Raw genomic sequence first — 88164 nt, forward strand, 5'->3', positions numbered from 1 at the left:
CGCCCTGACCTGGAAGCAGACGGCGGCCACCCGCGCCGAGTTCCGCGACAGGACCAGGCGCGCCGTCCGACTGATCTGCCGCGCCGCGGACTGATCCCCGCGCTGCGAACCGACCTCACGCCCCAGACCAACCCGCGCCGCGAACCGACCCCGCACCGCAGACCGACCTCACGCCTCCGCGGCGTTTTCACCGACACATCGACCCATGGAGTACAGCCATGCCCGCAATCACGACCCCCTTCAACGCGGAGTCGACCGCCGCCGAGGTGATCGCCGGTGTCGACCTGACCGGCAAGCGCGCCGTCGTCACCGGCGGCACGTCCGGGATCGGCCTGGAGACCGCCCGGGCGCTGGCCTCCGCCGGCGCCCAGGTGACCCTGCCCGTCCGCGACACCGGCGCCGGCGCGCGCGCAGCCGCCGACATCCGTTCCACGACGGGCCGGGACGACGTTCGCATCGTCCCCCTTGACCTGATGGAACGCTCCACCATCGACGCCTTCGCCGCCGGCTGGACGGGGCCTCTTCACATCCTGGTCAACAACGCCGGCGTGATGGCCCTCCCCGAGCGCACCACGACCCCGGAAGGCTGGGAGACGCAGTTCGCCACCAACCACCTGGGCCATGCCGCCCTGGCCCTGGGCCTGCACGACGCCCTCACCTCCGCGCAGGACGCCCGGGTCGTCGTCGTCAGCTCCTCCGCCCATCTGATCTCCCCCGTCGTCTTCGACGACATCCACTTCGCGTCCCGGCCCTACGAGGCCTGGTCCGCCTACGGCCAGTCGAAGACCGCGACCCTCCTGTTCGCCGTCGCCCTGGCCAAGAGGTGGGCCGCCGACGGCATCACCGCCAACGCGCTCCACCCCGGCGGCGTCGTGACCAACCTCCAGCGCCACCTCGACGACGCGCAACTGCGTTACGTGGGCGCGATGGACGAGCAGGGCCGCCGCATCGACCACCCCCAAGGATGGAAGACCCCTCAACAGGGCGCGGCGACCCCCGTCCTCCTGGCCGCCTCCCCCCACGTCCAAGGGGTGACCGGACGCTACTTCGAGGATTGCAACGAGGCCGCCGTAATCACCGAGCCGGGTGACGGCATGCGAGGAGTGGCCCCCTACGCGCTCGACGGATGTGCCGCCGACCGTCTCTGGGAGGAGACGGTCCGGCTCCTTCGGCGCTGACAACGCCGGAGCCCACCAACTCGGCGACGCGTACGGTCCCGGCCCTCGGCGTGGCCGCGACTGTCTACACCGTTCTGGGCGGGCGTGAGGCCGGTGGACATGGAGATCAGAAACAGCGTCCATCCGTGATCAATTCAGCCCACTTCGATCGTCCGCCGTGGCTAGCCTCGGCACATGGATGGAGAAGGGACCAGCGAGCCTGATTTGCAGACGCTGGCCGCACAGGCTGTCGCGGACCGAGACTACGAGCAGGCCCGCCGTCATCTCGCCCGTCTCAGGACGAGCAATCCCGCGGGGCTGGTGAGTGTGGCGCCGAACATCTATGACATGCAGGGCACGCCCCGCCCTCACGGCAACAGCTGGGAGCCAGGCTGGCACCACATCAGCCCTTCCTTCCTCGTCGTCACCCCCGACCCTGAACGCGCCGCCGCAGCCATGCACAGGGCAGGGCTCCGCTTCGGTCTCGTCACCGAAGACGGCCGTGAACTGAGGGACTGGGAGTGTGACGTCTCCGACGCCTACACGCCCAACTACATCTCCCCCATTCACCTCACCGAAGCCGGCCCCGCCTTCTATGCCGACACCAAGGGCGAATTATCGACCCCGATGGCCGAGGCCATGCTCCATGTCCTGGTGGACGAGCTCATCGCGGAGGAGGTTCCCTCCCATGTGACGAGCCCGCCCAGCCGAGACTTCGACCACGAAGTCTGGACCCCGCCTTCCGCGGAACCCGAGAAGGCCGGGGGCGCCAGGGCCTGGTTCGTCGCCCGGCCGGTGATCCGCCCCGTCGGCGACGGGCGCCATTACCGTGACCACGAGTACCGCCGTGCCGACGGCATCTGGACGCGTGATCTATCCGTGGCGGAGCAATTCACCACCCCTCCCAACGAGCTGGTCGAGGCCCTCAGGAATCTCCCCACGCCGGGGCTCCACCACGCGATGGGCCTGTTGCTCGAGCTTCCCTAGAAGCCTGAACGGCGGGGGCTCACCTCCTGAAAGGTGTAACTCACGCGCACCAGGTCCGTGATGTGGTCGATCCATCACGCGTACGGTCCCGGCCCGCGGGCTGACGCGTACGGTCCCAGGCGCGCATGCCGGGGCGAGACCTCCGTGCTGTAGAAATGAAGCTCGGCGAACCGAGGTTCGGCATGGCGCCAGAACCCCACGCCATCTGTGCACGGTGCACACGATCCGGCTCCGGGCTGTGCCGATCGCATCGTGACGAGGACTGGGCCCGTTCCTACGCTCAGGGCACCACCCGTGGCCCGGCCTGGCGCTCTTCGCCCCCCTCGGAGGCAATGATGGCTTCTTCTCTCGGCACCGACGACTACGCGATATCCCGAGTCCCCGCCCGCGCCCGATACTCCTGGGTGTCGGTCGCGGTCCAGCGGTTCGGTCAGATCTCCGCCCTCAGTCAGTTCCTCCTCGGCGCGACCCTCGGATTCGGGATGAGCTTCTGGAGCGCCTTCTGGGCGATCACCCTCGGCGCGGTCATCCTCGAACTGGTGGCCATCGCCTTGGGCGTCATCGGCATGCGGGAGGGGCTGACGACCTCCATGCTCGCCCGGTGGTGCGGTTTCGGCCAAGCCGGGTCCGCGCTGATCGGCCTGGCCATCGGGATCAGCCTGGTCGGCTGGTTCGGCATCCAGTCCGGGGTGTCGGCCGAGGGCCTGCACGCACTGCTTCCGGGGCTGCCCGTGTGGGCGTGGTCCCTGTTGTTCGGGCTCGCGGTGACGGCCATCGTCGTCAAGGGCTTCCATTCGATGGCGTGGACCGCCTACCTCACCGTGCCCGCGTTCGTCCTGCTGGTCGCCTGGTCGGTCGGGAGCGAACTTTCCCAGCGCTCGCTCTCCGAACTGGCCGCCGCCGCCCCCGCCGGCCCCTCGTTGTCCCTGCTGCAGGGCACCACGCTGGTCGCCGGCGGGTTCATCGTGGGCGCGGTGATCACTCCGGACATGACCCGGTTCAACCGGTCGGTCGGCGACGTGGTCAAGCAGACACTGCTCGGGATCACCCTCGGCGAGTACGTGATCGGCCTGATCGGCGTCCTGCTGGCGCACGCGATCAAGTCGGCGGACATCATCACGATCATCACGTCCACCGTCGGCTGGGTCGGCGTGCTGGTCATCGTCGTCGGAACACTGAAGATCAACGACTGGAACCTGTACTCCTCCGGGCTCGGCCTGGTGAACTTCGTCGGCACGGTCTTCGGCCGGCAGGTCAACCGCGCGGTCGTGACCCTGCTCATCGGCCTGGTCGGCAGCGTGCTGGCCGCGGCGGGCATCCTCAACAACTTCACCGACTTCCTCACGGTGCTGGGCGTGGCGTTCCCCCCGATCGCCGGAATCATGATCGCCGAGTACTTCGTGGTGCGGACCTGGCGGCGCGACCTCGACAGCGGCAAGGCGGCGGACGGGGTCCCGCCCGAGGCGCCCCGCTGGGTGCCCGTGACCCTCGTGATCTGGCTCGTCGCGGGCCTGGTCGGGAAGTTCGTGACCTGGGGCCTGCCCAGCATCAACTCACTGGTCGTCGCGTTCGTGCTGTACGCCGTCGTGGGCCGGCTCGGCCTGATTCGGGGATACGGCATCGCGCGCACCGAGACGGCGGACGGCCGGACGGCCGCCGCGTCCGCCCCCTCGGCCGCCTGAAAGGACCTGAAATGCGGATCGGAATCGACGTCGGCGGGACCAACACCGACGCCGTGCTCATGGACGGGCAGAGCGTCCTGGCCGCGGTCAAGACCGCGACCACGCGGGACGTGACCAGCGGCATCAACACCGCGCTCGCCGAGCTGAAGCGCCAGCGGGCCTTCGACCCGCTGGCGGTGAACGCGGTGATGATCGGCACGACGCACTTCATCAACGCGCTGGTCGAGGCCGACCGGCTGGCGCCGACCGCCGCCGTGCGGCTCGGCCTGCCCGCCACCGCGTCGTTGCCGCCCATGGTCGACTGGCCCGAGCGGCTCGTGGACGCCATCGCGGGCCGGGCCTACCTCTGCCACGGAGGGCATGAGTTCGACGGGCGTCACATCGCCGAACTGCGTGAGGACGAGATCCTGCGGGTTGCGGAGGAACTGCACCGGCACGAGATCCGCAGCGTGGCCATCTCGAGCGTGTTCTCCCCGGTCAACGCCGAGTTCGAGCAACGCGCCGCCGACATCCTCACCGGGCAGCTGCCCGCGATCGCCGTCTCGCTGTCATCGGAGATCGGCCGGATGGGGTTGCTGGAACGGGAGAACGCCACCATCATCAACGCCTCGCTGCGCGAGCTCGCCACCCAGATCGTCGACGGGCTCTCCCAGTCCCTCGAGGGCGCGGGCATCAGCGCACCGCTGTATCTCAGTCAGAACGACGGCACGTTGATGGACGTCGACTTCGCGCGTCGCTACCCGGTCGCCACCTTCGCCTCGGGTCCGACCAACTCGATGCGCGGCGCCGCTTTCCTGTCCGGCGTGGAGTCGTGCGCCGTCGTCGACGTGGGCGGCACGACGAGCGACATCGGCGTGCTGCAGCACGGCTTCCCGCGGGAGGCCACCACCGAGGTGAGCGTCGCCGGGATCCGCACCAACTTCCGGATGCCCGATGTCCTCAGCCTGGGCATCGGCGGGGGCAGCCGGATCCGCGGCGACGGCACGGTGACGGTGGGGCCGGACTCGGTCGGCTACCGCCTCGCCGATGAGGCGCTGGTGTTCGGCGGGGCGACGCTCACCGCCACCGACGTCGCGGTGGCGGCGGGTCGCGCCGTGATCGGCGACCCCGGCCTCGTGAAGGAACTGGACCGGTCGCTGGTGCGGGCGGCACTGGACCGGATCGCCCGCGAGATCGGCGACGCCATCGAGCGCATCCGCACCTCCCCCGAGCCGCTTCCCGTGGTCGCGGTCGGCGGCGGGTCGATCCTGCTCCCGGACGAGATCGGCGACTCCGGGCCGGTGCACCGGCCCGAGCACTTCGCCGTCGCCAACGCCATCGGCGCCGCCATCGCCCAGATCGGCGGAGAGGTCGACCGGATCTTCCCGGTGGAACCCGGCCAACGGCAGGCCGTGCTGGACGACGCCAAACAGGAGGCGGTCGACAAGGCGATCGCCTCGGGAGCCAAGCCGGGCAGCGTCCGGGTCGTCGAAGTCGACGAGGTGCCCCTGGCGTACCTGCCGGGAAACGCCACCCGGATCCGCGTCAAGGCGGTCGGCGACCTGCAACTGGAGGCCGGTCGTGGCTGAGCGGCTCATCACCGGTCCGGACCTGGACGACCTCGCGGTCGGCGCGGCCATTCTCGGCACCGGCGGCGGCGGGGACCCGCACATCGGCCGGCTGCTCGCGCACGCGGCCGTCCGCGCCGACGGTCCGGCCCGGCTCATCCCCCTGGAGAACGTCCCGGACGACGCGGTCGCCGTGGTGGTCGCCATGATGGGCGCACCCACGGTGATGCTGGAGAAGGTGCCCTCGACCGAACAGGCGAAGCTCGCCGTCCAGGCCCTCGCCTCCTACCTGGGCGAATCCCCCACTCACCTGGTGTGCGCGGAGGCCGGCGGCGTCAACGCCCTCGTGCCGGTCGTCGCCGCCGCTCAGCTGGGGCTCCCCCTGATCGACGCCGACGGGATGGGACGGGCCTTCCCCGAGCTGCAGATGGTGATGCCCACGTTGTACGGCCTCGGCGCCACCCCGATGTCGATCGCCGACGAGAAGGGCAACCAGGGGATCTTCGACACCGTGGACAACCACTGGGCGGAACGGCTCGCCCGCTCCGCCACGATCGACATGGGTTGCTCCGCGATGATCAGCCTGTTCCCGATGACCGGGGCGCAGGCCCGCGAGGCCCTCGTCCCGGGCACCCTGTCCCTCTGCGGCGAACTGGGCCGTCTGGTGCGCGAGGCACGTGCCTCGCACCAGGACCCGGTCGCGGCCGTCGTCGACCGGCTGGGCGGGGCCGAGCTGTTCAGCGGCAAGGTCGTGGACGTCAGCCGGCGGACCGAGGGCGGATTCGCGCGCGGCGAGGCGACGCTGGAGGGGCTGGACGGCCGGTCCGGCGAGCGGTTCCTGCTGCGATTCCAGAACGAGCACCTCGTCGCCGTCAGGGACGGCGTCGTGGTGGCCACCGTCCCCGACCTGATCTGCGTGCTCGACGCCGAGGTGGGCACCGCCGTCACCACCGAGACGCTCCGGTACGGCCAGCGCGTGCGGGTCATCGCGGCGCCGTGCGACCCTCGATGGCACACCCCCGAAGGGCTGGAGCTCGTCGGGCCCCGGTACTTCGGCTACGACCACGACACCGTCCGCGTCGGATCCGGAGCGCTCACGTGAGCTACACCCTCGAGATTCACGACCTCGCCGACCTGGCCCGAGGGGCGGCGTTGCTCGGCACCGGCGGCGGAGGTGATCCGTACATCGGGAGGCTGCTCGTGGAGCAGGCGCTGCGCGACGGCCCGGGGACGATCACCGTGCTCGACCCCGCCGAACTCGGCGACGACGACGTGGTCATCCCGACGGCGCAGATGGGCGCCCCGACGGTGATGGTGGAGAAGATCCCCCGGGGCGACGAGGCCGTGGCGGCGCTGCGGGCGCTGGAAGGACACCTGGGACGGCGGGCCGACGCGACCATGCCGATCGAGTGCGGCGGGATCAACTCGATGATCCCGTTACTGGTCGCCGCCCGCACCGGCCTGCCCGTCGTGGACGCGGACGGGATGGGCCGCGCCTTTCCCGAACTGCAGATGGAGACCTTCTCCGTGTACGGCGTGCCGGGTTCGCCGCTCGCGATCGGCGGCGAGAACGGCGAGACCGTCGTCATCGACACCGGCGCCGACAACAAGCGCCTCGAATGGCTCGCCCGCGGGATCGCCATCAGGCTCGGCGGCGTCGCGCACATCGCCGAATACGCGATGAGCGGCGCGGACGTCAAGCGGACGGCGGTCCCGAACACGCTCAGCCTCGGACTGCGGATCGGGCGCGCCCTGCGCACCGCGCGCGAGGAACACCGCGACCCGGTCGCGGCGCTCGCCGACACGATGTCCGGCACTCTCTATGACAAGGTCCGGGTGCTGTTCCGCGGCAAGGTCGTGGACGTCGAGCGGCGTACGGTCGCCGGGTTCGCCCGCGGGAGCGCCACGCTCGCCGCCTTCGAAGGCGACGGCAGGCTCGAACTGGTCTTCCAGAACGAGAACCTGGTGGCGCGGGTGGACGGCGAGATCCGGTGCGTGGTCCCCGATCTGATCTGCGTGCTCGAGGCCGACTCCGGCGAGCCGATCACCACCGAGGGGCTCCGGTACGGCCAGCGGGCCGTCGTCGTGGGGATCAGCACCCCGGACCTGATGCGCAGCCCGGAGGCCCTCGCGGTGTTCGGACCTCACGCGTTCGATCTCGACGTGGAGTTCCAGCCGGTGGAGGATCTCGTGTCACTCTGAGTGCATGCCAATCCGCTACCTCGGTGAGCCGGACATCGACCACCTCGCCCGGGGCACCACACTGCTCGGCTCGGGCGGCGGCGGGCAGACGGACACGGCCGCCCGCCTGCTCAGGCGGAGCCTGGCGGGCGGCCGGATCGAGCTGCTGACCAGCGACGACGTCCCCGGCGGCCACGTCGTCCCGGTGGGGATCGTCGGGGCGGTGTCGGCGTTCACGGAGAGGCTGCCGTCCGGTGGAGAGTGGGCGCCCGTGCTCGCGACGATCATGGACCGGACGGGGATCAGCCCCGCCGGGCTGATCGCGATCGAGGCCGGCGGGGTGAACGGCATCGTCGTGTTCGTCGCCGCGGTCGAGCTCGGCCTCCCGGTGATCGACGCGGATCTGCAGGGCCGGGCGCTGCCGCGGCTCGACCAGATGTCCGTGGCGGCGCTCGGCGAGCCGCTCACGCCCCTGGCCATCGGCGACGCCGGCGGCCGGCTGCTCATGCTGGACTCGCTGTCTCCCCAGGCCGCCGAGCGGATCGTCAGGTCCGCGCTCACCGAATTCGGCGGCTGGGCGGCGATCGCACTGCGCCCGCTGCCCGTGGAGCTGCTGGACCGCCTGACCATCCTCGGCTCGTTCAGCCGCGCCCTGCACCTCGGGGCCCGTCATGCGGCCTGGACCCTGAGCGCCGATCCACGCGAGGCGGCCGCGTCCCTCGGGGCTCGGATCCTGGTCACCGGCCGTGTCATCGAGGTCGTCCGGCACCGGGCGGCGGCGGGGTTCGGCCGCGGATCCGTGATCATACGAGCCGGCCGTGACGGGACCCTCGTTCGGCTGGAGATGGAGAACGAGTACCTGCTCGCTCTCATCGACGGCGAACCCGTCGCGTCCACCCCCGACATCCTGTGCGTCCTCGACAGGACCAGCGGCCTGCCCATCTCCTGCGACACCGTGCGCGGCGGCGCGGAGGTCGTCGCGCTGCACCTTCCCGGCCCGCCGTTCTGGTGGCGGCCGGAAGCCGTGGACATCGTGGCGCCCCGCGCCTTCGGGCTGGGCATCGACCCGATCCCTCTACGGGGGGCGACATGACGGACGTTCCGCCGACCCTGCGCGAGCTGATCGGCCATCCGCACCTCGCCGCCACGCCACTGTCCGGCGACGACGACCTCGACCGGCGCGTCACCGGGATCACCCTGATCGACCCGGCCGACACCGGCCTCGTCCAGGCGGGCGAGATCGCGGTGTGCCCGGTGATCCCCGCCGGTTACCTGAGCAGCTGGCGCCTGGACGCCACGATCCGCCGCCTGTACGACCAGCGGGCCGCCGCCCTCGCCGTCCCTCTCCCGGGACCCGGCGGCGAGACACTCCTGGACGGCAGCCGCCGCCTCGCCCGGCATCTGCACCTGCCGATCCTGGGCATCAGCGGGGCACCGCTGCGCTGGGCGGGGACCGCCGCCGTGTTCGTGCACTCCCCCGCCGTGGACGCGGCCGATCATCTGTGCCGCGCCCACCGCGCGCTGACTCCCCGCCTGCTCAATCCCCAGGACGTGGCCCGCGCGCTCACCGGAATCCTGGACCGGCCGGTGGCGGTCCTCGGCCCCGACGGCACACCGATCACCGTGTCCTTCGAGCTGCCGTCCGACTTCGATCCGCACGCCCCGGTGGCGCAGATCCTCACCGCGGACGGCCACACGACCGTCGCCGTACCCGTGCCGGGGACGCCGAGCGGGACCGCCGACCTGTGGATGGCGGCCGCTCTCGGGCCCGCGCCGGCCGCCTGGGCGCGCGCCGTCCGCGACGTCCTCCAGTTCGCGACACTCGCCGTCCAGCGGTGGCAGGCCACCCGCCGGGTCGTCCTGGAGCGTGACGCCCGGCTTCGCGCCGGCCTGTTCGGCGATCTCCTCGAGGGCAGGCTGGACAGCGGAGGCACCGCGCACCAGCGTGCGGCCGAAATGGGCTGGCGGCTGGACGGCTGGCACGTGGCCTTCCACATCGCGGCTCTGGGACAGGTCGACCTCCTGGGGCACACCGACGCCGTCGTGGCCGCCATCGCGGCGGAACAGATCGACGTCACCGTGGTGGAACGCGGTGACGGCTGGTCCGCGTGGACGACCAGCAGGACCGAACCGGACGAGGACACCAGCCGTGACCTGCTCGCCTCCCTTCAGCGGATCCGCCGGCGGCTGGCCGGCCGGTTCGACTGCGCGATCGGGGTGGGACGCGGCCATCCCGACACCGGCGGGCTGACCCGGAGCCTCGCCGAGGCGTGGGACGCGGCCAGGCTCGCCCGCGGACGGCCGCAGACCGGCCGCCTGGTGCACATCGACCGTCTCGGGCTGGCCCAGTTGCTGGTCGCCTGGGCGAGCACCGAGACCTTCGCCCCCACCGCGACCCGGCTGCTCGCCCCTCTGGAGTCACAGCCCGGCGAGCTCGTCGCAACGCTGTCCACCTATCTGGACGCCGGAGGATCGGCGGCCGACACCGCGGCGATACTCGGCGTGCACCGCAACACCGTCGCGGCGCGGCTCCACCGGATCGAGGAACTGCTCACCGTCGACCTGAACAACCCGGACGACCGCCTCGCCCTCCACCTGGCCTGCCGGGTCACCCTCGACCGGAACACCGGCTACTGACCGGCGGTGCGGCGCAGGGGTGGGCGGCGTGCCAAGGTGGCCCAGCGCCAGAGCCACTCCAGGGGGCCCTGGCGGTATCGGCGCAGCCAGAGGGTGGACCACACCCACTGGAGGGTGAGGATGGCGCCGGCGATCAGGAGCAGCGTCGTCGAGGACCATCTCTCCGGCGGGCCGTCGATGAATCGGCTGACCACCAGGACGAGGACCGTGGCGGTCAGATAGTTGGTCAGCGCCATCCGGCCCAGCGGCATGAAGACGGCCTGCAGCGCCGGTCGCAGCGGCGTCCTGAGCAGGACCAGCAGTACGCACACGTACAAACCCGCGAGCAGCAACCCGGCCACGGCCATCGCGCGGACGAAGTCCCGGTCGGACAGGCCTCCGATCTGCCACCACAGGGCAGGCGCCGCTCCCGCCGCCAAGACCAGGCCCAATACGGCCGGTACCCAGGTGGACCGCTCGATCCGGTCGATCACGCCGTACCGGACGAGTGCCGAGCCCAGCAGGAAGAGCCCGGGGACCAGCGTGAAGAAGCCGCCTGTGAAGATCGCCGACGTCGGGATGAGCACGGCGGCGAGGCCGGCCACGGCCCACCGCGGCAGCCAGGTCGAAGGCAGCAGCACGACCAGACCGACGATGGCGTAGACGGTCAGGATGTCGCCCTGCCACAGCAGCACGTGGTGCAGCAGGCCGACCCCGAGCAGCACCAGAAGCCGGCGCAGAAGGACCAGTCGCGGACGAGGAGCACGGCCCGCGGCGGAGCCCAGCAGCAGCGAGAACCCGACACCGAACAGCAGAGAGAAGATCGGGAAGAAGCGCTGATCGGTGAGCAGCCCCATCCACTCCCCGTGCGTGCCCGGCGAAGCCGGCACGACCACCCTGCCGGCGTTGGCTATCGGCTTGATGTTGACCCAGAGGATGCCGCACAGCGCGAACCCGCGCACCACGTCGAGCGCGGATATTCGCGGCCGGCCGAGGGAGGTCGCGAGGCCTTCCAGGGCGTCGTCTCGGACCGGCCCGCGGGCATCTCGGTCTCGCGTGTCGGCACTGTCGTGACGCCCGGCTCGGCCTGCGGCTTTCAGTACGGGGAGGTCTTCAGGTGACATGGGCCCCATCCTGCGGACCCGACCCGTCGCCGGCATCGGCTCAAAGCACGGTAAGCGTTCTTCGTGACCGTACTTTCGGCCGGTTGAGCGGCGCGAAGCACCCCGACGGCACACATACGGGCAGTCGGTTGAGCGCCGTGAAGCGGCCGACGCCACGGGGCAGAGCGAACGGCCGCATGATCCGGCTCACGGCCGCTGAGGAAATCGTCAGCCGATGGAAAGGCCGCATGCCGCGACGACCCGGTGGATCTCCTCCAGCGGGTACGGCGTCTGCCTGCTCTCTTCCTGGAGCTTGCGATAGAAGTCCGCCATCACCACGGCGAGGGAACTGTAGCGGGTCAGGATCGCCGCGGCCGCCTCGGGGATTCCTGTGGGGCGCTCGCCCTCGGCGCACGCGCGCACCAGCGCGTCACGCTCCTTCCTCTCGAAGTGCGCGTCGAAATGCAGGAGCCCGCGGGCGTTCATGAACGAGACGCCGGCCTCCAAGCCCTTGTCCACCAGAGAACACGCCCGGTCGGCGGCCTCCTCCCCCGCGCGCACCTGCGCTCCCAGCCACTCGTGCAGGTTCTGCGGGATGTACTCCAGGAACAGGGCCACACTGGCCGAGGCTTGCCGAAGGGCCTCGATCCGGTGCCGGACCTCCGGTCCGCCTCCCCAGTAGGCGACGGCCCGTTCCACGTCGGCCAGTTCCTCCGGAAGGGGCTGCTCCGTGTCCGGCAGCACGCGCCAGTGGTACATCAGCGGGAACCCCTGGAACTGCCCCGCGAGCACCCAGTTCGTGGTCATGGTGTGCACGGCGAGCTCCCGCCAGGCCCCGAAACCGGGCCCGCCGATGCCGTACTGACAGAAGGCCGGAAGCCCGAACATGTTCGCGGTGGACCGGGTGTTCCGCGGCAGCCTCTCCGAATCGGTGAGAGGCACCCTCTTCAAGAAAACCGGGGTCCCGGCGACCTCCATCAGCGCCGACCTGCCGCCGATGCCCGAACCGAGCGGGACGGCCGCGTCCACCAACTCGCGCAGCCCACGATCACTGCACAGGGCGAGGGAGGTGGAGACCGCGCTGTGAGCGGTGAGACGCCCACCGCGCGACATGTCAGGGTGCTCCATCACCGTCTCCGGTCGAGCCTGTGACCGGCTGAGCGATCAAGGTCACCTCGCCGCGGCGAGCAGGGCGGCGACGCGTTCGGTCTCGCGGCTAAGCGCGGCGGCGGGCACGTCTTCGAAGAGATCGAGGGCGATCTCGCCGTCCTTGGCCTCCCACACCCCGGCGACCCGCCCCTGGAAGACCACCACGGGTGAGATCCAGCCGGCGGCGCGACTGACCTTGGGCTTGGCCGCCCGGGGCAGCAGCGGCTCGAGGTCACGCGGGGCTCCCATGACGTATTGGTCGAAGCCGGGGAGAAGGCGGACCGACTCGGATGGGCGGGTGGCGGCCAACGCCTCGACATGCTCGGTGAGCGCCGACATCGGGCGCCCCTCGACCTCCACCTCGGTGACGTCGGGGCCGAGGTCGTGGAACCAGCCGCGCAGCGCCGCCTTGGGGGTCTTGCCGCGGAACAGCCAGGCGTCGAACATCTCGGGCGTCGCGGGTCCGTGAGCGCCGAGGAAGGACCGGACCAGCCGGGTGCCCGCCTCCGCCACAGGAAGCGGCACGATGCCCGGCGCGGTGAAGGTGACCCGGCCCTCGCGCGGCGGGCCGTAGCACAGCTCGCCGAGGAAGCTCAGGGGCTTGAGCAGCATTCCCCAGCCGGAGGTCAGCGCCTCTCTCAGATGGGCGTCGCCGGTGGAATCGATCACCGCCTCGACCAACTCGTCGCGGGTCAGCGCCCGCTCCCCCAGCACCCGTGGCACCGTGTCGACGATCGCCTCGATCTCGGCGGCGGTGACGCCGTGGCCGCGCTGCCACGATCCCTTCTCCCACAACCGCAGCGATCCGAGAGCGCCGCAGTACATCGGCAACTCGTCGGCGGGAACCAGGTGCAGGGTGCCGCGCATGAGCCAGGTCTTGCGCAGCGTGCGCTCCCGCCAGAGGGCGGTCTCGACCTCGCCGGGCCGCGGGTCCGCCTGCCGTACGGCGATCGCCAGATCGGCCGCCGAGGCCACCTGGCTCTGCACGCCGCAGAGCCTGCGGACGACGGAAACGACGTCCGCCCCGGTGCCGCCGGCGAACTGGCGCTCCAGCCGCCAGGCGAGCACCTGCGGCCACGTCAGGGAAATGCTCACGACCCATGACTACACGAGACGGCCGACAAATGGCGCACGAGCGATCACGGAAAGAAGCAGACGCGTCCCTCTGCCAAGCCGTCGGACAGGGCGAGCAGATGTCATGACCCGAGTTCATCATCGTCTTCATCCCTGGGGAAGATCACGATGAGCGGGGAGGTCCCTCAACACCCCCGTCCGCTACGTGTCGTGGCGGACGATCTCCCATCAACCCGCCATCGCCCTGGCGAAACCGACGGACTGTCACGATCGGTGCCCTCTGAGCGATGGTGGAAGTATGCGAGCGACCAACGCCGATCGGGCGTCCGCGACCGTCCGCCCTCACCGCCGGTCGGACTCCAGAGCCGGCAGCCGGGAGATACGCCAGTGGCCATGAAAGACGGACAAGAGAACACGGCGCGGACCGGCTTCGTCGTCATCAGCGACCATGAATCCAGGGGCTCCGCGGGAGAAGGCCCCCTGTACGTGATGATCACCGGAGAAGCCCCGGCAGGCACGAGCGTGGTGCCGGGTTCAGCGGATGAAGTGTCGGCGGACGGGGAAACGGAGGACGAGGAGCCGACGCCGGGCCTGGAGACGGAACTCAGTGCGATGGTGGAATTCATCACGGCCCAGCACCCCGAGATGACTCCGCATCCGGTCGTGCTCTACCTCGATGACGACGGCGACTACGAGGCCGTTCAGTCCGCGCTCCTCGACGCCATCGACGCCTTCGGGCTGAAGCTGGTCATGGTCGGCCGCCCGATCCGGGGATCCATATGGCAACCGTTCATCGCCATCTTCAAACGGCAGACGGCAGCCGAGCGCCTCGAGCAGGCCGGAGACGCGTTGACGGCGGGCGCCAAGGCGCGGTGGTACGGCGAGCCCATGTCACAGATCACCAAGGCACAGGGAGAGGCCATCGCCGGCCTGCTGAACAGCTTGCAGAACACGCAGAACGCGTTGCTGACGTTCAGCAACATCCTCCTCGTGAAGATCGACGGTGTCCCGATAGTGCGCGAGCTGACGCCCGAGCAGGTCGAGCACCTGCAGAAGAACCCACGGCTCTACGGCGACCCCCGGTTGGCGCTCGGCGTTCTCGATGACGGACCCTCGCAGGTGAAGACCGTCGGCTCGAGCAAAGATCCACACGCCGTCGTTCCGTAGCGAAACATGCTCCGCGCGGCACTTCGATCGAGAAAGCAGCCGCACCCCGGGAGAAGGACCGATGCGAGACAAAGGGGGCTACGAAGCGGCTTCGGCCCTCGCCCGCCGGGCGTCGCGTCGCTCCTCGAAGCGGGTCGCGGCCACTTCGAGCTTGGCGAGGAAGGCCGACAGCTCCTCGCGAGCCTGCTCCCCTTCGGCGTCGAGCCCTTCGACGTCGAAGGTCTTCCACTGCCGCAGCACCGGCAACAGGACCTCGTCACAGTGCTGGCGCAGGTCGTAGATGCCCGCCATGGCGATCGTCACGGACTTGCGGGCGAAGCCCTCGATGCCCTGCCCCGGCATCTGGAACGAGGTCACGACATCGGTGACGGCCCGCATGGTCTGCGACGGGGCCAGCTCGAGCGCGGCGGCGAGGAGGTTCCGGTAGAAGAGCATGTGCAGGTTCTCGTCGGCGGCGACCCGCGAGAGCAACCTCTCGCAGACCGGGTCGCCCGACACCTTTCCGGTGTTCCGGTGAGCGACGCGGGTGGCCAGCTCCTGGAACGAGACGTAGGCCAGCTGCCGCAGCATGCCGTCGTACTCCGTGGCGAAGCCGTTCTGCATGTGGGTCATCCTGGCCCGCTCCAGCGCGACCGGATCGACGGCCCGGGAGACGGTGAGGTAGTCGCGGATGGCGAACGCGTGCCGCCCCTCCTCCGCCGTCCACCGGTGCACCCATGTGCCCCAGGCGCCGTCCCTGCCGAATGTCGTGGCGATCTCGTGGTGATAGCTCGGCAGGTTGTCCTCGGTCAGGAGGTTGACGATGAGCGAGACACGGGCGGGTTCGGGAATCGAGGAGTCCTCCGGCGACCAGGCCTCGCCCTCCAGCACTCCGTCGAACGTCCGGCCGTCGCTCCACGGGACGTACTCGTGCGGAAACCACTCCTTGGCCACCGCGAGGTGGCGGTCCAACTCTCGCCCTACGACGGGTTCGAGCTCTACGAGCAGCTCCGTCTGGGTGAGCGGGCGAGACGCGACCGACATGTGGGACCTCCGAGTCAGCAAACCTACTTTGGCGTAACCTACGCTAGCGTAGGTTACGCACTCGCCCGGCCATTTCGCCCGGGCCGTCGAGCTTCCGGGACTGCTCGAGCCCGGCCACCTCCGCTCCGCCGCTCAACCGTGCCCCACCGCGACCCGGCCGACTGCCCCACTGTGCGGCTCCGAGGAAGCGCTGCAACGCAACGGATACGGGCCGTGCGCCGGTCGGCGCGTGGTCGAACCGGGAGCCGAGGCCACTGGGGTGAACACCGACAGCGGTCAAGTCGAGGCCCGCTCGAACGGACATGGCTTGCGGGCACAGGGGGCTTGCGTAATGTTCCTCTACTGTTCCTCGGGGCGACGGCTGGCGCGGTCATAGTCACTAACATGCCTGATCTTCAGCTCAGCCGCCGCCACCTGCTCGCGGGTGCCGCCACCGTCGTGGGTGCCGCCGTTCTGCCGTCCGTCAGCAACAGCCCCGCCGCAGCCGAGGCCGGGCATACCACGGAGCCTTTCCTGCTCGGAGTCGCAAGCGGTGATCCGCTGCCGAACCAAGTAGTGCTGTGGACGCGCCTCGTCCGCAACTTCGCCGCCGCCGCGTTCTCGACACGGCCGGTGCCGGTGAGCTGGCAGGTGGCCCACGACGAGCGGTTCCGGCGGCTCGCCCGCACCGGAGTCACCGTCGCCCGTCCCGAACTGGCCCACTCGGTGCATGTCGACGTCACCGGGCTGGAGCCGGGCCGCGAGTACTTCTATCGCTTCAAGGCCGACGGCGACGTCAGTCCGGTGGGTCGCACCAAAACAGCGGCGGCCCGCTGGGCCGATCCGTCCCGGCTCCGCCTGGGCATCGTCAACTGCCAGGACTTCCAGAACGGGTACTGGCCGGCGTATTGGGGCTTGGCCGAGGAGGACCTCGACGTCGTCTTCCACCTCGGCGACTACATCTACGAGTACGACCCGCGCAGCCGCTTTCCCGACCGCGCGCACACGACGCCGGAAACGCTGGGCAACGATCAGCTCACCACGCTCAGCGACTATCGGAACCGGCACGCACAGTACAAGTCGGACCCTGCGCTGCGCGCCGCGCACGCCGCCTTCCCCTGGGTGGTCACCTGGGACGATCACGAGACCGAGAACAACTACGCGGCCCTGACCGACGAGATCGACGACGCGGGCCCGGCCAAGCAGACGCGCAAGCAGTTCGCCGCGCAGCGGGCCAACGCCTACCAGGCGTACTACGAGCACATGCCCATCCGGGCCGACCTGCGCATCGGCAGCAGCGACCTGCGTATCTTCCGGCGCTTCGACTTCGGCCGTCTGGCCCGCTTCAACGTGCTCGACACGCGGCAGTACCGTACCGACCAGCCCGGGGGCTTCTCCGGTGACTTCGGGTTACCTGCCGCGGGCACGGCTAACTCCGCAGGGACGCTCACCGGTGAGGATCAGGAACGCTGGCTCTCCGCCGGACTGCTCGGCTCGCACGCGCGATGGAACGTGATCGCCCAGCAGGTGATGATGTCCCGCACGCTGTTCCCCAACCCCACCGGCAGCCCTGTCCCGCCGACGCTGGCCAACCTCGACCAATGGGACGGCTATGCCCCGCAGCGCACCCGTCTGCTGCGACTGCTGGCCGAGGCCAAGATCTCCAATCCGGTGGTGTTCGCCGGCGACATCCACTCCACTTGGTTCAGCGAACTGAAAGTGGACTTCGATCGCCCCGAATCGCGCTCGGTCGCCGTCGAGTTCGTCGCCACGTCGGTCAGTTCGGATTTCCCCACCGCGTTCGACGCACCTCTCAAGGCCGTCAATCCCACGCTCAACCCGCACGTCCGCTACTTCGACGGGCTCAAGCGGGGCTACCTGCGCTGCGATGTGCGGCGCGACACCTGGCGCACCGACGTACGCGTCGTCGACACCATCGAGGTCCGTCAGGCACCGGTGAGCACCAGCGCGTCGTACACCGTGGAGGCCGGTAGGTCCACCCTGGTGACCACCTGAGGCACCAGGTGGGAATTTCAGCGTTCTCAGCGGTGCCGGTCTGGTCCGTGACAGTTCCGGACCAGACCGGCACCGACCTCCTCACCGCCCTCGGTCACGGCAGGTATCGAGCACTGAACCGCAGCCGTCCGGACGGCCCTCAGCCGACAGGCAGCAGGCCGCGTTCGCCGAAGACCTTCTTGGCGACGAAGGTGGCGTTGAGCGCCTTGGGCATGCCGCAGTAGACCGCGGAGTGCAGCAGCGCTTCGACGATCTCTTCGGGGGTGAGTCCGACGTTCAGGGCGGCGTTGATGTGGACGTCGAGTTGGGGCTCACAGCCGCCGAGGGCGGTGAGCATGCCGAGAGTGACCAACTGCCGGTCGCGGGGCGCCAGACCTGGGCGGTCGTAGATGTCGCCGAAGGCCCAGGCGACGACCTGGTGGCCGAGTTCGGGGGAGATGTCGGCGAGGGAGTCGATGACCTTCTGCCCTCCCTCCCCGTCGACGCGGGTGAGGACCTCCAAGCCGCGGTCGAATCGGTCCTGGCGGGTCTCGGCGGGGGCGGTGTTCATATGCGTTCCGTTTCCGGCCGCGGGGACAGCAGCCGTTCATAGTGGTCGATCTTCTTGTCCAGCGCGTCCGCGTTCTGCTGGAGGGCCCGGATGCGCTCGTCGAGCCCGCTGCGGTGCTCGCGCAGGACGGCCAGCCGATCGGCGACGGTGGCCTTGCCGTCGGCGCGCAGCCGGGCGAACCGCTGCATGTCGGCGATGGACATCCCGGTCGTCCGCAGCCGCAGCAGGAACTCCACCCAGTCGAGGTCGGTCGCCGCATAGCGGCGTTGATTGCCTGCGCTGCGCCCGACCGGCTCGATCAGCCCTGCCTTCTCGTAGTAGCGCAGAGTGTCGGCCGACAGCCCGGTTCGCTCCGCCATCTGGGCGATGGTGAGCGGCGCCTCCTCCTGCGAGAGAGCGTCTTCGCTGTTCATGAGGCGAGACTAGAACTTGGAGTGCACTCCAGGTCAAATGGAGCGATGGGGGCCGCAGGACAGCTGAGGGCCGGGCCGGACGACGTCTGTGGTACACACCGTTCCATGAGCTCACCCGCTGCCCAGCACCTGGGCGTCGTGCCGTCCGTGTTCGCCGTCCAGCACCTGCCGCAGGCCACGTTCCCCGAAGACGACGAGTGGATCGCGCTGGTCCGCGCCCCGGAGGGCCTCACCGTCGTCCGCGAGACCTGGCCGACCGGCTCCGGCGAGCGATGGATCGGCCTGTACGGCGGGGCGCACGGCATGGGCGTCCCGGGCATGCTGGCCGCGATCGTCGGACCGCTGGCCGATGCGGCGATCCCCGTTTTCGTGGCCTCGACGTTCCACGCCGACCTGGTCCTGGTGCCCGAACCGAGGGTCAAGGAGGCCGTCGCCGTCCTGGAGGAGGCCGGGCATCGGGTGGACACCAAGAATCTGCGGTCAGCCGACATCTAGCGAGACACGACCTAGCAGCCGACCCGGTCGGGATATTCGGTGGCCGACGCTGCGAGGGCCGTACAAACTGGCGGGATGGGACGGACTGTCAGCGCGTGGGTGACCACGGGCGAGGAGCATCTCGGCGTCCTCGGGCCGTTTCCGGTGAACGTGCCCTGGTGGTCGCAGGTCGAGCCGGTCGTCGCGCACGTGGGACACGTTCTGGAGGTTCCGGTCCTGGTGCTGCGGCTGCTGTCCGTCGACGGCGGGGAGGGCGGCCGCGACGGTCATGTGACTTACCACATCGAAGCGCTGGAGCGGCCCGCGCCGGGGCGGCTGACCGCACTGCCCGTCGACCAGGCCTCCCTCACGAAGCCCGAGGCCCTGCGTTCGCCGTGGGCCGGGATGAAGGGTCTGCGGGAGATGCTCACCTGGGCGTCCGGCGCGCTGGCCACCGCGGGGCGCCCGGTCACCGGGCCGGTCGAGCAGCACAAGACGTGGAATCTGGCCGGGTTGTTCCGCCTGCCCACCGATCAGGGCCCGGTCTGGCTGAAGACCACGCCGCGCTTCGCCGCGGACGAGGCCGGCGTCATCGCCGCCTTCGCCCGTGTGGACCCGGGCCTGGTCCCGGCGGTCATCGCGGCCGGGGAAGGGCGGGTCCTGCTGGAGCACCTGCCCGGCGAGGACTGCTGGCAGGCCTCGCCCGAGACGATCACCAGTGCGGTGAGCCGCCTCGTCGCCGCGCAGGCGGCGGTGGCCGGCCTAGCCGACGGACTTCCGCCCGATCTGTGCGACCGGCGCACGCCCGTCATCGCCGAGCAGGCGCGCGAACTCCTCGCCGGCCAGGTCGCCCGGGAGCTCACCGCCGACGAGTTGCGGGCCGCGCGCGCACTGGTCGAACGGTGGCCGGCACTGGACGAGTGCGGGCTGCCGGACACGCTCGTGCACGGCGACTTCCACCCCGGCAACTGGCGCGCCGACGGCGGCCCGCCGGTCGTGGTGGACTTCGCCGACGCGCATCTCGGCAACCCGGTGCTGGACGGACTGCGGGTCTGCGACTTCCTGCCCGAGGCGACGCAGGCCGCGGCCACCCGCGCGTGGATCGACGCTTGGGAACTCCAGGTCCCCGGCTGCGACCCGGCCCGCGCGCTGGCCGTCGCCGAGCCGCTCGCGCACCTGTCGTACGCGGTGCGCTACCAGGAGTTCCTGGACGGCATCGAGCCGTCTGAGAGGATCTACCACCTCGGCGATCCCGCCGCGTCGATCCGTGCCGCCCTGCGCTGCGCACAGGGGTGAACCCACCAGGCCCGGATCAGACGGCCACGATGGTGGCCGCGCCGCACAAGATCAAGCACATCGGGGTGTACACGGTGAGGTTGAGCCGGTAGAACGCCGAATTCCGATCGGCGCCGATGCCCAGTGCCCAGACGACGCCGGCGCCGCCGCGCAGGAGCGCCCCGACGGCGACGGCGGCCGCCCCGGCGGCCGCGATCCAGCCGGGCATCCAGTCACCCAACTGGCCGGCCTTGGCGAGGACCGCGGTCCCCCCGGCGACCAGGATGAGAACGATCGGCGCCAGCACGCGGGGGGTGAACGGCACCTCGAAGTTGAGCACCATCTGGGACAGCGTGCGTGTGTCGCGGGCCGGCCAGGTGCGGCCGGTCATCCAGTAGACATGTACGAGGGCGTCGGCGCCCAGGATCGCGGCCACCACGATGGCCGCCAGTTCGTGAATCCTCATACCTGGGAGAGAGATCCACCGCTCACATCGACCGGCCTCCGGGCTCGCCATCGGATGCGAACCGCGTGACGAAACGGCGAACGACGACTCGGCCGAGGAGCCGGTTGGCCGGGGCGAGCAGTGGCCCGAGGATACGCATGCCCGGCAGCCGGAAGCCTGCCATGTAGCCGAACCGGGTTCCGTCTCCGGCCGGCACGACGGCGATCCCGAACGACACGAAGCGGCTCTGCATGAGACACCAGCCGGGCCGCAGGATGCCGTCGAACGGCGCGCGGAGTCCGGACCGGCCTCGAATCATCGCCCGGAACCGTTCACCGTGCTGCTCGGTGACGCGAACCGATCGGACCCCGGCGCTTCCACGCATGGAGTTTGTCGGGATTGAGAATGATCCATCGCGATCCCGGCCGAGCCGGCCGCTCGGTGGCGGTCCGGAATTTCGTCACCAGGGGCTGCTGCGGTCCTGTTCGAGTTGCCGCACCATCACCCGGCAGACTTCGGGCCGACGTTCACGCGCACCGTCAGGGTGGTAGACGACCTCCGTCGTGGACAGCAGGCCGTGCGGCCATTCGGTGTAGCCGAGGCGCAGGTACAGACGTTGGGCTTCATGGTTGTCCAGATTCACCCCCAGAGCGACGCGTTTGTAACCCCTCTCCCACAGCTCACGCTCGGCCACCTGCAGAAGTTCGGTGCCGATCCCCTCGTTGCGCCGTCCGGCGACGACCTCCAGATGAGTGAGCAACGGGACATCGGGAAGATAGGTGCGCAGGTCCGGCTCCTCAGCGGCGGCCAGCCACACGTAGACGTCCCCCACCGCCCTGCCGTCGTCCCACGCGAGCAGCAGCAGACCGTGCCCCGACGCCTGCCGGACGAGCCGGTCGGCGAAGTACTCCTCTTGCCCGAGCGACCAGACCACGGCAGGGAGATCCTCATCAACAGCCTGGCGAATAGCCGATGCCCCCACAAACAAACACATTCCCGGCCAAAGGGCTGGTAAATCAAGACCCATCTACATCCGGCATCTCACGACGTTCAGCGGGCTCTCCCCGTCCTTGATCAACCATTTCAGGGCATCGCCGACACCGGAGGCGAGAACAGGAATCCGCTTGAGGTGGTCCGCCCACCGGCCGCGGTCTTCCTCCCACGCTTTGACGTAGCCGACGCAATGCTCGGGTTCGATGCTCCGGAGCCGGCCGAGAGCCGCGAGCAACGATGCCTCCATGGCCCCGAGGTCCGGATCCGCCCCTGCCGGAAGGCTCCTGACCCGCCGCAGCACGGCTTCGATGAAGTCCCTCCGTTTGCGGAGGAAGTGCTTCCAGTGCAGCCGGTCGGCGGCATCCCGCCAGTTTGCGCCGGTCTGCCCGTCAAGGAGCCAATAGATTCCCTCCGCGAGCACGTCACCGAACTCCTGATCCCGGGCGCGGCCAGGACGGTCGAAGGGATCGTACGGCCGTTGCTTCACCATGCCCGTCACCGCGAGCGGGCGTAGCGCCTTGTCGCCCAGCAGGTAGAACCAGTCCTCGTTGTACACGTTCGGAAAGAAGGACGGGTTACGGGTCGTCTGCACCACGAGAGCACCACCTCCCACGAATGAGCCCTGGTCCCCTCCGGTCCGCCTGTGGGCGTGACACACCACCGAGTTGTCGGGATAGCCGCCGATGCGCATCCCGACCACGTCGTAGACGTTCAGCAGGCCCGCGGCTCGCGCGACCTCGTCATGGCCGCCGACCTCGATGTCGTCGTCCAGGAAGACGATGCGCCGCCACCCCATGAGACGCGCGAGGAGAAGCCCGACATTGCGTTTCGCGCTGAGATCGGTCCGTCGTTCGAACCGTGTGCCGCGCAGGAGAGCGGTCGTCGCGAGGTCCGGCAGATTGAGCCGATCCACATCGTCGATGTCGATGGCCAGGAGTTTCACGTCGGCCGGCAGAAAGGAGGCTGCCAGCCGTGCGCTGCTCCGACTCCGGCTGTGCAGGGATACGAGGGGACAATCCAGTTCGACGGCCAGACGAGCGGCGTGTCTCAGCCAGACCGGATGCCTGATCGTGGGGACGACGATGGCGTCGACGGTTCCTGTCTCCGCGGATCCGGACACTTCGTCGGCCAGATGCCGATGGTCGCCGTGATGATGCTCCGACGCGGCCGCTTCTATCTCGTTCTCCATCGGTCACTCAAGGCCATTCGTGCAGCCGGACGGCATCGAGGGTCCAGTCCGGCGTGACCACCACCCGGCCCTCGATCTCGACCCGCATGAGAACGCCGTAGGACTGCACATCGCCGAAGCGTTTTCTCAGGAACTCGGCGTTCCTGTCACGGAACCGTTCGTCGGTCAGCGCCCGGACCGCCCCGTACACGCCGCGGGGGTACATGCCGTTGCACATGGTCAGCGTGCGCTTGACGTTGTAGGGATTCTCACCGCGATAAAAGAACGCGACGTCTTCAAGCAGTCGCAGGTTATCGCCTGACCCGTGGACGAGTGGGTGATGCCGGCGCGTGTCGTCACCCTCGTCGACCTCGAAATACGTCCCTTGCTCTCTGTGCCAGTCGGCCACCTGCCGGACCGGCAGTTCGATCCGCTGAAGCACCGACTTCGTGATCCGGTTCCAGTCCACGCCGCCCAGCAACACCAGATGAGTGGTGAGGTCGTCCGACGTGAGCTCCTCGGTCGCCGCGCGCAGGGTCACCAGACTCCGGGGATTGGCCGCCCGAAGATGCCCGTGCAGTTCGAACAGCGAATCCAGATCCGAGTATTTGTAGAGGTCGATGTAATCGGGCTTCTCGGGGTCCGCGTACGGGATCTGCGCACGGTCCGCGTCGGGGACCTCCGAACAGATGATCGTGATCGGCCTGCCGTCGCCGAAATGCCAGGGGCCCTCGATGAAGGCGGCCGGTAACGACGGGGACTCGTCATCGTCGGCCACACCGGCGTTCTGTGACCGCTGCGCGTCCCGGCGCAGCCGGGTCAGCTCGTCGACCAGTACGACGCGCTCGCTCAGTTCATCCTCGGTCAGATCGGACAGGGGCAACACCTGCGGCGTCTCATCCGCCATCGATCTCTCTGTCGCGAAGAACGACGCGTATCCCTCGATCCTGTCCAAAGGGGGGATCTTGGGTGCGCGTACGGACTCCCATGACGAGATCAGCGGGACGCTGACGCCGAGCGCCTCGCTGAGTTGCGCCTGGGTGATCCGGGTTTCGCGCCATCGGCTGAAGCGAAGTTCACGCAGGCGCCGCGCCAGCCTGCCCGCCGCAGTGTCGTCGCCGCTCATCTTTCGCCTCATTCATCTGAACTTCAGCTATCCAACTAAACACTAAACCAAAGAGGGTCCGATGAAGAATCCGCAGCTGATGAGTAACGAAAGGATCCAGCTAGCGGACCGACGCGCGAGCGGAGCCCACTCTAGCCAGCTCCCCGTCTCAATCGCACAGGAATGCTTGGGTTCAGCAAGGGGAATCCAACTACTAGAGATTCGGTAAAGAAAATGAACTTCACTGAAGTTAAGAGAAGAGGGAACCCGTGCGTGAGACCTGAGACCGACGAGACCCAGCGGCGAGCAGTGCTCCCGCCAGATGACACAACGACCGCGGACACCTCCCGGTGTCCACACGGAAGGCCTCCATCCAGCACGTATTCACACCAGGGAACCTGATGAAGACACTGACCCTCCACCCGATGGTGGAAACCCTCAACCCCGAAGACAGCCGGACCCTGACCCTCCTCATTCTCACGATCATGATCACGCTGGTGGTGGCCGCCATCCGCTGGATGGTCCGGCGGACACGGGTCGTCCTCATGATCAGCGGAAGCGGCATCCTGCTCGTGGTCCTCACCATCCTGATCACGGCCTACCTCGTCGCCTACGGAACGATCTGAACTGAACGCGATCCGCCTGCTCAGGACGTCGGCGATCGCATATCGCCGGGTGCGCGAGATCGTGAAGGTGCGCCGGTCTGGTCATGGTCGCCGTGGGGCGGCCCTGTGGTCCGATCGTCAAAACCCCGGGAACTTACGGACTCCGAGCGGCTCGAAATCATAGAGCGATCCGTTGACCTGCAGCCCGTCGACCGCGCCGACGAAAGGCCCGTCATTGGGGCCCTTGTTGATCGACAGACTGTAAGTGATCACCGCATCGGGCAGTAGGGCCTTGAGTTCGGCGAACGAGCACGGATTGGTTTGCCTGCACGAGGTCAGCACGCCGGGGTTGGTCATGAACCACTTGCTGCCGGCTGCGCCGGCGTCGTACTGCTGCCAGACATTGGGCGCGGGGGTTGAGGGAGCCGACGGGCTGACAGAGGTGTTGCCCACGTAGACCAAGCTCGTGTAGTCCACTGCACCGACGTTGGGATCGACCTCCATGTTGAGGGTCGGCCGGTTGATGGTCGGGAACACGTCCGCGTCGACCCCGGTGAAGATCCAGTACTTCAGGACGTTGATGTCCGCCAGTCTCACTCCGGCGAAGTCGGTCTCGTTGCCGAACTGGATATGGTCCGCGCTGCTGCCCACGATGAGTCCGAGGCTGCCGAGGCCGTAGGGCGGCGGCGCGTCTGCCGAGGGGTTGCCGGCACTGCTGTGTCCCCACGGCCCAAGACGCAGGACGGCGTTCGGGTTGCCCTTCGTGTTGCGGCCGATGACGCCCCACTTTCCCGAATAGTAATCACCGGCTTGCGCCTGTCCGCCGGCCGCCGCGGTGCCCGTGCTGTTCACGGTCAACGCGACCGCACCCGCGGCAGTGATGCCGGACGTGGCCAATGCCAGGAATTTTGAAAATCTCATGGAGAGGTCTCCCGAAACAAGCTCGCAGAACCCCTTGTTCGGGGTTGCCTGGACTGGCCGGGAGGCGAAATGGACAGGCCACCGCGCCTCACTTGCCCTGGTCGAAAGTGCGGGGCGAAGCCCTCAGCCGGCATATACGCGGTTCTGGCGCGGCGCTCGAGCGGCGCCGGCACGAGCCGTCGTTAGTTGGGGAGAAGCGCCCAAGGGGTGCACGGCAGGGGCCCCGAAGTCGGGAGCGGAATACTGAGCGTGGTCAGATTGCCGAGCCGGCACACGGTGAAGTAGATGCCGCCGACGGTCCGTGCCGTGACCTTCAGAGCGGAGGTGGTGAAGGGATCGGGAGTGTAATTGGCGTAGAAATCTTCCGCGACGGTGATGTCGGTTACGGCACCGCCCTGACTGCCCGGCACCCTTTGCAGGCTCTGCCAGCTGGGAGAGCTGCGAGGATCCCTGATCCAGGGAATTCCGGCGTTGGCCGAGACCGTGAAGACGACCGGCGCATTCGGTAGAGAGTAAATGGTCGCCGAGTCGAGCCACGTGCTCGCTTTCTGCGTGCTCTTCGTCGTATTCCGCTTCGCCTGTTCGCCGGCGGAGGTGGTCTTCGTCATGAAGGCGCCGGCGTCCGCGGAGGCCGCCGAAGCCGGCGACCCCACGGTTCCGCTGGCCATCCCCGCGGCGACGGCCAGCGCAAGCAGACGACTGGCGGCATGCGACTGTGCAGCCGAGCCGGGCCTACGAGAAATCAATTGATTTCCTCCATGGCGATGATTGGAAATTCCAGGCACACCGCGTCGTGCGATGCGAGCTCAAAATTACCCGTGCACGAAACGCGGACGCCCGAGCGAATTCTCAATGACGGCAAACGTATGCTAGGCGATTATTAAAATCGTCCGCCCGGCTGGCACATTTCATGCATTGTGGCATTTGACGCGAATGCCGCCGCGACACGCCCACGGCCGGGGTGATCGGCAGGAACACGGCGGTCGTGGTGACCTTGAGTCCACCGGCGAGGGGCGCAACCGCGGACGAGCCTCACTCGCCTGCCATGACCGTACAAAACAGATCATTGACCGGGACTTGACAAAAAGTTACATTACGTCGGCAGATCGGGGGTCCCAGGTGCTCGAAGGGAGAACCGTTCTATGGTCCGACGCGTTCTGATCGCCGTCGCAGCCGTACTCCTGCTCGTCTGGGGTGTCCAACCAGCCGCATCCGCGGCGGACGGCACCCGAACTCCATCGGCGCCCACCTACACGGTCACCCTGACCAGCAACGCCTCGGGCAGCACCTGGACGGGACACGAGAGCGTCACCTTCACCAACCCCTCCGCGGACCCGTTGACGGAGGTCTACCTCCGGCTGTGGGACAACTACCACGGGACGTGCCCGTCCACGCCGATCACCGTGACCAACGTGACCGGGGGAACGCCGTCCCCGTTGTCCGTCTCCTGCACCGCGCTGAAGATCACGCTGCCCACTCCGCTGAACCAGAACCAGAGCACCTCGCTCGGGTTCGACCTGAGCATCGTGGTGCCCGCCGGCGCGGACCGGTTCGGCCGCGACGGGTCCTACAACTTCATCGGCAACGCGCTGCCGGTCCTGGCGGTACGCGACGCGAGCGGCTGGCACCTCGACCCGTACTCCAACAACGGTGAGTCCTTCTACTCCCTCATCAGCAACTACTCGGTCACGCTCGACCACCCGACCTCGCTGCTCGTGCCCGCGACCGGCACCTCCGTCGACACGCCGGGGACGTCCGGCCGTACGGTCACCAAGGCCACCGCCGCCAACGTCCGCGAGTTCGCGTGGGCGGCCGGGCCGTTCGTGAAGACCACCAGCACCACCACCACGGGTGTCACGGTGAACGTCTATCGGGTGAGCTCGATCAGTTCGAGCAGCGCCAACTCGATGATGACCACCGCGAAGAACTCGCTCGTCGCCCATGCCGGCCGCTTCGGGGCCTACCCGTACGGCGAGGCGGACGTGGTGCTCGACAACAACTTCTGGTTCGGCGGCATGGAGTACCCCGGTTTCGTGCTCGACGTGGTCAGTTCCACGGCGCTGGCGCACGAACTGGCCCACCAATGGTGGTACGGCATCGTCGGCGACGACGAGTACAACAGCCCCTGGCTGGACGAGTCGTTCACCGACTACGCGACCGACCTGTACAACAACGTCTCGGGCACCAACTGCTGGAACAACGTCACCTGGCAGTCATCGGCCGAGAAGATCAGCAACTCGATGGCCTACTGGGACGCCCATTCGAGCCGGTACGGAACCGTGGTCTACACCTACGGAAAGTGCGCGCTGCACGACCTGCGGCGCACGATCGGCACGACGGCGATGACGAACCTGCTGAAGAACTACGCCACCGCCCACTGGTACGGGATCTCGACCACCGCGGACTTCAAGGCCGCCGCCCAGGCCGCGACCACGGTCAACCTGTCGTCGTTCTGGACCACCCACCGCATCGACGGCTGAGCGGCCCGGCCCACCGGGCTCATCGGCTCAACCGAAGGGACAGCAAACTGGCCTGGACACCCTCGAACGGGCAGGCGTCACGCGAACCAGGCGATCGACTGCCCGTGCCCTCGGGTCCAGGCCAGCGGTGTCCGGTCCAGCGCGAGCACATTGTGCAGCGACTCGTCCGGTGGCTGCGGCAGCGCGTCATAGGACAGCACGTCGGGGGCCTCGTTCGCGATCCAGTGCCCGGGCAGCCCGCGTACGACCTCGACGAACGCCTCCCGGCGCGGAGGGGGCACCTGGTACAGCACGGACGTGTGGAACACCACCAGCGTCGCACCGGCCGGTGCCCGCTCGGCCAGCGCCGGCAGGTCGTCCACCAGGTCTCCGCGGACCAGCAGCGGCGGGTCCGCCGCGGCGACGGCCGCCGCGGCGCGCAGCCGGGCCCGGCGGTGGGCGTGCTCCGGCCAGATGAGAGCGTCAAGCCAGGCGACGTCCGCCGGGTCGGTCACGTCGAGCGGGTTCAGATCGAGGCCGGCCCGCCACACCACATCCGGCAGGCAGGCCGGTGGCGTGAGTCCGGTGGCCACGCAATCGAGGATCGGCGGGCCCGAACCGACAGTGTGATCGCCGTAGCGGTAGGCGTACCGGTCGGGGTAGAGGCACAACCCGGCGGACGCGCCGACCTCCAGGAGCGCGAGCGGCTGCGGCAACGCCGCGAGCACCGGCAACAGCAGGGCACACCGTCCGGCCTCGTTCGTCTGCGTGGCCCGGGTGCGCGACTCCGCCTCGATCGCCGGCCAGTTCTCCACGACGAACTCGTGGAACGCGGCAGGGTCGTCGACTGGACCGCCGAGGAACCGCACGACGCCGAACAGCAGAGTCGGCTGCCTCTTGCCCGGCGGCAGCGTGCCGAGCAGCGCCACGACCTCGTCGTCGCGGGAGACCGCCAGCGACAGACGCTCGTAGGCGGGTGATACGCCGCGCGCCTCACGTACGGCGAACTCGGCGTAGGTCATGGCGATCGTCATATCGTCATGATTTCAGCGACGCCCGCCCTCCTGCTCTCGAAGAGCACAGACGCTCGGGTCATGCCGGGCCGATGCGAAGCGGCAGCGTCCGCGGCCCGCGGACCTGACCCGCGGCCCAGGTCACCGCCGCCGGGTCGTGAAGGCCGAAGTCCGGGATCCGTTCGAGCCAGACCTCGAGGGCGACCCGAAGCTCCATGCGGGCCAGGTGCGAGCCCACGCAGCGGTGGATGCCGAGGCCGAACGCCACGTGCCGGTTGACCTCACGGTCGATGACCACCTCGCCGGCCCGGTCGAACTGGGCCGGATCGCGGTTGGCCGCCGGGAACGACAGCAGCACCCAGTCCTCGGCCTTCATGTCCACACCGTTCCAGTGCATGTCCTCCTTCACCAGCCGCGCCATCGTCACCGGTGCATAGACCCGCAGGAACTCCTCCATCGCGGTCGGCAGCAACTCCGGCTCCGCCACCAGCCGCTCCCGATCAGCCGGCGTCTTCGCCAGATGCCACAGCGACGCGCCGATCGCGCTCCACGTCGTGTCGATGCCGGCGATGAGCAGCAGCGCCATCGTGCCGGCCACGTGCGACGGGTCGAGCTTGCGGCCGTAGAGCTCCGCGTTGATGAGATACGTCGTCAGGTCGTCGCGGGGATTGTCGACGTGGTCGCGGATCTGGGCCAGCAGATAGTCGAAGAGCTGCCCCATCCGCTCCATGCGCTCCTCCGGAGGGAGGTTGACGCCTTCGAGCGAGTTCTCGATGAACTCACGGAATTGCGGCCCGTCCTCCGGCGGGAAGCCGAGCATGTCGGCGATGACCCGCATGGGGATGTACTGCGCGTAGTCACGGGCGGCGTCGACGGAATGCTGTCCGTCGAAGGCGTCGATGAGCGAGTGGCACAGCGCTCTCGTCGCCTCCTCCCGCTTGGCGACCGCGTTCTTGGTGAACACCGGGAGCAACAGCTTGCGCGCGTCGTGGTGGAACGGCGGGTCGGAGGAGATCGGCGGTGTGCCGCCCACGGGCGCCAGCTCGCGGGGCGGACGGAAGTTGCTCATGATGATCGACCGTGAGGAGAAGCGCTCGGTGTCGTAGGCGACCGCCGCGACGTCCTCATAGCGCGTCGGCAACCACCCGCCGCCGAAACGGTCGGTGTGCGCGACGGGGCAACGCTGCCGCAGGTCGTCCTGGATCGGGTACGGGTCGGCGGCCCACTCGGGCTCGAGGTGGGAGAAGTCGGTCGCCCAGTCCGTGACCGGGCCGGTGACGATCTCGTTGCGCGTACCGAGGGGTTGGTCTCCCCTCGTCTCCCGGAAGTCTCGGGTGAAGCGGTCGTCGAGAGTCATGTCAGGCCTCCTCGACCAGGTCGATCGCTCTTTCGGGACAGTTGGACACCGCCAGGCGCGCCACGTGCTCCTGGTCCGGCGGCACGGCGCTGTCGCCGGCGACTTGCCCGTAGCCCTCGTCGTCCTCGCTGAAGAGGCCGGGGGCGAGGTCGTAGCAGCGGCCATGTCCATGGCACCGCTGGGGGTCGATCTGCACTTTCACTGAGTGGCTCTCCTCTGAGCAGTGATGTCGGTGGGGGCGAGGGCGGCCACGACCCGGGTGAGCAACGCGGTCCACTCCTCGTCGTCGACCGCATGCAGGTCCGGCGGGATGAGCGCGCTGCCCATCGAGAGCAGGAGGCAGAAGTGGGCGAGCGCGTTCGGCGACAGCGCCGAGTCGAGCTCGCCGCCGGCCTGACCGGTGCGCACCAGATCCGCGACCCAGTCGGCGCGTTCGCCGACGTAGTCGCGCATCGGCCCGGCGACGTCCTCGTCGCGACGCGACGCGACCAGCGCCTCGACGATGAGGTAGCCGCGGGCGTCGCGACGACGGGGAAGCCAGCGGCCGATGACGAGAAGGAACTCCGTGATCGACCGGTCGGGGTCGGCGGCGAACACGGTGGCGAGCATCCGCCGCCCATGAGCGCGCAGCGCCGCCACGAGCAGTTCGCCCTTGGAGCCGAAGTGCGCGTACAGGGCGCCGTTGCTCACCCCTGCCGCAGCGGCGATGTCGGCCACGCGCGTGCCGTCGTACCCGCGCTGGGCGAAGACGTCGGCCGCCGCGCTCAACAACCGATCGCGCGTTTCAGCCGCCGTGACGCCCGCTATCCGCCCCATCAACGAATTAAAAGACCGTTCATTTCATTCGTCAAGGGAGCCGGTGGGAGTCTCCGGCGAAGAATTTCCGGGGCGTCGCGCCGTCCCGCGGGCGAACCAGGCTGCCGAGGCTGCGCATACCAAGGCCGCGAGCAGGAACGCATACGCCGATCCGGCCCCGGCGCCAAGGCTGACGCTCGCGCCCATCGCGGCGACGCCGAGAGTGGCCCCCGTCTGGCGGGTGGCGTTGAGAAGACCGCTGACGGCTCCGGCCGTGCCTTCCGGGGCGACGCCCATGACCGCTGTGACCAGCGCGGGCAACGCGAACGAAACACCGAGTCCGGTGAGCAGCAGGCCGAGTGCCAGCCAGCCGTATCCGGCACCGGACCGGACGGCGCAGCCGAGCACCACGCCTCCGCCGGTCATCAGGGTCATCCCCGCCAGGATGGGCGGGCGCGCGCCGAGCCGTACCACGATTCTGCCGGTGACCGGCGGGTTGAGCGCGAACGGCAGCGTGAGCGGGAGGAACGCCAGACCGGTGGCGATCGGGCCGAGCCGGCGCTCCTGCTGGAGCAGCAGCGGCAGAACGAAGAGGCCACCGGAGAGCGTGAAGTTCACCGCTGCGCCGACGGAGAGGCCTGCCCCTACTCCTTTGGCCCTCAGCAGTGCCCGGTTGAGGGCCGGAGCCGGGCTGCGCCATTCCACCAGCACGAACACGGCCCCCGCGAGCACCGCCGCCGCCCCGGAGCCGGCGGCGTGGGGCCACGAGCGCGAACCCGCGGCGATGAGCGCGTCGGTCGACGACGCCAGCACCATGCAGCCCGTCACCTGTGCGGCCCAGTCGATCCGCCGATCACCGCGCGGGCGGTGGACCGCCCGCCCGGCGGTGAGCACCAGCACCAAGGCCGCGATCGGGACGTTGACGAGGAAGATCGCCCGCCAGCCCGCCAGCCCGACCAGGGCTCCGCCGACGATCGGACCCGCGGCCATCGCGGCTCCACTCGTGGCCGCCCACGTCGCCACGGCGCGGGTCCGTTCGGCCGCGTCCGGATAGAGTCGCGTGATCATCGCCATCGAGGCGGGTACGCAGGCCGCCGCCGCCACACCGAGCACCACTCGCAACGCGACCAGGATTCCCAGTGTCGGCGCGAGGGCGCACAGCAGCGAGCCGGCCCCGAACACGACGACTCCGGAGCGGAAGACCCGGTCCGCACCGTAGCGGTCGGCGACCGCCCCGGAGGACAGCAGCAGCGCGGCGAACACCACCGTGTAGCCGGTGGTGGCCCACTGCAGACCGGCGATCGAGGTGCGCAGCGAGGCGGCCAGATCCGGCTCGGCGACCGAGAGCACGGTCATGTCCAGCAACACCATGAAATATCCCAGCGAGATGCCGAGCAGTGTGGCCGCCCGACGACGTGGCCGCAGAGCGGCCCGCGCATGCCCGGCGGGGAGAGAAGATTCGAGGGTGGTCATGCAGCCCACTGTCCGGCCCCGGCGCCGGAGGCTCCACCGGAGCGCCCGTACACTCCGTTCGGAAATCCCGAATCCTCCTCGCGGGGCTGGAGAGTGGCATGGAACTGCGTCAGTTGCGGACCTTTGAGGCGGTGGTGCGGCACGGTACGGTGACCGATGCCGCCAACGTCCTCGACCTGGCGCCCTCCACCGTGTCCGAGCAGATTCGCATCCTGGAACGATCGCTGGGCGTGGCGTTGTTCGAGCGGACGGCCAGAGGGATGCGGCCGACCGACCAGGGAGAGGTGCTGCTGCGCTGGGCCCGCAGCATCCTGGACCAGGCCGAACAGGCGCACCGCGAGGTGACCGGTCGAGGCCGGGCGGTACGGCTCGGCGCGCTGGAGACCATCGCCGCCACCTATGTGCCGCGGGTGCTGGCCAGAGTCGCCGGACGCCGCCCGGGCATCACCGTCGACGTCCGTTCGGCAACGAACCGGGACACGCTGCTCGCCGAAGTGACCGCCGGGCAGCTGGAGGCGGCGCTTCTCTTGGACACCGGGGACGCCCTCGGCGATCTCGGCTTCCCTCTACCTGCCGCGCCGCTGACCTTTCTCGACCTCGATCCGGTGCCGCTCGTCCTGGTCGCCGCACCCGATCACCGGCTCCGTGACCGCCGCCACCTGGGGCCTCAGGATCTGACCAGCGAAAAACTACTGGTCAATGTGCCGAACTGCTCCTTCCGGATGGCCGCCGACAAGCTCCTCGGCCCCGGCCCGCAGCGAATCCAAGCAGGCGGGGTCGCGGTGATGCGCGCCTGGGTGGAGCAGGGCCTGGGCATATCGCTCCTCCCCCGATTCGCGGTGTCGGCCGCCCTGGAGTCCGGCACACTCACCGGCCTCGACTTCGCCGCCCCGGACCTCAGCCTCCGGTTGATCTGGCGCTCCGACAGGGAGGACCTCCCCGGATTGCGTGACGTCCTCTACGCCGCCGGCGCCTGACGACTGGCCGGGAGCACAACCGGCTGCGAAGCCGGCGTGCTCAGCCTCTTTGCCGGGTCGCGGTGACCAGCCAGTGACTCCCGTCCAGCCGGACGCCGCCGGGTCCCTCGTGGGACACGAGGTTGGCGGTGACCGCCTCGCGCGCCTGGGTGACCGCCCGAGGATCGGCATCGCGGAGGTTGAAGCGCATCGGTCCCATGTCGAAGATGAACCCGGCCGCGTCGACGGCGTCCCTGCCGAAGATCATGGGCGCCGTGACGTCGTCGTGGGTCACGCCGGTGAAGCCGGCGTTCGTCAGCACCTGGCGAATCCGGTCCGGGTCGGCCAGCGAGGCCGGCCCCTGCCGCGAATCGCCGGAACCCCCCGCGGGTGCGCGCTCGGCCAGCAGCGCGTACAGGGGACGAAGCGCGCGGGCGAAGTACTCGCCGGCATCCGCACTCCGCATGCAGATGAAGGCCAGGCGTCCCTCTGGCCGCAACGCGCGCCCGATGTTGGTGAACGCGGCGACCGGATCGGCGAAGAACATGATCCCGAACCGGCTGAGCGCGACGTCGAAGGCGCTGTGCGCGAACGGGTGAACCTGGGCGTCCCCCTGCTCGAAGGCGACATTGGTGATCGCCTCCTCGACCGCGGTGGCACGCGCCCGCTCCAGCATGGGAGCCGACAGGTCGACGCCGAGGGCTCGTCCCTGTGGTGCCCGGCGAGCGGCCAGCCGGGTGATCTGCCCGTTGCCGCATCCGATGTCGAGCACGTGGTCGCGTTCGCCGATCGACGCCGCGGCGAGAAGCGGTTCGTTGAAGCCGCTGTTCATGGCGTCGTAGCGGTCCCGGTGCTGAGCCCAGTGAACCCCTTCGTAGCCGTTCCACGCCTCGGCCTGGTGGGTGTTGACGACGTCTGTGCCCTGGGCGCTCACTGTGCCATCTCCTTCTGTGGCTCCTCGGCGAAGGCGCGACGGCGCCCTGTGCCGTTGACGATCATCATGATGATGTCGGTCGATCGCATCACCCGTCCCGACCTGCCATAGCCGCCCTCGGGTACGCCGATGACCTGCACCCAGACGACCGGCTCCGCGTTGACGCGCTGGGCATCGGAGTCGGCCAGCACCCGCGTGACGCGTGAGATGAGTTCGGCGGCGGCCTCCTCGCGCCATGCCCTGGGGAGGCTGACGCGGACGAGGTATCGCGGCGGCACTCCCGGATCAGGCGCTCCGTCGCCGGTGATCCATGTGCCGGGTTCGTGGAAGACCACCTGAACCAGGGCGCGGCCGGCGGCGATGACCGCGGCCGGTGCGCTCTCCTCGTACGTCAACTCGGCCGACAGTCGCTCGCCGAGATGGCGGCGCTGTTCGTGGCCGAGCGCTCCCTTCGGTGCGAACACCTCGATGAACATCATGACGTTCGGTGCCCCTTCCCTGAGGTCTCCGTCGATGCCGTCGACATCGGATCGGCACCGACCAGACCGATGGCGGCCACGGAGGGATTCGTGAGCAGCGGCCGACGCCGACGTGCGGACAGGTCCATGACAACAATGCTGACGCCCCGGCCGGTCGCCGTCATCGCACATGGGGAGGCGGTCGCGGGTACTTCGGTGGGCCGCGATTCCGCAAGGTCGCTACTTCGCCGGGAGTAGCACCGGGCTCGTCCCATCGGGCGGGTGGACCCTCCGATGCGGAAAGGCGGCCCGGCTCCATCCGGCCGTCGCCGAAGTGTCGGGCGGTCAGCGTCGGTGTAGTGAGCCGAGTCTCCGGTCACGTCGACGAACTCGTCAGTTTTGCCTGATCAGAGGCGTGGCAGTGGATGACGCGGAGCGGCCCTGGCGTGATCCTCCGAGGATGCGATCGCTTTCCGGCCGCCGTCTCTCGGCGGCGCCGACCGGTGGCGGACATCCCATGTCAAGGAGGCAGGACGATGAACCAGAACAAGGACGTCACTCCGCGAGGGCCTGGCACGCATCACGACGAGTGGATCGGCGGCGAACCTTCCGTCCTCGTGTTCGACGTCAATGAAACACTGATCGACTTCGAGTCGATGAACCCTCTTTTCGAGAGGATCTTCGGTGACAGGCGCGTGATGCGCGAGTGGCTCGGCCACCTGGTCATGTACTCCATGACGATCACCCTGTCCGGCCTGTACGAGGGGTTCTTCACCCTCGGCCAGGGACTGCTCAGGATGGTCGGCGACATCCACGGCGTCGAGGTCACCGACGCCGACATCGAGGAGATCAGGAACGCGATGTTGACGATGCCGGCGCACCCCGACGTCGAGGCAGGCCTGAATCAGCTGAAGGACGCCGGATTCCGCATGGTGACGCTGACGAACTCCCCGCCGAACCCGAAGGGACCGAGCCCACTCGAGCACGCCGGCCTCGCCCACTTCTTCGAGCGGCAGTTCACCATCGAGACCACCCGCGCCTACAAGCCCGCCCCGCAGACGTATCACCTGGTGGCGCAGGCCCTGGAGGTCCCTCCGTCCACGTGCTTCATGGTCGCGGCGCATGTCTGGGACACGGTGGGAGCACAGAGCGCCGGCTATACCGCGGGGCTTCTCACGCGGCCGGGCAACGCTCCCCTGCCTGTCCGCTCGCTGCCGCAGCCCAACCTCGTCGCGCCGGACCTCCCCGCCCTGGCCACCCAACTCATCGAACGCCGGCGTTCCTGAGCGCAAGACGCCGGGACGGGGACCCAGGGGGGATCGGAGGCTGCCTGCGGCGTCGGGAACCGGGCTCAGCCAGGCACCCCCGCGAACGACACGGGCGCGGTCGACCCCCGCACGACCAGTTCGGTGGCCAACTCGACATGGTGGGAGTCGATCTTCTCCCCTGCCGCCAGGCGCAGCGCCGTACGCATCGCGACGCCGCCCATCTCCCGCAGGGGCTGGCGAACGGTGGTCAGTGGCGGCGAACCCATCCGGGCGACCTGGGTGTCGTCGAAACCCACGATGCTGAGGTCTTCGGGGATGCGCAGGCCCCGCGCCCGGGCGGCCTCGATGATTCCGAGGGCGGTCTCGTCGCTGCCCGCGAATATCGCCGTCGGGGCCTCCGGCAGGTCGAGCAGCGCCGCGCCCGACTCCACGCCGTCGTTGTAGAGGAAGTGCCCCTCCCGCACATAGCCGGGGACCACGGGCGCCCCCGCGGCCTCCATGGCGGCCCGGTAGCCGTGCATGCGCGCCTGGTTGCAGGCCGCGGTCGCCGGGCCGCCCAGGTAGGCGATGCGGCGGTGGCCGAGGGAGAGCAGGTGCTGGGTCGCGGCGAGGCCGCCGGCGAAGTTGGTCGACCCGACGCTGGTCACGTCGGTGCGCGGCAGGTTGAGCGGGTCGATCACCACCAGCGGCAGGTTGGCCCGCGACAGTGCGGCCAGCTGCCTGGCGGTCATTTCGGCCGTGACGGCGATCACCGCCCTCCGCCCGGCGGAGACCAGGTCGCGGGCCCACACGGTGGTCCGGTCCGCGCCCCTCCGGATGCTCACGACGACCCCGACGCCGACCTCGGCCCCGGCGTCGACGGCGCCCTGGATGATCTCGGTGGAGTACGCGTTGATGTCCGTGTCGAACTCGACCTCGATCGTGCCTGCCGCGGTCGCGTCGCCCCGCCGCGGCGACGGAGCGACGTAGTCGTGCTGCAGCAGCAGCGACTGCACCAGTGAGCGTGTCGTCGGTGCGACGTCGCTGCGGCCGTTGAGCACCTTGGACACCGTCGCGACGGACACCCCGGCCGAGGCCGCGACGGTGGCCAGAGTGGCGCGCCTAGGATTGACCGGCATCTCTTCCCTCCTGCTGCCCGGCGGCTGTGCCAGACGCCGGAACCACGTCCACCGGTGTGACGAGCCGTCTGTCGTGGCCGACGACCCGCAACGGCCCGGTCAGCCGGACGCCGCCGCGGCACGGAAGGTCGGCCGCCGAAGTGCCGACGAGCACCTCGACGTCTCCGGGCTCGACGATCCGCCGCAGGTCGCGGCCGGTGAACGCGGTCCGGTCGGCATGCACCTGGAACCGCACCTCCGCGCTCGCACCGGGCTCGAGATGAACTCGCTTGAACCCGGTCAGCTGCTTCACCGGCCGGGTGACCTGGGCGACGACGTCGCGCAGGTACAGCTGGACGACCTCGTCACCCGCTCGGCCGCCCGTGTTGGTGACGCGGACCGACACGGTGAACTCGCCGTCGGTGGGCACCTCCGTGCCGTCGACGCACAGGCCGTCGACCTCGAAGGTGGTGTACGAGGCGCCGTACCCGAACGGGAACAGCGGGGTCGGGTCGACGTTGCTGATGCCGTGGCTGTCGTCCCCCAGCGGCGGCTGCAGGTAGGTGCCCGGCTGCCCGCCGGGCCTGCGGGGGATCCGCACCGGCAGCTTGCCGCCCGGCTGGACACGGCCGGAAAGGACGCCGGCGATCGCCACCGCTCCCTCCTCACCGGGCATGAACGCCTGAACGAGCGCGGCGGCCCCGGCGTGCACGTCGCCCAGGGCGTACGGCCGGCCGGAGACGACGACCACGACGACCGGGGTTCCCGTCGCGGCGAGCTCGGCCAGCAGGTCCGCCTGCACACCGGGCAGCCGGAGGTCCTCGGCGTCACAGCCCTCGCCCGAGGTGCCGTGCCCGAACAGGCCGGCGAGGTCACCCACGACGGCGACGCACAGGTCCGCGTCGCGGGCCGCGGCCGTCGCCGCGGCGAAGCCCGAGCGGTCCGCGCTCTGAACGTCACAGCCCCGCTCGTGGACGATCTCGGCGTCCGGCAGTTCGGCGCGCAGCGCGTCGAGCACGGTGGGCGCGGCGATGCCGAGACCGAGGCCGGGGTGGCGGGGCAGGACGTGGTTGGGGAAGGCGTAGCACCCCATGAAGGTGCGCGGGTCGTCCGCGGACGGTCCGACCACGGCCACGCGATGCGGCGCCGGACGTCCCTCTCCGAGCAGGGGCAGCGCGGTTCCCGCGTCGAGCAGGACGATGGAGCGCTCGGCCATCTCGAGGGCCAGGGCGCGGTTGGACGGCGAGTCCAGATCCGTCGCGGCGGCCGCGGCCACCGACCCCTCAGGCGTCCAGTCCTCGTCGAGCAGCCCGAGTTGCACCTTCTGGGTGAGCAGGCGGCGCGCCGCGCGGTCCACCAGGGACTCCGGCATCTCTCCCCGGCGCACCCGCTCGACCAGATGCTGCCCGAAGCCGAGGGTGTCGGGGAGTTCGACGTCGACGCCCGCGGTGAGCGCCTGGACACCGGCGTCGTCGGTGTCGGCTGCGACCCCGTGCATCGTCGCGAGGAACGGCACGGCCCAGTAGTCCGACACGACGGTCCCGGTGAATCCCCACTCGTCGCGCAGCACCTCGGTCAGCAGCCACGGGTCGGCCCCGGCCGGGACACCGTCCACGTCGGAGTAGGAGCACATCACCGAGCGGGCGCCGCCGAGGGCGACGGCGGCCTCGAACGGCGGCAGGATCATGTCCATGAGCTCCCGGCGCCCCATCGGGACGGGACCGTGGTTGCGGGCCGCCCGCGACGCGGAGTACCCGGCGAAGTGCTTGAGGGTGGCGATGATCCCCGTGCTCTCCAGGCCGCGGACGTACGCGGCGCCGAGCATCGCGACGAGATGGGGGTCCTCACCGATCGTCTCCTCGACCCTCCCCCAGCGGTAGTCGCGGACGACGTCGAGCAGCGGCGACAACCCCTGGTGCACCCCCACGGCCCGCATGTCCCGCCCGATGGCGGCGGACATCCGCTCCACCAGATCGGGGTCGAACGTCGCGCCCCATGCGATGGCCGCCGGGTAGACGGTCGCGCCGTAGGTCGTGAATCCGGTCAGGCACTCCTCGTGGACGAGGGCCGGGATGCCGAGCCGGGACCGCTCGATGACCGCCCGCTGCAGCCGGACGACCTCCGCGGCGCCTTCCGCCGGGGTCACCGGGCCGCTTCCGAAGACGCGGGTCAGATGACCGAGCCCGAACCGGGCCGCCTCCTCGATGGGGATGGTCCCCGAGGCCGCGAACACGTCCTGCATCGGTGCGACGTTCAAGGCCCCGGCGGCATCGGCCGCCTCCGTCTCCGGACCGGCGTCGGCACTCGGCTCCGGCGCGCCGGCCTCCATGTCGTTGCCGACCCACCGGCTGCCGAGCTGGGCGACCTTCTCCTCCAGGGTCATCTCTTCAAGGAGGGCATCGACCCGGGCGGCCACGGGAAGCGTCGGGTCCTGCCACGAGCGGAGGACCCGGTCCGACGTCGGGGTCCGGTCTAGAGCCGTCATGTGCCGCTCTCTTTCAAAGGGGGGTTTCTGTCGCAAATTCTCGCAACATTTCGGCGCCGTGAAGCGATCCCGCGCGCGAGACCTCCTTGACCCAAGTCGACCAGCTTGACGCCCGTGAGAGCGTACCCCACAGGCCTCACCGAACCCAGTCCAATCCTGTGAGTCAGAGGTATTGACACACCATCAGCCGAAATCTAAATTGACGACCCGCGCGGTCATGTCGCAAATGTTTCGAGAAGCTTGCTCAAGGAGGAATTGAAGAGCGGCATCGGGGGGTGCTGATCCATGACCGCCGGCCGACGCATCCGATGGTCAACGAGCCGCGGCCAGCCCCCGGCATTCAAGTACGGAGATCAGCGTGGATTCCAATACAACCTCTCGCCGTAAATTCCTCCTCCTCTCCATGGGCGTCCCCCTGGGTGCCGCGCTCGCCGCCTGCGGCGGAACCGCCGGCCCCGGCAGCGCCGGCGGCAGTAGCGGCGGTGGCGCCAAGGCCACTTACTGGTATCTGTCCGTGCAGCCGCAGGAAGGCGTGCGCACCAGGGCCGTGGAGCGGTTCAACAAGGCCAACCCCGGCGGCACGATCACGGGGACGCCCTTCCAGAACGACGCGTACAAGACGAAGATCAAGACGGCGATCGGCGCGGGGCAGGCGCCCACCATCATCTGGGGCTGGGGCGGCGGAACCCTGCGCACGTACGTGCAGGCCGGACAGGTCGAGGACCTCACCTCGTGGTTCGAGCAGAACGCGGCGGTGAAGGACCGGCTGTTCCCCTCGTCCTTCGGCGCGGCGACGATCGACGGCAAGATCTACGCGATGCCGTGCGAGACCGTGCAGCCCATCGTCCTGTTCTACAACAAGACGGCGTTCGAGAAGATCGGTGCCCAGCCGCCCACGTCGTGGGGCGACATCATGGACCTGGTCCCCAAGTTCAACAAGGCCGGCATCGCCCCGTTCTCCCTCGGCGGCCAGTCCCGCTGGACGAACATGATGTGGCTGGAGTTCCTCCTCGACCGCATCGGCGGCACCGAGGTGTTCCAGGCGGTGTTCGACGGCACGAAGGACGCCTGGTCGCACCCCGCGGTCCTCGACATGCTGACCAAGGTGCAGGACCTCGTCAAGGCGGGCGGGTTCATCAAGGGCTTCTCCTCGATCACCGCCGACTCCAACGCCGACCAGGCCCTGCTGTACACCGGCAAGGCGGCGATGATGCTGCACGGCACCTGGACGTACGGCGGCATGTCCCAGGACGGCGGCGACTTCGTCCCCGGCGGCCACCTCGGCTACATGAACTTCCCGCCGGTCGAGGGCGGCAAGGGCGACCCCAGCAACACCGTCGGCAACCCCGGCCAGTACCTGTCGATCTCCTCCAAGGCGACCCCGGAGCAGAAGGAGATCGCCAAGAAGTTCTTCGCCACCGGGGTGCTCACCGACCAGGAAGGGAAGGAGTGGGTGGAAACGGGCGGCGTGCCCATCGTCAAGGGCTCTGACGCGGCGTGGGCCGGCTCCAAGGACGCCGACTTCCTGAACTTCGTCTACGGCATCGCGAGCAACGCCAAGGTGTTCGCCCAGTCCTGGGACCAGGCGCTCAGCCCGACCGCCGCCGAGGTGCTGCTGGACAACATCGCCAAGCTGTTCCAGCTGTCGATCACGCCGCAGCAGTGGGTGGACAACATGAACGCGGTCATCGGCCAGTGACAGCGTTCGCACCCCCCGCCCGGACCGGGCCGCCGCCCGCCGCCACGCGTGAGGCGCGTGGCGGCGTCCTGCCGTGGCTGGCCGTACCGGCCCTGGTGATCTTCGTGGGCTTCGGAGTGATCCCGCTCATCGGGGTCCTGTTCCTCAGCTTCACGTCCTGGGACGGGCTCGGTGAGATTCACCTGTCGGGGCTGACGAGCTGGCGGGCCGTGCTCGCCGACCCCGGGCTGCCGCACGCGCTGTGGGTGACATTCCTGGTGATGGCCGCCTCCTGGGCGTTCCAGACGCCGGCCAGCATCCTGATCGGCGTGTTCCTGGCAGGGCGCCAGCGCTACCGTGCGGTGCTCGCGGTGGTGTTCTTCATCCCCCTGCTGCTCAGCCAGGCGGCCATCGCCATCGCCTACAAGGCGCTGCTCGATCCGAACTTCGGGCTCGGCGCGGGGCTGCACATCGATCTGCTCTCACAGGACTGGCTCGGCAGGCCCGTCCTCGCCTTCAGCACTGTGATCTTCGTGGTGTCGTGGCAGTTCATCCCGTTCCACTCGCTGATCTATCAGGGCGGCGCGCGGCAGATTCCGGACTCCATGTACGAAGCCGCGGAGCTGGACGGCGCGGGGCGGGTGCGCAAGTTCTTCAGCATCACGCTGCCGCAGCTCAAGTACACGATCATCACGTCCTCCACGCTCATGGTCGTCGGCTCGCTGACCTTCTTCGACCTGATCTTCGTGCTGACCGCGGGCGGCCCTGGAGACGCCACCCGGGTGCTCGCGCTCGACATGTACAAACGCGGATTCCAGGCCAACCTCATGGGGCCGGCGAGCGCGATCGCCGTCATCCTCGTCCTCGTGGGCCTCGCACTGGCGTTGCTGCTGCGCCGGCTCGGCGGCCGCAACCCCGACGCCAGCCAGCTGGAAGGGGCCTGAGCGTGAGCGTGACCCAGACGACTAAGCGGGAGCCGACCGCCACGTCCGGAACGCACCGGCGCCCGCAGGGCAGGAGTGGCGAGCGGCCGAACTGGCTGGGCGCGGCCGTGAGCTGGCTGTGGCTGGCCGTGGTGATCGTCCCGATCTACTGGATCGTCATCACCAGCTTCAAGGCGCAGAGCACCTACTACGCGTCGAACCCGCTGGCACCGCCCAGTGAGCCGACCCTGGCCAACTACAAGATGGTCATCGAGTCCGACTTCCCGCTGTACTTCCTCAACAGCCTCATCGTCACCATCGGCGCGGTCGTCCCGGCGGTCGCGGTCGCGTTCATGGCGGCGTACGCGATCGTCCGGGGGGGCGCCGGCCGCTTCCTGCGCGGGGTCAACTCGCTGTTCCTCATGGGGCTGGCCATTCCTCTGCAGGCGACCATCATCCCGGTCTACCTGATCATCATCAGGCTGCACCTGTACGACTCGCTGATGGGGCTGATCCTGCCGTCGATCGCGTTCGCGATCCCGCTGTCCGTGCTGGTCCTGTCCAACTTCATCCGCGACGTCCCCAAGGAGCTGTTCGAGTCGATGCGGCTGGACGGCGCGAGCGAGGTGACGACGCTTTGGCGCCTGGCGTTCCCGCTGACCCGGCCGGCCGTGGTGACGGTGACGATCTACAACGCGCTGACGATCTGGAACGGATTCCTGCTGCCGCTGATCCTCACCCAGAGCCCCGACAAGCGCACGCTGCCACTTGCCCTGTGGTCCTTCCAGGGGCAGTTCAGCGTGAACGTGCCGGCGGTGCTCGCCTCCGTCGTGCTGACCTCGCTGCCCATCCTGATCCTCTACGTGGTGGGCCGGCGCCAGCTCCTCAGCGGCCTGACCGCGGGGTTCAGCAAGTGATCGCTCTTCGGCCGTCTTGCCGCGGGACCGTGCCCTCGGCCACGAGAGCCGAGGAGAGAGGGCGAGCCCGCCCGGGCATCAGGTGACGTCATCCAGGGGCTGGACCGAGAACCCGGTCCAGCCCTGACCGGCTCCGGTCGAGCACGTGGCGAGCTCGACAGGGTGCCCGGCCGGACGCAGCGTCTGACTCCTTGCGGCCGGTCAGGACGCCGCCCCACCGTTCAGCAGCGGGGCGAGGGCCTCCCGGAGATCTCGCGGATCCCGGTAGAGGACACCGGTCATGCCGAGTTCCTCCGATACCCGCACGTTGTCGGCATGGTCGTCGATGAACAGGCAACGGTCCGTTGAGACCCCGGCCCGATCCGCGGCGATCTCGTAGATCCGCCGGTCGGGCTTCGCCACGCCGACGGCGGAGCTGTTGACGATCGCATCGACGGCGTCGAGCAGCCCCACTCGGGCGAGGTCGCGTTCCAGACGGGTCGTGGCGTTGGTGACCAGCACCACGGGCACCCGCTCACGCACGCGTGTCAGCAGATCCAGCACCGGCGCGTCGACCCGGTGCGGCGCCTCGACGAAGGCCCGCACGAGTCGCGCGGCGCCTTCCGCGGACCCGCACAACGCGGTGAGCCTGTCCCCGATGGCCGCCTGCCACTCCTCGTCGGTGATGTCACCGGTCAGGGCTCGATGCACCAGATCGGGAGCGAACGCCACGGAGGTGACGGTGCCCGCCTCCAGCCCGAAGTCGCGTTCCAGCGCCAGCCCGTCCGGATCGTAAATCCTCAGCACACCATCGAGATCGCACAACACCGCGTCGAAACGCCTCACCAGGACTCCCTCGTTCCGCCTCACCTTCCGCTCTACTGTCACCCGGCGCGAGCCTCCCGGCCAGATCCAGCCACCACCCGTGTCGTGGCCCCGCCTGTTCACGACGTTCTACGGCGGGGACGCGCACGGCGCCACCGATGACCCGCTCCTGCGACCGGGCGGTCAGCGGGGGGTGGGCGGCGCGGCCGAGTCTCTGATGACCAGACGGCACGGCATGCGGTGGACGCCGCTGGTGGCCCGTCCCTCTATGGCGGCGAACAGGTGCTGCGCGGCCGTACGGCCCAGCAGTTCCAGGTTCATGTCCATGGTGGTCAGCGGTGGCCGCGTCTCCTCCGACAACACCTCCCAGTTGTCGTAGCCGACCACCGCGATGTCGTCGGGCACCCGCCGCCCCCGTTCGCGCGCCGCCTCGATCAGCCCCGCCGCGATCTGGTCGCTGCCGCAGAAGACGGCGTCCACGTCAGGATCCGCGTTGAGCACGATCTCGGCCGCGTGCCGTCCCCAGCGCTGGGACCAGGCGCCGTAGACGACGCGGTCTCCCGACAGGGGAAGTCCGGCCGCCTTCAGCGCACCCAGGGCCCCCTCCGCGCGCTCTCGTGCCGCCGTGTAGTGCGTCGGCCCCGTGACGTGGGCGATCCTCCGGCGCCCCAGCGCGATCAGGTGCCGTACGGCGTCGCCGGAGCCGGCCACGTCATCGGGGACGAACGACACGTCCTCCGGGTCGTCGGACGGCGCGTAGGCGTAGACGACCGGGATGGACAGGTCGCGGCTGATGGAGGGCCGCGGGTCGGTGCTCTCCCCCACGACGATCAGCCCGTCGACCCGCCTGGCGAGCAGCGTGCGCAGGTAGTGCTGCTCGCGGAAGGCGTCACCCCGGGCGTCGCACAGCAAGACCGCGGTCTCGCCTGAGCCGAACGCGTCCTCTGCGCCGAGCATGACGGGGATGCCGAATCGGCCGACGCTGTCGCTCGTCAGCAACCCCACCGTCCGGGTCTGGCCGGTCACCAGACTGCGGGCCAGGGGGTTCGGCTGGAAGGACAGCTCGCGCGCGGCGGCGAACACCCGGTCTCGGGTCTCCGCGCGTACCTGTCCCCGGCCGTTGAGCGCCTTGGACGCGGTCGCGATCGAAACTCCGGCCAGAGCCGCAACGTCATTGATCGTCACCGCGCGTGGTCGCTCAGAAGGCATTGCGAAAACCTTTTCTTCGGGAACATCACTGTCGCCAGAAAGCTCGATCGACCGTTCACGCAGACCATAACGGTCGCGCCGACATCACGGCAACCAGCGGGCCCGCCGCGCCCATTGACAGCTCATCAGATGACGTTTACGTTTCCGAAAACCTTTTATTTTGCTTCACGCCGGTGCGATCGCAAGCAGTTGCTTGGTTGGGGCGCGAGCACCGGGCATCCGCCGCCGTCATGGACGGCAACCCCCCCAGAAGTGCAAGGAGCAGGACATGGCAAAAAGGTTTTCTGCGGCGATAGCCGCTGGGCTCTTGGTGACAGCGCTGGCCGCGTGCGGCGGCGGCGAGCAGACGGAGGGCGGAGCGTCCGGAGCCCCCGACAGCGGGACGACGATCACGATGTGGACCCGCGCCGCCACGCAGGCCCAGAGCCAGCGGCTCGTGGACGCCTACAACAAGTCCCACAAGAACCAGGTCAAGCTGACCGTGATCCCGATCGACAACTACCAGCCGCGCATCGCCGCCGCGGCCGGCGCCGGGCAGCTTCCCGACATCTTCGCCGCCGACGTGATCTTCGTGCCGAACTACACGTCGCAGGGGCTGTACCTGGACATCACCGACCGGATCGCGAAGCTGCCCTTCAAGGACTCGCTCGCCGCCTCGCACATGAGGCTCGGCACGTACGAGAACCGGATGTACACCCTCCCGCACACGCTCGACCTGTCGGTCTGGTTCTGGAACAAGGACCTCTACAAGAAGGCCGGGCTCGACCCGGAGAAGGGCCCGACGACCCTGAAGGAGTTCGCCGCGCAGGCGACCACGGTCCAGGACAAGCTCGGCAAGGACGGCAAGGTCCACGGCACGTTCTTCGGCGGCAACTGCGGCGGCTGCTACGTCTTCACCTTCTGGCCCTCGGTCTGGGCCGCCGGCGGCCAGGTCATGAACGAGCAGGGCACCAAGTCGCTGGTGAACCAGACGCCGATGACCGACGTCTTCCAGATCTACAAGGACCTGTACGCCAAGGGCATCAGTGGGCCGACCACGAAGGAGGAGCAAGGCGCGACCTGGACGGGCTTCTTCCCCAAGGGGGAGATCGGCGTCATGCCCATGCCGTCCACGACGCTCGGCTCCATGCCCGCTGACATGAACATCGGCGTCACCCCGATCGCCGGCCCCGACGGCGGCGAGTCCACGTTCGTCGGCGGCGACTCGGTCGGCATCTCCGCCACCACCAAGCACGCGGACGCGGCCTGGGACTTCCTGTCCTGGACTGTCGGCGACGAAGCCCAGGTCGAGGTCCTCGCGAAGAACAAGGACGTGCTGGCCAGGACCGACCTCGCCAGCAACAAGTACTCCGAGGCCGACCCCCGCGTCGTCTTGATCAACTCCCTGGTCGCCAAGGGGCAGACGCCGTACGCCCTGCGCTTCGGCCAGACCTTCAACGACCCGCAGGGTCCGTGGCTGCGCTTCGCCCGTGAGGCCGTCTTCGGTGATCCCGCCAAGCTGGCCGAACTCAACGTCGCCGTCGACAAGTCGCTCGCCCAGTCATGACCCGACTCGCCTCGCCCCGCGCGGGCCGCGACCTTGACCGGGTCGCGGCCCGCGCGGCCCACGCCCGCGGCCGTCCCCGCTCGCGTAGATACATCGGGATGCTCTACGCGGCTCCGACCGCCGTCATCGTCGGGGTGCTGTTCCTCGCCCCCCTCGCGCTCGTCGTCTGGATGTCGTTGAACAAGTGGCCGCTGCTGGGCCAGCCGAGGTTCAACGCGCCGGAGAACTACGCCAAGATCTCCGATGACCCGTTGTTCGTGGACTCGGTGTTCTTCACGCTGAAGTACACCCTGATCATCACCGTCCTGCTGTCGGCGGTGGCGCTCGGCCTCGCCCTGCTCGTGCAGAACCGCAGGCCAGGGGTCACCTTCTTCCGCACGGCCTTCTTCCTGCCGGGTGCGGTCGGCTTCGCGGCGGCCTCGCTGCTGTTCTACGGCATGCTCAATCCCGACTTCGGGCCCCTCGGGTTCATGGACGTGAAGTGGATCGGCACGCCGAACATGGCGCTGTTCTCCACGATCGCGCTGGTCCTGTGGAGGTTCGCCGGGTTCAACATGCTGATCCTGCTCACCGGTCTGCAGGCGATCCCGGTCCAGGTCTACGAGGCCGCCAGGACCGACGGGGCGAGCAGGTGGCAGACCTTCACCAAGATCACTCTGCCGTTGCTGCGCCCGACGATCGCGCTGATGCTGATCCTGAGCATCACCGGCTCGCTGCTGGCCTTCGACCAGTTCTTCATCTTCACCAACGGCGGCCCCGACAACAGCACGGTGTCCATGGTCATGGTCATCTACCGCAACGCGTTCTTCCGCTTCGACCTCGGCGGCGCCGCGGCGCTGTCGGTCGTGCTGCTGGCAGCGCTGGTCGCGCTGAACGCCCTGCAGTTGCGGGTTCTCAGGGGAGGCGACAAATGAGGCGCACCGGCTCGTATTCCGCCACGTCGGCGCTGGCCGTCCTGTTCCTGTTCCCGCTGCTCTGGAGCGGGTGGTCGTCCCTGAAGGGGCAGCCGGGCAGCGGGCAGACCAACGGGTACGGCTTCGGCAACTACACGAGGATGGCCCACTTCGGCGAGGGGCTGACCTCCTACCTGACCAACAGCCTGCTGGTGTCGGCGATGACCGTCGCGGGAACGCTGCTGGTCTCTGCGCTGGGGGGCTACGCGTTCGCCAGGTTCGCCTTCCCCGGCAAGAACCTGCTGTTCCTGGCGACGCTGGCGATCCTCATGGTTCCGTACGCGACGATCCTGATCCCGCTCTATGTCCTGCTGGGCAAGATCGGCCTGCAGAACTCCCTGGTCGGGCTCAGCCTCGTCTTCGTGATGTTCCAGTTGCCGTTCGCGCTCTACATGATGCGCAACTCGTTCGAAGCGGTGCCGCGGGAGCTGGACGAGTCGGCGATGGTCGACGGATGCGGCACCTTCCGCGCCTTCACCCTGATCCTGCTCCCCGCGGTACGGCCGGGCCTGGTCACCGTCGGACTGTTCGCCTTCCTCGCTTCGTGGAACGACTTCCTCGCCCCCCTGATCCTGCTCAACGACGGGGCCAGCTTCCCGCTCCCGGTGGCCGTCTGGAGCATGACGCAGCGCACGTTCGGGGCGATCGACTACGGGATGCTGGAAGCCGGGGTCATGGTCATGGCCATTCCCTGTCTGCTCCTGTTCATCGTGCTCCAGCGCTACTACGTGCGCGGATTCATGTCAGGCGCGCTGCGCGGCTAGCGGCTTCTCTTCGCATGAGAACTCTGAAAAGGACAAATGTGACTGGCATCGTCGAAAGACACACCTCCCCTGTCGCCCCCGTCGTCCCGCGCGGCGGGGTGTTCACCCCGCTCGGTCTTGATGAATCCCGGCTCGCCGGAGGATTCTGGGGGGAGCGCCAGGAGCTCAACCATGACGCGATCATCCCGCACGCTCTCCATTGGCTGGAGCGGGCGGGCTGGGTGGGGAACTTCGACGACGCGGCCTCCGGCCGGCCGTACGAGCACCGGGGCATGGAGTTCGCCGACTCGGAGATATACAAGATCATCGAGGCGATCTCCTGGGATCGGGCGAGAACCGGCCCGGGCGGCGCCGACCTCCACGCCCACCTCGACGCCGCGCTCGACGGGCTCGTCGACCGGCTGGCGGCGGCGCAGGACGCCGACGGCTACCTTCACACGCTGTTCGGCCGGGCCTGGCAACGCCCTCGCTACTCGGACCTCTCCTGGGGGCACGAGCTCTACTGTTTCGGGCATCTCCTCCAGTCGGCGGTCGCCAACGCGCGTGCGGGGGCCAACGCCAAGTACCTCCAGGTGGCGACGGCGCTGGCCGATCACGTCTGCGTGATGTTCGGGGAGAACGGGCTGCGCATGGTGTGCGGTCACGCCGAGATCGAGCTCGGCCTGGTCGAGCTCTACCGGCTCACCGGCGTGCGCCGCTACCTGGACCAGGCGGCCCTGTTCATCGATCGGCGCGGCGCTGGAACGCTCCCTCGCATCGAGTACGGCAGCGCCTACGCCCAGGACGACATGCCGGTGCGCGAGGCCACCGTGCTGCGCGGCCACGTCGTGCGGGCCCTCTATCTGTCGGCCGGCGCCACGGACGTCGCCGTGGAGACCGGCGACGCGGAACTGCTGCGTGTGCTCGAGACCCAGTGGGCCAACACCGTCGCGACCCGTGTCTACGTCACGGGCGGGATGGGATCCCACCACAACGACGAGGCGTTCGGCCTCGACTACGTCCTGCCGCCTGATCGTTCCTACTGCGAGACGTGCGCGGGCGTCGCCTCCATCATGTTCAGCTGGCGGCTTCTCCTGGCCACCGGGAAGAGCCGGTATGCCGACCTGATCGAGCGCACGCTGTACAACGTCCTGGCCGCGTCTCCAGCGCGCGACGGCAGGGCCTTCTTCTACGCCAACACGCTGCACCAGCGTTCGGTGAGCGTGCCAGCGCCGGTCAACGCCGACGGCCTGTGCCTGAGAGGCGCGAGCAGCCGGCGCGAGGCCTGGTTCGAGGCCTCCTGCTGTCCGACCAACCTGGCCAGGACTCTGGCGAGCCTCGGCGCGCTCTGGGCGACCAAGGACGCCGAGGGCGTGCAGATCCACCAGTACGGCGGCGCGTCGGTCGACACGGTCCTGGCGGACGGACGACGTGTCGGCCTCGACATGGAGACCGAGTTCCCGCACGCCGGCACGGTCACGATCACGATCCGGGAGTCCCCCGGCACCCCGTGGACGCTCTCGTTGCGCGTCCCCGAATGGGCGGAGGGCGCGAGCGTGTCGGTGAACGGGGTCGCGGAGGAGGCGGCGCCGGGGGTCGCCTCGGTCACGAGGCCGTTCGCCGCCGGGGACACGGTCGTGCTGGAGTTGCCGATCGAGGCGCGGTTCGTCTTCCCGCACCCTCGCGTCGACGCGGTCAGGGGCTGTGTCGCGGTCCAGCGCGGCCCCGTCGTCTACGCCCTGGAGTCGGTCGACCTCCCCCATGGCTGGAGCACGGAGGCGACGGTCGTCGACGTGTCGAAACCACCCATGTCGGACAGCGACGGCGTGCGCGTCCACCTCTCCTCGGCCGACTCCCCCGCGCGCGACTTCCCCTACTCGGTCAGCGCCGCGGACGTCGCCCCCGACCTCGCGGCCTCGGCCGAAGTGCCGCTGACGCCCTATCACGACTGGGCGAACAGGGGCCCCTCCACCATGCGCGTCTGGATCCCCACGAGTCCCGTCGGCACGGCCGAGTGATCGGTCGCACGGAATCGGGGGTCGCGATGGCGTGAGCCATCGCGAGATTGAACGGCCGGCCTCCGTGAGCCGCAGACGGGTCCCTTGCGCAGCCCGTCGAGCATGGTTCGCGGATCGACCGGTTCGGACGCCCGGGGCCGGGTTCGCCTCTGAGCCCCGCCCCGGGCCGCCGTCCGCCCGGGATCGGTTCCGCCGCGCGGCCGACAAATGCCTGGCGACCAGGCCTGGCGACAAGACGGAGATCTTGCCTGCCCCTAGGCTCCCTACCCATGCGCATACTTGTGACCGGCGGAGCCGGGTTCATCGGCTCCCACCTGACCGACGCCTTCCTGGCCAGGGGTGACGAGGTCGCCGTGCTCGACGACCTGTCCTCCGGCAGGCTGACCCGGCTGGACCCCCGGGTGGCGGCGCACAGGGCCTCCGTCGCCGACCCCGGCGCGCTGGCCGCGGTCGTCGCCCGGGTCCGGCCCCAGCTGATCTGCCACCTCGCGGCGCAGATCGACGTGCGGGCCTCGGTCGCCGATCCGGCGGGCGACGCCCAGACCAACGTCATCGGCACCATCAACGTGCTGGAGGCGGCGCGCGTCGCCGGAGCACGGGTGCTGTTCGCCTCAACCGGCGGCGCCCTGTACGGCAAGGACGCGGTGATCCCCTCGGACGAGGACCAGCGGCCCGAGCCCGAGGCGCCGTACGGCACGGCCAAATACTGCGCCGAGCAGTACATCGGCCTGTCCAACCGCCTCCACGGGACCACCCACTCGGTGCTCCGGCTCGGCAACGTCTACGGACCGCGTCAGGACCCGGCCGGAGAGGCGGGAGTGGTCGCCATCTTCTGCGGCAAGGCCATGCGGGAGGAGCGGCCCGTCATCTACGGCGACGGCACCCAGACGCGGGACTACGTCTACGTCGGCGACGTCGCCACGGCCTTCCTCGCCGCGGCCGACTCCTCCATCGCGGGGGTGTGGAACATCGGCACCGGCGTCGAGACCAGCATCCTCACTCTGGCCGACGTCATCGGCCAGGTCACGGGCCGGAGCATTGAGCCGGAGTTCGGGCCCGCGCGGCCCGGGGAGCTCCGGCGCAGCGCGCTCGATGTGGCACGCGTCGCCGGTCAGCTGGGTTGGAAGGCGGCCACCTCGCTGTCCGAGGGCGTCGCGAGCACCTTCGCGTGGGTGCGAGACGGCGGGCCCGACAGGTAGAGCTCGGACCGCACGCGGAGTGGAGTGGCGGAGGAGGGGTGACCTCCTCCGCCACGGGAGCGGACCGCCGTTACCTCAGCGGTTGTAGATCTTGATTTCGGTCAGGCCGGACTTCGCACCGGAGGCGTTGGTCATCAGCACTCGCACCCGCTGCGCGCTGACCGGCGTGAACCGGACCACGTTGTAGTTGCCCTGCGGTGTGCTCGGTGTCTTGACCTGGGCCGCGGCGTTGGTCCAGGTGCTGCCGTTGAGGTACTGGATCTGGTAGGCGGACGGCGGGCGGTAGGTGGCGCTCGCCGGACGGCTGTCCTTGAAGTAGAGCCGGACCTCGTCGAGGGTCTTGGCGCTGCCGAAGTTCACCTCGTACCAGTCCTGGGCATTGGGCGAGCCGCCCGCACCCCAGTAGGGCTCGTTGACGGGGTAGCCGTCCACCGCGCCGCCGGTGCTGGTGCCGCCGCCGGTGTAGGAGGCCGACACGGTGGCGCCCTGGGCGAGGTTGGTCAGGTTGGCGGTGAGGTCGACTCCGGCCTTGGCGAGTTCGTCGACGACGCGCGCGTCGGACTGGACGACCTGTTGCGGCGACCGGAGCCCCGCGATCGCGGTGCTGAAGGCCACGGTCCCTGCGGTGCCGCTGAAGGTGACCGCGCCGGTGTCGGGGTTCCACACGAAGGGCACGAGCTGGTTCACCGTCGCGGCACGGGTGCCGTTGATGTAGATGGAGTATCCCTGGGGAACCCCGGGGTACTTGACCACGCCGTCGGCCGGGTCGTCCCAGACGATGGACAGGTCGGCGTTGCGGTAGCGGATGTTGTTGACCGCGAAGTTGGACCAGCCGATGTTGATCGGCGAGAGCTCCACCCTGTTGTCGTTGCGGGGGCGCAGCCCGGCGACGTCCTCGATCAGCGTCCAGTTGCTGCTGCCGAGGATGTTGTGGTGGATCCACGAGCGGTAGGTGATGGACGAGCCGTTCCAGTTGGCCCAGAACTCGTTGGCGTCGGGCCACTGGGTGTTGCCCCCGACGTACTGGGCCCAGGTGTTCCAGTAGAGCAGCTTCTTGTAGTCGTCGGTGGTGATGTAGGAGCTGGGGTAGTTGCGCAGAGCCGACGAGAAGAGCCGGAACTGCACGGTGGAGTTGATCGTGGAGAAGTTGTTGCTGCCCGGGTTGCCGGCCGCTGCCGCCGCCGCCTTGTCCTTCTGGTTGGCGGTGTAGAACGGGAAGACCGGGTATTCGGCCGGGTCGGTGAACAGCCGCAGCGCCTCGCGGTAGGTCGCGGTGTTGGGCATCAGCCCCACGGCGTACGGATAGAAGTTGTTGATCTCCTTCCACGGGTCGAGCGTGTTGGTCGACACGTGGCGGTGTTGCAGCACGCGCGCGGTCGGGTTCCACAGCACGTTGACGACCGCGTTCTGCACGCGGGTGGCGAGCGTGCGCATCTCGGCCGCCTTGGTGGTGTTGCCGATCGCGTCGTACGCCTGCGCCGCGGCGAGGGCCCCGCTGTAGACGTACGCGGACTCGGTGCGATCGAGGTTGCCGCTGCGCCAGTGGAAGGAGACCGCGTCGGCGTCGTTGCCGGTCAGCGCGCCCCAGTCGTACTCGATCAGGCCGTTGTTGTCGTGGTCGTAGAAGCTGAGCTGGCCCTTCGCGTCGCCTTCCGCGTACTTGGCGAGGTTGGCCGCGATGCCGGGCTGACCACCGTGGATCTGGTAGCTGCGCCAGGCCGCCTCACCGATGTACTGCGTGTAGCTGTTCGACCAGTTGGCCGGGTCCCCGGGGTTGTCGAGGAACCTGCCGCCCTTGGAGACCTGACCGACCGAGAGCCAGTCGCCGTAGGCGTACAGCGGAGTGCGGAGGTACTTGAGATCGTCGATGTGCATCGGCTGGGTGAGCACGATGGCGTTGTTGTACCCGAGCGCGCCCTCGACCGAGGTGGGGAACTGGTAGGTCTGGCCGGGCAGGTTGGCGTCGAGGTTGTTGAACCTCATCAGCCACCACCGGTAGTAGTAGTTCTTCTTGATGGCCGGCTCAGGCGAGTCGAAGTACGGGATGTTCTGCGCCCACCACAGGTTGTAGGCCCGCACGTGCGTGGCGAACGCGGTGGCGTTGGTGTAGCCCTTGTACGCGTTGTACTCGGTCAGCGACTCGGGGATCTCGTTGGTGACGAAACCCATCACGACCTTGGCGGTGACGGTGGCGCCCGCGGCGACGGTGACCGAGCGGTTGAGTCCCCCGCTGGTGACGGTGAACCCGTCGCCGGACAGACGCGGGGACAAAGTGGTGAGGTTGTTGAAGGCGCTGCGGCTGCCGGTCAGCTCGTTGCCGCTGCCCGAGGTCGCGTACGGCGAGGTCGCCCGCAGTTGCAGGGTCGTCGCGGAGGTGCCCGTGTTGGTGATCGAGAAGTTCGCCACCGCGACGTTGTTCTGAGTGATGAACTTGGTCTGCTCGACGCGGACCGCACCACTCGTGTGCACGCTCTTGAAGTAGCTCGGCGCCTGCCAGCGCTGGGAGACCTGCTCGGTGAAGGTGCCGGGCGTGATCGCCACGGTGAACGCGCTCTGGTTGCTGATGCTCTCGATGTAGGCCACGTTGCCGGCGAAGCCGAGCGTCCCGGGGTTGTGGGTCTTCATGAACAGCGCCCGGCCGCGTGTCATCAGGATGCCGCCGTCGGCGTCGGACGGATCGCTGCCGGAGCGGCTGAGCAGCCGGTCGATCCAGAAGTTGGTGCCTGCGCTCTCCGAGTCGTAGATGGCCTGCATCATGTTGCCGGTGTTGTAGGCGACCGGCGGCGCGGGTACGGCGGGGCCGCTGAAGGTCGGGTATCCGATGGTCTGGGCCGCGGACGCTTGCCGTCCTGGGGCCACGAGCGCGCTGGCGACAAGGCAGAGTATGGCCACCATGACCAATGATCTCGACCTGGAGCGGGCGTACACCAGCATCGCGTCACCTCCTTCGGGGTGGGACTGGCGGGGGGGTGCGAAGTAGCGAGGGATCCGTGCCGACGCGCCCGGGATGCGCCGCTTCCGTTCACGATCGGCTCCGAAAAGGTTTTCGGCAACGTTAAATTTCGATAACGAGAGCCCGGCGACGGGGTGTTGTATCGGACGGATCTTCGACATAAGCTCAGGACACGCGCCCCTCCCGACTTTGTCGGCATCTCGAAACGCTTTCGAAAGGTTTTCGGTGGGCCGACGTCGTTCCGAACTGGTGACCCTGGCCGACGTGGCCAAACTGGCCGGGGTTTCCGTCGCGACGGCGTCCAAGGCGCTCAACGGACGGCCTGAGGTCGCGGACGCGACCCGGTCGCGGGTGCGCCACGCCGCCGCGGAGTTGGCCTTCCATCCCAACCCGCTCGCCCGCGGGCTGATCGGCGGCCGCACCCGCACCATCGGACTGCTCACCGACGAGCTCGGCGGGCGCTTCTCCATGCCGGTGCTGCTCGGCGTGGAGAACGCCCTGGGCAACGAGGAGATGTCGGTGGTGCTCTGCGACGCGCGCGGCGACTCCATCCGCCGCCAGCACTACATCCGCACCCTGGTGGCCAGGCAGGTCGACGGATTCATCATCCTCGGCGAGAGCAACGACCTGCGCCCGTCGCTGACCCGCGACATCCCGGTGCCGGTGGTGTACGTGTACGGGGAATCCAGCGACCCCGGGGATCTGTCGATCCTCGCCGACGACGAGGGCGGCGCACGCCTCGCCGCCGAGCACCTCATATCCCTACAAAGGCGTCACGTCGGGCACATCACCGGCCCAGAGCTGTACCGTGCCGCGCGCGACCGGGCGGCCGCTCTGCGCCGCGCGCTGCACGACTCCGGTCTGGACCTGGCCGGTGGAGAACCCTTCCACGGCGAATGGTCACGCCGCTGGGGCCGGCATGCGGCGCACATGCTGCTCACCGCCGACCCCGACGTGGACGCCATCTTCTGCGGCAACGACCAGATCGCGGACGGCGCCTGCGAGGCGCTGACGTACCTCGGGCGGCGCATCCCCGACGACGTCGCGGTGGTGGGCTACGACAACTGGGAGACGCTGGCGGCCGACTGCCGTCCGCCGCTGACCACCATCGACCTGAATCTGGAGCAGTTGGGCGCCATCGCGGTGGAGCATCTGTCCGCGGCCCTGGACGGACACCGCACCACCGGCGTCATCCGCCATCCGGGACGGCTGGTGGTCCGCGAATCGACCGGCCCGCCGTCCCTTCGCCCGTCGCCGGCCGCCACACGAGGCTGAGACGCGGCCGCGGGGCTCACCGTGCCACCGGCCGCAGGCTCACCGTGGCACCCGGTGCGGATCGCGCTCCGCCGTCTGGAGTTGCGGGCGCCGACCCTCGCGCCGGTAGAGGATCGCACGCGCGGCGACCGTGACACAGCAGACGCCGAGCAACAGGCCCCAGATGACGTCGGTGGGGAAGTGCATGCCCCGGTACAGGCGAGAGAAGCCGACGATGAGCGGGACGGCGACGGCGACCATCCAGATCGCCACCCGCGACGCCCTGTCGCGGATGTGCGAGGTCAGGATGAGCGCGATCGCGCAGTAGAACCCGACGGCGGCGCTGACGTGGCCCGAGGGGAAGCTGGAGGTCGGCGGAGCGGGGTCGAGGTGCGGCACCGGCGGCCGGCGCCGGCCGATGAACTCGGTGGTGGCGAGGAAGACGAGCGACTGACCCCAGACGGACACGATGAGGAAGGCCGATTCGCGCCAGCGTTTGCAGACGAGCCTGAACACGATAACGGCCACCAAGGTGAGCACCACGATGTACGGCATGTCCGACAGGCTGGTGCCGTAGTCCGTGAGCGTGTTCAACAGCGAGGTGCGGTCGGCGGCCAGGCCCCGGTTCACGGCCGCCTCACCGGTCGGCCACCTGAGGATCAGCTCGCCCACGCCGTAGGTCGCCGCGGCCAGCAGGAGCAGCGGCACGACGATCGACAACGCGTAGTACCTCACGTGCCCGATCATGGCTGTGGGCGTATTCACCGGCTCGGCTCCATTCCCTCGGTCAGCGGCGCGGCCGGCCTGCGGCCCTGCTCTCGCCGCCACGTCTCGAACGCCGCCGCGGTGGCGGCGACCACGGCTGTGCCGAGCACGATCCCGGCGACCACGTCGCTCACCCAATGCACGCCGAGGGCGATCCTGGTGTAGCCGACCGACAGGACCAGGAACCACGCGACGGCCCAGGCGACGCGCCGCCCCCACCGGGGCAGCATGGGCAGGACGAGCAGGACGATGACGCCCGCTCCCAGCGTCACGTTGACGGCGTGGCCCGACGGGAACGACTCACCCGGCGCCAACGCGACGGGATCCGGCAGGTGTGGCCTGGCCCGCGCGACGATCACCTTGAGCGCGAGGCCGAGCAGCCCGCCCACGGTCACGGTGGTGAGCGCCCATACGGCCAGCCTGGGCGCGCCCTTTTGCAGCAGCCAGACGGCGAACGCGGCGACCGCGATGCGCCACGGCCACGGCCCGAACAGGTCGGTCCACACGACGAGCAGCCTGGTCACTCCGGGATGCGCGAGCGCGTACACGTGCAGGTCCTCGGCGACCTCCGCGTCCAGCCGGTTGACCGGCATCTTGGCGATGACGAGCAACACGGTGAAGGGGACCATGGCGAGCGCCACGGCGAGCCCGGCGACCGTCAGCCGCAACCCCAGAGTGCGGTCACGCCCGGCATACGCCTTCAACCACGGATGTGTCACCGTCCGGCTCCTTCGCGATCGGAGTGGTCCTTGATCCGCATCCGCTCACGGCTACCCGGGCAGAAGGCGCTGACTCCTGTTCTGCTCTACCGGTGTGGATCATCTTTGAAACCCGTCGCCGAGGGTAGCCGGGGAGCATGTCCCCCACCGTGGCGGTTGTCGCGCACCGCAAGAAGACTCTCGGCGCCGGCCTGGACAGGCTGCGTGTGCTGGTCAGCGAACAGGACGTCGGCGACCTGCTCTGGTACGAGGTGCCCAAGAGCAGGAAGGCGCGCAAGAAGGTCCGTGACGCGCTCAGGCGGGGCGCCGACCTGGTGTTCGTCTGGGGTGGCGACGGCATGGTCCAGCGGTGCGCCGACGCGATGGCCACCTCCGGCGTGCCGATGGCGATCCTCCCGGCGGGGACCGCGAACCTGTTCGCGGGCAACCTCGGCATCCCCGCCGACCTTGAGGAGGCGGTGCGCATCGGATTCAACGGCCGTCGGGAGAAGCTGGACCTCGGGGTGCTGAACGGCGAGCATTTCGCGGTGATGGCCGGTGCCGGATTCGAGGCCGAGATGATCGCCGACGCCGACGGGCAGGCGAAGAAGCGGCTCGGGAGGCTGAGCTATGTCAAGGCGGCCGTCCGGCATGTCGGCGGCCCGCTCGTGCCGATGAAGATCAAGGTCGATGGCGTGACCTGGTTCGACGGGGAGGCGAGTTGCCTGCTGCTGGGCAACGTCGGCACGATCGCCGGCGGCATCGAGGCGTTCGGCGACGCCCGGCCCGACGACGGCTGGCTGGAGGTGGGCGTCTCCACGGCCACGGGACCGGTGCAGTGGGCCCGGGTGCTCGGGACGATGGCGACAGGACGCTCCGAGGAGTCACCGTTCGTCCGGATCACCCGCGCGAGAACCGTCTCCGTCCGGTTCGGCTCCCCCCTGATGTACGAGCTCGACGGCGGCGAACGCGGGGCCACCACTCGGCTCAAGGCCAAGGCCGTCCCGGGTGCGTTGACCGTCTGCCTTCCCCGCACGGGCGAGGGCTCCTGACGCGAAGGCGCGGGCGGTGACGTCCGCGCCGGGCCGTCCCTCAGGACGTGACGTCGGATGCGGCCTCTGCCCGGGCGACACCGGCGGCCCGCCGGTCGCCTGTGCGGAGCACGCCGGCGAACACGGCGAGCCCGCAGGCGAGCGCCGTCACCACTGCGAAGGACACCACCAGGCTGGTCGCGTCGGCGATCGTGCCGATGACGAACGGGGCGATGAGTCCCGAGGTGTAGGTGACGGTGGCGACGCCCGCGATGGCCTGGCTCGGGTTCGGGCCCTTGCGTCCCGCCGCGGCGAACGCCAGCGGCACGACGACCGCGATGCCGACGCCCAGCAGCGCGAAGCCGGCCATCGCGACCAGCGGATGCCAGGCGGTCATCACCAGCAGGCCGCCGACGGCGGCGATCACGCCGCTGGCCCGCACGGTGCGCACCGCTCCGAACCGGTCCACCAGGGCGTCGCCGGCGATCCTGGCCACGGCCATGGTGAGCGTGAAGCCCGTGGTCGTCGCGGCCGCCACACCCGCCGAGGCCGTCAGGACGTCTCGCAGGTAAACCGCGGACCAGTCCAGGCTCGCCCCCTCACCGAAGGTGGCGCAGAACGCGACCGCGCCGATGAGCAGCGCCGACTTGGGCGGCAGCGCGAACCGCGGAGGCGGCTCCTCGTCCTGGTCCGGGCGCAGGTCGAGCACGTAGTGGCACGCCACGAGTCCGACGACAGTGAGAGTCCCCGCCGCCAGCGCGTGGTGCAGTTGGGCGCTCACCTCGAGGTGCGCGGCGAGCGTGCCCACCGCGGAGCCGATCAGCGCGCCGACGCTCCACATGCCGTGCAGCCCGGACATGATCGACTTGTCGAGCCGCCTTTCGACGTCGACGCCCAGCGCGTTCATCGCCACGTCGCACGTCCCCGCGCTCGCTCCGAAGACGAACAACGCCAGGCACAACGTGGGCATGTTCGGCGCCAGTGACGGCGGGATCAGGGCCAGCGTCCACAGGGTGAGGAGGCCGCGGAGTGCGGCACGGGCGCCGAAGCGATGGCTCAGCCGGGCCGCGAGCGGCATCGTCAACGCGGCGCCGATCGCCGGGAAGGCCAGAGCGATCCCCAACTGACCCGCGCTGACCGCGGCATGTTCCTGAATCCACGGGACCCGGGTCGCGAAGGACCCGGTCACCGAGCCGTGGACGCAGAACACGGCGGCCACCGCGTATCGCCCCCGCCGCACGGTGCGCTGGTCGTAGCGTGCCAACAGGAGACCCCCGGTGTCCGATCGGCCCATATCGGCCGCCCCAGAGAACTGTAAGCTCAATACCGACCAAGTGGTAGGTATCTGACCGCCGAAAGAGTGAAGACAGTGACCGCCGGGGCTCAGCACGGTTACGAGAAGGGCCGCGCCAAGCGACGTGAGATCATCGATCGCGCCGTGACGCTGTTCGGCGAGGCCGGTTACCGCGGCGCGTCCCTGCGCGAGATCGCCGCCCGCTGCGGCATCTCGCATCCCGGCCTGCTCCACCACTTCCCGACGAAGGAGTCGCTGCTGCTCGCCGTCCTCGAGCACCGTGACGAGGTGGACGGGAAGTGGTTGTCGATCGACGGCGCCACCGGCATGGAGTCGCTGCGCCGGCTGGTCGGCCTCGTCTCGCTCAACGCCGCACGCCGGGGCATCGTCGAACTGTTCGCCGTGCTGTCCGCGGAGGCGACGTCTGCCACGCATCCCGCCCACGACTACTTCGTCGAGCGCTACCGGACGTCCGTCGACACCTTCGAGCAGGCCTACACGCGGGCCCGTGACGAGGGGATCCTGCGGCCCGGCATCGATCCGGGCACGGCGGGGCGGCAGCTCGTCGCCCTCATGGACGGCCTGCAGGTGCAGTGGTTGCTGGACGACTGTGTGACGGACATGGCGGGCATCGTCCGGGCACACGTCCAGGGTCAGCTGACCGTGCCGCTCTAACCCGCACGACTCTGAGCGGCCCGCCCGAGGGGCTCAGGGGCGGACGGCGCTCACCAGCCAGACGGCGCCGGGGATGCGGACGCCCACTGAGGTCTCGTAGGCCCCGAGCCCCTCTCGCAGTTCCTCCCGAGTCCGTTCGACGACGGCCCGGTCGACCCCGTCCAGGTTGAAGCGGACCGGCCCCTGACTGAGGATGAACTCGGCCGCGTCGACGGCGTCGCGGCCGTAATCCATCAGCGCCTCGACCGGAGTGACGTTCACGTCGGCGAACCCGGCCTCACCGAGCACCTCGTGGATGCGGGCCGACTCGACCAGGGATCCCATCCCCCGCGCGGCGGGCGACGGCCCGCGCATCAGCGGTTTCAGCGCCGCGGTGGCACGGGCGTAGTCACTGTCAGGGGCGCCGCCCTGCGGCCCCATGAACGCGAGCCGCCCACCTGGCCTCAGCCCTCGCCGGATGTTGGCGAAGGCGGCCACCAGGTCGCCGAAGAACATGACGCCGCCACGGCTGATCGCGACGTCGAAGCCATCGTCGGGAAAGTGGTGGACCTGGGCGTCCCCCTGCTCGAACCTGACATTGGCGACACCTTGCTCCGCCGCGTCGGCGCGGGCGCGCTCCAGCATCGGCGCCGAGATGTCGACGCCGACGACGTGTCCCCGGGACGCCCGGCGTGCCGCCAGCAGCGTGATCTGGCCCGTCCCGCAGCCGACGTCGAGGACGCGGTCGTTCTCGACGATCGCGGCGACCTGGAAGAAGTCGTGGTTGAAGGCGGCGACCATCGCGTTGTAGCGGGCGGGATTCTGTGCCCAGTGGACGCCTTCCCAGCCGTTCCACGCCTCCGCGTGCCAGGTGTTGACGATTTCCTGCATGGGTCCTCTCCTCCTGCGATTCACCTCACTAGAGTTGAACTCTAGTGTCGACATCTAGAGATAAGCTACAGCCATGGGTCAGGTCAAGGGCGAGGACAAGCGGGCCCGCAAGGCGAAGGAGACGCGCCGGCGGATGCTGGAGGCCGCGAGCGAGCTGTTCGTCCAGCATGGATACGGTGCGACGACGCTTCAGGAGATCGCCGATCGGGCCGGCGTCGCCGTACAGACGATCTACTTCACGTTCGGCAACAAGCGCGTGCTTCTCAAAGAGCTGATCGACGTGTCGATCGCGGGAGACCACGAGCCGATCGCGACGATGGATCGGCCGTGGTTCCACGGGGCCCTCACCGCGGAGACCGCCGCCGCCCACGTGCGGCTCCACGTTCGGGGCACTCGGGGAATCCTGGAACGGGTCGCGCCGGTCATCGAGATGCTGCGCGCCGCCACCTCGGCCGATCCCGGCATCGCCGACCTCTGGGACCAGGACACCGACCCGAGGTTCACCGTCCACGCGGCGGCCGCCCGGTCACTGGTGACCAAGCCGGGAATCCTCCCTGGCGTGACGGCCGAGCACGCCGCCGACCTGCTGTTCGGCCTGCTCAGCCCGGAGCTCTATCTGCTGTTCGTCCGCGACCGCGGCTGGTCGCCCGATCAGTGGGAGCACTGGTCATTCGAGACTCTGACCGCCCAGCTCTGCATGGGGTGAGACCGGCGCCGGCGACCTGCTCCGGCGCCTCCCGGCGCGGTCGTGTGCGCCACCGGTCCTCGGTTCACCGGTCCCGATGACCCTCTTTTCACCTGCACGCCCATCGGAATACCCTGCGGGGGTACCGTGTTCCATAATCGGGCAAACTGATTTCCAGGTGGAGAAATGGCCGGATACACGGGAAGCAAAGAAGACCATCTCAGGCGGCTACGGCGCATCGAGGGCCAGGTCCGCGGCCTGGAGCGGATGGTCGACGAGGACAAGTACTGCATCGACGTCCTCACCCAGGTATCGGCCGCCAACAGGGCGCTTCAGGCTTTCGCACTGGAGTTGCTCGAGGAGCACATGGCGCACTGCGTCGCCGAAGCCGTCGCCAAGGGCGGGGCCGAGGCCGACGCCAAGGTCAAGGAAGCCTCCGACGCCATCGCCCGCCTCGTTCGTTCTTGATCGACATAGAGCAGGAGTTCTTGGGATGACCACCGCCACCTTCACCGTCAAAGGCATGACCTGCGGCCACTGCGTCAGTTCGGTCAAAGAAGAGGTCGGAGAGGTTGCCGGCGTCGCCGGCGTCCAGGTCGACCTCGCCACAGGCCTCATGACAGTGGAGAGCGAATCCCCGATCGACGCGGCGCGGATCAGCACCGCCGTCGCCGAAGCCGGATACGAAGTGGCGGATCCGTCGTGAACGCCCCGATCAAGCTCGGCGTGTACGGTCTCGGCCTCGCGGTGATCTTCAGTGCGGCCGTCGGGGTCGGCAACGCGGTGGGCGCGGTGGGTCCGGCGCCGGTCAACACCGGCCACGGCGCTCACGCGACCTCCTCACCGGCCCGGCAGAGCACGGAGCCAGTTCCCGGAGGGCTGCAGGTGTCGCAGGACGGCTACACCTTGACTCCGGAGACGACGACGCTCACGCCGGGTGAGCGCACGGCGTTCCGGTTCACCGTGACGGGACCCGACGGCAGGCCGGTGACCCGCTACCAGATCGCTCACGGCAAGAAGCTGCACTTCATCGTGGTGAACCGCGACCTCGGCGACTTCCGGCACCTCCATCCCGCCGAGACCGGCGGCGGAGTCTGGTCGGTCCCCCTGTCGCTGCCCGAAGCCGGGACCTATCGCGCTTTCGCCGACTTCACCCCCGAAGGCCGCGAGGGGCTCACCCTCGGCACCGACCTCTACGCCGCGGGCGACTTCACCCCGCAGGCCTTGCCGGCCCCCGCCCGTACGGCCACCGTCGACGGCTACACCGTCGAACTCGACGGCGACCTGACCCCGGGTACGGCCGGCAGGCTCACGCTGAGGGTGAGCAGAGACGGCACGCCCGTGACCGACCTGGAACCCTACCTGGGCGCCTATGGTCACCTGGTCGCGCTGCGCGCGGGCGACCTGGCGTACCTGCACGTGCACCCTGACGGCGCCCCGGGCGACGGCAGGACCCCGTCCGGGCCGACGATCACCTTTCACGCCGAGGCTCCGAGCCGCGGCGACTACCGGCTCTTCCTCGACTTCCAGCACGAGGGAACCGTCCACACCGCCGCCTTCACCCTCCGGGCAGAGCAGTCGCCGACCAACGGAACGCCGGTCGAGCCCGACCATGGGCACTCCGGCCACTGACGCCCGGTACGCCGGAAAGGAGTGGTGATGACCTCCACCACGCATGACAGACCGCAGGCCGCCCGCGGCGCGGTCGAACTCTCGATCGGGGGCATGACCTGCGCGTCCTGCGCCACCAGGATCGAGCGCAAGCTCAACAAGCTGGACGGCGTGACCGCGTCGGTCAACTACGCCACGGAGAAGGCCAAGGTGACCTTCCTCGAGGATCTCGACCCGCGGCAGCTCATCGCCGAGGTCGAGAAGGCCGGGTACACGGCCAGACTGCCCGAACCTCCCGGAAAGCCGGAGGAACCGGCGCCGGATGACGAGCTCCGGCCGCTGCGGACACGCTTGATCACGTCGGTGGTGCTGGCCGTTCCCGTGATCGCGATGGCGATGATCCCGCCACTGCAGTTCACGTACTGGCAGTGGCTCTCGCTGACGCTCGCGGCACCGATCGTGGTCTACGCCGGCCAGCCCTTCCACAAGGCCGCGTGGACCAACCTGCGGCATGGCGCGGCCACCATGGACACGCTGGTGTCGCTGGGCACGATCGCCGCGTTCGGCTGGTCGTTATGGGCGTTGTTCTTCGGTACGGCGGGCACCCCCGGCATGACCCACGGGTTCGACTTCACCATCGCACGCGGCGACGGGGCGGGCGCCATCTATTTCGAGGCCGCGGCGGGCGTGACGGCCTTCATCCTCGCGGGCCGCTACTTCGAGATCCGATCCAAGCGCCGCGCGGGCGCCGCGTTGCGGGCGTTGCTGGAGATGGGCGCCAAGGACGTCACGGTGCTCCGCGAGGGCACCGAGGAACGCGTCCCCGTCGACCGGCTGGCCGTGGCCGACCTCTTCGTCGTACGGCCAGGCGAGAAGATCGCCACCGACGGCGTGATCGAAGAGGGCACCTCGGCCGTCGACGCGAGCATGCTGACCGGCGAATCCGTCCCCGTCGAGGTCCGGCCGGGTGACGCCGTCACCGGCGCGACCGTGAACGCGGGAGGCCGGCTGGTCGTCCGGGCCACCAGAGTCGGAGCCGACACCCGGCTCGCCCAGATGGCCCGGCTCGTGGAGGAGGCGCAGACCGGCAAGGCCCAGGCCCAGCGGCTCGCGGACAAGATCTCGGCGGTCTTCGTGCCGACCGTGATCGCGCTTGCCGTCGGCACACTGGGCTTCTGGCTCGGCACCGGCGCGGGCGCGGGGGCGGCCTTCACCGCGGCGGTCGCCGTGCTCATCATCGCCTGCCCCTGCGCGCTCGGACTGGCCACCCCGACCGCTCTGCTGGTCGGCACCGGCAGAGGAGCCCAGCTCGGCATCCTCATCAAGGGGCCCGAGGTGCTGGAGTCCGCCCACGGGATCGACACCGTCGTCCTGGACAAGACCGGCACCGTCACCGAGGGCAGGATGACCCTGGTCAAGGTCGTCGCCGCCGAGGGTGAGGACCGCGGCGAGGTCCTGCGCCTGGCCGGGGCGCTGGAACACGCCTCAGAGCACCCGATCGCCCAGGCGATCGCCCGGGGCGCCGCCGAACAGGTCGGGGAACTGCCCACTCCCGAGGACTTCGCCAACGTCGAGGGCCTCGGTGTGCAGGGCGTCGTGGACGGCCACGCCGTACTCGTCGGGCGGCCCAGGCTGCTCGCCGAGTGGTCGCAGCATCTGCCTGACGACCTGGAGCGCGCGCTGCACGCCGCGCAGGACGCCGGCCGTACGGCTGTCGCCGTCGGCTGGGACGGCAAGGCGCGCGCGGTCCTCGCGGTCGCCGACGTCGTCAAGCCCACCTCGGCGGAGGCCGTCTCCCGGTTGCGCGCGCTCGGCCTGACCCCGGTGCTGCTGACCGGCGACAACGAGACCGTCGCGCGGTCGGTCGCCGCCGAGGTCGGCATCGGCGCAGTCGTCGCGGAGGTGCTGCCCGCCGACAAGGTCGACGTCGTCAAGCGGCTCCAGGCCGAAGGGAAGGTCGTGGCGATGGTCGGCGACGGCGTCAACGACGCGGCCGCGCTCGCCCAGGCCGACCTCGGCCTGGCCATGGGCACCGGGGCCGATGTGGCCATCGAGGCCGCCGACCTGACGCTGGTCCGCGGTGACCTGCGCGTCGCCGCCGACGCGATCCGGCTGTCGCGACGGACGCTGCGCACGATCAAGGGCAACCTCTTCTGGGCCTTCGCCTACAACGTGGCCGCCCTGCCGCTGGCCGCACTCGGGTTGCTCAACCCGATGATCGCCGGTGCGGCCATGGCGTTCTCCAGTGTGTTCGTGGTGAGCAACAGCCTCCGCCTGCGCCGCTTCCGATGAATCCGGGCCGACGGGCCTCCGGCAGTCGCCCCGGAGGCCCGTTGGTCTTGCCTGCGCTCGTATGGGTGACGCGACCCTCAGGAGTGCCGTCGCGTCACAGCTTGCGCATCGGTTTCACCCACCCACGCGAGGCGTGCTCAGCCCCGGGCGGGTGGCGCGGCCGGTTCCTGATTCGAGGACGCGATAATCGTCGAGTAGCGGAAAACGGTGACACCCCAGGACTCATCCCCCAGCCGGACATCTGTGCCGCCGACCGACGACAGGAAGGCCGGACTCATGGTGCGCAAATACACAGCGCGGATCGTCGAATCAGGCGGCGAGGGGATACGCCTCGAACCCACCGGCGATTCCACCATCCCGGATCAGCCCAACGAGATCAATCTGCTCGGCCTGGCCGTCGCCCTGGCGCTGGGCAGCGCGGGATACGAACATCACCCGGAGCCTCGGAACACGGAGCTCCAAACGATCGAGGGGTTGCTGGCCGGTACGGCCACCATGCCGTGGAGGGCCCGGTCCACTGAGGCCACCCCTGCCGGCGACGAAGAGACGAGCGCGCCGGAAACCGCGGCCTTCGTCGTTTGCGAGCGCTCGGAAGCGGGCGTGTCGAGATGCAAGGTGGAACACCTTCCTGTCCCCACGCGGTAGATGAGCTCGAACCGTGTGCCGGCAGTGCGCTCATCGCGAGGGCCCAAGGCCCTGACGACAGGCCCAGAGGTGCCGCATCGATCAGGCCCGGTCCACGGTGATGGCCTGGACGGGACACGCACGGGCGGCCTGTTCGACCGCGGGCCTCACGGCATCGCCGGGTGTGGCGTCGTACACGAGTTCGTCGTCGTCATTGAGGGTGAACACCTCCGGAGCGGCGAACACGCATTGGGCGTGCGTCTCGCACAGTGTCATGTCCACACGGACGCGCATCATGATTGCCTTCCAGTGCGGTGGGATTCGAGGCTTGTGGCGGGGTTGAACCGGGAGTACCCGCCGAACGACCAGCGCTCCGGGAGGGCTCCGGTGACCTGGACCACCTGTTCGATGTCGAAGTCGATGAGCCGGTGCGCACCGGGTGTCGCCGCCGCCCTGTCCTGGTCCCAGTCGGTACGGGCGCGGCCGGTCAGGTGCAGCGTGTGACCGTTCTCCCAGTCGAGGAAGAGCAGGCCGCAGCGTGGGTCGAGTTCGAGATTGCCCAGGGTCATGTACATCGAGTTGCCGGTGTAGTCCGGCCACGTCAGCCGCCGGTCGCCGGTCATCGTGACGAACCCGGGGTTTCCACCGCGGTGTGAGGCGTCGGCGCCCAGGCCCGCGGCATGGGTGGCGACGAAGAACGTGTCGGCGGAGGCGATCCATCGCCGATGGGCGGGGGTCGGCTCGCGGGTGACATGTGCCGACGCGTTCGCCGTCCGGGTGTCGTCCTCGATGGCCGTGCGGGTCTGGATGTACTTCGGGCAGTTCGCGTACACCTGCTCGGTGTGGATCCGAAGCCGGTCACCGTCCGCGTGGGCTCTGCCGTTGACCCGCATCCGCCTGCGACTGGCCTGCTCGATGGCAAGCATGCCGATGTCCGCTTCGGTGGTGAACCGCCCGGCGAGGGGATCGCCCGCGCCGGGCAAGCGGGCGGCGACGATGGTGCGGTCGTCGGGTGTGGTGATGAAACCGGGCGGGCCTGTGAGCACACTGGCCCACACGGTGCCGTCGTCGACGGCGGCGATCACCAACATGCGCTGCAGGTTGAGGAAGTCGGCTGCCACCGGCGGAATGACCGCGCCCACACCGGCCGACCCGTGGGCCCCGACGGTGACGCCGGCACGGCGTTGCACCGTGCGTTCGCCTGGATGGAACATGGGAACTCCTTACGGGTCCCGGGCCGGACCACACGGCGCGGTCCGGCCCGGCGAGCGGATTTTTAGAAGAAACCGCAGGTCGGCGCGCCCTGGGTGGGTGCGGGCGCGAGTCCTGTCGCGGCCGGGGCGAAGATCTCCAGACGGATGCCGTCCGGATCGGTGAAGAACACTCCACCGGAGCTCGCACCTTCGCCGTGCGCGACGATGCCGTCGTAGATCAGTTCAGCGCCGATCTCGCGCAGCGTGGCCTCGGCCCGATGCACCGCGTCCAGGTCGGCGACCTGGAAGGCCAGGTGATGAAGTCCGGGCTGGTCGGTGGCGAACGTGCCCCCGCTCTGCTGCCACAACGTGACCGTCGGCGTACCTTCCACGCCGAGGAAGGCGAACCTACGGTCTCCGTCGCTCTGCTGTCCGATGATCTCGAAACCGAAGACCTGGCGGTAGAAGGTGATCGAACGAGCCAGATCGGTCACGTTCAACCCGACATGGCCGGTGTGCAAGGCGGCACCCATGGAAAAACCTCCGGAATTCAAGTGATCGTCGCGAGTCGGGCGCCACCGCTTTCGCCTCTTCTAACGGTTGATGCGCCGCCGTACCGCTAGATAATGTTCGCACACTTCTCACGGAGTCAACAGCCAGGTACCATTAGAAAGTGGATGTGGCAGACCTCACCGATGGCGGAGCCCCGATCCTGGGGGAGCCGTTGCCGCTCGAACTCGGCAATACCGCATACGCGGTGCGAGGCCGTCCCCGGGACGGCCTGCAGACCGCCGAGCACCTCGCCGCCTGGCTGCGAAACGTGCGGACACGCCTGGAGATTCGCCTCACGGACGCCGACCTGCTCGCCGTGACCGACGACGACCTGGCCTCCGGCAGGGAACTCCGCGACGCCATCCGGCTACTCGCGGTCGCGACCGCGGCGGGCCGGAGCGCCGACCCCGATGCGGTCGAAACGCTCAACCGTCACGCTCGGCAGACCCCGCGGTGGCATGAACTGCACCTCGCCCCCGAGCCGCACGTCACGGTGGGCACGGCGGGCCGGCCGGTCCCGGCCGTTCTCGCCATGATCGCCGAAGAGGCGGTGCACCTGTTCGCCGGGCCGCCGCGCCTGGAGGTATGCGCCTGCCAGGGACCCGGCTGCGTGCTGCACTTCGTCCGGGACACACCACGTCGGGAGTGGTGTTCGCCCGGCTGCGGCAACCGCGCACGCGCAGCCCGGCACTACGCCAAGGTACGGAAACCTTGAGCCGACACGGCCGTGCACGAAGATGGCCGCCCCGGCCGGATCGAGCAGGCCGCGCCCGGTCGGTTGTCGTCCGCCTACGGACGCGAGGGGCAGGAAGTCACACCGCCGGTGGGAGGTGACGGTGTCCCGCGATGCGCCGGACGAGATCGGGTGTCCACTCCACGTACTCGATCTCGGCGCCGTCCGCGTGCCGGGCATAGAGGAACCTTCCGGTCTCGGCCGCGGTCGCGGGAACGGTGATCCGCCCCCCGCGCGCCACGACCAGCCGGGAGATCTCGTCAAGGTCGGAGACGACCACGGTCGCGGAGGCCGGATACTTCGCCCGTTCCTCCGCCGGCACGTCGATGACCAGGAAGTGCCCGACAGCTGCGGCCTTGACGTTGTCGAACGCGAAATAGAGGTCCGGCTCTTCACCGACGAGCTCCCGCAGGACGGGCAGGGCCTGGTCCAGGTCGTCCACCCAGAGGCGGGCGTAGGTCCTGAGGACGCTCATCGATTACTCCATGAGGTTTGATGGCATTTCATACCTTTACGGTAGATAAGTGAGTTTCAGTCCGGAAGAACGCACTTTTGGGTGAGAGGGGAACCCCGAGGTGACCAAGCAGGTGACCGACGGCATGGAGCCCGCCGAGGTGAAGCGGACCGAAGCACTGGCAGCCGAGATCTTCACCGACATCGCCAACAAGTGGGCGCTGCTGATCATCAACACGATCGGCGAGAGCACCCTGCGCTTCACCGAACTGTGCGCCGCCGTCGAGGGCATCAGTCACAAGATGCTCGCGCAGACCCTGCGCATCCTGGAACGCGACGGCGTGGTGGACCGCCTCGTGTATCCGACGGTGCCACCTCGAGTCGACTACAGCCTCACCGACGCCGGGCTCGTGCTGCGTACGACGGTCAACGCCCTGTGCATATGGACCCGGCAGCACGTCGACCACATCGACCAGGCCCGTCAGCGCTTCGACGAGCGGCAGGCCCGACCCTCGTCCACGGTCGCGCAGGAGACCTGAAGGAAGCCGGAACCCGATCGTGGCGTCGTCCGTTGATCGCGGCGAGAAGCCAAGTGAGGGGTGAATGGTGTTCCGGAAGTTGATGACCGCACTCGGGGCCGGCGTCGAGGTGGACACGGTGCTGAGCACACCGCAGGTGCGCCCGGGTGGGCTCCTTCAAGGCGAGGTCCGTTTCAAGGGAGGCTCCGCCGACCACAAGGTCGACGAGATCACCATCGACTTCACCGCCGTCGTGGAGGTCGAGCACGGCGACAGCGAGCACCACGCCACCTACACCTTCCTGAGGTCCCGCGTCTCCGGCCCGTTCGAGCTCAGGTCAGGCGAGGCTCGGTCCCTCCCGTTCTCGATCCCCGTGCCATGGGAGACGCCCCTCAGCGCGATCGGCGGGCGACCGCTGCCGGGGATGCGGCTCGGGGTGGCCACCGAACTCGCACTCGCCGGGGCCCTCGACAAGGGCGACCTCGACCCGCTGTACGTCGAGCCCCTGCCGGAGCAGGGTCACCTGCTCGCCGCCCTTGACCGGATGGGCTTCCGCTTCGGCCGCGCCGACCTGGAGAAGGGCACGCTGCGCGGCTCGTCGATGCCCTTCTACCAGGAGATCGAATATCACGCGGGCCCGGAATGGCGCCGTCACTTCAACCAGCTTGAGCTGACGTTCGTCGCCGGGCCGTCCTCGATGGACGTGATCCTCGAGGCCGACACGCGGGGCGGCTTCCTGACCTCCGGCCACGACGTCTACAACCGTTTCACGGTCCGGTACGGCGACCACCCGGGAGGGGTGGAGCAGTCGTTGCGCGACGGCCTCGCCGCCATGGCCCGCCGCCGCGGCTGGTTCTGACCGAACGGTCGTCTACTCGACCACCGGCTCAACGACGCCGCAGCCCCCCGTCATCCGTACGTGGGGCGCTGCGGCCAGCCGGGCGGGGAGTCCTCCCAGTCCTCCTGCCGGCCGTACGGGGTCAGGTCGAAGATGCTGTTGGCGAAGACGAGCCGATCCACGCCGCGCGAGGTGGTGTTGTACGTCCGGTAGACGTCCTCGCCGTCGCGGAGGAACACGCTGAGCATGAAGCCGCGGCCCGCGCCGCAGTCGTCCGCGAAGGACGTGCCGTGTGACGACACGAACGGCGGCGTCCAGCCCATCCGCGCCTTGTACGCCTCGATCTGGGCGAGCGGCATGTTCGACACGGTCACCCACGTGACCCCGCGCTCGGCCAGCCCGGCCAGCCCGCCCACGGGGACGTTGTTCGTCAACCAGGTGCAGCCGGGGCAGTAGTGGTCGGGCCCGTTGTCCATGAACTGATAGACGACCAGCTGTCCCCGGCCCTCGAAGAGGTCGAGCAGGGTCTTCGTGCCGCTGGGCGTGTCGAACGCGTACCCGTCGGCGAACTTGACCATCGGGAGGCGGCGACGCCGCGCGGCGAGCGCGTCCTGAGCCCGGGTGACTTCCTTCTCGGCCTTGAGCAGCTCGTCGCGGGCCTGCTCCCACTCCTCAGCCGAAACGATCGTTGGCTTCTCCATGCGCCGATTGTCCCCGCGGAGACCGACAAAATCTCGCAGACGCCAGACGCTCGCTCTGGGGACTCCCCCGCGGCGCGTCGCCGGCGTACGGGCCCCGGAAGTCACCGGCCGTGGGACGTCCGGATCCTCTGCGAGATGACGCAGGCGTGGCGGCCTCGGTTGCACAGAGCGGACTGGGTGTTGGTCTTCCCACTGATGCTGATCGACACCTGTTGCTGGCCGTGCATGATGGTGGGGCTCCGCACCGCTGAATAATTCCGGTTCTTGACGCCGTTTCCGTTGCGCACGGGGCCATGGTCGTCAGCCGAGGCCGCGACCATGCCCGGTGTGCTCGCGCTCGCCGGCGGTGACGCCATGGCGCCCGCGATCACGATCATCAGCAGAGCGGATGTCAGCCGTCGCATGTCGACGACCACGCTGACAGACGGATTCCCCACAAGGCGACGGCTCATTTCTCTGCGCACCTGCCCCTGAAGTCATGTGGTGGCGGGTACTTCGGCATCAATGGTGTCGACTTCCTACCCCGTGACACCGCGTCGGCCGTCCTCCCAACGGCCGGATGGCGCAATCTTGGGTGCGCGTTGTCCTGTCGACGACCAAGCCGAGGCCGGGGGGTGAAGGCCTCGTCGTGAGGCGCTGGTCTCACGTGATCCTCGGCGAGGTGCACCCGCCTGGCCGATCCGCGCGGCGGGGTTCGTCACGAGAGGTCAGAAGTCCGCCAGCAGCTTCTGTGTCAGTTCGCTGAGACGCCGACGGTAGTCCGGGTCATAGGCCTCCTCGGAGGCACGCGCCTCCTTCTCTCCGTCGAAGTAGCGGCCGGTGACCTCGGCCAGTTCGGGTGCTTCCACCAGACGCCGGGTGGCCGCCACCCCCTTCTCCAGAGAGTCGACGATCTCCATGCCGGATCTCCGGGACATGGCCGTCGGCATGTACGTCGCGGGATGGACACTGTTCACCGTGACGCCGCTCCCGTCGAGTTCCTCGGCCAGATCGTGGGTGTGGCTGATGAGCGCGAGCTTGGAGCGGCAGTAGGCGGCGACGTCGGTGTATCCGCGCTCGAGTTGCGGATCGTCGAAGTCGATCGGCTGCTGGCCGATCGAGGCGACGTTGACGATCCGGGCGGGTGCGGCTCGGCGGAGCAGGGGAAGCAGTTCCCGGGTGAGCAGCACAGGCGCGAGATAGTTGACCGCGAGGCGCAGCTCATGCCCGTCGGCCGACGATTGCCGCGTGGATCCTTCGACGTGGAATCCGATGCCGGCGTTGTTGACGAGGACGTCCAGCCGGTCGTGCGATTCGGCGATCTCCGCGGCGAGACGCCGCACGTCGGCGAGAGACGAGAAATCGGCTTTGAACGTTTCGCCCCCGGTGGCTTCGGCGACCTCGTCGAGGCGCCGGGCGTCTCGCCCGTGCAGCAGCAACCGGTGCCGCCCACCCGCCGCGAGGTCTTCCGCCAGAGCGCGGCCGAGTCCGTCCGAGGCGCCGGTGATGAGAATCAGTGCCATATGTTCCACTCTTTTCCAGTAGATGGGGTTCCGTTCGCGGCAGGACGGACCATCAGGTCAGCCCGCGGGAACGTCTCGATCGTAGGTCGCCCATACATAGGAAAACCAATAGCCTTGCCTCTATGAGCCATAGACATGCCGATACCTCAGCCACTCCCCTGGGCGATGGGGCGGATGGTGGGCCGCTGGACCTGATGTTGCTGCGGACGTTCCTCGCCGTGCACCGCGCGGGCTCCTTCACCGCGGCCGGCGCGCTGCTGGGGCTGTCCCAGCCGACGGTGACGAGCCAGATACGCGCTCTGGAGGCACAACTCGATCGCCGGCTGTTCGAGCGGCTGCCCCGGGGCGTGGTCGCCACGTCAGTGGCCGACGAGCTGGCCGTGCAGGTCGCCGGCCCTCTGGACGAACTGGCGGAGGTGGCCGGACGAGGCCGCCCGGGTGGTGCGTCCTCCGAACCGGTGCATCTCGGCGGCCCGGCCGAGGTGCTGAGCATCCGGGTCCTGCCCGCCCTCGCCCCACTGGTCGAGCAGGGTCTGCGACTGCGGATCACCACCGGCCTCGCCGACGACCTGCTCGACGGCCTGCGCGCGGGGCGTTTCGACCTCGTCCTGTCCCCGATCCGCCCACGCGGGCGCTCCGTGGTCGCCGTGCCGCTCATGGACGAGGAGTTCGTGCTGGTGGCCACGCCTGTGTGGGCCGACAGGATCGGTCCCGTCGGCTGCGACGACGCCGGCCCCCTGAACGACGCCCCGCTGGTCGCCTACGCGGAGGACCTGCCCATCGTCCGCCGGTATTGGCGCCACGTCTTCCGCGCGCGTCTGACCAGATCACCCGCCGTGGTCGTCCCCGACCTGCGTGGAGTGCTGGCGGCCGTCGTCGCCGGAGCCGGAGTCACCGTGCTCCCCCGCTATCTCTGTGCCCGTGAGCTCGGCACCGGCGAACTCGTGACGCTCCTCGACCCCGACGACCCGCCCATCAACACCGGCTTCCTCGCGCAACGCCCGGGCTCGCCCGAACGCCCCCACGTCACTCTCGTCCGCGACCGGCTGCTTCGCGCGGCCCGGTCCTGGTGAGGGTGCTCCCCCGACTGGCCGCCCCGCGCACGTGAACGTGGCGGCGCGGAGAGCCGCGGTCAGGGCGTCAGCGCCGTCCACTCACCGTGATCGGCGACGCGCAGGCGGGAGGTGAGCCCGGCGTCGTCGAAGGCCCGATCGATCTCGGCGTGCCCCTCGGAGAAATGGGCCCATCCGTCGTAATGCGCGGGAATGACGATGGGCGCATCCAGGACGGCCGCGGCCGCGGCGGCACGCTCGCTGGTGAGCGTGAGGGGCCGGCCGCGTTCTTTCGCCGGCACCCGTGCCCCACCGATGAAGAGGACGGCCACATCGACGGGGCCCACCCGGCGGGCGATCTCGGCGACCGCTCCCATCGACGCGTTGTCACCGCTGACGTAGACGGTGGGGAGGTCCTGGCCCGACAGCAGGAACCCGGTGACCTCGCAGTTCACATGACCGTCCTCGTCGCGGACGCCGTCCTGCGGACCATGTACGGCGGGCAGGGCCCGGACCTCCAGGAGTCCGCCGCCATCGGCCCGCGGAAGTTCATGGGTGGTCCAGGGAGCGAGTCCGACGGCGGGCGGCCCCAGCCTCCGGGCGCTCACGGGCCCGGTCAGCAGCACCGGTGCGGCCAGAGCGAACGCCCGGCCACGCTCGTCGAGGTTGTCCGGATGGAGGTCGTGGCTGACCAGCGCCGCGTCCACCGGGCCGACGTCCGTCTCGGACGCGGCGGGGCCGGTGAGTTTGGTCAGGTACGCCTTCTGACCCGGGTCGTCGAAGGTGGGATCCGCGATGATCCGCAAACCACCGATGTCGATCACCGTCGTCGGCCCCCCGAGCACAGTGACGGCGCACCTGTGCCGTGTCGGCCCGATTCGATCTGTCATGACGGCTCCTCCCAAGCTGACGGGACCTCTTTATGACGCTCGTCCGCCGCCATATATGCCCTGGCCACCGCCGTCGGCGTCGTCACGCAGCCGGTCACGCAGTCGCAGCCGCTCACGCACGGCATCGCCACACCATCGCAGCCGAAACCGCAGACCTCGTCGTGCGAGCCCACCGCCCGTCTCGTGATGTGATGTCGTACTCACGACCGGACTGCAAGGGATGGTGGCCAGGTGGATGGCGAGGATGTCACAGGGCGGCTGCGGCACATCTGTCTGTCATTGCCGGAGGCGGTCGAGAAGCCGTTCGGCGGGCACACGGCGCCGTCGTTCCGCATACGCGACAAGCTTTTCCTGATGACCGGCGAGGACGGCGCTTCCATGACGTTCAAGGCAGGTCCGGGTGTGCAGGAGGCTCTGGTCTCGTCGGATCCCGAACGCTTCTTCGTCCCGGCATACGTGGGAGCCAAGGGCTGGGTGGGGGCTCGGCTCGACGTCGAGCAGGACTGGGACGAGATCGCCGGGCTGGTCGAAGACAGTTACCGGTTGATCGCGCCGAAGCGGCTCGTCGCGCTGCTCAACCGCCCGGTGTGAGGTCGACCATGGATCCGGCGCGGGCCTGAAGATCGATATCCGATCATCCGCCTCGTGCCTGCTCGCCGCGCGCGAGGCGGGCGAGCCGGGCAGGCGTCGGCCACCGCACGTCGTGGACGAGACCGAGCTTCTCGAAGATCCAGATGAGCCGGGCCGAAATGTCGATCTGGCCGGGCCGTACACCGTGCCGGGCGCACGTCGGGTCGGCGTGGTGCAGGTTGTGCCAGGACTCGCCCATGCTCAGGATCGCCAGTGGCCAGAAGTTCGCCGACCTGTCGCGCGTGGTGAACGGCCGATCGCCGATCATGTGGCAGATCGAGTTGACCGACCAGGTGACGTGGTGGAGCAACGCGATCCGGACCAGACCGGCCCAGAAGAAGGCGGTCACGGCCCCCCACCACGTCCAGGTGAGCAGACCGCCGAGGACGGCGGGCAGGATCAACGTGGCGGCGGTCAGCGGACCGAACAGCCGGTGGACCAGGCGGATGTCCCGGTCGGTCAGCAGGTCGGGGATGAACCGCTGCTGGTTGGTCAGGTCACGGTCGAGTACCCAGCCCATGTGGGCGTGCCAGAAGCCACGCGCCAACGCCGCCGGGGAGGTGCCGAACAGCCAGGGTGAGTGCGGGTCGCCCTCTTTGTCGGAGAAGGCGTGGTGGCGGCGGTGGTCGGCGACCCAGTGCAGGATCGGGCCCTGCACCGCCATGCTGCCGACCACTGCCAGCGCGACCCGGAGGCCGCGGCGGGACTTGAAGGCGCCATGGGTGAAGTAGCGGTGGAAGCCGACCGTCACGCCGAGGCACGTCACCGTGTAGAAGAACGCGGCGAGGATGACGTCGACCCAGCCGAGTCCCCACCCCCAGGCGACCGGCACAGCCACGATCACCGCCAGCAGCGGCACCGCGACGAAGGCGTAGACCGCCGCATGTGCCGGGAGCGGACGCTTGCCGTGGAGGATCGGTTTCGGACCGGGCGCGGTCCCCTCGGACAACAGTGGCTGGGCAACGACCTCGGCCATAAACGTCACCTTTGCTCAGCAGCGGTTATGCCAGACCATAGCCCGCCGGAGCGTCCGCCACTCCGCTGTCCGACGAACCCTGGTGGGTCAGCACATGAACGCACCGGCACCGAAGACCCCGATCCAGATCCCCGGAGACCGCGTGTCAGCTGAGCTTGCCGGGATGGAGGACGACCTTCGTCCAGCCGAGATCCCGCCGGTCGAAATGTTCGTAACCCCGCGGCGCGTCGTCCAGGTCCAGTTCGTGCGAGACGACCCAGGACGGCCGGGCCTTCCCCTCGTGGATGAGCGTCATGAGCGCCCGGTTGTAGCCCTTCACGTTGCACTGGCCGTTGGCCATCGTCTGGCCCTTGAACCAGAACATCCCGTAGTCGAAGGCGATCTCCCCCTGCTTGTAGAGATCGTTCGGGCTACCGGGATCCGACGGGACGAAGACGCCGACGACACCGATGGTCCCGGTGAACTTGACCGATCTGACGAGGTCGTTGAGCGTCATGTTGGGGTGCTCGTGCCCCTGCGGGTCGTGCGCCTGGTAGCCCACGCACTCGCAGCCCCGGTCGGCGCCCAGGCCCTTGGTGAGCTCCATGACCTGATCGACCGGTGGCATCCGGGAGTCGTCGATCGCGATCGCGCCGATCTCCTCGGCCTTGGCGAGCCGGTCGGGGTGGCGGTCGACGACCATCACCTTGCTCGCGCTCCTGAGTACGGCGGAGTAGGCGGCCATCAGCCCGACGGGCCCCGCCCCGTAGATCACGACCGAGTCGCCCGCCTCCACCTGGGCGAGCCGGGTCGCGTGCCAGCCGGTCGGCCAGATGTCGGCGAGCATCACGTAGTCGTTCTGCTTCTCCTTGGCGTCGTCCGGGAGGACGAGGCAGTTGACGTCGCCGTACGGCACGCGCAACAACTCGGCCTGGCCGCCGTCGTAGGGCCCCATGGCCGCGAAGCCGTACGCCGCCCCGGCCATGCCCGGCTCGGGATTGGTGGTGAGGCAGTAGGCCGTCAGGCCCTTTTCGCAGTTCGCGCAGAAGCCGCACGAGATGTTGAACGGGATGCAGACCACGTCGCCGACGCGTACGTGGTCGACGGCCGATCCGACCTCGACCACCTCGCCGAGGTTCTCGTGACCGAGGACGCGGCCCGTCTCGAAGTCGGTCCGCCCTTCGTACATGTGCAGGTCCGACCCGCAGATGTTGGTCGTGGTGATGCGGACCAGGACATCGGTGGGCCGCTCTATGAGTGCGTCCGGGACTCTCTCGACATTGACCTGCCGAGGTCCCTCGTACACCACGGCTCTCATGATTTCCCTCGCATGCGGTTGGTTGCGTTCGGAGAGGTCAGGCGGCCAGCGCGGCGTCCACCCATTCGCGTAGGGCGGGAGCCGACGCCGCACCCGCCCGCCGGGTGACGACTCTCCCCTGATCGATCACTACAAGCGTCGGGATGGCCTGTACGGCGAAGCGTTCCGACAGCCGGGGCGCGTCGTCGACGTTCACCTTCACCAGCTTCAGGCGACCGGCCAGATCGGCCGCGATCTGCTCCAGCGCCGGGCTGACCTGGCGGCACGGCGCGCACCAGGGTGCCCAGAAGTCGACGACCACCGGCATTCGAGCCGCCTCGACGACATCGCTGAAGTCGTCGTCCCCCGCCTCGGTGACCCAGGGAAGCGGCTGGTGGCAGTCGCCGCACTGCGGGATCCCCGAGGCGGCACTGGGCAGCCGGTTCTTCCGTCCGCACTTCGAGCATCGGACGACGCTCGCGTCCTCGGCCTGTGACCGCATGGTCAGACCTCCGGATTCTCGTACGTCACCGAGAGTGTGCCGCCGGTCAGTCCGACACGGATGACCGCGCCGTCGACGACATCGCCGGCGACCAGGGCGCGGGCGACGCGGGTCTCGATCTCGCGCGCGATGAAGCGGCGCAGCGGCCGTGCGCCGTAGACGGGGTCGAACCCCTGCTCGGCGATGAAGCGCACGGCCTCGGGTGCGACCTCCAGTGTCATCCTGCGTTCGGCGAGCCGGATCCTGATCTCGGTGAACATCAGTGACACGATCTGCTCGATCTCCGGCTCGGTGAGCGGCTTGAACAGCACGATGTCGTCGATCCGGTTGAGGAACTCGGGCCGGAACCGCGCGCGCAGTTCGGCCATCACCATCTCGCGCACCTCGGGGTCGATCTCGCCCGTGGGAGCGGCCTTCTCGCTCAGGAAGTGCGAGCCGATGTTGGACGTCATGATGATCACGGTGTTGCGGAAGTCGACCGTACGGCCCTGGGCATCGGTGAGCCGCCCGTCGTCGAGCACCTGCAGCAGGGTGTTGAAGACGTCCGTGTGGGCCTTCTCGATCTCGTCGAACAGCACGACCGAGTACGGCTTGCGCCGTACGGCCTCGGTGAGCTGGCCGCCCTCCTCATAGCCGACGTATCCGGGCGGTGCGCCGACCAGCCGGCTGACCGTGTGGCGCTCCTGGTACTCGCTCATGTCGACGCGGACCATGTTGTCCTGGGTGTCGAACAGCGCCTCGGCGAGGGTCTTGGCCAGTTCGGTCTTCCCGACGCCGGTCGGGCCGAGGAAGATGAACGACCCGATGGGCCGGCGCGGGTCCTTGATCCCGGAACGCGCCCGGATGATCGCGTCGGAGACGGCCTGCACGGCCTCGTCCTGACCGATGACGCGCTCGTGCAGGATCTGGTCGAGGTGCAGCAGCTTGTCCCGCTCGCCCTCCTGGAGCCTGCTGACCGGGATGCCGGTCCAGCGGGACACGATGCCGGCGATCTCCTCTTCCGTGACGACCTCGCGGAGCAGCCGCCCCGCACCGTGCTTGGATTCCAGTTGCCTCTCCGCGGCCTCCAGCTTGCGTTCCAGCTCGGGCAGCCTGCCGTGCATCAGTTCGGCGGCGCGGTTCAGGTCGTACGTGCGCTCGGCCTGCTCGGCCTCGCGCCGGACCACCTCGATCTCCTGGCGCAGTTGCTGCACCTTGTGCAGGGCGTGCCGTTCGGCCTCCCACTGGGCGCGCATGGCGTCGGCCTGGGCGCGCACATCGGCGAGTTCGGCGCGCAGCGCCTCCAGGCGGGTCCGGCTCGCCGGGTCGTCCTCCTTGGCGAGGGCCGCCTCCTCGATCTCCAGGCGCATCACCCGGCGCGTGAGCTCGTCCAGCTCGGCCGGCATGGAGTCGATCTCCGTACGGAGCATCGCGCACGCCTCGTCGACCAGGTCGATCGCCTTGTCGGGCAGGAAGCGGTCGCTGATGTAGCGGTGGCTCAGGACGACCGCGGCGACGATGGCACTGTCGGTGATCTTCACGCCGTGGAACACCTCGAGGCGCTCGCGCAGGCCGCGCAGGATGGAGACGGAGTCCTCCACCGACGGCTCGTCCACGAAGACGGGCTGGAAGCGGCGCTCCAGCGCGGCGTCCTTCTCGATGTGCTTGCGGTATTCGGTGATCGTCGTCGCGCCGATCATGTGGAGTTCGCCGCGGGCCAGCATCGGCTTCAGCATGTTCCCCGCGTCCATGGCGCCCTCGGCCGCGCCCGCGCCGACGACGTTGTGAACCTCGTCGACGAACAGCAGGATCCGCCCTTCCGCCGACGTGACCTCGGTGAGCACGGCCTTGAGGCGCTCCTCGAACTCGCCGCGGTATTTCGCCCCCGCGACGAGGGCGCCCACGTCGAGACTGAAGATCGTTTTGTCCTTCAGGCCCTCCGGGACGTCGCCTCGGGCGATGCGCTGGGCGAGGCCCTCCACGATCGCGGTCTTGCCGACTCCCGGGTCGCCGATGAGGACCGGATTGTTCTTGGTCTTGCGGGACAGGATCTGCACGACCCTGCGGATCTCGCCGTCGCGGCCGATGACCGGGTCGAGTTTGTCCGCCCTGGCGGCGGCGACCAGGTCACGGCCGTACTTCTCCAGAGCCTCGTAGGCGACCTCCGGGTTGGCCGAGGTCACCCGCTGGTTGCCGCGCACCTGCGTGAGGATCTCCAGGAAGCGCTCGCGGCTGAGGCCGTGCGCCTTGAGCAGCCGCCCCGCGGCGGTGTCCGGCCCCTCGTCGAGCAGTGCGAGCAGCAGGTGCTCGACCGAGACGTACTCGTCCTTCAGCCGCCTGGCCTCCCGATCGGCGGCCTCCAGCAGACGGGACAACCGCTGGGTCAGGTACACCTGGCCGGGCGCGGCGCCGGGACCGGTCACACGGGGCCGGTGTCCCAGCTCGGCCTCGAGCTCCAACGCCAGCTTGTCCGCGTCGGCGCCGGCGGCCGAGAGCAGGCGTGGGACCAGCCCTTCCGGCTGTTCCAGCAACGCGGACAGGAGATGCTCGCCGTCGACTTCGGTGTGCCCGAAGCGGGTCGCCTTGGTCTGCGCGTCGTGCAGGGCCTCCTGTGACTTCTGGGTGAGGCGGTTCACGTCCACGGCATGCCTCCGGGAGTTCTCGCGCGGGTCCGCAGAGCCGCTTCGAGCTCCGCGATGCGGTCGAGCAGGTCCGCCACCAGACCCAGCGAGGCGTAGTTGACGGCCAGTTGCGTGTGCAGCCTCTGCAGGCGCCCGGCGGCGGCGAGCTGGGAGGGCGGGAAGCACAGGTCCCCCGCCGCGTCGCGGAAGGCGTCGATCAGGCCCAGCGCGACCAGGCGGCGCACCAGTTCCGGATGCAGGCCGGTCGCCTGTGCGAAGGACTCCAGGTTCAGGAGCGGGAGCCGTACGAGGGGATGGCTCATGGCCTGGTCCTCCCTCCCGATTCGGAGCGCGGGTTGACGCTGGAGACGCCGGCCAACTGCTCATAGAGGCGGCGCTCCTCGGCGCTCAGCGTGCGCGGGACCATGATCCGGACCTCGGCGAACAGGTCCCCGGGGTCGCCGCGAGGGTTGGGCATGCCCTGCCCGCGCAGGCGCAGGCGGCGCCCGGAGGAGGAACCGGGCGGAACCTTGACCTTCGCCTCCCCGCCCGGGGTCTCGACCGCCACGGTCGCGCCCAGCGCGGCCTCCGCAGGGGTGAGGGGCAGCTGGACGTGGATGTCGCGTCCCTCGACGCGGTAGCGGGGGTGATCGCTGATTCGCGCGATCAAGTAGAGGTCGCCCCTCTTCGCGCCGCCGGCGCCCTCGCCGCCCTGACCCGCGAGCCGGACCCGCTGCCCGTCGCGGACGCCCGGGGGGATCGTGACCTCCAGCGTCCGGAATCCTCCGCGGCCGGGAAGGGTGATCGTGCGGCGGCCGCCGCGGTGGGCTTCCTCGACCGTCAGCGGCAGCTCGGCCTCCTGGTCGGCTCCGGGCATCGGACCCCAGCCGCGGCCCCGGCGTCCCCCGCGCCCCCTGAACATGCCGCCGAACAGCTCCTCGAAGTCGATGCCCTCTCCGGTCTCGAACCGGACCTCCTGCCCGGCCGGGCCGCGCGCCCACCCGGCCCGGCCTCCCGTGCCCGCACCGGCCCGGGCCCGGGCGTACGCCGCCGGGTCCACCCCCTCGGGCACCTGCCGGAAGTCCCGGCCGAACGCGTCGTAGCGCCGGCGGGTCTCAGGATCGGACAGCACCTCGTACGCCTCCGACACCTCTTTGAAGCGGTCCTCGGCCCCGGGGTCCTTGTTGACGTCGGGATGGTAGGAGCGCGCGAGCTTGCGGTAGGCCCGCTGGATCTCCTCGCGGCCGGCCGTTCGCGGCACCCCGAGGATCTCGTAGAAGTCGCGGTCCGCCATCAGTCCTCCGCCTTGGTGGACACGACGACCGACGCGGGGCGCAGCTGGTCGGGACCCTCGCCGTAGCCGGGCCGTACGACGTCGACGACCGTGCCCGGCTCGGCCTCCAGGTCCTCCACCGTGCTCACGGCCTCGTGCCTGGCGGGGTCGAACCGCGTCCCGAGAGCCTCCACGCGGGGGAAGCCCAGCCGGGCGAGTACGGCCACCGCCTGGTCGCGGACGGCGCGGACGCCTTGGATGACCGCGCCGGGATCGGCGTCGGCGTCCGCGTGCCGGAGCGCCAGTTCAAGGTTGTCGATGACCGGCAGCCACTCCGCGGCGACCCGCGCCCGCTCGTCGAGCCGTTGTCTGGCGATGTCCCTGGCCGTCCGCTTCCGGAGGTTGTCGAGCTCCGCGACCGCACGCAGCCACCGATTGTGCAGATCCTCCAGCCGGGCGTCCGTGCCGGCGCTCGTCTCGGCGCTCTCGCGGGCCGCCCCGGGCCCCCTCGCATGCGGCTCGGGTTCGACCGCCGTCGCGCCGGTTTCGCGGGCCGTCCCAGGTGCGCCGGTTTCGCGGGCCGTCTCAGGCGCGCCCGGCTCCTGCGGCCTCCCGGTTACGGCCGGCCGCTCAGCGGCCGGTCCCGCCTCCGCGGCCTCGGCCGCCGGAGCGCGCGGGTTCCTATCCTTGTCGGTCATGTCACTCCGGACTGGTGAACTCGGCGTCGATCACGTCCTCGTCCGGCCCGCCGGCGCCGGGCTGCCCCGGCTGCTGCCCGGGCTGTCGCGGCTGGGCGCCGGCCCCCAGCGCGTGGAAGACCTGCTGCAGCTCCCCCGCCAGACCGCGCAGCCTGTCGACGGGCGCCTCTTCCTTGATGGCCTGACGGGCGTCGGCGATCAACTGTTCCGCCCGGGCCTTCTCGTGGACCGGAACGGTGTCCCCGAGCTCGGACAGGCGCCGCTCCACCTGGTAGGCGATCGAATCGAGCTCGTTGCGGGCGTCGATCGCCTCGCGGAGAGCCGCGTCGTCGGCGCGGTGTCGCTCGGCGTCGGCGATCATCCGGTCGATCTCGCCGGTGTCCAGGTTGGAGCTCTCGCTGATCGTGATGCGCTGCTCGGCTCCGGTGTCCTTGTCCTTGGCGGTCACGTTGAGGATGCCGTTCGCGTCGATGTCGGAGGTGACCTCGATCTGCGGCACCCCGCGGGGCGCGGGCCGGATGTTCTCCAGGCGGAACCGGCCGAGCACGCGGTTGTCGGCGGCGCGTTCCCGCTCGCCCTGCAGGACGACCACGTCGACGGCCGACTGGTCGTCCTCGGCGGTGCTGAAGATCTCGGTACGGCGGGCCGGGATCGTGGTGTTCCGATCGATGATCTTCGTCATGAGACCGCCGAGCGTCTCGACCCCGAGCGACAGCGGGGTGACGTCGAGCAGCACGACGTCCTTGACCTCGCCCCTGATGATGGCCGCCTGGACCGCCGCGCCGAGCGCCACGACCTCGTCGGGGTTGACCGTCATGTTGGGGTCTTTTCCCGTCATACGGCGCACGGTCTGCTGGACCGCGGGCATGCGGGTGGACCCGCCGACCAGGATCACCTCGTCGAGATCGGCCGAGGTCAGCTTGGCGTCGGCCATGGCCTGCTCGACCGGCCCCCTGACGCGATCGATCAGGTCGGCGGTGATCTGTTCGAACGTGGACCGCATCAGCGTGGTGTTCAGGTGCTTGGGCCCGTTCGCGTCCGCCGTGATGAACGGGAGGCTGATCTGGGTCTGGCTGACCGCCGACAGTTCCACCTTGGCCTTCTCGGCTGCCTCGAAGAGCCGCTGCAAGGCCTGGGGGTCGGCGCGGAGGTCGATTCCTTCCTGGCACTGGAACTCGTCGGCCAGGTGGTCGACGATCCGGCGGTCGAAGTCGTCGCCGCCCAGGTGGGTGTCCCCGGCGGTGGCGCGGACCTCGACCACGCCCTCGCCGATGTCGAGGATGCTGACGTCGAAGGTCCCGCCGCCCAGGTCGAAGACGAGGACGGTTTCGCTGCCCTTCTTGTCCAGGCCGTACGCCAGGGAGGCCGCGGTCGGCTCGTTGATGATGCGGAGGACCTCCAGGCCGGCGATCTTGCCGGCGTCCTTGGTCGCCTGCCGCTGGGCGTCGTTGAAGTAGGCGGGCACGGTGATGACGGCCTCGGTGACCTTCTCGCCCAGGAACTTCGCCGCGTCGGCCACGAGTTTCCTCAGCACGAAAGCCGAGATCTCCTCCGGCGCGTACTGCTTGTCCTTGACCTTGAACCGCACGGCCCCGTCGGGACCCGCCGCGACGTCGAACGAGACCGCCTTGATCTCGTCGTGCACCTCCTCGAACCGCCGGCCCATGAACCGCTTGGCCGAATAGATCGTGCCCTTCGGGTTCAGGATCGCCTGGCGGCGGGCCATCTGGCCGACCAGGACCTCGCCCTGATCGGTGAACGCGACCACGGACGGCGTGGTCCGCGACCCCTCCGCATTCGGGATGACCGTCGGATGGCCGTCCTCGGTCGTCGCGATCACGGAGTTCGTCGTGCCCAGATCGATGCCTACTGCCTTCGCCATCTCCCTAATCCCCTCACGAATCCCGAGCGTCCATCCCGGCCCCGGTTCCGCTGGTCCCGGTCGGAATGCGCCAGCCGAACGCTCCGGCCAGGAGGTCCGTTCCGTATGCGTGACCGCTACTTGAAGGTCTTCGTGGACATCCGGGCGGTGTTCAGCACCCGCCGGGCCTCATCGGCGGAACCGTATTGCGCGACTCGCGCTCGTTCCGGGTTCTCATGGATCAACCTCCCGATGGTCGGTTGTCCCTACTGCCGAGAAGCCTCGCCACCGCTCCATCAGCCACCGCTCAGAGACGGGCGGCCCGCCCCGAACCCTCTACATATCCAGCCAAAGCGCGCGCACGCCTCTCTCGAAACCCTCAGATGCCCATTTTTGGATCAAACAACGAAGGCGGGCACTTCCCTTGACCGACTCCACCTACGTTCACGAAAGACCCATGGACCTCCGCCCATGGGCCCGCCTGCCCGATCAGGCGCAACCTCCCCCATGTTGCCCATCGGCCACCGAGGTGGGGCTTCGCCTGTCGCCCGGCATCGCCTTCCTCCGGCGGCCCGACTCGCGGAACGCCGCCGGAGCGAACCGATCACCCCGGGAAGAAAACCGAAATATCAGTATCCGGGTGCATCGCGGAACCGATCTCCGACTATTCCTTTATCACCCTGCAATTGGTTATACCGGGCAGTCGTGGACGCGGATCCGCGTACGCCAATTGACGACATACGCCAATAAATCAAATCACTGACAAGGATATGACCAGACAGATGACCAGAGTTGGCGTTCGCCTGATGCCTCAGCCCTCGGCGATCTGGTTATCCTCTCCCTGTCCCGACCAAGATCATGGCGTGACGAAATAGGCAAGCCCCCCGTTCAAAACGATCCGGCACGTCTTGCCGGAATTCCTCCGGGAGGTCGGTTTGCTGGTCGGGGCTTACGCGCGCAAGGGTTTCCTCGGAAGCGCTTTCACGGGATTCGTGGCATGTGCGGTCGGCCTGGGGCCGATGGCGTACGCCTCTTCCGCCCCATTGCGAGATGTGACCACCGATCTGCCCGTTGTGATCAGTTGCGGTCCGGACCAGCAGGGCCCGACGCTGCGGCTCACACGGGAGATGCAGCCTGGTGACGACCGCGCGATCGTCACGGTGCTCGTCGCCAACACCAGCGGCGTCGACGCGAAACAGGCGAGTTTCTCAGAGAACCTTTCCGCCGTCCCCGGCAACGGGGTCGTGGGCACTGTGCAGACGACCTCGGGCACGCTGACCTACGACAAGCCGCTCCTCAAATGGACAGGCGATCTCGCCGCCGGTGACAGCGTGACGATCCGTTACGCCGTGCCGACGCCCGCCGAGCAGGTGTCCATCCCCACAGTCGACGCGAGCGCGGGGCAGACCTGCGAGACCACGACCAGCCGATCCGAGGCCGAGACCGGGCAGGCCGAGACCACGCGGGCCGATGCCACGGCTGATCCGGCGCCCGCCACCCCCGGAGACACGGCTGACCCGGCGCCCGTGGCCCCCGGAGACACGGCTGCTCGGCGCGGGTCGTCCAAGAGGATTCCGACCGAGGCCGACGCGGCTCGATCGAGGGCGAAGGCGGGAGCGCGAGTGGCGCTCCGGTCGCCGATCGCGTTCTCCCAGCGGTATTTGGACAATTACCGAGGGGCGGTGACCCGTGCGGGGAACGCGGTGGTGACCTGTTATCCGCCGGCGGTGGCGGACTGTCCCACCCGCCGGAACGGCTCGGGCAACAACAGCGTCGCCGCCACCTTCATCGACGTGGACAGTGACGCGTCGACGTTCAACTCCAGTACCGCCGACCTCGCGATGTCGCCTGGTGCGCAGGTGGCGTACGCACGCCTCTACTGGGGTGGGCGGAGCCAGACCACGACGGACACACCGGGCCTGCCGTCCGGAAACCGCTTCGCACCGAACAACAGCCTGCGCGGGCAGGTCCTGATCAAGGCCCCGGGCTCGACCGCCTACCAGACGATCACCGCCTCGGCCGCCGACATCGGCGACACCCCTGACAACGTCACCGCGACCGGAATCGTCTACGGCGCCTCCGCGGATGTCACGTCTTTGGTGGCGTCGGCGGGTGCCGGCACCTACTCGGTGGCGAACCTGCAAGCCGCCCGGGGCTTCGACGGCCTCGGCGCGTTCGGCGGCTGGTCCCTCGTGGTGGCCTACCGGGACGCGTCCCTGCCGTTGCGGAACATCTCGGTGTACGACGGCTTCCTGGAGCAGGAGAACGGCGCGCCGAACACCACGATCAACTTGTCCGGCTTCCAGACTCCGGTCACCGGAACCCCGAACGTCCAGTTGGGCCAGATCGCCTACGACGGTGACAACGCGATCGTCGGCGACTCTTTGAGCATCAAGACCACCAACGGACCGCTGACCGTGCTGAGTGACGCCATCCACCCGGCCAACAACTTCTTCAATTCCACCATCGGCACACTCGGGAACCAGGTGCTCACCCGGAATCCCGCCTTCACCAACACGCTGGGATACGACTCCAACATCGTCAACGCGTCTTCGGCGTTCCGGAACAACGACACCTCGGCCCAGGTCACCTTCAGCACCGTGGGTGACGCCTACTGGCCGCACGCGTTCTTCACACAAATCGACCTCCACCAGGCGAACATCCAGATGACCAAGTCCGCCCAGGTGATAGGCGGCGGGGTACCCGCGCCCGGATCCGTCGTCGAATACACCATCACCGCGACCAATGTCGGGGACGACAACGCCATCGGAGTGGTGCTCTCGGACCCGATCCCCGCCAACACCATCTACGTACCGGAGACCATCTCCGTGGCCTCGGGTCCGAACACCGGTCCCAAGACGGATGCCGTCGGGGACGACCAGGGGGAATTCGTCGCCAACCGGGTCGACGTCCAGTTGGGAACCGGAGCGGGCCCCTTCAACGGCGGCACGTTGGCGGTCGGCCAGTCCACGTCCGTGAAATTCCGGGTCACACTCGGGCCGGATTCACCCGGCACGACGGTGACCGACACCGCGACCGTCGTATACGCCAGCGCTGACACGCCCACCCAGCAGGGAGCGTCTTCCGGGACCACGGCGACGGTGGTCCCCGCACAGGTCTCGTCGTTGGCGTTGCTGAAGACCGCCTTCCCGAGCACGGTGTTGTCGGCCGGGCGGACGGTGACGTACTCGTTCCTGGTCACCAACACCGGCCAGACCACCCTCACCGGCATCAGCGCGACCGACACCT

Annotated in this window: 85 protein-coding genes (1 of these 85 only partly in view); 40 read left to right on the top strand and 45 right to left on the bottom strand. The window is 69.2% G+C overall.

Annotated elements, in window-relative coordinates; genetic code table 11:
- From Psi02_RS15405 to Psi02_RS15445, 9 genes are all read left to right on the top strand, one after another.
- Window positions 1–94: the end of a TetR/AcrR family transcriptional regulator gene (locus tag Psi02_RS15405; RefSeq protein WP_203974664.1), read on the top strand. 491 nt of this gene lie to the left of the window's left edge; 94 of the gene's 585 nt are visible here — the last part of the coding sequence; its start codon lies beyond the left edge, outside the window; it ends in the stop codon at window positions 92–94.
- A 124-nt stretch (window positions 95–218) separates the two neighbouring features.
- Window positions 219–1178 carry an SDR family NAD(P)-dependent oxidoreductase gene (locus tag Psi02_RS15410; protein ID WP_203974665.1) on the top strand — a complete coding sequence of 320 codons (960 nt, stop codon included), beginning with the start codon at window positions 219–221 and terminating at the stop codon, window positions 1176–1178.
- Between the two features lie 174 nt (window positions 1179–1352).
- Window positions 1353–2144: a hypothetical protein gene (locus tag Psi02_RS15415; protein ID WP_203974667.1), complete on the top strand. Its 792-nt coding sequence runs from the start codon at window positions 1353–1355 to the stop codon at window positions 2142–2144.
- A 335-nt stretch (window positions 2145–2479) separates the two neighbouring features.
- A complete protein-coding gene (locus Psi02_RS15420) occupies window positions 2480–3826 on the top strand; it encodes a purine-cytosine permease family protein (protein ID WP_203974669.1) in 1347 nt (448 codons plus the stop codon).
- A gap of 11 nt (window positions 3827–3837) precedes the next feature.
- Window positions 3838–5394 (top strand): hydantoinase/oxoprolinase N-terminal domain-containing protein, encoded by a 1557-nt coding sequence (locus Psi02_RS15425; protein ID WP_203974671.1) that lies wholly within the window; start codon window positions 3838–3840, stop codon window positions 5392–5394.
- Window positions 5387–6475, top strand: coding sequence for an S-methyl thiohydantoin desulfurase family protein (locus Psi02_RS15430; RefSeq protein WP_203974673.1), 1089 nt, complete (start codon window positions 5387–5389; stop codon window positions 6473–6475). The genes Psi02_RS15425 and Psi02_RS15430 overlap by 8 nt, the downstream gene beginning before the upstream one ends.
- Window positions 6472–7575, top strand: coding sequence for an S-methyl thiohydantoin desulfurase family protein (locus tag Psi02_RS15435; RefSeq protein WP_239094907.1), 1104 nt, complete (start codon window positions 6472–6474; stop codon window positions 7573–7575). Before Psi02_RS15430 ends, Psi02_RS15435 begins: the two co-directional genes overlap by 4 nt.
- Window positions 7576–7579: 4 nt before the next feature.
- Window positions 7580–8647, top strand: a complete 1068-nt coding sequence (locus Psi02_RS15440) for a DUF917 domain-containing protein (RefSeq protein WP_203974676.1) — start codon at window positions 7580–7582, stop codon at window positions 8645–8647.
- On the top strand, window positions 8644–10191 hold the full coding sequence (locus Psi02_RS15445; protein ID WP_203974677.1) for a helix-turn-helix domain-containing protein: 1548 nt from the start codon (window positions 8644–8646) through the stop codon (window positions 10189–10191). Before Psi02_RS15440 ends, Psi02_RS15445 begins: the two co-directional genes overlap by 4 nt.
- Here Psi02_RS15445 and Psi02_RS15450 read toward each other — a convergent pair.
- From Psi02_RS15450 to Psi02_RS15460, 3 genes are all read right to left on the bottom strand, one after another.
- On the bottom strand, window positions 10185–11294 hold the full coding sequence (locus tag Psi02_RS15450) for a DUF418 domain-containing protein (protein ID WP_203974678.1): 1110 nt from the start codon (window positions 11292–11294) through the stop codon (window positions 10185–10187). The two genes, Psi02_RS15445 and Psi02_RS15450, sit on opposite strands and share 7 nt — an antisense overlap.
- A 207-nt stretch (window positions 11295–11501) precedes the next feature.
- Entirely contained in the window at window positions 11502–12401 is a 900-nt protein-coding gene (locus tag Psi02_RS15455; RefSeq protein WP_239094908.1) for a hypothetical protein, read from the bottom strand.
- Between the two features lie 42 nt (window positions 12402–12443).
- A complete protein-coding gene (locus Psi02_RS15460) occupies window positions 12444–13517 on the bottom strand; it encodes a winged helix DNA-binding domain-containing protein (RefSeq protein ID WP_239094909.1) in 1074 nt (357 codons plus the stop codon).
- A gap of 372 nt (window positions 13518–13889) precedes the next feature.
- On the opposite strand from Psi02_RS15460, the gene Psi02_RS15465 reads away from it, so the two are divergent.
- On the top strand, window positions 13890–14663 hold the full coding sequence (locus tag Psi02_RS15465) for a hypothetical protein (RefSeq protein ID WP_203974679.1): 774 nt from the start codon (window positions 13890–13892) through the stop codon (window positions 14661–14663).
- A gap of 78 nt (window positions 14664–14741) precedes the next feature.
- On the opposite strand, the gene Psi02_RS15470 is transcribed toward Psi02_RS15465, so the two are convergent.
- Window positions 14742–15686 carry an acyl-ACP desaturase gene (locus Psi02_RS15470; RefSeq protein ID WP_203974680.1) on the bottom strand — a complete coding sequence of 315 codons (945 nt, stop codon included), beginning with the start codon at window positions 15684–15686 and terminating at the stop codon, window positions 14742–14744.
- Between the two features lie 384 nt (window positions 15687–16070).
- Between Psi02_RS15470 and Psi02_RS15475 the strand changes: the two genes are divergently transcribed.
- Window positions 16071–17681, top strand: coding sequence for an alkaline phosphatase D family protein (locus tag Psi02_RS15475; RefSeq protein WP_203974681.1), 1611 nt, complete (start codon window positions 16071–16073; stop codon window positions 17679–17681).
- Window positions 17682–17820: 139 nt separating this feature from the next.
- On the opposite strand, the gene Psi02_RS15480 is transcribed toward Psi02_RS15475, so the two are convergent.
- Together Psi02_RS15480 and Psi02_RS15485 are read right to left on the bottom strand one after the other, a co-directional pair.
- On the bottom strand, window positions 17821–18231 hold the full coding sequence (locus Psi02_RS15480) for a carboxymuconolactone decarboxylase family protein (protein ID WP_203974682.1): 411 nt from the start codon (window positions 18229–18231) through the stop codon (window positions 17821–17823).
- Complete coding sequence (locus Psi02_RS15485) at window positions 18228–18644, bottom strand: MerR family transcriptional regulator (protein WP_203974683.1); 417 nt, start codon at window positions 18642–18644, stop codon at window positions 18228–18230. The genes Psi02_RS15480 and Psi02_RS15485 overlap by 4 nt, the downstream gene beginning before the upstream one ends.
- 105 nt (window positions 18645–18749) lie before the next feature.
- Between Psi02_RS15485 and Psi02_RS15490 the strand changes: the two genes are divergently transcribed.
- Together Psi02_RS15490 and Psi02_RS15495 are read left to right on the top strand one after the other, a co-directional pair.
- Entirely contained in the window at window positions 18750–19139 is a 390-nt protein-coding gene (locus tag Psi02_RS15490; protein WP_203974684.1) for an ACT domain-containing protein, read from the top strand.
- Between the two features lie 75 nt (window positions 19140–19214).
- Window positions 19215–20414, top strand: a complete 1200-nt coding sequence (locus Psi02_RS15495) for an aminoglycoside phosphotransferase family protein (RefSeq protein WP_203974686.1) — start codon at window positions 19215–19217, stop codon at window positions 20412–20414.
- A 16-nt stretch (window positions 20415–20430) separates the two neighbouring features.
- Here the strand turns inward: Psi02_RS15495 and Psi02_RS15500 are convergent, their stop codons facing one another.
- The 5 genes from Psi02_RS15500 to Psi02_RS15520 all read right to left on the bottom strand — a co-directional run bounded on the left by Psi02_RS15500 (window position 20431) and on the right by Psi02_RS15520 (window position 24125).
- Window positions 20431–20859: a DUF3995 domain-containing protein gene (locus tag Psi02_RS15500; protein ID WP_203974688.1), complete on the bottom strand. Its 429-nt coding sequence runs from the start codon at window positions 20857–20859 to the stop codon at window positions 20431–20433.
- 22 nt (window positions 20860–20881) lie between these two features.
- The gene (locus Psi02_RS15505) at window positions 20882–21157 is read right to left on the bottom strand and encodes a hypothetical protein (protein ID WP_203974690.1); all 276 of its coding nucleotides are present in this window, start codon (window positions 21155–21157) and stop codon (window positions 20882–20884) included.
- 141 nt (window positions 21158–21298) lie between these two features.
- A complete protein-coding gene (locus tag Psi02_RS15510; protein WP_203974691.1) occupies window positions 21299–21772 on the bottom strand; it encodes a GNAT family N-acetyltransferase in 474 nt (157 codons plus the stop codon).
- A gap of 93 nt (window positions 21773–21865) precedes the next feature.
- Window positions 21866–23020 (bottom strand): hypothetical protein, encoded by a 1155-nt coding sequence (locus Psi02_RS15515; RefSeq protein ID WP_203974692.1) that lies wholly within the window; start codon window positions 23018–23020, stop codon window positions 21866–21868.
- 7 nt (window positions 23021–23027) lie between these two features.
- Window positions 23028–24125: a helix-turn-helix domain-containing protein gene (locus Psi02_RS15520; RefSeq protein WP_203974693.1), complete on the bottom strand. Its 1098-nt coding sequence runs from the start codon at window positions 24123–24125 to the stop codon at window positions 23028–23030.
- A gap of 380 nt (window positions 24126–24505) precedes the next feature.
- Here Psi02_RS15520 and Psi02_RS15525 point away from each other — a divergent pair, with 380 nt between their 5' ends.
- Complete coding sequence (locus tag Psi02_RS15525; RefSeq protein ID WP_203974694.1) at window positions 24506–24730, top strand: hypothetical protein; 225 nt, start codon at window positions 24506–24508, stop codon at window positions 24728–24730.
- A gap of 117 nt (window positions 24731–24847) precedes the next feature.
- Here Psi02_RS15525 and Psi02_RS15530 read toward each other — a convergent pair whose 3' ends face one another.
- The gene (locus Psi02_RS15530; protein ID WP_203974695.1) at window positions 24848–25630 is read right to left on the bottom strand and encodes a hypothetical protein; all 783 of its coding nucleotides are present in this window, start codon (window positions 25628–25630) and stop codon (window positions 24848–24850) included.
- 182 nt (window positions 25631–25812) lie between these two features.
- Window positions 25813–26238, bottom strand: a complete 426-nt coding sequence (locus Psi02_RS15535; RefSeq protein WP_203974696.1) for a hypothetical protein — start codon at window positions 26236–26238, stop codon at window positions 25813–25815.
- Between the two features lie 534 nt (window positions 26239–26772).
- Here Psi02_RS15535 and Psi02_RS15540 point away from each other — a divergent pair.
- A complete protein-coding gene (locus Psi02_RS15540) occupies window positions 26773–28110 on the top strand; it encodes a M1 family metallopeptidase (RefSeq protein WP_203974697.1) in 1338 nt (445 codons plus the stop codon).
- 77 nt (window positions 28111–28187) lie between these two features.
- Here the strand turns inward: Psi02_RS15540 and Psi02_RS15545 are convergent, their stop codons facing one another.
- The 5 genes from Psi02_RS15545 to Psi02_RS15565 are packed head-to-tail and all read right to left on the bottom strand — an operon-like array spanning window position 28188 to window position 32727.
- Window positions 28188–29123 carry a DUF2332 domain-containing protein gene (locus tag Psi02_RS15545; protein ID WP_203974698.1) on the bottom strand — a complete coding sequence of 312 codons (936 nt, stop codon included), beginning with the start codon at window positions 29121–29123 and terminating at the stop codon, window positions 28188–28190.
- Window positions 29124–29181: 58 nt separating this feature from the next.
- Complete coding sequence (locus Psi02_RS15550; RefSeq protein WP_203974700.1) at window positions 29182–30459, bottom strand: cytochrome P450; 1278 nt, start codon at window positions 30457–30459, stop codon at window positions 29182–29184.
- Window position 30460: 1 nt separating this feature from the next.
- Window positions 30461–30661 carry a ferredoxin gene (locus tag Psi02_RS15555; RefSeq protein WP_203954429.1) on the bottom strand — a complete coding sequence of 67 codons (201 nt, stop codon included), beginning with the start codon at window positions 30659–30661 and terminating at the stop codon, window positions 30461–30463.
- Window positions 30658–31275: a TetR family transcriptional regulator gene (locus Psi02_RS15560; RefSeq protein WP_203974701.1), complete on the bottom strand. Its 618-nt coding sequence runs from the start codon at window positions 31273–31275 to the stop codon at window positions 30658–30660. The genes Psi02_RS15555 and Psi02_RS15560 overlap by 4 nt, the downstream gene beginning before the upstream one ends.
- Before the next feature lie 24 nt (window positions 31276–31299).
- Window positions 31300–32727, bottom strand: coding sequence for an MFS transporter (locus Psi02_RS15565; RefSeq protein WP_203974703.1), 1428 nt, complete (start codon window positions 32725–32727; stop codon window positions 31300–31302).
- A 98-nt stretch (window positions 32728–32825) separates the two neighbouring features.
- Between Psi02_RS15565 and Psi02_RS15570 the strand changes: the two genes are divergently transcribed.
- Window positions 32826–33704: a LysR family transcriptional regulator gene (locus tag Psi02_RS15570; RefSeq protein WP_203974705.1), complete on the top strand. Its 879-nt coding sequence runs from the start codon at window positions 32826–32828 to the stop codon at window positions 33702–33704.
- A gap of 40 nt (window positions 33705–33744) precedes the next feature.
- On the opposite strand, the gene Psi02_RS15575 is transcribed toward Psi02_RS15570, so the two are convergent.
- Entirely contained in the window at window positions 33745–34617 is an 873-nt protein-coding gene (locus Psi02_RS15575) for a class I SAM-dependent methyltransferase (protein ID WP_239094910.1), read from the bottom strand.
- The gene (locus Psi02_RS15580; protein ID WP_203974707.1) at window positions 34614–35096 is read right to left on the bottom strand and encodes a hypothetical protein; all 483 of its coding nucleotides are present in this window, start codon (window positions 35094–35096) and stop codon (window positions 34614–34616) included. The genes Psi02_RS15575 and Psi02_RS15580 overlap by 4 nt, the downstream gene beginning before the upstream one ends.
- 515 nt (window positions 35097–35611) lie before the next feature.
- Between Psi02_RS15580 and Psi02_RS15585 the strand changes: the two genes are divergently transcribed.
- A complete protein-coding gene (locus tag Psi02_RS15585; RefSeq protein WP_203974709.1) occupies window positions 35612–36361 on the top strand; it encodes a haloacid dehalogenase type II in 750 nt (249 codons plus the stop codon).
- Window positions 36362–36426: 65 nt separating this feature from the next.
- On the opposite strand, the gene Psi02_RS15590 is transcribed toward Psi02_RS15585, so the two are convergent.
- Window positions 36427–37461: a substrate-binding domain-containing protein gene (locus Psi02_RS15590; RefSeq protein WP_203974711.1), complete on the bottom strand. Its 1035-nt coding sequence runs from the start codon at window positions 37459–37461 to the stop codon at window positions 36427–36429.
- A complete protein-coding gene (locus Psi02_RS15595) occupies window positions 37445–39925 on the bottom strand; it encodes a glycoside hydrolase family 3 N-terminal domain-containing protein (RefSeq protein ID WP_203974713.1) in 2481 nt (826 codons plus the stop codon). Before Psi02_RS15595 ends, Psi02_RS15590 begins: the two co-directional genes overlap by 17 nt.
- 358 nt (window positions 39926–40283) lie before the next feature.
- On the opposite strand from Psi02_RS15595, the gene Psi02_RS15600 reads away from it, so the two are divergent.
- Genes Psi02_RS15600 through Psi02_RS15610 form a run of 3 tightly spaced genes read left to right on the top strand, consistent with a single transcriptional unit; the run spans window position 40284 to window position 43443 of the window.
- On the top strand, window positions 40284–41624 hold the full coding sequence (locus Psi02_RS15600) for an extracellular solute-binding protein (RefSeq protein ID WP_239094911.1): 1341 nt from the start codon (window positions 40284–40286) through the stop codon (window positions 41622–41624).
- The gene (locus Psi02_RS15605; RefSeq protein WP_239094912.1) at window positions 41621–42547 is read left to right on the top strand and encodes a carbohydrate ABC transporter permease; all 927 of its coding nucleotides are present in this window, start codon (window positions 41621–41623) and stop codon (window positions 42545–42547) included. Before Psi02_RS15600 ends, Psi02_RS15605 begins: the two co-directional genes overlap by 4 nt.
- A 2-nt stretch (window positions 42548–42549) precedes the next feature.
- Complete coding sequence (locus Psi02_RS15610) at window positions 42550–43443, top strand: carbohydrate ABC transporter permease (RefSeq protein WP_239094913.1); 894 nt, start codon at window positions 42550–42552, stop codon at window positions 43441–43443.
- 201 nt (window positions 43444–43644) lie between these two features.
- Here Psi02_RS15610 and Psi02_RS15615 read toward each other — a convergent pair whose 3' ends face one another.
- Both Psi02_RS15615 and Psi02_RS15620 read right to left on the bottom strand, forming a co-directional pair.
- Window positions 43645–44268 carry an HAD-IA family hydrolase gene (locus Psi02_RS15615; protein ID WP_239094914.1) on the bottom strand — a complete coding sequence of 208 codons (624 nt, stop codon included), beginning with the start codon at window positions 44266–44268 and terminating at the stop codon, window positions 43645–43647.
- A 162-nt stretch (window positions 44269–44430) separates the two neighbouring features.
- Window positions 44431–45456: a LacI family DNA-binding transcriptional regulator gene (locus Psi02_RS15620; RefSeq protein WP_203974715.1), complete on the bottom strand. Its 1026-nt coding sequence runs from the start codon at window positions 45454–45456 to the stop codon at window positions 44431–44433.
- A gap of 268 nt (window positions 45457–45724) precedes the next feature.
- On the opposite strand from Psi02_RS15620, the gene Psi02_RS15625 reads away from it, so the two are divergent.
- The 5 genes from Psi02_RS15625 to Psi02_RS15645 all read left to right on the top strand — a co-directional run bounded on the left by Psi02_RS15625 (window position 45725) and on the right by Psi02_RS15645 (window position 51915).
- The gene (locus Psi02_RS15625) at window positions 45725–47002 is read left to right on the top strand and encodes an ABC transporter substrate-binding protein (RefSeq protein WP_203974716.1); all 1278 of its coding nucleotides are present in this window, start codon (window positions 45725–45727) and stop codon (window positions 47000–47002) included.
- The gene (locus Psi02_RS15630) at window positions 46999–47916 is read left to right on the top strand and encodes a carbohydrate ABC transporter permease (RefSeq protein ID WP_203974718.1); all 918 of its coding nucleotides are present in this window, start codon (window positions 46999–47001) and stop codon (window positions 47914–47916) included. Before Psi02_RS15625 ends, Psi02_RS15630 begins: the two co-directional genes overlap by 4 nt.
- Window positions 47913–48719, top strand: coding sequence for a carbohydrate ABC transporter permease (locus Psi02_RS15635; protein WP_203954446.1), 807 nt, complete (start codon window positions 47913–47915; stop codon window positions 48717–48719). Before Psi02_RS15630 ends, Psi02_RS15635 begins: the two co-directional genes overlap by 4 nt.
- A 38-nt stretch (window positions 48720–48757) precedes the next feature.
- The gene (locus Psi02_RS15640; RefSeq protein ID WP_239094915.1) at window positions 48758–50716 is read left to right on the top strand and encodes a glycoside hydrolase family 127 protein; all 1959 of its coding nucleotides are present in this window, start codon (window positions 48758–48760) and stop codon (window positions 50714–50716) included.
- Between the two features lie 269 nt (window positions 50717–50985).
- Window positions 50986–51915 carry an NAD-dependent epimerase/dehydratase family protein gene (locus Psi02_RS15645; protein ID WP_203974723.1) on the top strand — a complete coding sequence of 310 codons (930 nt, stop codon included), beginning with the start codon at window positions 50986–50988 and terminating at the stop codon, window positions 51913–51915.
- A gap of 75 nt (window positions 51916–51990) precedes the next feature.
- Here the strand turns inward: Psi02_RS15645 and Psi02_RS15650 are convergent, their stop codons facing one another.
- Complete coding sequence (locus Psi02_RS15650; protein ID WP_239094916.1) at window positions 51991–54849, bottom strand: discoidin domain-containing protein; 2859 nt, start codon at window positions 54847–54849, stop codon at window positions 51991–51993.
- A gap of 244 nt (window positions 54850–55093) precedes the next feature.
- Between Psi02_RS15650 and Psi02_RS15655 the strand changes: the two genes are divergently transcribed.
- Entirely contained in the window at window positions 55094–56143 is a 1050-nt protein-coding gene (locus Psi02_RS15655) for a LacI family DNA-binding transcriptional regulator (protein ID WP_239094917.1), read from the top strand.
- 39 nt (window positions 56144–56182) lie between these two features.
- Here the strand turns inward: Psi02_RS15655 and Psi02_RS15660 are convergent, their stop codons facing one another.
- Together Psi02_RS15660 and Psi02_RS15665 are read right to left on the bottom strand one after the other, a co-directional pair.
- The gene (locus Psi02_RS15660; RefSeq protein WP_203974727.1) at window positions 56183–56857 is read right to left on the bottom strand and encodes a phosphatase PAP2 family protein; all 675 of its coding nucleotides are present in this window, start codon (window positions 56855–56857) and stop codon (window positions 56183–56185) included.
- 26 nt (window positions 56858–56883) lie between these two features.
- Window positions 56884–57606: a phosphatase PAP2 family protein gene (locus tag Psi02_RS15665; protein ID WP_239094918.1), complete on the bottom strand. Its 723-nt coding sequence runs from the start codon at window positions 57604–57606 to the stop codon at window positions 56884–56886.
- A 137-nt stretch (window positions 57607–57743) separates the two neighbouring features.
- Here Psi02_RS15665 and Psi02_RS15670 point away from each other — a divergent pair, with 137 nt between their 5' ends.
- Complete coding sequence (locus Psi02_RS15670) at window positions 57744–58637, top strand: diacylglycerol/lipid kinase family protein (RefSeq protein WP_203974729.1); 894 nt, start codon at window positions 57744–57746, stop codon at window positions 58635–58637.
- Between the two features lie 40 nt (window positions 58638–58677).
- Here the strand turns inward: Psi02_RS15670 and Psi02_RS15675 are convergent, their stop codons facing one another.
- Complete coding sequence (locus Psi02_RS15675; protein WP_203974731.1) at window positions 58678–59880, bottom strand: MFS transporter; 1203 nt, start codon at window positions 59878–59880, stop codon at window positions 58678–58680.
- A gap of 96 nt (window positions 59881–59976) precedes the next feature.
- On the opposite strand from Psi02_RS15675, the gene Psi02_RS15680 reads away from it, so the two are divergent.
- Window positions 59977–60585 (top strand): TetR/AcrR family transcriptional regulator, encoded by a 609-nt coding sequence (locus Psi02_RS15680; protein WP_239094919.1) that lies wholly within the window; start codon window positions 59977–59979, stop codon window positions 60583–60585.
- Between the two features lie 33 nt (window positions 60586–60618).
- Here Psi02_RS15680 and Psi02_RS15685 read toward each other — a convergent pair whose 3' ends face one another.
- On the bottom strand, window positions 60619–61455 hold the full coding sequence (locus Psi02_RS15685; RefSeq protein WP_203974733.1) for a class I SAM-dependent methyltransferase: 837 nt from the start codon (window positions 61453–61455) through the stop codon (window positions 60619–60621).
- 73 nt (window positions 61456–61528) lie between these two features.
- On the opposite strand from Psi02_RS15685, the gene Psi02_RS15690 reads away from it, so the two are divergent.
- The 6 genes from Psi02_RS15690 (at window position 61529) to Psi02_RS15715 (ending at window position 66688) form a co-directional block, all read left to right on the top strand.
- On the top strand, window positions 61529–62161 hold the full coding sequence (locus tag Psi02_RS15690; protein ID WP_203974735.1) for a TetR/AcrR family transcriptional regulator: 633 nt from the start codon (window positions 61529–61531) through the stop codon (window positions 62159–62161).
- A 165-nt stretch (window positions 62162–62326) separates the two neighbouring features.
- Window positions 62327–62608 carry a metal-sensitive transcriptional regulator gene (locus tag Psi02_RS15695; protein WP_203974737.1) on the top strand — a complete coding sequence of 94 codons (282 nt, stop codon included), beginning with the start codon at window positions 62327–62329 and terminating at the stop codon, window positions 62606–62608.
- Window positions 62609–62633: 25 nt separating this feature from the next.
- On the top strand, window positions 62634–62846 hold the full coding sequence (locus Psi02_RS15700; RefSeq protein ID WP_203974739.1) for a heavy-metal-associated domain-containing protein: 213 nt from the start codon (window positions 62634–62636) through the stop codon (window positions 62844–62846).
- Window positions 62843–63772 (top strand): DUF8832 domain-containing protein, encoded by a 930-nt coding sequence (locus Psi02_RS15705; RefSeq protein ID WP_203974741.1) that lies wholly within the window; start codon window positions 62843–62845, stop codon window positions 63770–63772. Before Psi02_RS15700 ends, Psi02_RS15705 begins: the two co-directional genes overlap by 4 nt.
- Before the next feature lie 27 nt (window positions 63773–63799).
- Window positions 63800–66043 carry a heavy metal translocating P-type ATPase gene (locus tag Psi02_RS15710; protein ID WP_203974743.1) on the top strand — a complete coding sequence of 748 codons (2244 nt, stop codon included), beginning with the start codon at window positions 63800–63802 and terminating at the stop codon, window positions 66041–66043.
- A gap of 243 nt (window positions 66044–66286) precedes the next feature.
- Window positions 66287–66688: a hypothetical protein gene (locus Psi02_RS15715; protein ID WP_203974745.1), complete on the top strand. Its 402-nt coding sequence runs from the start codon at window positions 66287–66289 to the stop codon at window positions 66686–66688.
- Window positions 66689–66769: 81 nt separating this feature from the next.
- On the opposite strand, the gene Psi02_RS15720 is transcribed toward Psi02_RS15715, so the two are convergent.
- The 3 genes from Psi02_RS15720 to Psi02_RS15730 all read right to left on the bottom strand — a co-directional run bounded on the left by Psi02_RS15720 (window position 66770) and on the right by Psi02_RS15730 (window position 68393).
- Entirely contained in the window at window positions 66770–66964 is a 195-nt protein-coding gene (locus tag Psi02_RS15720; RefSeq protein ID WP_308442240.1) for a ferredoxin, read from the bottom strand.
- Complete coding sequence (locus Psi02_RS15725; RefSeq protein ID WP_203974747.1) at window positions 66961–67881, bottom strand: pyridoxamine 5'-phosphate oxidase family protein; 921 nt, start codon at window positions 67879–67881, stop codon at window positions 66961–66963. Before Psi02_RS15725 ends, Psi02_RS15720 begins: the two co-directional genes overlap by 4 nt.
- A 62-nt stretch (window positions 67882–67943) precedes the next feature.
- Window positions 67944–68393 carry a VOC family protein gene (locus Psi02_RS15730; RefSeq protein WP_203974748.1) on the bottom strand — a complete coding sequence of 150 codons (450 nt, stop codon included), beginning with the start codon at window positions 68391–68393 and terminating at the stop codon, window positions 67944–67946.
- A 140-nt stretch (window positions 68394–68533) separates the two neighbouring features.
- Here Psi02_RS15730 and Psi02_RS15735 point away from each other — a divergent pair, with 140 nt between their 5' ends.
- Entirely contained in the window at window positions 68534–69127 is a 594-nt protein-coding gene (locus Psi02_RS15735; RefSeq protein WP_239094920.1) for a CGNR zinc finger domain-containing protein, read from the top strand.
- A gap of 97 nt (window positions 69128–69224) precedes the next feature.
- Here Psi02_RS15735 and Psi02_RS15740 read toward each other — a convergent pair whose 3' ends face one another.
- A complete protein-coding gene (locus Psi02_RS15740; protein ID WP_203974749.1) occupies window positions 69225–69620 on the bottom strand; it encodes a VOC family protein in 396 nt (131 codons plus the stop codon).
- A gap of 100 nt (window positions 69621–69720) precedes the next feature.
- On the opposite strand from Psi02_RS15740, the gene Psi02_RS15745 reads away from it, so the two are divergent.
- Window positions 69721–70137 carry a winged helix-turn-helix transcriptional regulator gene (locus tag Psi02_RS15745; RefSeq protein ID WP_239094921.1) on the top strand — a complete coding sequence of 139 codons (417 nt, stop codon included), beginning with the start codon at window positions 69721–69723 and terminating at the stop codon, window positions 70135–70137.
- An 82-nt stretch (window positions 70138–70219) separates the two neighbouring features.
- Entirely contained in the window at window positions 70220–70975 is a 756-nt protein-coding gene (locus tag Psi02_RS15750) for a sporulation protein (protein WP_239094922.1), read from the top strand.
- 50 nt (window positions 70976–71025) lie between these two features.
- On the opposite strand, the gene Psi02_RS15755 is transcribed toward Psi02_RS15750, so the two are convergent.
- From Psi02_RS15755 to Psi02_RS15765, 3 genes are all read right to left on the bottom strand, one after another.
- Window positions 71026–71655, bottom strand: a complete 630-nt coding sequence (locus Psi02_RS15755; RefSeq protein WP_203974751.1) for a DUF899 domain-containing protein — start codon at window positions 71653–71655, stop codon at window positions 71026–71028.
- 101 nt (window positions 71656–71756) lie between these two features.
- On the bottom strand, window positions 71757–72107 hold the full coding sequence (locus Psi02_RS15760) for a hypothetical protein (protein WP_203974752.1): 351 nt from the start codon (window positions 72105–72107) through the stop codon (window positions 71757–71759).
- Between the two features lie 255 nt (window positions 72108–72362).
- Window positions 72363–73157, bottom strand: coding sequence for an SDR family NAD(P)-dependent oxidoreductase (locus Psi02_RS15765; protein ID WP_203974753.1), 795 nt, complete (start codon window positions 73155–73157; stop codon window positions 72363–72365).
- A 122-nt stretch (window positions 73158–73279) separates the two neighbouring features.
- Here Psi02_RS15765 and Psi02_RS15770 point away from each other — a divergent pair, with 122 nt between their 5' ends.
- The gene (locus tag Psi02_RS15770; protein ID WP_203974754.1) at window positions 73280–74230 is read left to right on the top strand and encodes a LysR family transcriptional regulator; all 951 of its coding nucleotides are present in this window, start codon (window positions 73280–73282) and stop codon (window positions 74228–74230) included.
- A gap of 59 nt (window positions 74231–74289) precedes the next feature.
- Here the strand turns inward: Psi02_RS15770 and Psi02_RS15775 are convergent, their stop codons facing one another.
- Window positions 74290–75099: an MBL fold metallo-hydrolase gene (locus Psi02_RS15775; RefSeq protein ID WP_203974755.1), complete on the bottom strand. Its 810-nt coding sequence runs from the start codon at window positions 75097–75099 to the stop codon at window positions 74290–74292.
- Window positions 75100–75330: 231 nt separating this feature from the next.
- Here Psi02_RS15775 and Psi02_RS15780 point away from each other — a divergent pair, with 231 nt between their 5' ends.
- Window positions 75331–75690, top strand: a complete 360-nt coding sequence (locus Psi02_RS15780) for an MmcQ/YjbR family DNA-binding protein (RefSeq protein ID WP_203974756.1) — start codon at window positions 75331–75333, stop codon at window positions 75688–75690.
- Between the two features lie 43 nt (window positions 75691–75733).
- On the opposite strand, the gene Psi02_RS15785 is transcribed toward Psi02_RS15780, so the two are convergent.
- The 8 genes from Psi02_RS15785 to dnaK all read right to left on the bottom strand — a co-directional run bounded on the left by Psi02_RS15785 (window position 75734) and on the right by dnaK (window position 84936).
- Complete coding sequence (locus Psi02_RS15785) at window positions 75734–76705, bottom strand: acyl-CoA desaturase (protein ID WP_203974758.1); 972 nt, start codon at window positions 76703–76705, stop codon at window positions 75734–75736.
- 145 nt (window positions 76706–76850) lie between these two features.
- Window positions 76851–77990, bottom strand: coding sequence for a glutathione-independent formaldehyde dehydrogenase (locus Psi02_RS15790; protein ID WP_308442241.1), 1140 nt, complete (start codon window positions 77988–77990; stop codon window positions 76851–76853).
- A gap of 49 nt (window positions 77991–78039) precedes the next feature.
- Window positions 78040–78483 carry a thioredoxin gene (gene trxA, locus Psi02_RS15795; protein WP_203974762.1) on the bottom strand — a complete coding sequence of 148 codons (444 nt, stop codon included), beginning with the start codon at window positions 78481–78483 and terminating at the stop codon, window positions 78040–78042.
- Window positions 78484–78485: 2 nt separating this feature from the next.
- Window positions 78486–81104 (bottom strand): ATP-dependent chaperone ClpB, encoded by a 2619-nt coding sequence (gene clpB, locus Psi02_RS15800; protein WP_203974764.1) that lies wholly within the window; start codon window positions 81102–81104, stop codon window positions 78486–78488.
- Window positions 81095–81406: a chaperone modulator CbpM gene (locus Psi02_RS15805; protein ID WP_203974765.1), complete on the bottom strand. Its 312-nt coding sequence runs from the start codon at window positions 81404–81406 to the stop codon at window positions 81095–81097. Before Psi02_RS15805 ends, clpB begins: the two co-directional genes overlap by 10 nt.
- Entirely contained in the window at window positions 81403–82377 is a 975-nt protein-coding gene (locus Psi02_RS15810; protein WP_203974767.1) for a DnaJ C-terminal domain-containing protein, read from the bottom strand. Before Psi02_RS15810 ends, Psi02_RS15805 begins: the two co-directional genes overlap by 4 nt.
- Window positions 82377–83054 (bottom strand): nucleotide exchange factor GrpE, encoded by a 678-nt coding sequence (locus tag Psi02_RS15815; protein ID WP_203974769.1) that lies wholly within the window; start codon window positions 83052–83054, stop codon window positions 82377–82379. Before Psi02_RS15815 ends, Psi02_RS15810 begins: the two co-directional genes overlap by 1 nt.
- 1 nt (window position 83055) lies before the next feature.
- Window positions 83056–84936 (bottom strand): molecular chaperone DnaK, encoded by a 1881-nt coding sequence (gene dnaK / locus Psi02_RS15820; protein WP_203974771.1) that lies wholly within the window; start codon window positions 84934–84936, stop codon window positions 83056–83058.
- 1031 nt (window positions 84937–85967) lie between these two features.
- Between dnaK and Psi02_RS15825 the strand changes: the two genes are divergently transcribed.
- The coding region (locus Psi02_RS15825; RefSeq protein WP_203974773.1) for a DUF11 domain-containing protein at window positions 85968–88164 on the top strand (2197 nt) is incomplete at its 3' end.

The sequence above is a fragment of the Planotetraspora silvatica genome, from assembly GCF_016863315.1.
GTDB classification, from domain to species: Bacteria; Actinomycetota; Actinomycetes; order Streptosporangiales; family Streptosporangiaceae; genus Planotetraspora; species Planotetraspora silvatica.

What these genes read in the sequence shown, in the direction of transcription:
- Psi02_RS15410 (WP_203974665.1), top strand. Translation starts at nt 219, where the DNA reads ATGCCCGCAATCACGACCCCCTTCAACGCGGAGTCGACCGCCGCCGAG.
- Psi02_RS15415 (WP_203974667.1), top strand. Translation starts at nt 1,353, where the DNA reads ATGGATGGAGAAGGGACCAGCGAGCCTGATTTGCAGACGCTGGCCGCA.
- Psi02_RS15420 (WP_203974669.1), top strand. Translation starts at nt 2,480, where the DNA reads ATGGCTTCTTCTCTCGGCACCGACGACTACGCGATATCCCGAGTCCCC.
- Psi02_RS15425 (WP_203974671.1), top strand. Translation starts at nt 3,838, where the DNA reads ATGCGGATCGGAATCGACGTCGGCGGGACCAACACCGACGCCGTGCTC.
- Psi02_RS15440 (WP_203974676.1), top strand. Translation starts at nt 7,580, where the DNA reads ATGCCAATCCGCTACCTCGGTGAGCCGGACATCGACCACCTCGCCCGG.
- Psi02_RS15445 (WP_203974677.1), top strand. Translation starts at nt 8,644, where the DNA reads ATGACGGACGTTCCGCCGACCCTGCGCGAGCTGATCGGCCATCCGCAC.
- Psi02_RS15450 (WP_203974678.1), bottom strand. Translation starts at nt 11,294, where the DNA reads ATGTCACCTGAAGACCTCCCCGTACTGAAAGCCGCAGGCCGAGCCGGG.
- Psi02_RS15455 (WP_239094908.1), bottom strand. Translation starts at nt 12,401, where the DNA reads ATGGAGCACCCTGACATGTCGCGCGGTGGGCGTCTCACCGCTCACAGC.
- Psi02_RS15465 (WP_203974679.1), top strand. Translation starts at nt 13,890, where the DNA reads ATGAAAGACGGACAAGAGAACACGGCGCGGACCGGCTTCGTCGTCATC.
- Psi02_RS15470 (WP_203974680.1), bottom strand. Translation starts at nt 15,686, where the DNA reads ATGTCGGTCGCGTCTCGCCCGCTCACCCAGACGGAGCTGCTCGTAGAG.
- Psi02_RS15475 (WP_203974681.1), top strand. Translation starts at nt 16,071, where the DNA reads ATGCCTGATCTTCAGCTCAGCCGCCGCCACCTGCTCGCGGGTGCCGCC.
- Psi02_RS15480 (WP_203974682.1), bottom strand. Translation starts at nt 18,231, where the DNA reads ATGAACACCGCCCCCGCCGAGACCCGCCAGGACCGATTCGACCGCGGC.
- Psi02_RS15485 (WP_203974683.1), bottom strand. Translation starts at nt 18,644, where the DNA reads ATGAACAGCGAAGACGCTCTCTCGCAGGAGGAGGCGCCGCTCACCATC.
- Psi02_RS15490 (WP_203974684.1), top strand. Translation starts at nt 18,750, where the DNA reads ATGAGCTCACCCGCTGCCCAGCACCTGGGCGTCGTGCCGTCCGTGTTC.
- Psi02_RS15495 (WP_203974686.1), top strand. Translation starts at nt 19,215, where the DNA reads ATGGGACGGACTGTCAGCGCGTGGGTGACCACGGGCGAGGAGCATCTC.
- Psi02_RS15500 (WP_203974688.1), bottom strand. Translation starts at nt 20,859, where the DNA reads ATGAGGATTCACGAACTGGCGGCCATCGTGGTGGCCGCGATCCTGGGC.
- Psi02_RS15505 (WP_203974690.1), bottom strand. Translation starts at nt 21,157, where the DNA reads ATGATTCGAGGCCGGTCCGGACTCCGCGCGCCGTTCGACGGCATCCTG.
- Psi02_RS15515 (WP_203974692.1), bottom strand. Translation starts at nt 23,020, where the DNA reads ATGGAGAACGAGATAGAAGCGGCCGCGTCGGAGCATCATCACGGCGAC.
- Psi02_RS15520 (WP_203974693.1), bottom strand. Translation starts at nt 24,125, where the DNA reads ATGAGCGGCGACGACACTGCGGCGGGCAGGCTGGCGCGGCGCCTGCGT.
- Psi02_RS15525 (WP_203974694.1), top strand. Translation starts at nt 24,506, where the DNA reads ATGAAGACACTGACCCTCCACCCGATGGTGGAAACCCTCAACCCCGAA.
- Psi02_RS15530 (WP_203974695.1), bottom strand. Translation starts at nt 25,630, where the DNA reads ATGAGATTTTCAAAATTCCTGGCATTGGCCACGTCCGGCATCACTGCC.
- Psi02_RS15535 (WP_203974696.1), bottom strand. Translation starts at nt 26,238, where the DNA reads ATGACGAAGACCACCTCCGCCGGCGAACAGGCGAAGCGGAATACGACG.
- Psi02_RS15540 (WP_203974697.1), top strand. Translation starts at nt 26,773, where the DNA reads ATGGTCCGACGCGTTCTGATCGCCGTCGCAGCCGTACTCCTGCTCGTC.
- Psi02_RS15545 (WP_203974698.1), bottom strand. Translation starts at nt 29,123, where the DNA reads ATGACGATCGCCATGACCTACGCCGAGTTCGCCGTACGTGAGGCGCGC.
- Psi02_RS15550 (WP_203974700.1), bottom strand. Translation starts at nt 30,459, where the DNA reads ATGACTCTCGACGACCGCTTCACCCGAGACTTCCGGGAGACGAGGGGA.
- Psi02_RS15560 (WP_203974701.1), bottom strand. Translation starts at nt 31,275, where the DNA reads ATGGGGCGGATAGCGGGCGTCACGGCGGCTGAAACGCGCGATCGGTTG.
- Psi02_RS15565 (WP_203974703.1), bottom strand. Translation starts at nt 32,727, where the DNA reads ATGACCACCCTCGAATCTTCTCTCCCCGCCGGGCATGCGCGGGCCGCT.
- Psi02_RS15570 (WP_203974705.1), top strand. Translation starts at nt 32,826, where the DNA reads ATGGAACTGCGTCAGTTGCGGACCTTTGAGGCGGTGGTGCGGCACGGT.
- Psi02_RS15580 (WP_203974707.1), bottom strand. Translation starts at nt 35,096, where the DNA reads ATGATGTTCATCGAGGTGTTCGCACCGAAGGGAGCGCTCGGCCACGAA.
- Psi02_RS15585 (WP_203974709.1), top strand. Translation starts at nt 35,612, where the DNA reads ATGAACCAGAACAAGGACGTCACTCCGCGAGGGCCTGGCACGCATCAC.
- Psi02_RS15590 (WP_203974711.1), bottom strand. Translation starts at nt 37,461, where the DNA reads ATGCCGGTCAATCCTAGGCGCGCCACTCTGGCCACCGTCGCGGCCTCG.
- Psi02_RS15595 (WP_203974713.1), bottom strand. Translation starts at nt 39,925, where the DNA reads ATGACGGCTCTAGACCGGACCCCGACGTCGGACCGGGTCCTCCGCTCG.
- Psi02_RS15620 (WP_203974715.1), bottom strand. Translation starts at nt 45,456, where the DNA reads ATGCCTTCTGAGCGACCACGCGCGGTGACGATCAATGACGTTGCGGCT.
- Psi02_RS15625 (WP_203974716.1), top strand. Translation starts at nt 45,725, where the DNA reads ATGGCAAAAAGGTTTTCTGCGGCGATAGCCGCTGGGCTCTTGGTGACA.
- Psi02_RS15630 (WP_203974718.1), top strand. Translation starts at nt 46,999, where the DNA reads ATGACCCGACTCGCCTCGCCCCGCGCGGGCCGCGACCTTGACCGGGTC.
- Psi02_RS15635 (WP_203954446.1), top strand. Translation starts at nt 47,913, where the DNA reads ATGAGGCGCACCGGCTCGTATTCCGCCACGTCGGCGCTGGCCGTCCTG.
- Psi02_RS15645 (WP_203974723.1), top strand. Translation starts at nt 50,986, where the DNA reads ATGCGCATACTTGTGACCGGCGGAGCCGGGTTCATCGGCTCCCACCTG.
- Psi02_RS15650 (WP_239094916.1), bottom strand. Translation starts at nt 54,849, where the DNA reads ATGCTGGTGTACGCCCGCTCCAGGTCGAGATCATTGGTCATGGTGGCC.
- Psi02_RS15670 (WP_203974729.1), top strand. Translation starts at nt 57,744, where the DNA reads ATGTCCCCCACCGTGGCGGTTGTCGCGCACCGCAAGAAGACTCTCGGC.
- Psi02_RS15685 (WP_203974733.1), bottom strand. Translation starts at nt 61,455, where the DNA reads ATGCAGGAAATCGTCAACACCTGGCACGCGGAGGCGTGGAACGGCTGG.
- Psi02_RS15690 (WP_203974735.1), top strand. Translation starts at nt 61,529, where the DNA reads ATGGGTCAGGTCAAGGGCGAGGACAAGCGGGCCCGCAAGGCGAAGGAG.
- Psi02_RS15695 (WP_203974737.1), top strand. Translation starts at nt 62,327, where the DNA reads ATGGCCGGATACACGGGAAGCAAAGAAGACCATCTCAGGCGGCTACGG.
- Psi02_RS15700 (WP_203974739.1), top strand. Translation starts at nt 62,634, where the DNA reads ATGACCACCGCCACCTTCACCGTCAAAGGCATGACCTGCGGCCACTGC.
- Psi02_RS15710 (WP_203974743.1), top strand. Translation starts at nt 63,800, where the DNA reads ATGACCTCCACCACGCATGACAGACCGCAGGCCGCCCGCGGCGCGGTC.
- Psi02_RS15720 (WP_308442240.1), bottom strand. Translation starts at nt 66,964, where the DNA reads ATGATGCGCGTCCGTGTGGACATGACACTGTGCGAGACGCACGCCCAA.
- Psi02_RS15725 (WP_203974747.1), bottom strand. Translation starts at nt 67,881, where the DNA reads ATGTTCCATCCAGGCGAACGCACGGTGCAACGCCGTGCCGGCGTCACC.
- Psi02_RS15730 (WP_203974748.1), bottom strand. Translation starts at nt 68,393, where the DNA reads ATGGGTGCCGCCTTGCACACCGGCCATGTCGGGTTGAACGTGACCGAT.
- Psi02_RS15740 (WP_203974749.1), bottom strand. Translation starts at nt 69,620, where the DNA reads ATGAGCGTCCTCAGGACCTACGCCCGCCTCTGGGTGGACGACCTGGAC.
- Psi02_RS15750 (WP_239094922.1), top strand. Translation starts at nt 70,220, where the DNA reads ATGACCGCACTCGGGGCCGGCGTCGAGGTGGACACGGTGCTGAGCACA.
- Psi02_RS15755 (WP_203974751.1), bottom strand. Translation starts at nt 71,655, where the DNA reads ATGGAGAAGCCAACGATCGTTTCGGCTGAGGAGTGGGAGCAGGCCCGC.
- Psi02_RS15760 (WP_203974752.1), bottom strand. Translation starts at nt 72,107, where the DNA reads ATGAGCCGTCGCCTTGTGGGGAATCCGTCTGTCAGCGTGGTCGTCGAC.
- Psi02_RS15765 (WP_203974753.1), bottom strand. Translation starts at nt 73,157, where the DNA reads ATGGCACTGATTCTCATCACCGGCGCCTCGGACGGACTCGGCCGCGCT.
- Psi02_RS15770 (WP_203974754.1), top strand. Translation starts at nt 73,280, where the DNA reads ATGAGCCATAGACATGCCGATACCTCAGCCACTCCCCTGGGCGATGGG.
- Psi02_RS15775 (WP_203974755.1), bottom strand. Translation starts at nt 75,099, where the DNA reads ATGACAGATCGAATCGGGCCGACACGGCACAGGTGCGCCGTCACTGTG.
- Psi02_RS15785 (WP_203974758.1), bottom strand. Translation starts at nt 76,705, where the DNA reads ATGGCCGAGGTCGTTGCCCAGCCACTGTTGTCCGAGGGGACCGCGCCC.
- trxA (WP_203974762.1), bottom strand. Translation starts at nt 78,483, where the DNA reads ATGCGGTCACAGGCCGAGGACGCGAGCGTCGTCCGATGCTCGAAGTGC.
- Psi02_RS15805 (WP_203974765.1), bottom strand. Translation starts at nt 81,406, where the DNA reads ATGAGCCATCCCCTCGTACGGCTCCCGCTCCTGAACCTGGAGTCCTTC.
- Psi02_RS15810 (WP_203974767.1), bottom strand. Translation starts at nt 82,377, where the DNA reads ATGGCGGACCGCGACTTCTACGAGATCCTCGGGGTGCCGCGAACGGCC.
- Psi02_RS15815 (WP_203974769.1), bottom strand. Translation starts at nt 83,054, where the DNA reads ATGACCGACAAGGATAGGAACCCGCGCGCTCCGGCGGCCGAGGCCGCG.
- dnaK (WP_203974771.1), bottom strand. Translation starts at nt 84,936, where the DNA reads ATGGCGAAGGCAGTAGGCATCGATCTGGGCACGACGAACTCCGTGATC.